The following is a 111,958-nucleotide window of genomic DNA, read 5'->3' as shown; positions in this document are numbered from 1 at the left end:
CCATAATAAGGAGGGATCCATTTCTCCTAATCCTTTATACCTTTGAATTGATATATTTGCAATTTTATCTTTCTTAAATGATTCAATTATGATATTTTTTTGTTCTTCGGTATATACATATTCCACTCTTTTTCCCGATTGAAGCTTGTAGAGAGGGGGCTGGGCAATGTATAAATGGCCCTTTTCTATTATGGGCTTAAAATATCTGTAAAAAAAAGTAAGAAGCAATGTTCTGATATGCGATCCATCAACATCAGCATCAAGGGTAAGAATAATCTTATGATACCTCAGTTTCTCTATATTAAAATCATCTCCTATTGCAGTTCCAAGAGCAATAACAAGAGCCCTGATTTCTTTTGAGGCCAGTATTTTATCAAGCCTGGCTCTTTCAACATTAAGAATTTTTCCTCTTAAAGGCAGTATTGCCTGAAATCTTCTGTCTCTTGCTGATTTACAAGAACCTCCGGCAGAATCTCCTTCCACTATGAAAATCTCCGATTCTTCCGGCTTTTTAGAAGAACAATCCGCAAGTTTCCCTGGCAGAGCAAGCCCGTCCAAAACCCCTTTTCTAAGAACGGTCTCTTTTGCCGCTCTTGCCGCTTTTCTAGCTTTAGCGGATAAAAGACATTTTTCAATTATTGACCTTGCATCTTGAGGATTCCTTTCTAAAAAATCAGCCAAGTTTTCTGAAACAATTTGGTCCGCAACCGGCTTTACTTCAGGATTGCCGAGTTTTGCTTTTGTCTGACCTTCGAATTGAGGTTCTCTTATTTTTATTGAAATAACCCCGGTAAACCCCTCTCTCACGTCTTCTCCTGTAAGATTGTCATCTGAGCTCTTTAAAATGTCATTCCGTCTGGCATAATCGTTTAAAGTCCTCGTAAGAGCGGTTCTAAATCCTGTAAGATGAGTCCCTCCTTCGGGAGTGAAAATATTATTGGCAAAACTTTCTTCATAGCATTCATATTCGTCAGAATATTGAAAACCTGCTTCAATTATAATTTCATTTTTTTCTCCAGAGCAATAAAAAACATTCTGATGCTGCAAATTTACCCCTCTTGTTAAATACTTGATATAAGATTTTAATCCTCCTTCAAAATAAAAAGAGTATGAAGATTCTTTCCCTTTCTCTCTTTCATCTTTAAAATCAATTCTTATGCCTTTTGTAAGATATGACTGTTGCCTAAGATGGCTTAAAATCTTTTTCTTGTCAAATTTTATCTCTTTGAATATTTCTTCATCCGGTTCAAAAATTATAGTCGTTCCTGTCTCCTTGGATGGACCAATTTTTTTAACCTTTGTCATTGGCTTTCCTTTTGCATATTCTTGGGTAAAAATAAAGCCGTCTCTCTTTACTTCCGCTTTCATATATGAAGAAAGAGCACAAACAACGGAAATACCAACTCCATGAAGCCCTCCTGAAACTTTATAAGCATCTCCTCCAAATTTTCCTCCGGCATGAAGAGTTGTCATAATCGTTTCTAGAGCCGATTTCTTGGTCAAAGCATGCCTGTCTACCGGTATTCCTCTTCCATTATCGCTTACTCTTACCCTGTTATTTTGCAAAAGAGCGATTTCCCCCTTATTCCCGTTCCCCCCCATAAATTCGTCTATAATATTATCAAGACATTCCCAAACAAGATGATGAAGACCATCAACTCCGGTTGAACCTATATACATTCCTGGCCTTTTCCTGACAGGATCAAGACCCTCTAAAACATAAATATCTTTGGCTGAATAAGATGATTTTTTTTCTTTCATTTTGTTAAAAAAAATAAGAGATTGGACTGGCTCCGCACTCTAATTTTACCTTAAAAAAGACATTAAATCAAGCTCTTTTTAATCCCGAAAAATGTCTTTTTTATTCACGCATAATTTTCCAATTGGCGGGGACGACCGGACTCGAACCGGCAACCTTCCGCGTGACAGGCGGATGCTCTGACCAATTGAGCTACGCCCCCTACAGAGAACATACTAGCAAATTTAAACCATAAATCAAGAAGAAAACTTGCTCTTTTCGCTTTTTTTTGACGCTTCAAAAACAAACAAAGGAGGGATATTAAAGATTTGAAGATAGGAAAAAATTTGGTCAAAATGCTTTGCAATTAAGCTTTTTGACTTTCTTGAAAATTGATAGACAAGAAATTTTCCTCCTTTTTTTAGAATATTATAAGTATCTTTAAGCAAATTATCTCTTTGCAAAGAGCTTAAAAATGAAAGAGGTATCCCTGAAATAATATAGTCAATGCCTCTGATTTTTTCTTTCTTTAAAATATCTTTAATATTTTCTGCGCTATCATTAAATATTCTAAGGCGTTTGTCTTTAAATTTATTTTTAAGAAAGAAAGAAAGATTTTTATTTTTTTCAATAACAATCAATTTTGAATCTTTATTCATTTTAGACAGTAAATACTCTGTGAAAATGCCTGTTCCCGGACCATATTCAACAATAATAATATTTTTTTCAAAATCAATTGAGCTGCATATTTTTGAGACGGTCTTTTTTGTCGTCGGAAAAACAGAAGCTACGTTTTTATCTCTCAAAAAATTGCCTGCCAAATTACTTTTAATCATAAAATTTTAGACAGAAATTATTTTCCGATATTTATAATACAAGATAATAATACTGCTTCTTTATTTAAAAAGCGCCTGTTAGCGTTTTATAGCAATCCTGCCAAAGTGCCGGTGGCAGGGATCGAACCTGCGACCTTAGCCTTATGAAGACTCTGCTCTAACCACTGAGCTACACCGGCAAACAGAAATTTAAAATATCTTAAAGAGATTAAATGTTTTTATGTTGCGGGGGTCAGAATTGCACTGACGCCTTGAGGTTATGGGCCTCAAATGGTACTACTCCACCACCCCGCAACTGTACCTTAGCGTATTTTTTTATAAAAATCAAGTGGAGTTTTTGTTTTAAATAACGTCTAAATTCTGAAAAGCTGCCATATATGCGTCAATTGCTTTTTTTGATTCTTGCAAAGGAAGCTTATAATCAGGATCATAAACAATATTATCTCTTATTTTATGGGCTTGCCAAACATCGTCTATATTTTTTAAATTCTCCGATGTCATAGTTCTTAACTTTTCCACAATAAAATCCCCTTTAAAATCCAGTTTTTCAAGGACATCGTTGAGCATTTCGTCCGCTTTTATTATTGCCATTTTTTGCTCTCCCTCTATTCCCGTATTAAACTTTTCCAGTATTGACTTCCATTCTTTCTTGAATTTTCCCTCTTTAAGAGGGCTATAGGTCAAAATCTCTTTTGTATTTTCCAAAAATCTGTCTTTAAACCAGCTTGTTTTTAAAAAAAGAAAAACAATAGCGACAAAAAGAATTGCCGAAACAGAAAGAAAAACAGCTCTTATATAATAAAGCACTCCCGTAAATTCAGGCTGTAAAATAAAAGTTATTATTTTTGAAGTTGTTTCATTCATTTTCTTCTAATATTTTAGCAAATTTAAATATATTTTCTTCTTCAAAATGCCTGCCTATAATCTGCAAACCAACAGGCAAATCGTTTACTTTAAGAGGCAAAGAAAGAGCGGGAAGCCCGGCAAGACTTACCGGAGCGGTAAGAATATCGCAAAGATACATTGAAAGAGGGTCATCTTTTTTTTCCCCTATTTTAAAAGCAGAAAAAGGAGAAACGGGACTGATTATAATATCAACATCTTTAAACGCATTGTCAAAATCTCTGGCTATTAAAGTCCTTACTTTTTGAGCTTTAAGATAATAAGCATCATAATAACCGGAAGATAGAGCATATGTTCCGAGAATAATTCTTCTTTTTACCTCATCTCCGAATCCCTCCTCCCTCGTTTTGGAATAAACATCAAATAAATTATTTGTCTTTTCTCCTTGAATTGATAACCCGTACTTTATGCCGTCAAATCGAGAAAGGTTTGAAGACGCTTCAGGAGAACTGGTTAGATAATAAACAGGTATTACATACTTTGTGTTAGGCAAACTTATTTCTTTTATTTCAAATCCTAATTTTTTTATCTTTTCAATTTCTTTTGAAATTAACCTTTCAATCTCTTTATCAAGCCCATCGGCAAAATATTCTTTCGGCAATCCTATTTTCAAATTTTTTTTCTCTTCTCTTTTTTTATAATCAACACTAGTAGAATCATTAATATCTTTTCCTTTTATAACGTTAAAGACAATTTTTGCATCTTCCACGTTTTTCGATAAAGGGCCTATTTGGTCAAGAGAAGAAGCAAAAGCAGTAAGGCCATATCTTGAAACGGCTCCATAGGTTGGTTTTAATCCAACAACAGAACAAAAGCTGGCTGGCTGCCTTATAGACCCGCCTGTATCAGATCCGAGGGCAAAAACACACATATTGGAAGAAACAGCGGCAGCGGACCCTCCAGAACTTCCTCCGGGAACGCGCTCTTTATCTTTCGGATTCTTTGTAATAGAAAAAGCGGAATTTTCTGTAGAAGCTCCCATTGCAAATTCATCAAGGTTTGTTTTTCCGAGCAAAACTGCTCCTTTCTCTTTTAATTTTTTAAAACAAGTAGCGTCATAGGGAGCAATATAATCCTTAAGTATTTTAGAAGCACAAGTATTTTTCAAATCTTCAACTAAAATATTGTCTTTAAGAGCAAAAGGTATTCCTGTTAGCAAAGAGCCTTTTCCCTCCGAAATTTCTTTATCGGCTAACTTGGCAGAGCTGATTGCTCTTTCCTCATCAAACGATAAAAAAGCCCCGATATTATTGTCCTCTTCTTTTATTCTATCTATATATTTTTTTGCCACTTCCAAAGCAGAAATATCTTTATCTCTTAACTTTCTATAAAGCTCTGAAATTGTAAAATCTTCCATCAAAAAACTTCTTTTACTTTTAGATAATCTCCTTCCTTTTTAGGAAAAGATTTTTTTACTTCTTCTTTTTTAATAAGAATTAAATCTTCTCTTGACGTATTTCCGTCTAAAAAAGAAAAGTGGAATGGCTCAACATTTGAAACATCAATTTCAGAAAGACGGTCAAAATAGTCAAGAATAGTTGACATCTCTGTTTCCATTTTGGATATTTCTTTTTGCTGAAGGTCAATTCTTGCCAATTTAGCTATTTTTTCTACTTCTTCTTTTTTTATCATTTTATTTCAAAGGATCCAATTCTTCAGAGTTTGTAAGAACATCATACAATTCGTCTATATTTTCAAGAACTAGTCCCGCTCCCCTTGCAACCGCTGTAACCGGGTCTTCAATCAATCTTGTCGGTATTTTGACCTCTTCTTGGATTAAAATATCAAGGCCCTTTAAAAGACTGCCTCCTCCGGCAAGATATATTCCTCTTGACATAATATCCGATAAAAGCTCAGGAGGAGTTTCCTCAACTGTTGTTTTAATCGCCATTACTATCTCCTTTATTGATTTTGACATTGCTTTTTTTACCTCTTCGCTTGATATCATAATTTCTTCCGGCAATCCCGTTACAAGATTTCTTCCTCTCAAAGGAAGTTCTTTTTTCTCTTTCATAGAATAAGCAGATCCAATTCTTATTTTTATATCTTCCGCTCCTCTTTCTCCTATAAGAAGCTTATAGTTTTCCTCAGCATACCTTATTATATCCTCATTAAGACGGTCTCCGGCAATTCTAAGGCTTTTGGCCGTTACTATCCCCCCTAGAGACATTACGGCAACTTCCGTTGTTCCTCCTCCGATATCGACAATAAAGTTTCCTCCGGCTTCTTGAACCGGAAGGCGCGAACCAATCGCAGCGGCCATTGGTTCTTCTATAAGAAAAACTTCTCCCGCTCCCGCGCTTTTGGCAGCATCGCGAACGGCTCTTTGTTCAACTTCGGTAACTCCGTAAGGAATTCCAACAATTACTCTTGGGCGAGGTCCGATAAAAAATCTTCCTTTATGGACTTTTTCAATGAAATATTTGAGCATTTGCTCTGTTACCTCAAAATCGGAAACAACTCCGTCAACAAGCGGCCTTGTAGCAACAATATGAGCAGGAGTTCTTCCAACCATCTTTTTTGCCTCTTCTCCTATCGCCAGTATCTGGCCTGTCTTTTTATTAACGGCAACAACCGACGGTTCATGAATAACAATTCCCTTCCCTTTTACGTAAACAAGAGAAGTCGCAGTTCCAAGGTCTATCGCTATATCGCTTGATATGTAAGAAAAAAGTTTACGTATTGTCATTTGATTATTTTTTTGATTTCGTCTTTCTTTATAACTTTTGAGAATTCTTCTCCCCTTTCCTTTATTTCCACACTTTCTTTTTCAGCCGTTTTATCGCTTACTATAATCCTTAAACTTATGCCTATCAAATCTGCCTCGGCAAATTTTTCACCAGCTGATTTGTCTTCTCTGTCGTCATAAAGGATATTTTCCTCATCAAACTGATAAATTTCATTCGCAATTTCCTTTACTTTACCGCTTTTGCCTATTTCAATCAAGTGAAATTTAAAAGGAGAAACTTCTTTTGGCCAGATAATCCCTTTGTTGTCATGATGAACCTCAACAATTGTTCCCATCAGTCGGGAAAGGCCTATTCCGTAGCATCCCATTAAAACAAATTTCTTCTTTCCATTTTTATCCGTAAAAGAAAGATCAAAAGGTTTACTATACTTTTCATTAAGTTTGAATATATTTCCAACCTCAACCGCCTTTTCCTCTTTCAAATTACTATTTTTACACTGAAAGCATTTTCCTTCTTCTATGTCTATAATTTCCTTATTAATGGCAAGATTACATTTCTTACATATATATATTATATCCTCCCCTGCTTGCGTTAAAGTTTGATATTCGTGGGAAAATTTTGAAAAACTTCCTCCGCTTGCAAGAGTAAGATAAGTTTTTTCCCAAATACCGCATCTTTGAAAAATATTTTTGTAAGCTTGTTTAATCTTCTCATAATAATTTTCCAATTCTTCTTCTGAAGAGTTAAAAGAATAAAGGTCTTTCATTAAAAATTCCCGACCCCTAAGCAATCCCGATTTTGCCCTCTTTTCATTTCTAAATTTATTTTGAAATTGAAATAAATTAAGGGGCATATCTTTATAGGAAGACAAAAACTTTTTTACTAAGGGAGAAATTACTTCTTCATGGGTCGGTCCAAGGGCAAATTCTTTGTCTTCAACTTTGAGTTTGTACAAATCGTCCATTTTTTCCCAACGTCCGGTTTTTTGCCAGTTTTCTTTCGGATGAAGAGTCGGTAAAAAAACTTCGAAAGCGTCAACTTTAAGCATTTCTTCACGAATAATATTTTCTATTTTCTTTAAAACAAAATTTCCAAGAGGAAGAAAAGAATAAACTCCGGCCATTAGTTTGTCAACAAAACCAGCTCTTACAAGAAGCTTGGCGTTAATACTTTTTTCGTCTTTTGGTTCTTCTCTCAATACTTTGCTGAAAAGTTTTGATTGTCTCATTTTCTTTACATTTATTATTAAAACATTCCCTTTATAAGTCCTCCAAAGCGAATTATATCGTTATAGGTTATGGTAATTATAAGTAGAATCAAGAATGCAAAACCGGCAAGATTAAGATTTCTTTCAAAATTGGGAGAAGTTTTTCTTCTGGAAACAGCCTCATATATGACAAAAACCAGCCGACCTCCGTCAAGAGCAGGAATAGGCAAAATATTGACGACTGCAAGACCTATGGAAATAAGAGCCGCCATATTTAATAATTCTATAATCCCTTCCTTCATTACAATGTGGGTAATGGCAAAAATTCCAACTACTCCGGCAGTAGAATCTCTAAAGGGTTCTACTGTTTTTTCTCCAATAGAAGTGTAGGTAAGTTTAGCCAGAGAATAAAAAGATAGATGAGTCATATTTACGGCATGCAGAAAACCGGAAAAAACCTTATTAAATGACTCATATTTAATTTCTGTTACATTACTGAGAAGAACTCCTATAAAATAAGTTCCGTCTTCCTCTTTTGGAATAATTTCAACCTCTCTTTCTTCTTTAGAACGAACATCGCGTAAAGCCAGAACTACTTTTTCTTTGTCTATATTCACATATTTTACAAAATCTTCTCTTGTTGAAACAGAAAGTCCGTTCACCGATAAAACCATTTCTCCTTCTTTCAATCCAGATTCTTCAGCTGGAGAATTCTCAAGAACAGTAACTATTAAAGGCACTTGCGATTGTTTGCCAAATATAAAGTTATAATCAAACGGCAAAAATACATTCCATTTAAATCCGGAAAAAGAAAGAACGATATAAAAAATAAAAGCAGCAACCAAGATATTTGCAAAAACACCTGCTATTAAAACTTTTGCTTTTACAATCGGCTTTTGGCAATAAAAGCTTCTTTCGTTTTTTGTTGAATCTTCGTCGGGATCTTCTCCGTATATTTTAACATATCCACCGAAAGGAATAAGATTAATTGAATATTTTGTTTCTCCTATTTTCTTTGAAAAAATATTCGGAGGAAAACCAAGGGCAAATTCTTCAACAAGAAGTCCGGCGGATTTAGCGGCAATAAAATGTCCAAGCTCATGGGAAAAAATCAAAAAACCGATTATAAAAATAAATATTAAAAGGGTTAAAAAAAATGTCATCACTCGTTAATTTCCTTTATTTTTCTTTCTTTCCTTTCTTCGGCTTTTTTATTATAATCGTCTACAATTTTTTGAAGCTCGTCCTTTGCTCTGAATTTATCATCTTCTCTTATTTCTCCAAGGCGAGTTTTTTCCTGTATTTTTCCCCAGGCTTCTTCTCTCCATTTCCTGATAGATTTCCTTATTTCCTCGTGTTTTAAGGAAATAAGGCGCTTTAGTTCTTCCCTGTATTCATTACTAAGAGAAGGCAAAGAAACTCTAATAATATCCTTATCCAAAACAACGGAAAGGCCAAGACCTGACTTTGAAAGAGAAGAGACAATCCCCTCGATATAAGATTTATCCCACGGCTGGATAACAAGGGTCTTTGAATCAAAAAGAGAGATTGCCCCAAGTTGTTTTAAGGGAAATTTTTCATTAAAACAATCAACTGACATATCCTCAACTAACGAAGGATTCGCCCTGCCAGTTCTGATTTTTGAAAATTCAGCATCTAAAAAAGCAAGGGCTTTTTCCATTTCCGGCTTTATACTTTCAATAATTTCTTTATACATAATTAATTGCTTTTTATTTAATATTAATTAATAAATTCTCGAATAATAATTTTTGATTAACGTTTGTTGTCATTATTAGAAATTTGGCATCAAGAATAAGCTTTAAGTTTTCTTTTGCTATTTGAAAGTCAGAGAAAGAGACGGACGGGGCAAAAATCTTTTTCCTGAAATGATCAATCCACTTTTTTAAAATTTCAACCATATCTTCTTTTTCTGAAATATCTTTTGCATATTTAAGGCGGGAAAAAAAGGAAGCAGAAGAAACTTTTTCAATTTCTAAATCCGTTAAATAATCTTTTTTTTCTTTTTCTTTATCTTCTAAAAGATTAAAAAGAATTCCTGGTCTCCCAAAGGAAAGATTAAGTAAATTCTCTGTTGTCTTTCCGTTTATATTTTCTATCTCCAGATATTTTTTCATTTCATCATTCCCTACTGGGAAAAATCTCATTTTCCAAAGACGGGAAAGAACCGTCTTAAGAAGAAAATCAGGATATTCCGTTATAAGAAAAAATACTGTATTCCCCGTAGGTTCTTCAAGGGTTTTCAAAAGGCAATTTTGCGATTCTCTTGTCATCAGATGAGCATTGTCAATTACTCCCACTTTAAAATTTCCCAAGGACGGCTTGAATGAAAGATTCTCGATAAAGCGCCTTATTTCTCCTATTTTTATTTCCTTACTCTCTTCTATTATGTGAATATCTGGATGAATCCTTTTTGAGATCGCCCTGCAAGAAGAGCAAATATTGCAAGGTTCTTCTTTATTTGCGCTACAATTTAAAAGAGCTGAAATTTCCAAAGACAAGCATTTTTTTCCTAATTTCTCCTCGCCTGAAAAAAGAAAAGCATGAGGAATTTCTTCTGTTTTTTTCATTTTCTGAAAAAACTGCCATTGTTTTTTATGACCAATAATCATATCTTTATATTAATTATTTTTTTGTCATAATGCTTCTTTTGTAATCCTCAAGATTATTTATCGCTATTCCCGCTCCCTTTGCGACACAAAGAAGTGCTTCATCTGCTACAAAGCAAGGAACTCCAGTCGCCTGAGAAATAAGACGGTCAATATTTCTAAAAAGAGCTCCGCCTCCCGATAAAACCATTCCCTTATCTATAATATCAGCGGCAATTTCAGGAGGAGTTTCCTTTAAAACCTGTTTTATAACTTGAATAATTTCCGAAAGCCGTTCCGCCGTGGCTTCGCAAATCTCATTTGAAGAAATTTTAATGTTCTTCGGCAATCCGGACACTAAATCCCCTCCTCTTATTTCAAGGAAGAGAGGTTTTTTATCTAAAATAGCCGTCCCTATTTTCATCTTTATTTCTTCAGCTGTTTGCTCTCCAATCGCCAAATTGTATTTTCTTTTAATATAACTTGAAATAGCCCTGTCTATCTTGTCTCCGGCAACTCTAAGCGATTTGCTCTTTACTATCCCGCCCAACGATATAACGGCAACTTCTGCCGTTCCTCCACCAATATCGACAATCATGTGGCCTGAGCAAGATTCTATCGGTATGCCCGCTCCTATGGCGGCAAGTATCGGCTCTTTGACGACATATACTGCTTTCGCTCCGGCAGACATTCCAGCTTCAATAACAGCTCTTCTTTCTGTCGAAGTTATTCCCGCAGGAACTCCGACAACAAGCTCCGGTTTTAAAATTCTAAACTTACCTGCTGTCTTATTAATAAAATACTTAATCATCGCTTCAGTTACCCTATAATCGGCAATAACTCCGTCTCTTAATGGCCTATAAACTTTTATAGTATCGGGCGTTTTACCGGTCATTTCTTTTGCTTCTTTTCCAACAGCAAGAATTCTGTTTTCAAAAAGGCCGACCGCGACAACGGAAGGTTCGTTTAAAACTATTCCCTTTTTGGGAATAAAAACAATTGAGTTGCAGGTACCAAGATCAATTCCTATTTTTTGAACAAACATATTCTTTTTTTAAAAATTCTTTTTATTATTCGTTATTTGTTTCTTTTTGCCTTTTGATTTCAGCACCCAGTAGCAAAAGACGCTCTTCTATTTTTTCATAACCTCTGTCAATCTGATAAATATTATTAAGAATGCTTTTCCCTTTTGCGGCAAGTCCGGCTATAACGAGAGCCGCTCCGGCTCTTAGATCAAGAGAAGGTATTTCCGTTCTATAAAGCTGACTAGGACCATTTACTATCGCTCTATGGGGGTCACAAAAAACGATATCCGCTCCCATTTTATTAAGCCCCTCCAAATATTTTAATCGTCCTTCGTATAGAGGGTCATGGATAAGAGTTGGCCCCTTGCATTGAGTAGCAAGAACCCCCAATACTGGCTGAAGGTCAGAATGAATGCCAGGGTAAATAGAACTTTGTATTTTTTCTATTTTGAGATTAGAAGAAGGAAAAACCTTTACTGAATCATCTTTTAAAACCTTTAAAACCGCTCCAGATTTTTCCAGCTTTCTTAGAAAAAGAGTCAAAAACGGGGTTCCCGCGTTTTTAACGAGAACTTTTCCTTTTGTAATAAGGGAAGCCACAATAAATGTTCCCGCTTCGATAGGATCAGGAATAATTTTATGGGAAAATCCCTTAAGATTTCTCTTTCCTTTAATTCTAAAACTATGGCATCCGAGAGATTTCAGTTGCGCGCCCATTTTTATTAAAACATTAATAAGTTCTTGCACTTGATAATCTTCATCTGCTATTTTAAGAATCGTTTCTTTGTCTTTAAGAGAAGAGAAAAGAAGAATATTTTCGGTTGCCGTCACGCTAAATTCACTTAAAACAATTTCGGTTTTTCCTTCTTTTTCTTTCTTCGCGTTAAAGTAGAAAAAACGCCCCCTTTGTTCAATTTTTACTCCTGACTGGGATAAAGCGTCAAGGTGGGTATCTATGGGCCTTGATCCAATTACACATCCTCCTGGAGATACAATTTTTATCTCTTTGAACCGCGCAAGAAGGGGGCCTAATATTAAGACAGATCCTCGAAGGCGGCTTATAATATTAAAAGGAAGTTTTAAAGGATCAATATCTTTGCAATTTAATTTAATCTTTCTTTCTCCAAGCCAAGTAACCTTTGCTCCAATATTTTCCATTATTTCAAGCATTTTAAAAACATCTTCTATAAGCGGAATATTATCTATAAAGCAATCCTCTTTCGTAAGAAGAGAAGCGGCTATTATTGGAAAAGCCGCGTTCTTTGCTCCTCTAATTTTAACCTCTCCCTTAAGAGGACGACCGCCTTGAATAATAAATTTTTCATCCATATCAAAACCATAATAACTTAATTTTTTATTCTTGGCAAGTTTGGATTTTTAAGGTAATATTAGCGAATATGACTAGAAAAAAAAGAACACTACTACTTATATTAATATCCCTTGCCTGTATCTTTACCATAATTCCGGTGATTTTTTATTCTCTGGGTTGGCGAATTGACTCGCTTGAAAAAAGAATAATCAGGGCAGGTTCTTTTTATTTCAGAATATGGCCCCGAGGAGTTGATATATCTCTTGTCCCCATATACAAAGACAAAGAAATAGAAGAAGAATTAATAGAAAAGAAAACTCTTTTTAATACAATATACATCGAAAATATTCTTCCGAAAGAATATGGCATAACGGTAAAAAAAGACGGTTTTTATTCTTTTGAAAAAAGATTAAATGTAAATCCCGGAGAAATAACGGAACTCAAAAATATAACTCTCGTTAAGAAAAACCCTTATTTCGGATTAATCTCTGAAAAAGTGGATAAATTTTATATTTCTCCCGATGAAAAAGGAATTGTTTTTATAAAAGGAAGAGAAATAAATTTATATAACTTGCAAACAAACAGGCAGCAGGTTTTAGCCAGAACTTCATCTGAAGTAGAAGACCTTCTTTTTTTCCCAGATTCCGAAAGAATTCTCTTAAAAACAAAAAGCGACTGGCTTCTTCTTATTATTGAAACACTCTCTCTTACTCCTGTTTCTTTTGGAATAAAAGAACCCGTAAAAAAAGAAGAAATAATATTTGACCCTAAAAATAGAGATGTTATTTATCTTTTAAAAAACGGCTCCTTTTACAAAAAAAATCTGTTTTCTGAAAAAACAGAAGTCATAAGCAAAGACATTCTTTCGGTTTTAGTCCTGGAAAATGAAAATATTTATCTTGACAATAAGGGGTTTGTTACAAAAAACAACCTTGAAAAAGAAAAAATAAACGAAACTCCTTTGGAAATAAATTCTTCAAATTATGATATTTTAATTATTGATTCAATTTTTTATATAAAAGAAAATGATAAACTCTACCGCTTTAACCCGGAAGAAGAAAAATTCGATCATTTTCTTGATTCAATAGAGCAAATTAAAGTTTCAAACGACAAAGGAAAAACTCTTTTTGCCGGAAATCATGAAATAAGAATATTTTTTCAGAAACAGCAGTATGACCAGCCGCAAAGAGAAAAAGAAGAAATTATTTTTCTTTCCCGATTTTCTGAAAAAATAAAAGAAATATACTGGTGGACGGACCATTATCTTATCTTCGCTCTTTCTGACAAAATAAAAATAATGGAAATAGACAATAGAAACAAGATAAATATTTTTGACCTTGCAGAATTCAAAGAACCTGAAATTTTTTGGAGTAAAATAAACAGAAAGCTTTTTGTTCTTTCTGAGGGATTTTTATACATCTCCGAGAGTTTGATATTCTAAATAAAAACCGCCAAATTTCTTTGACGGTTTTTAAAATTTAAACAAATATTATCTCTTTCTCCACTGACGAGCTCTCCTGGCTCTTCTTAATCCGAATTTCTTTCTTTCTCTTTTTCGAGGATCTCTTGTAAGAAAGCCTGCTCTTCTAAGGCGTTTTCTAAATTCAGGATTAAAATCAACAAGGGCTCTTGAAATTCCATGCCTTATTGCTTCCGCTTGTCCCACAATGCCTCCTCCGCTTACTTTCGCAATAACGCCAAACTTGCTTAAAACCTTCATTTTTGTAAGAGGAGAAGCGGCTTTTTCTTCAAGTTCTGGACGAGAAAAATATTCCTTATTTTCTTTTTCATTGACCAAAAAACCCTTGCCGTCCGGAAAAATTCTAACTCTTGCCGCAGATCTTTTTCTTTTCCCGACTGCTTCAAAATATGTCTTCTTTTTTTCTTCAGTTGTTTTAACCATTGTCTTCTATTTTTAATCGTTTTATTTGTTTGGCTCTTAATTTATTTACAGGAAGCATTCCATAAACAGCCTTTCTTAAAACTTCTCCCGGATTATTTTCAAAAAGATTTTTTAAAGGAGTTTCTTTCAATCCTCCCATATAACCAGTATGACGGTAATAAATTTTCTTGTCGAATTTTTTTCCAGTAAAAACAATCCTTTTTATGTTTTTAACAACCACAAAACCCCCTATATCCTTATTTGGGGCAAATGACTCTTTTTCTTTTCCCCTAAGAAGAACGGCAATCTCTGTTGCCAATCGTCCAAGAGGTCTGTCTTTTGCGTCTATTGTATGTGTTTCCCTCTCCATTTTATTTATTCTTAATTAATTCCAAATTAGCCATTTTGGCACCATCGGATTTTCTTTGTCCAAGTTTAATAACTCTGGCATATCCACCGCTTTTTTCCTTATATCTTGGAGCAACATCTTCTATTATTTTCTTAACCACTTTTTTATCAAAACTTTCAAGTAAAATTCTGCGAGAATGCAAATCTCCTTTTTTCGCCTTTGTAATAATATTCTCAACAATAGGAAGAGCTTCTTTGGCCTTTCCTTCTGTGGTCTTTATTTTTTCACGAACAAAAAGCTCCCTTGTTAAAGATTTTAGTAAAGCTTTTCTCTGCGCTTTTTCCCTCCCAAATTTTCTTCCAACTTTTTTCTTTTTCATGCTTTCAACTCCAAGCCCAATTTTTTAAGGGCTTTCTTTATTTCTTTTAAACCTTTTTCTCCCATCCCTTCTAAAGCCATTAAATCATCTTCGCTTTTTCGAAGAATTCCTGCAATCGTCTTAATATTGCCATTACCTAAAACAGAAACTGTTCTTTGGGATATATTAAGATCGCTTATTTGCTTTTTACTAGAATCTTCTTTCTCTTCTTTTCTTTCTTCTTTTTTATCGGTTTTCTTATCTTTTTTTTCTTCCTTCTCTTTCTTTTCTTCTCCTTGAAGAGAATTCTTAATTGATGAAAAATGGTCAATTAATATTTCAGTTGCATTTAAAAAAACTTCCTTAGGTTCAACTGTACCGTCGGTTTCTATATCAAGAAAAAGGCGTTCAAAATCGGTTCTGTCTTTTACTCTCATGTTCTCCACTCTAAAGCTTATTCTTTTTACTGGAGAAAAAATCGCATCTATTGGAATAACTCCTATTTCAAGCTTCTTTTGCTCTTTTCTTTGTTCAACCATCTCATAGCCAATTCCTTTTTCAACCGTAAGCTCCATTTCAATTTCTGATTTCTTTGAAGTAAGAGTAGCTATGTGGCAATCTTTATTTATCAATTCCATTTGGCTTGAAACCTTGAAATCGGAACCTTTGGCTTTCTTTTCCCCTTTTACGCTAAGAATAGCTTTCTGTGGCTCATCCGTATGCAATTTAAACCTCATTTGCTTTATATTCATTATTATGGAAATAACATCCTCAAGAACCCCTGGAATCGTTGAAAATTCATGCTGAACCCCTTTTATCTTTACCTTCGTAACGGCTGCTCCCTGCAAAGAAGACATAAGAACTCTTCTTAAAGTGTTCCCAATTGTTGTCCCATAGCCAGGATAAAGGCCATCCACCTCAAGATGAACTAAATTCTTTTTTTCCTCAATAAGGGTTGATTTTAAAGGTAGTGGTATCATATTTTTTTATAAAAGCTTGTTTAAAAATTTATTTAAATTTTGAGCTTTTAAGAAGTATTTATATATTAAATCAATTTATCTTGAATAAAACTCAAAAATGCTGGCAATTTCGGCAGGAATGGCGGATTCTTCAAGAAACGCATCCCTAATTATTTCTGCTTCTTTTTTTACAGAATCATACTTAATCCATGAAGGAACTTCATCTTCTTTTATGTTTTCTTTAAAAATAGCTTTTTTTGTTGAACCAGGCCTAATACTTACCTTGTCCCCTTTTCTTGTTTCATAAGAAGGAATATCAACTCTTTTCCCATTGACCCAAAAATGACCATGAGTAACCATTTGGCGCGCACTGGCACGAGAAGAAGCAAATCCAATACGGAAAATTACATTATCAAGGCGGTGCTCAAGTTTTTTAATCAAAGCCAAACTCATATCCTCTACCTTTCCTCTTTTTTGGAGAATATCTTTGACATAATTTCCAAATTGCTTTTCGCTAAGATAATACCAGTTTTTCAATTTTTGTTTTTCAGCTAGCTCTTTTCCATATTCAGAAACGTTTTTTCTTACTTTCTTGGCTTTTACTCCCGGACTATAAGGTCTTTTAACCATCGCGCATTTAGCCGAAAGACACCTGTCTCCCCTTAAGAAAAGTTTTGTTCCAGCTCTTCTGCAAATCTTACATTTTGATTTATCTACTACCATAAATGGCTTTTTATATTAATTATTAAGGTTTTCTTGGTTTTTTAGGCCTGCATCCGTTATGAGGAACAGGAGTGACATCCTTTATTGAATTAACATTAATTCCCTTTCCAATCAAGGCCCTTATTGCTGATTCTCTTCCTGATCCAATTCCTTTTACAAAAATATCCACTTTTTCAATTCCAAGCTTTTGAATGGTAAAAAAAAGCGATTCTGCGACTTTTGAAGCAGCAAAAGGCGTTGCTTTTTTAGTCCCTTTAAACCCGACAGAACCGGCGCTCACCCAGGACAAAGCATTACCTTTTGCATCTGAAAGGGTCATTATCGTATTGTTGTAAGTAGAAGAAATATAGATCTTGCCCTCTGCAAGAATTCTTTTTGGCGATTTTGTCTCTTTCTTTAATCCGCCTTCTATTTTATCCTTCTCGTCCAAAAGCTCTTTATCGGTTTTTTTAATAATTCTCTTTTTTCCCATAATTTGTTTGCAATAAAATACTCAAAATCTCTATTTTGGAGCAGGAGGTGGCTTCCTTCCTGAGCCGACTGTTCTGCGGACATTCCCTCTTACGGTCCTTGTATTTGTTTTCGTCCTTTGTCCTCTTACCGGCAACCTTTTACTGTGGCGAATTCCTTTATAGCAGTTAATATCCTTGAGCCGTTTGATATTGAGCATAATTTCTCTTCTCAATTCTCCTTCAATCTTATACTCTTTTTCTATGATTTCTTTCAATTTGTTTATTTCGTCCGGCTTCAAATCTGCAGCTTTCTTATCAGGGCTAATTTTAGCTTTTTCTAATATTTTTTTGCTCAAAACCAAACCAACTCCATATATGTAAGTAAGAGCAATTAATATTTTTTTATTTTCCGGTATGTTTATCCCTGCTATTCTAGGCATTATTTTTTATCTATTATTCTTAATATTATCCCTGTCTTTGTTTGTGTTTTGCAATTTTGCAAAAAACATAAATGCGTCCTTTTCTTCGGACGATTTTACAATCTTTGCAAATTTTCTTGACTGAAGACCTGATTTTCATTTTTTAATTATTAGATCTGTTGCTTAATAATTTTTCTAAAGCAATTCTGCAATTTAAAAGAAAACGGAATAAAAATCTTTGGGCATATACACCGTATATCTTTAAAAATTTTTAAAATCCGCAGTTAAAATACAAGAATTACAATGAAATATTATTAAGCAACAAATTTATAAGACTTTTTTAAAAAATAATAATCTTTTCCAACTGGAAAGATTTGATATTTTATCCTATTTCCCTCTATAAACAATTCTTCCCTTTTTATCGTCATAAGGAGTTGTTTCTACTTGAACCTTGTCTCCGGGTAGTATCCTTATTCTGTAAATTCTCATTTTCCCAGCTAAATGAGCAATTACCTCCCCTCCGTCTTCCAGTTCAACCCTGAAACTTGCGTTAGGCAATGCCTCAAGAACAACACCGTTTTTACGAAGAATGTTTTTACTTTGATCTTTCATTTATGCGAGTAATTTAGCAAAATTTATCTTTTTTGTCAAACTGATTTAAGAGAAAAAGCATTTTTCTCCTAAATTAAATATTTATTTTTATTTCAACCTTTTCCTTTTGAGAAGGAGCCTTGCTTCTCAATAAGGGCCAAGAATTTATCTGGATCCTCTCTATCTGGGGAATACTTGCAAGGTTGGTTTTTATTGTCTCTCTCTCTTTTCCTAAAACAAAATTATCAATTTCAATCATTGAAACTTCAGAGTAAATTTCCGCGCTATAGGTGACATTTAAAGCAATTCTTCCACTTTCGTCAACTTCAAGAAACTGATAGCTTATTTCCATGCTTTCTCTTTTTATTTTTTGCCCTTCAAGTATATTTCTAGTAATAAAATCCTCCGCCAAAACCTCCATATCTGCCTTTTTAAAACCGGGAAATTTCAATTCCATTTCAAGTTCATAATCAAAATTAGAAACAATATCCCCCGCCTCTGCAAATATCTCTTCTTTCAGAATATTTTTTTCAGAAATGATATTTTCTCCCTGGAGAACAAATCCTTCTTTCTCCGCTGCGCTTAAAGCAGACACATAGGCGCTCTTTAAAACTCCTTCGTGTAAAAGATTTTTTGCCGTTTCAATATCTTCCTTTAGAACAACGGACGCCTCTCCTTGAAATCCTCCTTTCATCGGTTCAAAAGATTTTCCGTAAAAATCAATATATTTTGCCGTTCCGGCAAAGCCCGGTATTGAAAAGGTAGCAGGTCCGATATTATAATCTTCTCCGGCTTCTGCCGCCTTTACTTCTATATCAACATATCCGGGCTCAAGCTTGCCTCCGGAATACTTTCCCCCGGGAATAACCTCCCTTTTTAAAGATCTGAAAAGCTTTCCGTCGGAAGAAACAAACCTGGTACTATCAAGAAGAGATTGGTCTTCCGTTGAATGATTGTTATAGACACGTATTATTCCCGTTGCGCTTTCCTGAACGGTTGCCTTTCCTGAAGAGGGAAAATTTTGAATTCCAGAAGCGTTTTCTATAAAAAGCTTTCCCTGAATAACCCTGTCATTAATATTTATGTAATCAATATTTGTATCTATCAAAACCGTCTCGCTAAAATCCAAGCGTTCTGTTTTAATCCAAATTTCAATTTGAGCAATAGAAAAGGAAAAATAAGCCCAAATTCCAGAAAATAAAAAAAGGAAAACAAAAAAATAAAAAATATATTTTTTGAAATCAAAATGTCTTTCTTTCTTTACTTTTTCTTCTTCAAAAACCTCTTCTTCTTTGGTGACTTTTTTCTGAACTGGAATTATATCAAATATTTTTTCAGGCATATTTTAAAAAATTAAAATTTAAAAAATTAAGAATCTGACAAAACGGCTCTTATCCTCCTTATGCCAAATCCTGCTGATTCTTCTTTTATAATCTTAAAATCTGAAAGCTCGGAAGTATTTTTAACATGCGGCCCTCCGCAAACCTCCTTTGAAAAATCTCCTATTGAATAAACTGTTACCTTTTCCCCGTATTTGTCCTTGAAATATGCAAACGCTCCGCTTTTAATTGCCTCATCATAGCTTATTTCTTCCTTCCTTACTTCTAGTTTCTCTTTTATTTTTTGATTGACAATATCCTCGACTTTCTTAATTTCCTCCTTTGTCATTTTCAAAGAATGAGAAAAATCAAAACGAAGACGCTCCTTGGTAATATCAGAGCCCATTTGCTTTACGTTTTTCCCCAAAACCTCATAAAGAGCTCTATGGAGAAGATGAGTGGCTGTATGATATTTAACTGCCCTATAATCATCCCTGTCTCCGACTCCTCCAAATTTCTTTTCTGCTCCAGCTCTTGAAATTTCTTGGTGATCTTTAAATTGCTCTTTAAAGGCATCTTCAACTTCTTTTTTAAAAATAATTTTGACATTAAAATTTTTAAATTCTTCCAATGATTGTTCAATAGGAAAGCCAAAGCTTTGGTAAAGGAAAAATAATTTCCTACCTAATTCCTTGCATTTTTTAATCGGATCATCTGAATCTTTAATTTCTCCGATTGACAAATTTGCCTCCGGAACCGTTTTTTCATCATCAAACCATTCAATAATTTTATGAAGTTCTTTTAATCCGCTTTCCAATGTTTTTTCAAATTTTTCCCCTTCTTCCTTAATGACATTTAAAACATTAGATTTACTTTTTTCCGTTTCAGGATAAAATCCTTTATAGTTTTCAATGACTTCTTTCGCAAGTAAAGACAAAAAATTTTTAGGCATATCGATTATTTTTCCAAACCTTATAGCTCTTCTTATTATTCTTCTTAAAATATACCCTCTTTCTATATTGCTTGGAAGAACCCCATCGGTTATGAGAAAAACAGCTCCTCTTACATGGTCGGATATGACTCGAAAAAAGATTTTGTTCTCTTTATACTTTTTTAAAGAAAGTTCTTCAATTTTCCTTATCAGAGGCATAAAAAGATCCGTTTCGTATGCCGACTCTTTTTTTGTAAGAAGAGAAATTAATCTTTCAAAACCAATTCCTGTATCAACATTTCTTTGAGGAAGTTTTGTATAAGAACCATCTTCATTCTTATTATACTCCATAAAAACCAAATTCCAAAGCTCTACGAATCTTCTACAATCATCGCACCCGACAGAACAAGACGGTTTTTTACATCCAAATTCCTCTCCTCTATCATAGTGGATTTCAGAGCTAGGGCCGCATGGCCCAACTTTTGACGTTGGCCCCCAAAAATTATCTTTCCATCCGAATTCCAAAATCCTTTCTTCCGGAATTCCTTTTTTTTGCCATATTAAAGATGATTCTTCATCTTTGGGAATCCCCTGTTCTCCTTTAAAAATAGTTATCCAAATTCTGTCCTTATCAAGAAAAAGCCGGTCTACAAAAAAGCGGAAAGCCAGATCAATGGCTCCCTCTTTAAAATACCCTTTATCTTTGTCTTCCCCTATTGACCAATTACCAAGCATTTCAAAAAAAGTGTGGTGAGTATCATCTCCTACTTCTTCAATATCTGGAGTCCTGAAACATTTTTGAACGGAGGCAAGATGGCGCGATTTAAAATCGGAAAGAATATCTTTTTCTCCGGAAAGATAAGGAACAAACTGCTGCATCCCCGCAGAAGTCAAAAGAACGGTTTTATCTTCCGGAATTAAAGAGCTGGAAGCAACTATTTTATGCCCGTTTTCCTCAAAAAAACTCAAAAAATCTTCTCTTAATTTAAGCGAATCCATAATAGAGATATTTTAACTTAAAATTTCCTAAAAATCAAATTTTAAACTAAAGCGCTAATCTGCCATTTTTTCAATTTCTCCAGGATTTAAAGAAGCTTTTCCGACAAGAAGTCCGTCAAATCCAATTTCTAAATAATCTTTTGCATTTTTTCCATTTACGCTTCCTCCGTAGATAATTTTAGTATCAAAAAGATTTGAAATAAATAACCGAATTTCAGAAGCAATTTTTAAACTGCAAGAATTACCTGTTCCTATCGCCCAAACTGGCTCATAAGCGATAATTGCCTTTTTAACGCTTACTCCTTTAAGAGATGACATTATCTGTTTTTTTATAACGCTTTTAGTTTTCCCGTTTTCTTTTTCTTTTAGTGTTTCACCGACACACAAAACGGGAATCATCTTGTTTTCTAAAACAGCTTTTATCTTCCTTTTTATAACATCATCTTTTTCATTAAAATACCGCCTTCTTTCCGAATGGCCGACAATAACATATTTGCATCCAAAATCTTTAAGCATAGAAGCGGAAACTTCTCCAGTATAAGGTCCATCTTCATAGAAGCAATTTTGGGCGCCAAGAGAAAGACCTTTTAGAAAAGGAATATGAACAAAAGAAGGGCAAACGACAATTTCTGTTTTTTTCGCCTTTAAAGACGTTTTTTTTATCAATTCAAAAATCCTTTTGCTTTCAGTTAAACTTTTCGGATTGCATTTGAAATTAGCGATGATTATTTTTTTCATTGTTCTCTTAAATATTTTGCCGCTTTTTCCGGCTTTACAACAAGTATTTCCATTCTTGTTCCTATTTCAAAACCGGCAAAAGTTGAAGTTCTGGGCAATATTGTCCAGTGATAATGGTAATAATCATGTTTTTTTCCATCACAAGGAGCACTATGAAGATAAAAATTATAATCCGGATCTCCAAGTCCTTTTTTAATTTTCTTCATTACTGAAGAAAACGCTTCTGATAAAAAAGTTATTTCTTTTTCGCTTATCTTTTCAAAATAAGGACGATGTTTTTTAGGGGTAATAATAATCTGGAAAGCGGACTTTGAAGCAAAAGGGCAAAGAGCTATAAATTCTTTGTTTTCAAAAACAACTCTTTCTTTTTCTTTTCTCTCCCAGTCGCTCATTTTACAATATATGCACTTGTTTGTTTTTTTGAAATATTTTTCAGAATTTGAAAGAGCCCCCAAAAGGTCAACATCAATAAGCGGGGTTGTTATTATTTGAGAATGAGGATGGTTAACCGAAGCGCCAGCTTTTTCTCCTTGATTATGGAAAATGGAAATATGATTAACGTGTTTTTGTTTTTTCAAAAATAAATACCTTTTTCTGTAAGCATTAAAAACTTCCTTTACTTCATTAACTTTAAAATCAGCCATATGCCTGCTGTGGCTTTTTGTTATTACAACTTCATGAAACCCCACCGCATCCATTTTTTCATAAATTCCCCCTTCTATTCTTTCATTTAATTTTAAAGAAGGAACAACAGCTGGAAATTTATTAGGTATGACAGCAAGAGTCCACTTTTTAGAGCCAAAAGGAACTTCTTTCCCTTTATATGTCATTAAAACAGGCTGTTCCTGGTTTGCAAGAGTGCGAAAAGGACAATTCTTGTCTTGAAGGGGTTTTTTCTTTTTTTTCTTTTTAAAAGATTCCGGCCTTTTTGCCCTGCCGGAAGCAACAACAACCCAGTTTTTAGAAACTAAGTCAAACCTAAGCTCCGAAGGAGGTTTTTTGTTTTCTTCCATATTTGTTTGTAATTAAATTCCATCTTATTAAAATCAAATCAAGTCCCATTTTAAACATTGCGCTTTTTTTTACCTTACTTTCAATATCATTAATCCAAACTACAGGAATTTCTTTTATCCCGTAACCAAGTTTTTTGCCTATTATCAAAATCTCAGGGTCAAAAGCCCATCTGTTTATTTTACACAAAGGCAATATATTTTCAGCTGCCTGTTTGCTTAAGACCTTAAAACCGCACTGAGTATCCCAAACGCCCCAAAGCCCGATAAGAAATTGAACCATTAGATTAAAAACTTTCCCGACAAAGCGCCTTGAAAAAGGCTGAGGATTTTTAATAAGAGATCCTTTTATCGCTCTTGAACCGATTATAATATGATTGTTTTTAAAAAAGGGAATGAATTTTTCAATTTCTTCAATGGGAGTTGAATTATCCGCGTCCGCAAAAAGACGCCAATCTCCTTTTGCAGATAAAAGTCCCTGCCTGACAACAAAACCTTTTCCGTTGTTTTTTTTATTATTAATAAAAACAAGATTCTTTATCTCTTTTTTCATTTTAGAAACAATTTCTGCCGTTTCGTCTTTTGAACCGTCGTTTACTACCACTATCTCATATTCATAGTCCTTGTTCTTAAAATAAAAATCAAAATCCCGCAAAGTTTTAATAATGCGGTTTTTTTCATTATAGGCGGGAATGATAATTGACAAATACATTCCTATATTATAACCAAATTATAGTTCCGTTGCAACTTTAGCTCCGTCTTTTGTAATAATTATCGTGTGTTCAAAGTGAGCCGAAATAGAGCCATCTTTTGTTTTATAGGTACACATATCCTTACCTAAAACTATTTCAGAAGAACCAAGAGAAGCCATCGGTTCAAGGCATAAAATCATACCTTCTTCGATTTTCATTCCTTTATGCCTTTTCCCAAAATTAAGAACGTCCGGAGGTTCATGAACTTCCTTCCCAATCCCATGGCCGCAAAGATTTTCAATAACCTTAAAACCCTGACTTGTAATGCATCTTTCAATTGTATTGCCAATGTCTCCTAGAGTATTTCCTATTCTTGCTTTTTTTATTCCTCTCTTTAAAGCCTTCTTTGTTGTCTTGATAAGGCGCAAAACGTCAAAAGGAACCTCATTTAAAAAAACGGTAGTTGCCATATCGTTATGGAATCCTTTATAAAAAAAACCCAAATCAAGAGAAACAACATCTCCTTCTTTTATTTTTTTCCCGAAAGGAATTCCATGAACAATTTCCTCATTCAAGGAAAGGCAAAGAGCAGCGGGAAAACCATTATAATTTTTAAAAGAAGGGATACCTTTATTTTTTAAAATTAATTCTTCAGCAAGATTATTCAAATGGTCTCCGGAAACGCCAACAATAACTTCTTTTTTTAAACGATCCATTATGCCTGCTAAAATTTTTCCTCCTTCCTCTATTGCTTCTATTTCTTCTTTTGTTTTAATTAGAGCCATTTGCAAAAATCAGATATTCTTAATTTCTATTAGTATTTTTCTGGCTTTGTTTGTTTTTTCCCAGGTAAATTCTTTTTCTTTTCTGCCAAAATGGCCGTAACATGATGTTTTTCTGTATATCGGCCTTAAAAGATTAAGTTGTTTTATAATCATCCCCGGAGAAAGGTCAAAAACTTTTGGAATAATTTTAGTTATTTTTTCTTCGGTCAAATTCGGAAATTTTTTAAAGTTGATGGAATCAAAAGTGTTAACATTTAAAGAAAGAGGAGATGTTCCTCCAATAGTATAGGCAATTTGAATTTCACATCTTTCACAAATTCCGGAAGCAACGATATTCTTGGCAATATATCGGGCCATATAAGCTCCGGATCTGTCCACTTTTGTCGGGTCTTTTCCTGAAAAAGCCCCTCCTCCGACATTAGCCATTCCTCCATAAGTATCGACTATAATTTTTCTTCCGGTTGCTCCACAATCTGCAACAGGCCCTCCAATAACAAAACGGCCAGTCGTATTGATATGGTAAGAAGTTTTTGAAGTAAGATATTTCCCGCACACCGGCTTTATCACTTTGTTTATTATTTCTTTTCTTAATTTTGAAGAGTTAACATTAGGGTCATGTTGGGCGCCAATTACTACGGCCTGTACAAATTTTGGCTTCATATTCTCATAATAAACGGTAACTTGACTTTTTCCGTCCGGTCTTAAAAAAGGAAGAATTTTCTTTTTTCTCACTTCTGCAAGGCGTTTTGAAAGCTTATGACTTAATATAATCGGCAAAGGCATAAGTTCTGAGGTTTCTCTGCAAGCAAATCCTGTCTGCATTCCCTGATCTCCCGCTCCCTGCTTTTTATCTGCTGTTTTTTTAACTCCCATTGCAATGTCCTTCGATTGCTCGTTAATGGCATTGAAAATGGCAAAAGTGCGGTAATCAAAACCATACTCGGGCTTATCATAACCAATATCGTGCACAACATCCCTTACAATATTATTAACATTGACAAAGGCCTTTGTTGTAACCTCTCCCCCGACAAGAACATAACCCATTCCGACCGCAACTTCGCAGGCAACTCTTGAATATTTGTCTTTTTTAAGCAAAGAATCCAAAACGGCATCGGAAATTTGGTCGGCAACTTTATCTGGATGACCTTCGGTTACAGATTCGGAAGTGAATAAGAAATTTTTCATTTTTTAATCAATTAGCAAACTCTCCTAATTTTTTTATTATCTCTTCAAAAATATCAACAGGAGAACCGCTTCCGTCAATTGACTTAACTTCAATTCCTTGTTTTTTCATATCTTCCACGACTGGAAAAGTTCTTGATTCATATTCTTTAAGGCGTATTTTTATCGTTTCAACATCGTCTAATCCTTCCCGCTTCATAAGTTTTGAACCGTCAAGGGGACATTTTTTCAGGTCTTTTGTTTCTTCCGTATAAATAATAGGATGCCTCATTAAAGAGCATATCCTTCTTTTTGAATTTCTTTTTATTGTTTCTTCCGGAGTTATATTGACAAGAACAGTTTTAATATTTTTTTCTCCATAGAGTTCTTTGAGAAAAGGAATTACCTTGGAGCTTTCATAAATAGTCCTGGGAGAGCCTGCTAGTATTATGCTCTCTCCGGCATCAAAAAGCTTCTTTATTTTTTTCTTTATTAAAAAAACAACAAAAGGCGGACTGCATAAAATTCCTTCTTCCCAAAGTTTTTTCTCTTTTAAGGTATCATACTTTTCTCCGTCGATTAAAAGAAATCTGTCATCTTCTTCATTTTTAAAGTTTTCTTCAAGAACTTTGCTTGTTTCAAGATAAAAAAAGTCCAAAGCTTCGGAAAGCAATTGGGCTTGTGTTCCTTTTCCCGCTCCAGGAGCGCCAAAAATAATTAAAACTTTCTTGTTTTTCTCCCCCATAAAAATTTTAAAACGTTTCGTACTCTCTCATTTGGAGCTGGGCATTTATTTGTTTCATTGTATCAAGAACAACGCTCACCGCGATAAGAAGAGAAGTTCCCCCTATTAAAAAATTAAAAACGCCAACCTGAGTTATCCCAGCTACAATTGAAGGCATTACCGCTATAGTTCCAAGAAAAATAGCGCCAAAAAGCAAAACTCTATTTAAAATATGCTGTATAAAATCGGCAGTCGGATCTCCTGGTCTTATCCCCGGAATAAAGCCACCCATTTTCTGAAGATTGCCGGAAATATTTTTCGGGTCGAAAGTAACGGCCGTATAGAAAAAAGTGAAAAGAACAACTAGTGTGAAATAAAGAATATTATGAATCCAAGGATCGGAAAGAAAAGAAGAAACACCAGTTGCAATTGCCCCAATCATACCTTCTTTCCCTACAAAAAAACTAGCCAGCATTCCGGGAAGAAGAACAACCGACAGAGCGAATATAATTGGTATTACTCCGGCAGGATTAACATTTAAAGGCAAATAAGTGGAAGCTCCTCCGTACATTTTCATTCCCCTGACTCTTTTTGCGTATGATATGGGAATATTCCTTCTTCCTTCGTTTACCAGAACAACCCCGGCAATAATCAAAATTGCCAGAGCAAAAAATATCAAATAAGAAGGAATCATGGCGGGGTCCCATGTAAAAACCATTTGACGTATATTCGAAGGAAAATCGGCAACTATTCCGGCAAAAATTAAAATAGAAACTCCGTTACCTATTCCTTTTTCAGATATCAATTCTCCAAGCCACATTAAAAGAACCGTTCCTGCAGTAACCGTAAGAAGAGAAACAGCAAGAGTCATTCCATCAAGAGAAGGAATAACATTTTGCCTTTGAAAAAGAGCCAGCATTCCATATCCCTGAACAAGGGCGAAAGGAACAGTAAGCATTCTTCCGTATTGGTTAAACTTCTTTCTCCCCGCTTCTCCTTCTTCTTTATAGAGCTTTTCCAGCTGGGGAATTATCATCGTCAAAAGCTGCAGTATAATAACGGCTGTAATATAAGGGCCAACCCCAAGCATCACGATAGACATTCTATCAAGAGCCCCTCCTGTAAAAACATTAAGAAGCCCGAACATCTGAAATTGTTCAAAGAAAAGTTTTAAATTTTGGGCGTCTATTCCAGGCATCGGAATACTCGCCATAACTCTGAAAAAAGCTAAAATACCCAAAATAAAGAGTATCTTTTTCCTAAGATCTTTTATCTTGTAAATTTGGATAATTTTTTGGTACCACATAATTTATTTCAATCTTTTATTGCTTGCTTTTCTCTTCCTTCACGCTTTTTGCTTTAATTTTCCCGTTTGCTTTTTCTATTTTTTCTTTTGCTGCATTCGAAAAAAGGCAGTTTTCAAAAAATAGACCCTTTTCTATCTTGCCAGTTGCTAAAATTTTTACCTTGGGCGTTCTCCCTGAAACTCTGGAAACAAGCTTTTTTGAAACTAAAATCTGAGGTGTTACTTTTTCCCCTTCATTGAATTTTTTATTCAAGACGGATAAATTCAAAACAACAATATCTTTAAAGCTCTTAAATTTATAACCTTTTAACTTAGGATACCTTTTGATAGATCCTCTTATAAGCGGCTCCATTTTTCTTCCCGCTCTTGATTTTTGGCCCTTCATCCCTCTTCCCGAATATGTTCCTCTTTTTCCTCCTCTTCCAACTCTTTTCTTTTTTTTGGCCTTATTTTTGATTTTCAGTTCGTGTATTTGCATTTTTGTTTTTCAATTTTTTCAAGGCGGAAATCGCCGCGTTTGCATTATTAATCTTGTTATTTGTCTTACCGATAATTTTAGAAGAAATATTCTTAATTCCCGCTAAATTACAAATAACCCTGACTGTTCCTCCTGCAACAACTCCTCTCCCTTTGCTTTGCGGCTTTAAAACAACCTTAGCGGCTTTAAATTTCGACTCAACCTGATGAGCAATCGTATCTTTTAAAATAGGAACCTGAATAATATTTTTTTTGGCGGCTTTTGTGGCTTTTTCAATCGCTTCTGCAACGTCCTTTCCTTTCGCAATTCCCATTCCAACAAGCCCTTGATAATTACCTACGATTACCGTGGCTCTAAAGCGAAACTTTCTTCCTCCTCCTGTCATTCTTACAACTCTTGCAAGATCAAGAAGCTTTGAATCAAAGTTATCTTTTTTTTCTGCTGGTTTTCTTGTAAAATTATTCATGTCTGATTAAAATTTTAATCCTTCTTTGCGGGCACCCTCGGCAAGCGACTTTACTCTGCCATGATATTTGTATCCGGCCCTGTCAAAAACAACTTCTTTTATTTTTTTAGACATTGCCTCTTTGGCAATAATTTCTCCCGCCTTAAAGGCCTTTTCTGTTTTTTTCCCTTTTTTTATATTTTTGTCGTTTGCAGAAACAACCGTTTTTCCTGTATTGCTATCAATAATTTGGGCATAAATATGATTGGCTGAACGGAAAACGGAAAGACGGGGCTTTTCTGTATAGCCAATAATTTTTTTGGAAACTCTTTTTTGCCTTTGTTTTCTTTTTAATTGTTTTTTAAGCATAATCGTTTAAGCGGCGCTGGCAACTTTCTTGCCGACTTTCTTTTTAACAACTTCTCCGACATATCTTATTCCTTTTCCTTTATATGGTTCAGGAGGGCGGACAGCTCTAATTTTTGCAGCGATAAGCCCAACCTTTTCTTTTTCTATCCCTTCTACCGTAATAATATTTTTATCTACTGAAAAAGAAATTCCTTCGGGTTTTTTGATTTTAACCACATGAGAAAAACCAACTTTCAAATTAATGTCTCCTCCTTCAATTTCCGCTCTGTATCCAACTCCTTCTATTTGGAGTTTTTCCTGGTAGCCGTTTAATACTCCTTCTATCATGTTTGACAGAAGCGTTCTGGTAAGACCCCAATATTTTTTAGAATTATTGTTCTCAACTTTTAAAGAAACAAAAACTTGATTTTCTTTTAATTCAATTTTCACTTCTGGACGAAAAATTCTTACAAGTTCTCCCCTCTGGCCTTTTACAGAAACTTGCAAACCGTCTATTTTAACTTCCACATTTGATGGTATTATAATTGGTTTTTTTCCTATTCTTGACATAATAATATATTTTTCAATTTTACCAGATTTCACAAATAATTTCTCCTCCAAGATTTTTTTTCTTCGCTTCTTTTCCTGTCATAAGGCCCTTGGGAGTTGAAACAACAGATATGCCGTATCCGCCTCTTACTCCTTTTATCTTATCTGAACCAGAATATATCCTTTGGCCCGGCTTTGAAATTCTTTTTAATCCAGTTATAACTGATTCTCCTTCTTTCTCGTACTTCAAATCAATTTCTATTGTTCTGCTAGTATTTCTTCCCTTTTTTTCAACTTTGGCAACAAATTTTTCTTCAAGAAGAATATTGGCGAGACGATATTTTAAATTGGAAAAAGGAATAGAAACCGTTTTTTTGGAAACGGCCTTAGCATTTCTTATTCTGCTTAGCATGTCTGCAATTGGATCTGTCATATTTTTCTTTTATTTTTAGTTTACCAGGATGACTTTTTAACTCCAGGGATTTCCCCTTTATTTGCCATTTCTCTAAAACAAATTCTGCACAAGTGGAATTTCCTTAAGTATGCTCTTTTTCTGCCACACTTAAAACATCTGTTTATTTCTCTCGTGCTAAACTTCGGCTTTTTCTTTGATTTTTCTATTTTTCCTTTTTTTGCCATTATTTCTTTATAGGGAATCCGATTAATCTTAACATTTCAATTCCCTCTTCTTTGTTTTTCGAAGTAGTCGCTATTGTCACCTCCATTCCAAAAATACTTTTTGTTTTTTCCGGAAGAATTTCCGGGAAAATAATATGTTCGCGTATTCCTATCGTAAGATTCCCGCTTTTATCAAAAGATTCTTTTTTTATTCCGGCAAAATCTCTCATTCGCGGAAGAGAAATGCTAATAAAGCGGTCTACGAAATCATACATCTTTTTCTTTCTTAAAACAACTGCCGCTCCAACTGGCGTTCCTTTTCTAAGCTTGAAAGCAGCAACCGATTTTTTTGCATTGGCAAGATACGGCCTCTGGCCTGAAATCAATCCCAGATCTTCCAAAACCGCTTCTTCTATTTTCTTTTGTTCAGTAGAAGCTTTCCCGGATGCTATCTTTCCAAATCCAACGTTTAAAACCACCTTTTCCATTTTAGGAACAGAAAACTTATTTTTATACCCGAACTTTTCCATCATCGCCGGTATAACTTTCTTTTCATATTTTTCTTTTAATCGTGACATAGAATCGTTGAACTCCTTTATATACTTTGTTTACATTTTTTGCAAATTCTTTGCTTTTTACCTTCATTTTCATTTTTTCCAATTCGAGCAGCCTTTCCGCATTTTGGACAAATAATTTTAACGTTGGAAATGGAAATGGGAGAAGGCATCTCTATTATTTCTCCCTTTTTTCCCGACGTTTTCGGCCTCATTCTTTTTTTCTTTAAATTAATTCCCTCAACAAGCGCTCTTGCTTCTTTCAGAAGAACTTTCATTATTTTTCCTTTCTTTCCTTTGTCTTTGCCTGTTATAACAAGAACTTGGTCTCCTTTTTTTAACTTTGTTCCTGTAATATTTTTTTTGGTTTTTTTAATCATATGTAATTTTTGATAAAATCACAGAACTTCTTTTGCCAAGCTTGATATTTTATCAAAACCTTTTTCTTTTATCTCTCTAGAGATAGGACCTAAAATTCTTCCTCCTTTCGGCTCTTTTCCTGCTCCAAGAATAACAACCGCATTATCGCTAAAACTAATATATGTTCCATCAGGACGCTTAAAATGCTTTTTTTGCCTTACAATCACCGCTTTTACAACATCATGTTTTTTCACCGGTTTTCTTGGTTCCGCTTCTTTCACCGCCGCAACAATAATATCTCCCAAAAAAGCATATCTTCTTCGCGTTCCTCCTAAAACCTTAATACACTGGACAATTTTTGCTCCAGAATTATCAGCTACCTTTAACATTGTTCTTGGCTGAATCATAATTTAAAACTCAAGTTATATTTTCTTTAAAACTTTCCATCTCTTATTTTTTGATATCGGACGGCATTCTTCTATTACAACGCTTTCCCCTATTTTATATTGATTCTCGGGATCATCGGCTTGATATTTTTTATGGACTTTGTATCTTTTCTTGTATTTAGGATGTTCTTTCACGCTCAAAACTTTAACTACCACCGTTTTATCCATATTGCTAGAAACAATCTCTCCTGTTAATTTTCTTTTTGGCATATTTTTATATTTGTTTTTGGCAAAGAGCCGTAAGCGCCCTTGCAATGTCTTTTTTAATCTCTTTAATCTCTGAAGTATTCTTTACCTTTCTTAAGGGAAGATCAAATTTAAGACGGGATAACTTTGCCTTTTTTTCAGCAATAAAAACCTCAATGTCTTTATTTTCTTTTTTTATAATTTCAGAAATTTTCATATTTATCTTTACAAATTAAAAAACCTATCTCTTAACAAACTTTGTTTTAATGGGAAGTTTGTCCGCTGCTTTTTTAAAAGCGCTCCTTGCGTCTTCTTCTTTTATCCCCTCAACTTCAAATATCATTCTTCCTGGTCTTATAGGAAAAACATAATGATCAACAGCTCCTTTTCCTCCGCCCATAGGAACCTCTGTTCCTTTCTTTGTTACCGGCTTGTCGGGAAATACCCTAATCCACATTTTTCCTCCTTTTCTCAAATATCTTATTATAGCCCTTCTTGCGGCTTCAAGCTGGCGGGATGAAATCCATTTGGTTCCAAGAGATTTAAGTCCGTAACTACCAAAAGAAACCTCCGTTCCGCGGGTCGCTATTCCTTTTGATCTTCCTTTGAAGCTCTTTCTATGTTTAACTTTTCTTGGTATTAATACGGCCATAATTTTTTATTCATCAAATTTGTCTCCTTTATAGAGCCAAAATTTTATTCCCACTATTCCAAAAGTTGTAAAAGCCTCCGCCTTTGCATAGTCAATATCTGCTCTTATTGTTTGCAAAGGCAACCGTCCGGAAGAAAGCCATTCTCTTCTTGCAATATCCGCTCCGTTAAGCCGTCCTGAAAGCTCCACTTTTACTCCTTTTATCTCTTTATTTACTGTCGTTTTTTGAATAGCCTGCTTCATCACTTTTCTGTATGGCATTCTTTTCTCTATTTGCTGGGCAACCCATGTGGCAGTTGAAGCGGCAGAAGTCCAAGGATTTTTAATTTCTCTTATTTCAATCCTTATTTCTTTTTTTTCTTTGCCTGTATTTTTAATAATTTTACGCTCTATCTCTTTTTTGAGAAGATCCACTCCTTCTCCGCCACGGCCAATGATAAGGCCCGGGCGTGGAGTTGTGATTATAATATTCAATTTATTTAAAGATCGCTCTATTTCAATTTTTTCAACACCAATTTTATTAAGTTTCTTTTTTAAGAAATCCCTTACTTTAAAATCTTCTTCAAGCAACAAACCGGGGGTTTTATGATACCACCTTGAATCCCAGTCCGCGTTTTCTCTGATTCTATATGCTTTTGGATGAACTTTATGCGCCATAATTTTACAATCTTACTTACATTGATTTTCTTCTAAACATTTTTTTTGTTTCTGATTTTCCCCTTGCATTAATATTTTCCTTTCTTTCCCATTTTTTTCTTTCTTTTTTAAGAACACTAACTTGCTCTTTTCCTTCTTTTATTTCTTCTTTCTTTTTTTTGTTTTTCACTTTTTTAATTTTTCCTTCTATCGGTTCAAGAATAACCGTAATATGCGATGTTTTTTTAAAAATCGGATAGGCTTGTCCTCTTGCTCTTGGCATCCATCTTTTGAATTTTGGCCCTTCGTCAACTGTTATCTTTGAAATATAAAGGGTTTCGGGAACTATTTCGAAATTATTTTTAGCATTGCTTTCTGCCGATTTCAAAAGTTTTTCAAGAGGATGCGCCGGTTTTTTTATCGTAAACCTGAGAATATCTTTCGCTTCAACAAGACCCTTTCCCCTGATAATATCTGCCACCATTCTAACTTTCCTTGGCGAAATCCTTATATAATTTGCTTCTGCTTTTATAATCATTTTTTCTATTTTATTTCTTTCCCTTCTTTTCCACTTCTCTTTGAATCTTTCCTCCATGCCTTACAAATTTCTTAGTTGGAGAAAATTCACCAAGTTTATGGCCAATCATCTCTTCCTTAATTTGAACTTGGATAAACTGCTTTCCGTTATAAACATCAAAAGAGTATCCCACCATTTCCGGAGTGATTGTACAGCTTCTTGCCCATGTTTTGATTGCTTTCTCTCCCGGCTTGCTTTTTTTAATCTTTTCCAAAACACTTTCGGCTATATATGGACCTTTTTTTAAACTTCTTGTCATAAAATATTTTTCCTTAAATTACCAGATTAAATCACTTATAAGCGGTCTAATTTGGTAATTCAAGGTACTACAATAATTGAAATAATGCAAATAATTGTTAATTTTTCTTCTTCCTTCTTTGAAGAATATACTTATCGCTTTGTTTTTTCCCTCTTGTCTTTACTCCAAGAGCGTGTTTTCCGGTAGGCGTTTTAGGATATTTCATTCCGATTGAAGTTCTTCCTTCTCCCCCTCCATGAGGATGGTCAACCGGATTCATAGCAGAACCTCTGACAGTTGGTCTTATTCTTCTTCTCCTTGAGTTTCCCGCCTTTTTTATATCAACATAACGCCATTCGGGATGCGAAACTTCTCCCACAGTTACGTAACATTCCTTTAAAATTTTTCTAATCTCTCCTGAGGGCATTTGAACTATTGAATATTTTCCTTCTGTTCCTGAAACTTTAGCAGAAACACCCGCAGATCTTACAATCTGGGCTCCTTTTCCGGGCTGAAGTTCAATATTATAAACGGGAGTTCCAACCGGAACATTCTCTATTTTTAAACGATTTCCCGGTTTAACCTGCGCATTTTCAGAGCAAATAATCTTATCTCCGACTTTTATTTTAAAAGGGGCTATGCTGTAGCGCTTTTCTCCATCTTTATATAAAAGAAGCATGATATAGGCCGTTCTGTATGGATCATATTCTATTGAAATAACCTCTGCAGGAATATCTATCTTTTGCTGTTTAAAATCAACAATCCTATACAATCGTTTTGCTCCCCCTCCTTTGTGCCTAACCGTAATTCTTCCGGAACTGCCACGCCCTGCTTTGTTCTTTAAGAATTTAAGCAGTTTTTTCTCCGGCTTTTTTTTAGTTAATACGGTTTTCATTATATTTTTTATTCTTAAGACAAATCAATTTTCTTGCTTCCTTCAAGCGCAACCATCGCTTTTTTATATCCTTTTTTAAAACCCTTATGCCCCCCAAGGCGTTTTCTTTTTCTTCTTACATTAATAATGTTTACGCTTTCAACCTTTACGTTATATTCTTTCTCCACTTGTTTTTTAATCTCAATCTTATTGGCTTCTTTTGGAACCTTAAAAATATATTTGTTGTTCTTTTCAAGAAGAGCAGCTTTCTCAGTAAAATAAGGAGCGCTAAGAACATTCTTTACTATCGGATTTTTTTTAATATCCTCTTTTTTTTCTTCTTTTACAGAAGACAAAGAAGACACCGCTTTCTTTTTTTCAAGAGACACGGCCGCTGATTTTTTCTTTTTATCCTCCTTTTTGAAAATATTAAGTATGGCCATATTATTTCACTGAATTTTTCTTTATATTCTTGATTCCGTCTTTAGTTAAAATCAAATCCTTAAAAGAAAGCAAATCTAAAACATTAAGGTCTAAAATCGGCATAATAAGTACGCCGGGAATATTTCTGCAAGCCCTGAAAACAGTTTCATTGTTTGATAAAGGAGCGACAATAACAGATTTTTCTATCTTTAGATTCTTTAGCACTTTTGCCATTTCTTTTGTTTTCGGAACAATGGAATCAAAACTGTCTATAATATAAAGAGACCTGTTCTTTGCTTTGCTTGATAAAACCATATACAAGGCCTTCTTTTTCGTTTTTTTATTAATCTTTTTTTTATAATTTCTCTCGTCTGTAGGTCCAAAAGTTACTCCTCCTCCTTTCCATATGGGAGAACGACTTGAACCATGACGAGCTCTTCCCGTGCCTTTTTGCCTCCATGGTTTTTTTCCTCCTCCTCTTGCTTCTGCCCTATCTTTTGTGTCTGCAGTATTCTGCCTTCTGTTTGAAGACTGCAAAACCATTACCTGATGGACTAAATCATCGTTCATTTCAACTTCAAAAATATCCTCTGGAAGAAGAACAGAATCTGTTTCTTTTCCTTCTATGTTGTAAACTGGATATTTCATACCTTAATAAGTGAAAGAATAGTTCCCGGTCTCCCTGGAACGGCTCCTCTTAATAATATTAAATTGTTTTCTGCATCAACTGCTTCTATTTTTAACTTTTTAACTGTTGTTTTTTCAAAACCCAATCGTCCAGGCATTTTTCTTCCTTTAACAACTCTCTGGGGAAATCTTCCTCCGGTTGAACCCATGGCTCTTTGCGTATGCTTTGTTCCATGAGTTGCCGGTTTCATTGTAAAGTTCCATCTTTTTACTACTCCCGTATATCCTTTTCCTTTTGAAAATCCTGAAACATCTACTTTGTCTCCTTTATTGAAAACGGAAACATCTATCTTATCTCCTATTTTCAATTCATTATCGCTTTTAAATTCTTTAATATGCTTAAATTCTTTTCCTTTTGCCGTCTTTTTGATTTTATTCTTTTTTTCTATTTTTAAAAAACCGACAGCAACAGCATCATAATTGTCCTTTCCTTCTTTCTTTTTAATTTGGAGCACAAAAACAGGACCTGCTTCCACAACAGTTACGGGAACTACTTTTCCGCTTTCGTCAAAAATCTGTGACATTTTTATTTTTTTTCCTAATATGAAGCTCATTGTTTTGATGCTTTTAATCAATCTTTACCCTTTAACTAAAAACCAAGGCACCGGCCTTAGGTTTTAAAAACTAGTAAGTAGTGCGATCTTTATGTCTTTATTTCAATATCAACGCCTGCCGGCAAAGTAAGGTCTGTTAAGGCATCCATTGTTTCGGGATTAAAATCGAAAATATCAATTAATCTTTTATGGACCCTAGTTTCAAATTGTTCCCTGCTATCCTTATGAACGAATGAAGACCTATTTACGGTATACTTACTAATTTCAGTTGGTAAGGGAACCGGACCTACCACTTTTCCTCCATGACGAAGAGTCGTGTCTATTATTTGCTTGGCGCAAGTATCAATTACTTTATAATCATACGCTCGAAGCTTTATCCTTAATCGTTGTTTTGTTTTTTCTTTTGCTTCAACCATTTTATAATAAAGAACATGGCCCCAAAAGCTTGATTGGGGCCTGTTTTTTTACTTAATAATCTTTGTAACAACTCCGGCGCCAACTGTTCTTCCCCCTTCTCTGATTGCAAATCTTTGCTGTTCTTCAAGGGCTACTGGAACTATTAATTTTACTTTCAAATTGACAGTATCTCCCGGCATAACCATTTCTGTTCCTTCTGGAAGAATCGCTTCTCCCGTTACATCGGTTGTTCTAATGTAAAACTGAGGTTTATACCCTGCAAAAAAGGGTGTATGCCTTCCTCCTTCTTCTTTGGTTAAAATATATACTTCAGTTTCAAACTCGGTATGAGGAGTAACTGATCCTGTTTTTGAAAGCACCTGTCCGCGTTCAATATCTTCCTTCTTAAGACCTCGAAGAAGAATACCAACGTTATCTCCTGCTCTTCCTTCATCAAGTATCTTATTAAACATCTCAACGCTTACGGCAACCGTTTTTTGAGTCGGGCGCATCCCAACAATTTCTATTTCTTCGTTTTGCTTGACAATTCCTCTTTCAATTCTTCCTGTCGCAACTGTTCCTCTTCCTTCTATTGAAAACACATCTTCAATAGCCATCAAAAAAGGTTTATCGGTATCTCTTTTTGGTTCCTTAATATAGTCGTCTAAAGCGCTGATAAGCTCCAATACCGGTTTTGCTGCCTCGTCTTCAGCAGAACCAGCTTCAAGTGCTTTTAAAGCAGACCCTCTTATAATCGGAGTTTCATCACCAGGATACTCATGTTTGTTCAAAAGCTCCCTTATTTCTGATTCAATAAGGTCAATCATCTCCGGATCGTCTACCATGTCGCATTTATTCAAGAAAACGACAAAAGAAGGCAATCCTACTTGCTTTGCAAGAAGAATATGCTCTCTTGTTTGAGGCATAGGACCGTCTGTTGCAGAGACAACTAGTATTGCTCCGTCCATCTGAGCTGCTCCCGTAATCATGTTTTTAATGTAATCGGCATGTCCAGGGCAGTCAATATGGGCATAATGCCTCTTTTCCGATTCATATTCGACATGCGCTACAGCGACAGTTATACCTCTCTCCTTTTCTTCAGGAGCGGCATCAATCTCGTTAACGCCCTTTTTTGTAACTTTCAAACCCTTCTTGTCCAAAACATTAAGAATTGCGGCAGTAAGGGTTGTTTTCCCATGGTCAACATGGCCAATAGTACCGACATTGACATGGGGCTTGGAACGTTCAAATTTTTCTTTTTCTGCCATAATATTTTATAGAGCGCAAAGTATAAAGGATTTTATAAGAAAAGGTTTCCTATGAAAATTCTTTCCTTGCGTCTGATTAAATTTTTAGTGACTTTATTTTACTGAAATTAAAATAAAAGTCAAATATTTTTTCTCTTTTACTTAATTATTTATCATTATTTTCTTCCTCCTTTAATAATCTCTTCCGCTATGCTTTGAGGAACCTCCGCATAATAATCGAATTCCATGGAGAAATTTCCTCTTCCTTCGGTTATCGACCTGAGCCCCGTGGCATAGCCGAACATTTCAGATAGCGGAACTCTGGCATGTACTATTTTCATATTTAAACGATCTTCCGTTTCTTCAATTCTTCCTCTGCGCGAAGAAAGATCTCCTATAACATCTCCAAAGAAATCCGTTGGAATAATAACTTCTATTTTCATTATAGGTTCAAGTAAAACAGGATTTGCCTTTTTGGACGCTTCTTGGAAAGCCATTGAGGCAGCAATTTTAAATGCATTTTCAGAAGAATCGACATCATGGAAAGATCCGTCATAGAGAGTAGCTTCAATGTCAACTGCCGGATAGCCAGCAAGAATTCCTCTGTCTACTGCTTCCCTTAATCCTTTTTCCACAGCCGGAATAAATTCTCTAGGTATTATTCCTCCTCTTATTTCGTCAACAAAAACAAATCCTTTTCCTCTTTCAAGCGGTTTAATTCTAATTTTAACGTGTCCATACTGTCCTCTTCCTCCTGATTGCTTGATATATTTTCCTTCCGCCTCGCTCTGAGATTTGATTGTTTCTTTATAGGCAACCTGGGGTTTTGAAACGGCACAATCAACGTTAAATTCTCTTCTCATCCTATCAACGATAATATCAAGATGAAGCTCTCCCATTCCTGAAATAAGAGTGTCTCCTGTTTCTTGATCGCTTTTTATCTTAAATGTAGGATCCTCGTCAGAAAGACGCTTTAAGGCCATTCCCATCTTTTCCTGATCGGCCTTGGTTTTCGGCTCTATTCTTATTGAAATAACAGGATCCGGAAAAACAATATTTTCAAGAAGAATCGGATCGCTTTCGTCACATATAGTGTCGCCTGTTCTTGTATTTTTTAGTCCTACTGCAGCGGCTATGTCTCCTGCGAAAACTTCTTTAACCTCTTCTCTTTCCGCAGAATGCATTCTAAGAATTCTTCCAAGCCGTTCTTTGCTTCCTGTTGCAGAGTTTAAAACGTAAGAACCGGATTCCAGGGTGCCTGAATAAACTCGAAAGAAAGACAAAGTTCCGACATAAGGGTCGGTAGCAACTTTAAAAACCAATGCAGAAAACTTTTCAGAGTCATCTGCTTTTCTTGATAATTTCTCTCCCGTTTGAGGATCTTCTCCTTCGACAGGAGGCAAATCAATTGGATTTGGAAGATAATCGCAAACAGCATCAAGTAATAATTGAACTCCTTTATTTTTTAAAGCCGAACCGCAAAAAACAGGAACAAGCCGAGAAGAAAGAACAGCTTTTCTTAATATTTTTTTCAGTTCTTCCGGTAAAATATCTTCTCCTGAAAGATATTTCTCCAAGATTGCTTCGTCTTCAGCAACTATTTTTTCAACCATTTTTTCTCTCCATGGTTTTGCTAAATTTGCAATATCCTCCTGAAGATCCTCTTTTTTTATCATTTGTTCAAAATCCCCTTCAAAAAAAACCGCCTTCATTTCTATAAGGTCAACTATTCCCTTTAATTCTTCCTCCTTTCCTATTGGCAATTGAACAGCAACAGCATTAGGAGTAAGTTTCTGATATATTGAATTTAGAGCATTTTCAAAAGAAGCACCTGTTCTGTCAAGTTTGTTTATAAAACAAATTCTGGGCACTTTAAACTTGTCTGCCTGCCTCCATACAGTTTCCGATTGCGGTTCCACCCCGGCTACTCCGTCAAAAACAACAACCGCTCCGTCAAGAACTCTCAAAGAACGCTGAACTTCAGCGGTAAAATCGATATGCCCAGGAGTATCAATAAGATTGATTCTATATTCATTTTCTTTTTTCTTTTCAAGATAGGTAGGAGTCCAAAAGCAAGTAGTTGCAGCGGAAGTTATCGTAATCCCTCTTTCTCTTTCCTGTTCCATCCAGTCCATTATAGCGGCTCCGTCGTGAACCTCGCCTATTTTATGGGAAATTCCGGTGTAAAACAAAACACGCTCGGAAACGGTTGTCTTTCCGGCGTCAATGTGGGCGATAATGCCTATGTCTCTGTATTTTCCTATTTGATACTGCCTCATATAATTAAAATATTAGAATATTTAGATATAGTAAAAGAACTTACCATGCAAAATGAGCAAAAGCCCTGTTTGCCTCAGCCATTTTATGGGTATCTGTTTTCTTTTTCGCCGCCCATCCCGTATTATTTGAAGCGTCAATAATTTCAAGAGCAAGAGCTTCTTTCATCGGCTTACCTTTTCTACTTTTTGCTCCGTTTATAATCCATCTGAAAGCCAATGCTATTTTCCTGTCGCTTTTAACCTCAACAGGAACTTGATAAGTGGCACCCCCTACTCTTTTTGACTTTACTTCAAGGATTGGAGAAACGTTATCAATAGCAAGAATAAAAATATCAAGCGGCTCTTTTTTGGTTTTTTCTTTGATAATATCAAAAGAACCATAAACAATTTTTCTTGCAATAGTTTTTTTCCCCATCCTCATTATCTGATTAATTAATTTTGAAACTTCAACACTATCGTAAAGAGAATCAGGATTTATTTGTCTTTTTTTTATTTTTCCCATTTTTCAATATTTTACTTTTTGGCTCTTTTTGCCCCGTATTTGCTTCTTCCTTGTTTTCTCTTTTCAACTCCTCCCGCATCAAGAACCCCTCTTACGACATGGTATCTTACTCCAGGAAGATCTTTTACCTTCCCTCCTCTTATAACAACAATGGAGTGTTCTTGAAGGTTATGCCCTTCTCCGGGGATAAAGGCAGTCACTTCCATTCCGTTTGTAAGACGAACTCTTGCTACTTTGCGCAAAGCGGAATTCGGCTTTCTCGGGGTAGCTGTAAACACCTTAAGGCAAACTCCTTTTTTAAAAGGAGAAGAATATTTTTTGGGCCTATTTTTTAAAGAATTAAAACCAAAAGTAAGGGCTTGCATTGTAACCTTTTTTTTCGTTTTCTTTCTTCCTTTTTTTACCAGTTGGTTTATTGTTGACATAAAATAGCGCTGAAAATTAAAACAAAAAGCGTATAACGCTCAAGTAGTTAAAAATGTAGCAGAAAATAAAAATAATGTCAAATTAAAAACTAGCTTTTCTTTGCCAATTAGTTAATAAATAAAAATTAAGGGAATCTATTTTTACAAATCATAAAAAAACTCTCTCTTTTAAAGAGATGCGAATAAAAATCAATTTTTTATTCTCTCGTATTTTCTATTTTTTCCTCTTTTACAGATTTTTCCGTTTCATGTTCTTCAAGAGTCATTAGCGTTGTATAAATCCAAAACAGAATTCCTCCGTATGCAATAAGAGAAAAAATAAGAATGATAGCAACTCCTATCTTTGTTGGCACTTCATAATATAGAATTTTTTTAAGCATATTTTATTCTTAAAAAATTACTAAACCAACACTTGAATTAACCAAAAAAAGAATCACCCAAGAAGATAGATTATTTGAGAAAAAGAAATTCCCGAAATAAGTTCAAAAATAAAAGCAATAAAAGAAAAAATAGGCCCGAGCAGAAAGAAAATTAGAAAGAGAAGAATAAAAAGGCCGTACTGGCTTAGAAAAATTTTGACATGCTCCATTGAGAGAGGAAGAAAGGTAAAAAGAATATGAGAACCGTCAAGAGGAGGAATGGGAATTAAATTAAAAATTCCAAGAACCAAATTAATATAGACAATGATTCCGAATATAAAAAGAAGATTGGGAGAAAGAGGCAAAAAGCGCATAGAAAGACCAAAAACAAGAGCTAAGGAAAAATTAGAAAAAGGGCCTGCGGCAGAAACTTTTGCGCTGCCATATTTTTGATCTTTAAAATTGTAAGGGTTAATCGGAACCGGTTTCGCCCATCCAAAAATAACTCCGCTCTGAAATAAAACAAGAAGCAAAGGGATAACAACAGAACCGATAGGATCAATATGCTTTATCGGATTTAATGTAAGACGCCCCGCATATTTTGCCGTCGGATCTCCCATATAATTTGCCATTGCTCCATGGGCAACTTCATGGATAATTACAGAAAGTATTAAAATGACAATAATAAATATCGTTTCCATTAAAATATTATATCAGAACTTGAAAATTTATCAAATATAGGTTATTGTTGAAGCGATAATTAAATTGCTTTCTTTTAAGAAAAAATAAAGGATAAAAAAATATGAAAACATGTTCAATATGCAATAAGGGCTCGGTAATGGTCCAGAAGCTGGTAAAACTTCGTGGAAAATATAATCCAACGATTAAGAAAAGAAAAAAACCAAACCTTCAATGGGTAAAGCTTCCTTCGGGTGAAAGAGTTCTTGCTTGTACTAAATGTATTAAATCTGTAGGAAAAGGAAAATAAATTTCAGCTTGTGTTAATTTATTTTATTTAAAAACGGGGCGTAGTGTAACGGTAGCACGAGTCCATGGGGTGGATTTAGTTCGAGTTCGAATCTCGGCGCCCCGAAAAAATAAAATTTAAATTTAAAAAATATGCCTATTTGGATACTATATGCGCTTTTAGCAGCGGTCTTTGCAGCTCTAGTTGCAATTTTCGGGAAAATAGGAATTGCGGGAATTGATCCCACTCTTGCAACAACAGTAAGAGCAATAATTATGGCAACATTTCTTGCCATTGTGACATTGTTATCGGGAAAATGGCAGACAGTTTCAACAATAAGCGGGAAACTTCTTTTTTTCATCGCCCTTTCAGGAATTGCCGGAGCCCTCTCGTGGCTCTTTTATTTCGTAGCGCTAAAATACGGACCGGCATCGGGAGTAGCCGCTCTTGATAGGTTGAGCGTGGTTTTCGTCGTTGTTTTTGCCGCTCTCTTTTTAGCCGAAGCTTTGACTTTAAAAGTAGCAATAGGCGCCATTCTTATAACAATAGGAGCGCTTTTTATGGTTTTTTAATTCTTTTTTACAGTTTTGTTTTCCTCAGCCGCAAGGAATTAAGAACTACCGAAAACGAAGAAAAAGCCATAGCCCCGGCGGCAATAATGGGGCCTATCATCGTAGCTAAAATTCCAAAAGCAGCTATAGGAATCGCTATTGCATTATATACATAAGCCCAAAAAAGATTCTGGCGAATTGTTTTAAATGTCATTCGACTTAATTTTATAGAATTAATCAAAGCGTTTAATTCTCCTCCTACAAGAGTAATCTCTCCCGCTTCAATTGCGATATCGGTTCCGGTACCAATAGCTATTCCCACATCTGCCTGAGTCAAGGCCGGAGCGTCGTTTATTCCGTCGCCAACCATGGCAACTTTTACCTTTCCTTCTTCTTGCAGCTTTTTTATTACATCAACTTTTTCACTAGGCAAGACCTCTGCTATAACCTCGTCAATGCCAATTTCTTTCGAAATAGCGCTTGCTGTTTTTTTATTGTCACCGGTTAACATAACAAGTTTATATCCCATATTATGAAGCTCTTTAATTGCTTCTTTGGTCTCTTTTTTCAAAGTATCAGCCACGGCAATTATTCCCAAAACTTTTTTATCATCTGCAACAAACATGGCCGTTTTCCCTTGTTCTTCTAGTTTTGAGGCAATTTCTTCAATGGAAGAAAAAGAAATATTATTCTCTTGCAATAGCATTCTTCTGCCAACTAAAATTCTCCTTCCGTTTACAAGTGCTTCAACTCCTTTGCCAAAAACCGCCTTAAAATTTTCCGTTCTTAGCAATTCAATATTTTTTTCCTTTGCTTTTTTCACAATCGCCCTGGCTAAAGGATGCTCAGAATTATTTTCCACAGAAGACGCAATTTGTAAAATATCAGAAATATTATTTCCGTTAATTTCAATAATATCAGTTACATCCGGCTGTCCCTTTGTAAGGGTTCCCGTCTTATCAAGAACAATCACTTTTGTTTTTCCCATCAGCTCAATCGCTTCTCCTCTTCTAAATAAAATTCCTTGCTTTGCCCCTCTTCCAATGCCAACAGTTAAAGCGGTAGGCGTAGCAAGGCCAAGAGCGCAAGGACAAGCGATAATAAGAACGGTAATACTTGCAACAATTGCCACATACCAATTGCCAACAAAAAGCCAAGACAAAACGGTAAAAATTGCAATTAAAAGAATTGCTGGAACAAAATAGGAAGTAACCTTGTCTGCAAATTCTTGAATAGGAATGCGGCTCCCTTGAGCCTCTTCAACCAATTTTACAACTTGGGCAAAAAAAGTGTCTTTTCCAACCTTAACTGCTTCCGCTTTTAATATCCCTTCCTGGTTAAGAGTAGAACCAATAACCTGCGATCCGGGTGTTTTTTCAACCGGCAATGATTCCCCCGTTGCCATTGACTCGTCAACAGAAGAAAGCCCTTCAATTACCTTGCCGTCAGTCGGAATTTTTTCCCCGGGCCTGATAATCATAACATCTCCCAATTTCAATTCTTCAACAGGTATTTCTTTCTCTTCTCCGTTTATTAATATTCTTGCTGTTTTGGCTTCAAGGTTTAAAAGTTCTCTTAGGGCCTCCGATGTCTTTCCTCTTGCTTTTTCTTCCAAATACCTTCCCAAAAGCTGGAAAGCCATAATGAAAGCGGCTATTTCAAAGAAAACAGGAACATCAATAAAAAAAGCAGCCACTCCGAAAAGAAAAGCTGCGGAAGTTCCCAGGGAAATAAGAACATCCATGTTGGCATAAAATTTCCTGGCTGCCTTGAAAGCGGAAACATGGGCTCTCCATCCTAAAATATACACGACAATAAAAGAAAGAACCGCCTCAATAAAAAGCTGGCCGGGAAACATTTTGCCGGAATACATCAAAATCATTGTAAACATCAAGGGAATACTTAAAACAAGAGCAAGGATTGCTCTTATTTTTGTATTTTTAACTCGTCTTCTCTCTTCTATTTCAACTTCGCTTGTCTCTTTCTCCTTAAAAACATTATACCCTTCTTTTTCTATAGCTTTTTCAATATCTGCAAGGGAATTTTCATTTGGGAAAAAAGTGAATTTTACTTTTTCATTGGCAAAATCAATTTCAGGATTTTTAACCCCTTTAAATCCCCCTAAAACCTTTTTAATTATTCCTGCACAATGAGGGCTATCCATTCCAACAACCTTTAAAACGATATTTTCTTTATTTCCATCTTCTTCTGAAAAAAAACCATAACCCAAATCCTCCGTTCTTTTCTTTAATTCCTCAGTTGAAAAATCATTTCCTTCAACAAAAAGTTTTCCACCGTTAAAATCCACCCTCGAAGAAGAAACTCCAGAAACTTTTTTGACTTCCTTTTCAATGTTTGAAGCGCAAGAGGCGCAATGCATTCCCGATATTTTAAATGTTTTTTTATTCATATAAATTATTTTTAACGATTTTAGGATTTAAAAAATTACGGTTTAAAAAATATACTTTGAGTACTTTAATATAAAATTGCCAAAAAATCGTTCTTTTATGCCACATTAAAAAAAGAATTTTTAGATATAAAACCACTTATCCATTTTGGTAATCTCTGCATTCTTCCAATTCTTTTTTAATAAAAAACTTTTTTACTGTTCTAAGGCAGGCAGAATAATAAGCAAAGCAATGATTAGAATTATCAGAAGAAAAATGGCATATGTCTGCGCGTATTTCGGATTATACATAATTTTAATTTGTTAAAAAAAGCATAAAACTGGTGTTCTTTTCGGCTTTTAAAGAATGTTTTGCGTTTTTTTCAATTGAAATAAATACTCCCGGGATCATTTTAATTTCTTCTTTTCCAAGAAAAAATATTCCTTCTCCTTCAAGCACATAAACAAAAGCTTCTTTGGAAGAGGTATGCTCTGATATTTCCGTTCTCTCTGCCATGCAAAATAGAGTAATATCCGCCTTTTCTTTTTTATATATCACCTTACTTAGAATTCCTCCCTTTGAGTATTCTATTTGTTTTTTAATATCAATATTCATTCTTTTTTTTAATTAAGATATCATTAATTCAAAATTTTCTCTATTTTTTCTTTTTCTGCAATAAGGCAAACATCATCGGATAAAGATTGTTCAGTATTGCCGATAACGTCAATCACTCCTGAAACCATTCCCATAGAACAAGAAAAAACGTATCTTCCCGGCTTTTCCACAATAAATTCTTTTATCGCCGTTCCTCCTCTTACAAGATCAATTGTCCCTTCAAATAAATCTTTAGAAATAATAGCATTAGTGCATCCACTCATACCCTCGTCTGTAATCTCCCATCTGACCGGAACTCCCGCTTTCACTATAAAATAATTCGGCTTATACTTAAAGCTCGAAACACTCATTTTTAGAACCTGCTCTTTTTCCGAAAAATTCATCTCTTCTTTTTTTTCCCATACTGATATTTTAAAACTATTAATATTAGGCATTCCCCAAATTACAAGCTGGGAATTAATGTTATAAAAAGCGAAAAACAAAACCAATATTCCGGCTATTTTTGAAAACTTCAATGATAATTGCGGATTTTGATAAAACTTTATGCTTGAAAATCCAAGCATCAAAAGAGCCGGAACCGTTCCAAGAGCGAAAAAAAACATAATTAAGAATCCCTGCAATGCGCTTCCAGATATCAAGGCAAGTCCCTGGGCCGTAATCGTAAATCCGCAAGGAAGAAAAAAAGTAGAAGCGCCCAAAAAACAGGCATGGCTTTTTACAGAACTCCTTTCACTGGTTGTAAATTTTCTAAAAAATCCTCCTTTTTTAAATTTCAAGAAGTCGGGAAATTCAAATCCCAGCATCTTTAAAGAGAAAAAAATCATCAGCAGTGAAACGATAAAAACTAAAAAAGAAGTAAAACCAAGAGATATATTAAATACATTTCCAAGCCCTCCGAGAACCGCTCCGAATAATCCATAAGACACCAATCTGCCAAAATTGAATAATACATAGGGCTGAAGTTTTTTAGAAAAAGAATTTGTTTTTGAATAGGCCTTATTCCATTGTTTGGAAAGAGACAATATCAGCCCTCCGATAAGAGCCATGCAACTTGAAACGCTAGCCACAATTCCTAGAAAAAAAACCATAAAAAGGGAATACTGTGAAGAAAAATCGGCCATTTCCATAATACCTGTTTTTTGCAAGAAAAAAAACAGAGCAATAATAACAAAAGCTACAAGAACGGCTCCTAAAAAGCTTTCCCTTTTTTCACTTTTTTCAAATGGAAGATCAGACAAAAAATAGTTATTTTCTTTTAGAATATCGTTTAGCTCTTCTTTTTTCGGTTTTTCCCCTTCGTATTTTATAAAAACCTTTCCTTCTTTTTCTGTAGCATTTGCAAAGTTAACTCCTTTAAACTTCAAAAGCTCCTTCTCAATAAAAATTTCGCAAGAAGGACAATGCATTCCCTTTATAAAATAAACTGCTTCTTTTTCTTTTTTGCTTTTTTCCATTGTTTTTAATAAATTTCCCAGCGGAAAACTCTCATAAATTCGTCTTTAATTATAACACTTAGTTCTTTGGCGTCAATTTCAAGAGGAGGAAAAACAAGAACACCGGAAATATGATGCCCGGAAATAGAAGGTCCTTGCCATTCTAACGGCTTATGCCATTTTCCATTTTCGTATTCTAAAATAGACACTTCCATTAAATCAAACTCAGGAAAGTCAAAATGGGTATCTATTTTAATATTGAATTCAAGCGGCTTATTGGATTCAAAAGACAAAGGAGTTACTTCAAATAATATATCTCCCTGAGAATCAGTTTTCCCCGGAAAAAATTGCTTTTCTGATTTTTTTGCGCTAGAAATTCCGCTTGCAGTAAAATCCAAATTAAAACTCAAAGGACCAACCCAGAAAAAGCCAAGAAAAAGAACAATAAGAGAAAGAGAAAGGGAAATTCTTCTTGTCCTAATTGTGCTATATGAAGCCATTTTTGCCAAAACACCTCCTGCAAGATTATGCTTTTCTATAATTCCAAGCATTATGGCAATTCCCATAAAATTGGAAATAATTCCCAAAAGCATAAACCATAACTGATATTCTGTAAAAAACAAAGTCATGCCAGAAATGCCTATTAAAGGAAGAATGTCCGCCAAATGGTGAAGACAGCAAGCAACCATTGAACCGGCGGAAATACCGCAAGAAGCAGAAAGGGTTTTTTTGGATGCCGTTTTCTGTTTTTCCCTGACAAAAGAAAAAAGACCAACCTGTATTCCAAAACCAATAATTAAAATTGAAATCCAATAGCGAAATAAAGAAAATTGAGAGAAAGCATGAGAGGATGATTCAAAGAAAGAAAGGATTAAAATATAAAAAGCAAAAAGCAACAGCGAAGCCAGAAAACCAATAATGACGAATTTTTTATTTTTTAGCATATTTTGTTATTTCTAAATTACAGGTCTTATATTTTCTGCACCAATCTTCACATTTTTTGGCCATTTTTTTCTCTTCATATTTAAACCCGTACTGAGGGCATTTATATAATATTTTATGTTCTTCTTTTTTCATTATTAAAACCAATTATTAATCCAATAATTATTTTCTATGTATAAAAAAATAATAACCGATAATACTAAAAATACAATCAACGAGAAACGATTTTTCGCCCTGCTTTTTAAAAAGAAAATTAAATATAATTTATTTATTTTCTTTGCAAAATTTATTATGAAGCCAAGCAATAAGATAGGCGCCGATATACGTGTAAATTACCGCTTGGAGAAGACCCGCTAAAAATCCGCCAAAAGTTATCCCCATGTCTCCTGCAAACTTTTCAACATTGACCAAGTGCATAAGCCAGCCAAAAAGACGAAGCGAAAAATCGGGCCATAAAGCAACGAAAGCAGCACAAAGAATGTAAACTAGTCCCATTACCCCGCTTGTGGCCAAAGCAAATCCTTTTTTATTAATTTGGCAATAATAACTATTGTCCATTATATAAAATAGTTAAAATATTTTTATTTCGGCCTTTACAAATTCTAAAGAAAAAAAATAAACAAACCCATTTTGAAAAACTACAATAAATCCTTTTTCTTCTCTTCAAATTCTTTTTTATCTATTTCCCCCTTTGCATACCGCTCCTTTAAAACCTCAAGCGGAGATTTTTTATTATTATCATTTTTTGGCTGTTCTGAAATCCATCTTAGAAGAGCTATAATTACTACAACTATAAAGACCCACCAAAGAACCATAAAAAACCAGCCGAAAGCACCGAAAAAACCATATTGAAAATTCATCATATTATTTTTAAATTTTAATGACAACAATCGCCTTTCGATTGCATCTTTATTATTTCCTTTTTATATTCCTCTATGCAATTATCAGAGCAAAATTTCTTACCGGAAAAGACAGGATAATCTTTTCCTTTTTTAAGTTCCATTTTGCAAATAAGGCATTTTTTCTTAAAAAAATTAAACATAAGAATATTTTTTAATAAACCATATATTCCGAAGATGCTCCTTCGTTAAGGCCATAAATGGTCCATTTTCCCGCCTTAAAACCAGGCATTCCAGGAGAGCCGGAGGGCATTCCAGGAAGAGCAATTCCGCTAAGAAGCGGCTTTTCTAAAAGCAATTTCTCTATTATGAAAGTCGGGATATGGCCTTCAACAAAATAATCTCCAACAATAGAAGTATGGCAGGACTCCATTTCCGTAGGAATCTGATATTGCTCTTTTATTGAAAGCATATCTCTTGTTTGTCTTGCATCAACTTCAAATCCGCTTTTTTTAAGATAAGATAAATATTCCGCGCAACAACCGCAGGTCTGAGAATAATAAACCGTTATTTTTTCTTTCTTTGCGTTATTCTCATTTTCCTCACTGGAAGAAAAGTTTGAAAAGAAAGAAAAACCAACAACAACTAGAACCGCAAACAATATTAAAGAAACAATCTTTGTCGTTCTTTGTTTCTTTTTTGAAAGAACAGCCATTTCCTTTCTTTGCTCTTTTGAAATATATTCTTCTTTTTCCATGTTTGTATTTTTTATATTTTTATTTTTTTTCTTTATAATTTTCGTTCGATCTTTTTTCCAACATTTCTATCGTTTTATCGGAAATGCTACAAAGAAGGCATTCTTCTTTTTTATTCTTCTCCTTTTCTTTTTTTATCTCTTTATCTTTGTTCATATGTTTATAGAATAAATATCAATATTCCAATTCCCAAAAGAAGTACCAGTAAGCCCATAATTAATCCTTCTGTTCTTTCGTTTTTTTGTCTGAAGCGGGCAATTTTGGACAATGTAAGCGGGTTTGCCGCAAAAAGAAGAAGGATAAAAAGAGGCAATACGAACATAAAGTTGTAAAGCAAAAGGTATAGGAGGCCGCTTAAATATGTTGTTTTTGAAGCAAGAAGAGCGGTAATTGCGGCGTAAATTCCTCCTGAACAGGGAATAGAACAAAGACCAACCAGAAAAGCGGCAATTATAATTCCCGACAATGTAGCTTTCTCTAATTTTGTCTTGATTTTCTCGCTTGAAAATTTAGGCATTCTCAAATGGAAGGGTAAATTTGGAAAGAAATATTCTTTCAAATGGATTAAACCCAAAAATATAAGCAGCCATGCGCCAAATTTGGCAAAAAAATGATGCTGTCCGAAAAAAGTAATTCCCGAAAGAAGACCAACACCAACAGCAAGATAAGTAAGAAAAATAACGAAAATGTAAACCAGACCCAAGAAGAAAATATTTCTAAAGGCCTTCTGCATGGTCAGTAAAAAAGCTATAAAGAAAATAAGTATAGCAATAGCGCAAGGATGGATTCCATCAAGAAAACCGGTAGTCATAACTATCGGAATCATCGTAAAAGGACTGCTGATATCAATACTTTGAAACATTATTTTGAATATTTAAGTTATTTAACGTTTGCGTATATCATCGCTTCAATCTGAGGATTAAAAGGATCATTGCTTCTGATATAAATTATTCTTTCCTGCTTTCCTCTCCCATGGGCGCCCATTGCTCCGGTATCATAAGAAATAGAAAGAATTACTTCTTCTCCCGGGTTAATTTCCTTCTTTAAAATCTCAGCAACAGTACAAAGGCAAGAAGTAGAAACCCTTCTTATTTCCAAAATCTCATCTCCGGAATTTTTTACAATAAAATCATAACTAACAACTTCTCCAAAATTAAGGTCCTTAAAATCATGTATTTTGGGAGAAATTTCAATCTTAGGGCCATTCTCGCTACTTGATTTTGAAACAGCGTTAAAATAGCCATATATGGCAACTCCAAAAGAAATAAAAACAAAAAGAATAAGAAGCTTAATTTTCAAGTTCATTTTTTAAAAAGGATTAGCATCCTCCAACCATTCCAGTACCCCCTCCCCCTTCAGATGGAGCTGAAGGAGGGGTTGTATTCTCAAAATTTTCTATATCAAGCCCTTCTGGAAAAAAGAACCTTCCGTCTTTTGTCATATAAGAGGAAAATGGACTTCCTTGAACCGATAAATTAATTTTATAAAGTCCCGATTCTTCTGAAATATCGGAAACAGAAGCCGATACTTGGCCTTGAAGCATTTTTTTATTTATAAAGTCATCAGCAATTTTTAACGCTTCATCCTGAGAAATAAACCCTCTTCCCTGTGAGGGTCCGGAAAAAAGAACTATTCCGGAAATAACAAGAGAAACAGCAATAACCGTAATTGGAAATATATTATTTTTAATTGTGTTATTCATTTTTTATTATTTTTTTATTTTTTTATAATTACTTAACATCCTCCAACCATTGATCCTCCGCTTCCGGCGGCAACTCCTCTTTCAATTCCTCTATTTTCATTAGTGGTTAAATTAATATAATCTATTTCCATGCCTTTTTCCTTCATAGCCGAAGCTTTTCGGACATGGATCTCCGGGAAGAAAAGAACTTTCCACTTGCCAACCTCAGAAAGAATTTCCTCATCTGTCATGGTTGTGTTCAAAATAAGGTATTTTGCTATTCCTCTCATTGCATAGCTATGAGCGCATCCGCAAGCCGCAGATCCGTTTTCAAATATTACCGCTTTTGCTCCGCAACAAAATTCACAGGATATTCCCCCATGTTGATTATATAATATATCAATATACCTATTTAAATTACTTCCTGAAAGTTCAGTACTTCTGTCTATTTTGGCCATTACCTCAATTGTTGCATCTGCTTGCCTTGGATTATTAACAGAAACATCGTCATAACTTATTGAAAGAGCGTTTCCATAAACAGCGGGAACTCCGGTCGGTATTATTTCAAGTAGCGCTTCATTTATTACAGCGCCCCCACTTGATTGCTGTTCTATGTTTGGAGTTTGATTTTCCTGCGATAAAACAGATTTTTCTACTTTCTCAACATTAGAAGGAGAATAGGAAATAACCCCCTTGTTAAAAGAAATAAAAAGAGTAAAAGCAATAACTAAAAACATGGATATATAAATCCATTTTTGCACTGTTTTTTCTTTTTCTCTGTTTTCTTGGCTTTCTATTTGATTATTTTCTTCATTCATATTTTTAAAAAATTAATTAATTTTATCTATTAAACATTACTATGACCTTTAAAATTTCTTCAATCATTTCCTGCTTTTTCTTTTCGTTTTTCGCTTCCATTGCAACCTTAAAGCAGGTATTAAGATGATTTTCCATAAGCATTTTATTGGCTGATTTTAAAAGGCCTATAACAGCCAAATTCTGCTGCATAATATCAATGCAGTATTGATCTTTTTCAAACATCTTAATTATTTTTGCCGTTAAACTTTCCGCTTTTTTAATGTTAATTAATGTCTTTTTCTTTTGGTTTGTCATAATATTTTATTTATACCTGTACCATAGGTATAGGTATAATAACAAATCAAAAAAAATTGTCAAATCTTTTTATATAAAAACTAATCCGGTAAAAATTCTATTATGCGCGCATAGGCGTTCAAGCTATGAGCAACAGAATCGCTTCTAACATGTCTGTACTCCTTACTCCAATAGACAGACCCAATAATATCTTTAATTTGCGTATTTTCTTTTGAATAAGTATGTCCAATAATCCAATCTATTACGTCTGTTACGGAATCTTTATATATTGAACAACTGTCTCCTTTTTCTTTAAGACAAAACCTGTAAACTTCCGTTAAAACTTCAGCTATCCATCCGTTTCCGCTTGATGAATAAGCTGTTTTATAACGTCCGAAATCAGATGGATTTTTTTCACTTTTTATCTGGTCTTCCAATATTTTTCCGCTGTGCCTGAAAATTATCTCTTTATAATAGTTGTCAAAAGAGATGTTGTAAAAATCCATCAAAGACATAACAACCCAAGAATTTGATATTGAATTTACCGTTCTGTAATCATCTACTATAAATTCTCCATTTGCCTTTTCTATTTTATCTGCAAAACGATCTGCTATCTTTTTTGCCCCTTCATAATATCTTTCATCCTTTGTTATTTTATACAATCTTGAAAACGCCGATAGAACCTGACCCTGATAAAGAAACGACTCTTTTGAGCCAAAAAGCCATTTTCCATTTTCATATCTTACGTAGGGCCTTACTGTGCCATTTTCATTTTGCATTGTTAAAAGCCAGTTTCCGGAAAGTACTGCCGAATTCAAATATTTTTCTTCTTTTGTGTATTCGTAAAGGCGCAAAAGAGTGAAAATCGTTTTTGAGTTTGTCCCAACAACATATCTTAATTCTCTTCCTTGATTATCGACATAAAAATAATCTGTAAATTTTTCCCCCTTGCTGTTTATGGTTTTTTTCTTTATTTTACTGCCAAAATCAAGGTTCTTTTCGTCAAAAAAATAAGAATAAACAAATGATCCATAGCGCTTGTCTTCTTTGTCTAAATTTTGCATTCTCAAAAGAAAATCTCCCCAGCTTGAAAGCTTTTCCAGTGTTTTTTTGTCTTTATCAAATTCGTGAATAAAAAGAAAACTGTAAACAATTGAAGCAGAATAAGTAGTATGAAGACGATCTTCGGTTTTTTCTTCCTCAAAAGGAAGATAATATTTATAAAAGCCGTTTTCTTCTTCATTTTCTATTTGCAATAAAAATTCCTTGCCTTGCTTAATTTTTTCTTCAATAAAACTCTTAGTTATTTCATATTCTCCTACCGCTGGGCTTTCAAAATTAACTTTAAAATTATTAAAGTATATCCAGAAAAAAAGGGTAAAAAAAACAACTATAAAAACAGAAATTATTATTTTATTTTTTGAAAAATTTGGCATAATAATTAAATAATTTTGGCTATAAAGTTGTTAACCACCGGATATATATTAAATATTTTATTATCATGAAGCGGCAAAATTCTTATATTTTCATTTTCCTTCACCCATGAAATAAAATCTCTATTTTTCTTTATATTATAATAAGTGCCTATTGGATTACCGTCGCAATTGTCGATTAAATAACATTCGTCCCCCGTAATAACATATTCTATATTATTATGCTTAAAAAGAACAATAGAAGATCCAATTGTATGTCCTCCTATTTTTTTAATTTCGAAAAAATTATACAAATTGTAATAATCATCAAATAAAACTAATTTATCGTTATTCTCAAAAAAATTCAAAAGTTTTTTATCTTTTGAATTTTTTTTGAAATGCTCTAATTCTTCTCTTTGAATATATATTTTAGCATTCTTAAATTTGTCAGCATTGCCTATGTGGTCAAAGTGACTATGAGTTAAAATTAGATCTGTTACTTTGTCAGAATTAATATTTAAAAAAGAGAGTAAATAAAGCGGATCCTTATAATCTATTGCTAACGATTCTACAAGCGCTTCATTATTAAATCCCGTATCTATTAGTATAATTTTGTTTTTATATTTAATAACATAAAACATCCAGGAAAAAGGTAAGGGTTTTCCAAACTTATCTTCATAATAAATATTTTTTGAATGATAAAAGGAATCACCGTATTTTATTCCATAAACTTCTATTTTTTTATTGTTTAAAAAAAATAAAACAACACTAAATGTAAACAAAAAAATTAAAAGCAACAAATAAAATATTTTCTTATATTTTTTCTTTAACATGTAGTTCTAGTATTGAAAGAATAATGGTCGCCAAAACATAACAAAGAATACCTATTATAATTACCGAAAAATAACCAATTTTTATGCCAAGATACAAAGTAAGAGGAACTGCAAAACAAGAGACAACAGCATCAATTGCGTAAAAATAATAAACTTTTTCTTTCGATTCTATTTTCTTGATAAAATTCAATCCTTTAGGAAAATAAAATCCCATTAAAAATCCAGTAGCTAAAACAAAAGATACACTTAAAAAATTTATAAGAGAAGAATGAATATTAAAAAAATAAAATGAATTAGGAAGAATAGCAGCAATTAAAGACGTTGATATTAGAAATATTATAATATTTTTTAAATTAAATTTTTCTGAAAAATATCCTCCAATGCCAGAAAATAATAGCAAAAAGCCCAAAACAAATATAAACGACAAAGATGGTGATATAAAAATATTTTGATAGACTTGGAATAAAATTATTTGAATAGAGAAAAAAGCAAAAGCGACTAAAATATGGTACATATTTAATGCCATGTTTAACTTTCTTTTTTCAGATCTAATCAAAGGAATTGTAAAGATAATCCAAAGAACCAATGTAAGAATACCAATATCTTTTAGTAAGTTATTTAATTTTGGCGTTTTTAATGTTGATTGAGTTAAAAAGGGCCTATTATTCGTTACTACTGAAGAATCAAAATTTTCCTCTTGAAGAGAACTAAAATTATTTGATTCTATCATTGCAAATAAATCTAAAAATTCTTTTGAAAGCTCTTCATTTTTGTAACCATTAAAATATTGCAAGTTAAATTGATCGCGAAGATTCTGTCTTTGAATCCACGGATCAACCCATTCTTTTTTAATCGGATTTTTGAAAACAGCTATTCCTGTAAAATAAAAAAGCTTATATTTTTCAAATTTCTTATTTTCATACATCCATGACCAAATTACAAAGTGATTTGAAGGATTTTCAGCGCCTTCTTTTTTTAAAGCATGCCAAATAGTATTAATTTCTCTATATAATGCTAATTTTGATTCCAATGTTTCCGGTCTCTCTTCAATCATAAGGTATCCCTCCTCGCTCAAACTATTAAAAATATTTCTATAATTTTCAATTGTATGCAAATAATCCGGAGGCCCTTGATGAGAAATATTTCTGTAAGGATGAACATTCATCATTGTTATCATATCAAACTTTTCATTATTGGACTTTAAAAAAGAAATTCCATTTCCCAGAATTGGCGTAAAATTTAAATAAGCCCTTCCGCTTTCTTCAAAAAAATCTTCTTTCATTATTTTAATAATGCTTGGATTTATTTCAACTGAGGTTATTTTTTCCAAAGGAGTAATTTTTCTTATTGTAGGAATAATTCCCTGGGCGGCAGAACCTATGATTAAAATTTCTGGTTCTTCTTTTACCCCATACAAGAAACGAATATCAAGAGTAGGCCATTCCTTGTTTTTATTACTTGAATAGTCATCTTTTGTAGATAGTATTTTTTTATGAAAAATATCATTTGGCCACCCTTCATACGAAACAGTATACGAGCTAGAGTTAAGAGAAGTAATTTGAGTAATATCTATTCTTCCTACTAAATTATCATAGCTTTTAATTAATTCTACATTTCTGCAAAATATTTTAGCCGTTCCTTCCGGCGACTTTTCTATACCATTGCAGTTAATTAAGTTAAAAAGATTATATTTATCAAATAATACTTGATTATAAAACAAGCTTGAACCCAAAATTAAAAATAATAATAAAATAAAAATTATTATTTTTTCATACTTTAGTTTTTGGAAAGAAATATCAATTAAGGCAACCAGAGGAATAATAAGCAAAATCAAAAAAAATATTGATTCAGAAAAAAGAAAAAAATAAAGAAAAAAAACAAAAAACACCCCAAATAATCCGCCCACCATATCTAATAAATATATCTGCCCGATTTTCTCTTCAGCATAAATTTTAGAAATATAAACGGATGGAAATAAAAAACAAAAGAAAAAAACAAAATTTGTAATTCCCCCAGAAGGAAAAAAAATCGTTTTAAAAGCAACCAAATATAAAGAAAGAACTGTTCCTAAAGAACAAATGGCAAATAAATATTTTTCTGGAATTTTAATTCTACCTGAAATAAATGCTCCTAAGCCAATTCCCAAAACCGTATATGAAATTATCAAAACTGCATTAAGATAATCATAAATATAGTTTAAAACATGGAAAAAAACAGTTTCCAAGATAAAAACAATCAGAGAAAAATAAACAATTTTCAGAAATATAAAAGATTTTGCGCGCATTATTGCCAATTAAAAATTATATTAATTAAGCAGGTTAAGACAAAAATAAAAAAGTTCATCTAAAGTTTGTGATTTTATCTTAAAATTGAACCTTCTTTTTATTTTTCCTTCTTTATCGAAAATGACATTTTCAAGTTTTTAAAAAAGATATCCGTTTTTCTCAGATAAAAAGCAATTTAAAAAATAGTTATTTATAATTCCTTCCTTTTTTTATTATAATTAAATGGAAATTTCTATCAAATATGATATCTTCTACTGTAAACAATTTAACATTAAAATCTCTTTTTCGGAATTACAAGCAAAAATTATTACCACTCCTATAAAAAAACAAAAAAAATACTTTTGAATATTTTTTAAATAATTTTAAAAACTACAAATAGTCGAATTTTTTTATCAGAGCCCTAAAAAGGACTTGAGTTAAAAATATTTTTAACTCAAGTCCAAAAATAAAAAACTCTATTTATAAAAAACCATTAATTAATACTTCCCGCTTCATAAAGAGACGCTGCTTCCTCTTGGCTGCCTGCCTCTACCCATTTTCCATCAACATTAGCATACCATTGGCCTTCGTATAGAAGTTGATTAGTAAATCCGTTTCTGCTTGCGTAGTTCATAACTTGAGCTTCTCTTTGGCTGCCTGCTTCTGTCCATTTTCCATCAACATTAGCATACCATTGGCCACTATATAAAAGCTGACGAGTGAATCCGTTTCTGCTTGCGTAGTTCATAACTTGAGCTTCTCTTTGGCTGCCTGCTCTTACCCATTTTCCATCAACATTAGCATACCATTGGCCTTCGTATAAAAGCTGACGAGTGAATCCGTTTCTGCTTGCGTAGTTCATAACTTGAGCTTCTCTTTGGCTGCCTGCCTCTACCCATTTTCCATCAACATTAGCATACCATTGGCCTTCGTATAGAAATTGACGAGTGAATCCTTTTTCTCCTGCATAATCTTCCACTTTTTTCATTTGCTCTTTAATAAGATCAATTTCTTCTGTTTTTGCCATTTCCTTACTTGAGAGAATTATCCAAAATCCTCCGACAATAACTAAAAATATTACGTTAAATATAACTATTGCTTTTACGCTATTATTTGACATTTTTTTGTTTTTTTAAATTTTTCTCCTCGACCTTTTGAAGAACTCTTTTTTTTATGTTTATTATAACAAAGCAAAATAAAAATTTTAGAAAAAAGCTTTTAAGAAAATAATCTTTCTTTTATTATAACAAAGCAATATATTCTTGGCAATAATATTTGAATAAATATTAAAATCCGCCAAGATTAGATATTTCTCTTGCAGCCATCATTTGAACTTTTTCCATTGCTTCATTTAGGCAATCTTTTAAAATAACTTCCTGTCTTTCCTTATCAAGAGAAGGATTGATCTTTATTTCTTTTATTTTTAAATTACCGCCAACAATAACGCTTACTCCTTCTTTTTCATGAGCAATTTCCCTATTCTCCAGCGCTTTTTGAATATCTCTTGCTTTTTTAAGTTGTTTTAATTTATCAAACATAATTTATTTATTTAAAGGATTAACGCAATTTTCTTCTTCAAAACACTCTTTTATTTTTTCTTCCATTTCTTCTCCTATTTCTTGATTAAAACCTATAAAATATTTATCTCCTATAAAAGTGGCCGGAACACTTCCTCTCATATTTAATGAAACATCAAATTTTTCCAATAAGCTTAAAAAAATACCGGAATTTTTATTTGCCTCAAGTTTCAAAAAATTTATACTCTCATATTTTTCTTCCATTTCTTCTATCCATATTGACTCAGCTGCACAATAAGAACATCCTTGAACCCAAAAATAATAAATATTAACTGCGCTTTCTTCTATTTGCAAATTACTATTACTATTTTTGGAATTATAAAAAACAATGCCGAAAAAAACCAGCAAGATAATAAAGACGTAAATAATAATTTGTTTTTTTGATTCCATTTTAAAAAATATTAATAAAATCTTATAACGATTATAAAAAAGCGTAATAATAAGCGATAAAGAATAAAACAAGAGAACCCGCAAGAGTTGCATAGGTTATAAATTTCCCTTCTCTAAACCAAATCTTTTTTGTAAAAACCGCAACAAGAAAAACCACGATTTCATCCAAAAGATAGAAGAAAAGATAAAGTAAGATATAAAAAAGATATCCCAATATTCCAACTCCTTTTTCAGCCAAAATACTGGTAAAGACAACTGGAATTGCTGCCGAACACGGAAACTCAATTATAGTCACTACCGCTGTGAAAAAAATAACAGATAGAACTAAAGCAAAAAAACTTTTTTTGGAAGAAAACGATTCCTGAAGATGTTTTACCGTCTTTTCAACTAACTTGTTATTACTCATCGTGCAGGTAAGGCCTTTTCTAAGCCGTAAAAATTCTTTAAAGAAATAAATTCCTCCAAAAAAAGAAATGGCGCTTATCGCCGCTCTCATATAAGTAAAAAAAGGCAAAATAAAAGAAAAAACCTGATACCAAAACATGACCAAAATTCCGTAAACAATTGAAACAACAAATAAAAAAAGCCCTCCGAAAAATAAAATTGAAGATCTTTTTTTAAAAACAAGAACTATGCTCAAGATCAAAACCAGCGCCCCAATCGAGCAAACATTAAGCCCATCTATAGTTCCAAGAACAATAGATAGAACAGGCAGTGAAAATTGAAACAAATTCACCTCCCCTAAAAAAGGAAGGTTAATTGTTTCTGCAGCAAATCCAGAAAAGGGGAAAAATAAAACGAAAAAAATAAAAAACGACAGTATTTGTATTCTTTTTTTCATTTAAAGCTTGTTTAATTCTTTAATTAAAGAATCTCCGTCAAGTCCGTACATTTTTGAAACATCTCCTATTTGCAAAGAATTTATTTCAAAAGAAGCCATAGGACAAGACAAACAGGGAAGATTATATTTTTCCAAAATCTCTTCTGCCCCTTCTATTTCTAAAATCTCTTTTATTGTTGTCTTTTTATTTATTTTTTTAGAACTCATTTTATACAATTATTTAAAACCCTGCATCCTTTAAATAGAATCTTGGAGAATAATCCAAATTGGGTTTCCGCTGGCGCTTGCCTCGGCAAGCGCAAATTAGGAATCCCCTTAAATTCTTATAGTCCAGAAACTAAATAAAGGAGAACAGGGTCAATTTTATTATATCGCTTTGAAAATCAATGTCAAACAGGCAGATTTATTCTAAAATTCCGTCTAAATTAACATCATAAAGCATTTTACTTTGGATATGGCGATAGTTAATAATTTCATTTTCTTTTACCCATATCCCTATTTCTCTTTCTGCTTCATCGGGACTATCAGAGCAATGAATTAAATTCCTTACTGCGCGGGTATCCAGTGTTGCTAAATCATAAGAATCAACAGTTAAATCACCCCTTATCGTACCGACATCAGAAGTTAAGGGTTCCGTGCCTCCGACTATTTTTTTTACAATACCAACCGCTTGATTGCCCTCTAAAATAATAACTACTACGGGCCCCGAAGTCATAAATTTTACCAAAGCCCTGACAATGTCTTTTCCATATTCAATAGCAGGTTTTTCTACCGGCATATTGGCATTTTTACGTTCTTCTACGCTTCTTTCCCCTTTTTGCTTAAACCAAGCATCATCTTTATTATAATGTTTTAGGCATTGGTCTTCATTTGCCAAAACCATCTTTAGAGCAACCACCTTTAACCCTACTCTTTCAAAACGATAAATAATTTCTCCAACAAGAGACCTTTGAACACCATCGGGCTTAATTATTACAAGAGACCTTTCTTTTTTTGGGTTTGTCATAAAAATAAAATTTAAATAATATTTTTTAATCAACGACTTTTATAATCTTTCCATCACTGACTATTTTAATATCTCCCAACTCATCCGTTCTTAAAACACTTATACCAAAATTATTTAAATTCGCCAAGACCTCTTGGTTCGGATGGCCGTAAGAATTGTTCTTCCCTGATGAAATAACGACAAATTGAGGAGAAACCGCAAAAAGAAATTCTTCAGAAGTTGATGTCTTGCTTCCATGATGTCCGGCTTGTAAAACATTTGAATTTAGCGTCATATTTTTACAAAATAAACTTTCTTTTCCTTCGCAATCCTTCTGAAGGGCAATAAGTTCAAACTCAATATTTTTATAGTTATCACCAGTAAATAAAAAAGCATTTTCTTTATGATTAATCCTTATAACAATTGAAGTATTATTACTGTCCTTAAAGCTTTGTCCTTTTAAAAATTGGAAAGGATACAATATATCAAAAAAAACTTCACCGGAACGCACTCTAATTCCGGACTTGGCAATAAAAACATTTTCTCTCCCCTCTATTGCCTTCTCCCATTTTCTGAAATCATCGGCATCTTCAATAACTCCATTCCAAATTAAGTTTTTAACATCATAACTCTCAAAAACAGAAATAAGTCCTCTTAAATGATCGCTATGGGGATGGGTTAATATTATCAAATCAATTGTTCTGTCATAAAAAGGAATATTTTCAGACAATTTCTCTAAGATAAAGGAATCAGGCCCTCCGTCAATTAAAATTCTATGATTTAACGGGGTCTTAATAAAAGTCGCATCTCCTTGCCCTACATCAAAAAAATCCACTTCAAGAAAAACAGGACGGTTAAGAATAAATACTTCCTTCCATGCAAAAAAATTAAGAAGAAAAAGAAAAAGAAGAACAAATAATCCCTTTTTATTCATAAAAATGTTAAAAAATCAGGGGCAGCAGGATAATTCCCGCTGCCCCTTCTTTTTTAGAAATGCCTGTACAGGCCTGTATAACCTTTTCCGTTAAAAAATTATTCCGCCTTTCCCAATATTCTAAACATCTTCGTTCCGCAGGTGGGGCATACTCCCGTCATAGCTCTTCTTTTTACATCCCCTTTTCCTTTCATTTCAACTTCTTTTGCATCTTTCATTTCCCTTTTTTGTTTGCACTTTACGCAATAAGCTTCGGTCATAAGTAACTTGGTCGGGAGCGGCGGATCCAACTTGCCGTTCCCATTTATTTTTTGATAAGCGACCTTTTGCCTTATTATAACCTAATTTTGACAAATACTGCAAGCTTTTTCAAGAAACAAACCTTTTTAGCGCTATTTTCATTTCTTTTTTTAAAAAATAATTTAAACGATAAAAATAGCATTATTTATCCTCAATCTGGTCCAAATTTTCGTTTCCCTTGAAATTTCCTTTAATAAACTCTTTTTCTATAATACTTGTTTCAAAGTTTTTATTTTCACTTTCAAGTTTTAAATATTGATAAACGATTATCGCAACTGTTCCGACAAAAAACAGTATTATTATCACTATTGCCAATATTGTCGGTACTTTTTCCTTCATTTTTTTAAAAAATAGCATTATATTTTCCCTTTTTTATCTTATTATAGAGTATTTCCAAAACAATATCAACAAAAATCAATAAAAAAAGCTTCTTTTTCCTCTTTTCTTGTTATTTTATTATCAAGAATCTTTTCTATTTCCTTTATTTTCTCCAAACTTCCTTTACCTGTTGATTTCTTGGGAACAAAAAGAGTACAACAATCTTCTTGAGGTTTTATTGAAATATCAAAAACACCTATTTCTTTTGCCGTTTCTATTATTTCTTCTTTATCGCTTGAAATAAGAGGCCTTAAAATAGGAAGTTTCGATATTTCCGACGTTATCGCTATATTGGAAAGGGTCTGGGAACTTACCTGTCCCAAGCTTTCTCCCGTAGCAAGCGCTTCGCACTTTTCTTTTATGGCAATTTTGCCGGCAATTTGAATCATCTTTCTTCTATAAAGAAGAACTCTTAAAAAAGGGGAGGATTTTGATTTAATTTCCATCTGTATTTTATGAAAAGGGACGAAATAAACTCTCAGCTTCGGATATGTTTTTAAAAAAACCTTTGCAAGTTCTTTTATTTTTTCAATGCTTTTATTTGAAGTAAGAGGAAAACTATGAAAATGAACCCAAACACATTCTCCTCCTCTTTTTGAAATTAAATGTGAAGCAACAGGAGAATCAATGCCACCTGACATTAGAATAAGAACCCTGCCAGAAGAAGAATAGGGCAAGCCGCCAGCTCCTTTTTCTTTTTTAAAATAAAGAAATTGCCCGTGCTTTCTTATTTCAATATTGATCTCTTTGCCGGGTTTTTTGAGTTTTACTTTTCTATCTATTATTTTTGCAGCTTTTTCGATTAACTCTTTTTTGCTTTCTTTAATAATTTTTTCTTCAATTCTTACCCTAACAGCAAAAGTTTCTTTCTCTTTTATCCAGTTTATATAGTTTTGAGAAATAAAAGAAAAAAGATTTTCCAAATCAATTTTATGAGAGTAAAAACTCTCTGAAATCCAAGAAATGCCAAAAACTCTCTTTAGGGCTTTTTTTGCCTTTTTGACATCTTCCGTTTCAATAAAAATTCTTTCTCGTAATGAAATTAATTTGAAAGAAATTTTTTCCTTTTTTAAAACAAAAAAAATATTATTCTCCAGTTTCTTTTTGAAAATCCTTTTTACTCCTTCTGATTTTAAAAATAACTCGCCAAAAGCGATAATTAATCCTCTTTTCATTCTAATTTTTGATTATGCCTCCCCCCAATAGCTCTTGGCCTTTATAAAAGACCATTGACTGGCCGGGAGTGATTGATGTTTTTTGGGAATTAAAAACAACGCTATTTTCATTAACAACAGAAACAAAGCTTTTTTGATTGTATCTTGACATCACTGTCACCCTCAAAGGAAACTTCGGCTTTTTCCCTGAAACCCAATTTACTTTTTTAATGACTGCTTTGCTTTTATTAAGAAGTTTTTTATTTTTACCTACAAACAGAATATTACTTTTTATGTCCTTCTTTATAACATAATAAGGGCCGTTTGAAAGTCCTATCCCTTTCCTCTGGCCAAGAGTGTAAAGCCAAACGCCTTTGTGCTTTCCTATCGCTTTATTATTATAAACAATATCCCCTTCCTTTTTTCCAATTTTTCTTTCCAAAAAAGCATCTATCGTATCGGAAATGAAACAAACCTCCATTGATTCCTTGGCGCCGCTGGACGGCAATTTGAAATCCTCCGCCATTTTTTTCACTTTGTCCTTTGTATAAATTCCAACAGGAAAAATCATATGCTTTAACTCTTTCTGTCCCAGGGCCCATAGAAAATAAGATTGGTCCTTTTTCTTGTCTTTTCCTTTTAAAAGGGAAAATCTTATTTTTCCTTTCTCATTAAATTCTTTTTTTTTGGCATAATGGCCAGTTGCGATAAAATCAGCTCCAAGTTTTAGCGATTTTTCAAGAAACAGACCAAATTTTATTTTCTCATTACAAACAACGCAAGGATTTGGAGTATCTCCGCCAATTGTCGTTTTTAAAAAATAATCTACAACTTCCTTCTTGAACTCTTTTTCAAAATTAAAAACATAAAAAGGAATTCCAAGTTTCTGGCAAGTCAATCGAGCATTTCTTTCTGAATCAGAAGAGCAGCATTTATTCACCCCTTCCTTCCCGTCTTTCCAGAATTTCATAAAAACACCAATAGTTTCATATCCTTCCTTTTGTAGCAAGGCCGCTGCAACCGAAGAATCAACTCCTCCGGACATGGCAACGGCAACTTTTTGAGGTTCTTTGTTCATTTTATCTTTTTTCCAGGTTTTTATACCTTTCTTCTATAATTTCCCTTTCTCTTTTTATTTTTTCATGCCTTTTAAGTATTTCCAAGGGAATTTCTTTTTCATTTTTTGAAAAATAATCAAAAATAGCTTCAGTTAAGGCATCAACAGCTAAAACTGAGCAATGATATTTTATTTTAGGTAAACCGCCCAGTTTTTTAATAATGCTATTTTTTTCAATTTTTAAGGCCTGATTTATTGTTTTTCCTTTAACAAGGTCCGTAATAGTGCTGCTTGTTGAAATGGCAGCAACGCATCCAAAAGTTTCAAACTTTATATCTTTTATAATTTCCTCTTTTTTTCTATTTCTGCCAATCTTAATGTAAAGCTGCATCAAGTCCCCACAGACAATATTGCCCACCTTTCCAATTCCGTCAGCATTTTTTATTCTTCCGTAATTTTTAGGATTTTTGAATGTCTCAAGAACTTTTTTTGTATAAAGTCCGGCACAAATATTGTTATTTTTTTTCATAAAATGGGGATATTTTTCTTAATTGCTTTATAATTCCCGGCAAAATTTTCAAGAAATAGTCAACTTCTTTTTCTTTTGTCCATCTTCCAAGCGTTACCCTTAAGGAACCATGAGCATCTTCATGCCTTAGGCCGATAGCAAGCAAAACGTGGCTTGGCTCAAGCTTTGTTGAAGAACAGGCAGAACCAGTAGAAACGGCTATCCCTTTTAAATCCAGCTGGATAGCAATAGATTCTCCCTCGATAAAAGAAAAACTGAAATTGGCGTTATTTGCCAAACGATTTTTAGGATGGCCGTTTAATCTCGTTCCTTTTATCTTTAATACTCCTTTTATTAATTTTTCCCTCAAATTAATAATCCTATTTTCTTCTTTTTTCATTGTAGCGATAGAAATATCAACTGCCTTGGCAAAGCCGACAATAGATGGAATATCCAAAGTAGAAGATCTAAGGCCGTTTTCCTGCCCTCCTCCATGGATAAGCGGTTCTAATTTAACCCCTTTTCTTTTATAAAGAAAAGCTGCTCCTTTAGGACCGTATATTTTATGAGAGCTTGCAGTGAGAAGATCTATTTTTATTTTTTCTACGTCTATCGGGATTTTTGAAAATGTCTGAGATGCATCAGTATGGAAATAGACGTTTTTTTTCCGGCAAATTGCCCCTATTTTATCAATCGGCTGGATTGTGCCTATTTCGTTTGACCCATGAATAATAGAAACAAGAAAAGTTTCTTCTTCTATGCTTTTTTCAAGTTCTTTTAAATCAACTGTCCCGTATCTGTCAACCTTGAGACGAGTAACTTTAAAGCCCCTTTTTTCAAGCCAAGCAGCGCTTTCAACAATACAAGGGTGCTCAATTGAAGAAATAATAATATGTCCTCCTTTTTTAAAGAAAGAAAGGCCTTTTAAAACCATATTATTGCTTTCGGTGGCAGAACCCGTAAAAATTATCTCTTCAGTGTCGGCATTTATTGCTTTTGCCATCTTTTCCCTGCTTTTTTCAAGAAAAACTTTCGCTTCCTGCCCAAAATAATGAAGAGACATTGTATTGCCAAACTTCTTTGAAAAAAACGGCTTCATTTCCAAAAAAACCTTAGGATCAACCGGAGTTGTAGAAGCATAATCAAAATATATTTTTTTCATTTTTTGTTTGCCAGCTTTAAAAGGGTTATTGATGAAAGAGTTGAAGAAAAAGATAGTTGCAACTCGTCCCAAAGGCCTTTTGCCGGACATTTTTTTTCTTTAAGACACCCCTTGCATTCAACCAAAGACAATTTCCCTTCAATTGCTTTTATTATTTCATCTGCGGTAATCTTAGAAGGGGGCCTGGAAAGAGCATATCCTCCAAGCCGGCCCCTTTTCCCTTTTACCAAATTTGCCTTTTCGAGAGAGAAAAAGATTTTCTCAAGATAATCAAAAGAAATTGATTCATTCTTTGATATATTTTTCAAAGAATAAATTTCTTTTTTGCCATAATTTTTGGCAAGAAATATCATAGAACGAAGGCCGTATTGCGATTTTTTTGATATTTTCATAAATTAAAAACCGACTGATTTTGTCGGATTATATTCTATCAGATAAAAATATGTTGTCAAATTCTGCTAAAAGACGAAAAGGGCATCGATGTGCCCTTTTTGAAGTCATCTTCTCCTTCTGCCGAAAACGATTTCGGCGATGATTGAAAAAATGCCTCCCGCAATAACGAGAGCTGTTGCTACCGGATAAAAAAGCAGCACTCTCATTAAAATAGACCGACTATTTGCCCACCTGAACAGGGATGATCCTCCCCTGTTAAAGAGACGGGCAATTCCCCTAGTCAGGCCTGAAACAATGTTTCCTCCTCTTTGTCCTACTGGACGAAGGATGAGGAAACAATCGGGCTTCCCCAAAAGAGGGGAAACAATAAGGGAAAACCCGATAAGAACAATTATGAGCGCAAGAATTGCGCTAAATAATTCTTCCATTTTTTTCTCCTACAAAAAGAGCTTTTTTGTTTAGTACTTTCTCATTATAACATATATTAATAATTTGTCAATAACAAAAAAGCGCTATATATGAAAGCGCTCTTTTTTTTATTAAAACATAAATTACTCTCCTTTGCATAAATACTCTTTTCTTTCGGAATATTCCTCTTTTTTCCCTAAATTCCATTGGCCTACGGGCCTTAAATAGCCAACTACTCTCGAATAAACCTCGCAGGGTCTGAAATTTGAAAGAGAAGGATTTTTCTCATAACAACCCTTGCATTTAAAAACCTTTGTTTCTTCTTCGTTTTCTTTATATAAAAGATGATAACCGTTCTTTATTTTGCCATTTTCCATATCCATCAAAACGCCGCAATCATGGCATTTGCTATTTTCCACATTGTTTACATTTTCCATAGAAATATAATTGATAATTTTCAATTTTCCCGACCTTTGTGCTTTTTGTTTTCAAGACATGGCAATTTTTACAAACATCAGAAAGATCAAAAACTTTTTGGCAAGATTTGCAAATAAAATGAGCATGGCAAGACGTGTCTCCGTCATATCTTGAAACAGAAAGCGGGATTTCTTGAATTACTCCTTTCTCTTTAAAATCTCCTAAAATCCTATAAACCGTTCCTTTGCTTATTGAAGGAAGTTTTTCTTTAACAGAAGAGTAAACGTCTTCCGCGCAAGGATGAGCTTTAGTGTCTTTCAAAAAATCCAAGATGACCGTCTTTTGAGAAGTTGTCCTTTCTTTTTTCATTATTAAGATTATATTCTTAATAAGAATAGATGTCAATAGTTAAAAATATCATATCTTCCCCTCTTTTATCTTCTCTCTGATTTTTTCAACATAACTGTTAAAAAAATAAAGATTATGAAAAGTCAAAAGAGAAAGACCGGAAATTTCCTTCGCCCTTATAAGATGAGAAATATAATTTCTTCTATGATTAAGACAAACAAAACAAGAGCATTTCTTATCAAGAGGATTTTTATCTTTCAAAAACTTTGACTGCCGAAGGTCAATCTTTTTTTCTTTTAAAAAAGAATCTGCAGAAATAAAGGCAATACCTCTTCTTCCATAATGAGTTGGCACCGTACAATCAAAAAAATCTATTCCATTTTTAACCATTAAAAGAATATCTTCAATTTTTCCTATGCCGAGCAAATGGCGGGGCTTTTTTTCAGGAAGAATGGGAATTGTCCATTTTAATATATCTTCTGTTGTTTTTTTACTTTCTCCAAGATCCCCTCCTATGCCAAAACCGTCAAAACCAAGGGAGGATATAAAAGAAGCGCTTTTTTCCCTTAACTCCTTAAATTTTGAGCCCTGAACAATCCCAAAAAGAGCTTGATCTGTTTTTTTTACTTTAAGGCATATTTTGGCCCACTTATTGGTTCTTTCTATTGCTTTTTTGACATAATTAAAGTCAGAAAAAGGAGCAGTGCATTCATCAAAAGCAAAAATAATATCGGCTCCGATTTTTTCCTGTATCATCATTGATTCTTTTGGCCCTAAAAAAAGCTCTCTTCCGTCAAATGGCGACTTAAAGAAAGCTCCTTCCTCCGTTATTTTAACAAAATTCGGCTGTTTCCCGTCTTCTATCGTTTCTTTGCCGCGATTTTTTGAAATTTTTCCTACATTAAAATCTCTTCCAAAACCAAGCGAAAAAACCTGAAAACCACCTGAGTCAGTCATTGTTGGCTTTTTCCAATTAGCAAAATTATGTATTCCTCCCGCTTTTTTAATCACATCTTCCCCTGGCTTAAGATGAAGATGAAAAGCATTTGCAATAAAAATCTGGCTTTTTGTTTCTTCCATTTCTTTTAAGGTTAATGCCTTAACTGCCGCCTTAGTTGCTACAGGAACAAAACAAGGAGTTTTTAAAATGCCATTTTTTGTTTTTAAAATACCAAAGCGAGCCCTGCTTTTTTTTGATTTTTTGAGAATTTTAAATTCCATAAAAATTTTCAAAAATTTTAAAAGCAAAAGGCGTTTCTTTTATTTTCGGCTGCTTGTTCTTTTTGGCATAATCCGGATAAAGAGAAAGACGAAAATTAATATCTTCAATTTCAAGTTCTGGATGAAACTGAATACCTGCCGCTTTTTTAAATCTGAAAGATTGTATTTTGCATTTTTTCCCCTTTGCAAGAAGGGTTGCCTCTTTTGGCAATTTCAAAACAGAATCTTTGTGGCCCTCCTGAACAAGAAAACTTTTCGGCAAATTGTAAAAAAGTGGGTCTTTTTTCCCTTCTAAAGTAAGATAAATTCGGAAAGTTCCCACTTCTTTTTGATTTAAAAGAGATTTAACTTCCGAACCGAGAAGAAAAGCCAATAATTGATGGCCAAGACAAACTCCTAAAATATTGGTGTTATTTTTAATTTCTCTTTCCAAAAAAGGTATTATTTTTTCCACTTTTTTCCAATATTTACTTTTCTTATTTTTATCTGAAATACTAAATTCTCCGGAACCGCCTAAAATAATATGGGTAAAGTCGTTTTTCCCCAGAAAATCAAACTCATCCATAAAAATATTTCTGGATTGAACTTTTAAATTAATATGCTTTAAAAAGCATTTTTGTTCATGTTGTGCCACCACCTTGTCTTCCCTAAATTGTAAAAAAAGAGTTTTCATAACTAAAACAGTTATAGCAAAAAAAAGAGGTTTGAGCAAAACCCAAACCTTTTTTAAAATACTAAAAAGCAAGTTCTCTTACGAGATCTTCGCTTTTGATAGTGGCCGCCCGCATTGCCGGGCAAATGACTTTTTTCATCCTTTCAAAAAGAATGTCAGCGAAAAATTCTTCTCCTTTATTTCTTTTTTTCAGCCCTTTGTAAATAAAGAAAAGAACATCTTTCAGTAATCCAGGATCAACTCCATAAAATCCATACTCAATTGCATTTTTTCTAAGGCATCGGAAAGAGAACCCTTCTCTTTTAAAATCATAATAGAGTTCTCTTGTAAAAGAATGAACTTCCTCAAGGCACTCTACAATACCAAGAGCAAAAGCTGAAACAGCCATGCTCTCATTATGAGGTTGAGTGCAACAAGGACGAAATTCAACGGTTCCGTATTTAAGGCGGGGGCGGCAGGAAAACCAAACCGTTCCTTCATGATAAAGGTAATGGGCCGTTTTTTCCTCCAAAGAAAGGCCAGAGGCAAATTCCTTGAAAGAAATTCCGGGAATAAAATAATTCCCATTACTCTTAGTAAGAACGAATTTCATATCTTCTAAAAAAGAAAAAAGATGATTGTTTGATTTAAACCAAACAGGAGGGACGCCGCTTCTTTCGGGAGCAAATTCTCCCCAAACGGCTTCTCTTTTTGCCAACCTTCCATTGTCTTCTCCGTTCATAACGGAAGAATTGGCGCAAAAAGCAATTGCAATTCCGGACAAGGCATTTAAAACATTTACTGCCTTGTAAATTTCTTCTTCTTTTACATCAATATGGACCTGGCTTGCCGCCGTTCTTGTTGTTTTATTAAGAGAAGGAGAAAACCCGATTGAAAGGAGGGTTTTATATCTGCCTTTTCTTGCCCATTTATTTTTTTTCTCAAAAGGCTGAGCGCCAAAACCGAGAATTTTTGCTTCAAGAGAATTAAATTCTCCTGCAAGAAAAGAAATTAGTTCATTCAACGATTTTTCAGCCTCAAAAAGAGAGTTTACAGGAGGCTCATTTACCTCTAAAATCCCCTCTCCGGCATCGCTGGTTACAACTTTGCCATTTTTTGAGACTGCAATAATTTCGTCTTTATAGACATCGTCAAATTCGGGAATCCATTCCCTTTCAATAAGAACCGGAAAAATCCGGCTAACAGGAAAAGCCATTCCGTTTTTATCCACAACGGGATATTCAATCTCCACTCCAACCTTTCTCATGACCACTATCCTTATTTCAAGGTGCTGCAAAAGGAACTAAAAAAGCCCTTCGGTTGAAGGGCTTTTTTAATTTCTTTTTTCTTTTTTTAAAAAGCAAAAACCCTCAACCGTGAAAAGTTAAGGATAATAAGGAGAACATTAAATGTTCCGCTTAAAAATATTTTGTTTTTTAAATCTTCCGCCATTAGTACAAATGATATAAAATTCTAAAATTATGTCAATATCTTTTAAAAATAGCAGCCAAAACGCCGTTTATATTGAAATACTTTTTAATATTTCTTCAAATTTATTTCTGCAATCATCGCTGAAAATAAGGTCGCTTTCAATAATATAAATTTTATCGTCAGTTGGTATTTCCAAAACAATATATTTCACTATTCCCAGGTCAAAAACCGTCTTTAATCCTTTTTTTCCGTCAATAAAAAAAACTTTGTGATTTATTCCTTCCTTTTCTTCTTCACTAAGTTCGTTTTTAGCTCCGTTTATCAGTATTTCAATATATTCTGCAATAGTGGGCTTATCTTCATTTTTTTCTTTTATTTTTCCAATCTGGATATTTATTCCGCATCTTTCTTCGCTTTGGTTTTCTTCTTTTTGAAGATAAAAAGATATCTTTTCATCTTTTTTTTCTTCATTCCACCCTGTTGGTATTTCAATTGTCATTCCTTCAGCCGTTAAAACCCGACTATCAAAAATAAAATTGTCAGAGCTTATAAATTCCATTTCTGAAACATATTTTTCTCCTTTTGTTTCATCGGTGTTTTTTTTCTTAAATGAAAATGAAAGAAAAATATTAACGGAAAGAAGAAAAATAACTATAGCAGAAAGAATGTAAATAATTTTTTTATTCATTATTTTATTTCTAATTAAAAACCGGCAAAACTTTTTATAACATCAGAAGACAGAGCAAAAACCTCTCCATTTTTATCAATTAAATTTATTCCTGCTACATCTCCTTGTATATCAAAAAGCACGCTTCCTTTCAATCCGCTGCTTTCTGAAATATTCGTATAAATATATTTAGAATCGAATCTTTTTATTATGCCTTCGTTTACAGTTTTAAAAAAAGAGTCATTTAAGAGCAAGCTTCCAACTAAAAAAACTCTTTCTCCATTTTTAAATCTGTCTAAATTTTTAAACCCAAGAGAATAAAAATCGCTTCCTTCAAGCTTGATAAGCGCAAGATTTAGGTCTGTGTCTCTTTTTAAAACTTGGTACGGCCTGCTTTCTCCGTTTACGAAAAAAGAGAAATCATATCCTTGAGGAACAAGCTGAGCAAGAGTAATTATAAGTCCGTCATTTGTTATTATAAGACCTGAACCGGATATAACAACGCCGCTTTTTGAAACCGCTTTTGTGGAAATAACTGATTTCTCGACCTTATTGAAAGAATCAACAAGAAGTTCGTTTTCCCTAATATAAATTTCTTTTTTTTCCGTAAGATAAATTGGAGATTTTTCAAGCCGATACTGGTAAAAAAGAGGGCGTTCTATAAAATAAGGCCAAAAAATTTGGTCTGCAAAAATACCCCCTCCCATTCCTAAAATAAATATAAATATAATCTTAAATCCTGTTTTCATTATTAATTTTATTTAGAGCCGCTTTTCAACAAAGAAGAATGGGGTTTTGAAAGCCACTTGCCCGAATTAAAAGAAATTTTCTCTCCGTCAATATCGATGATTATTTTTTCTTTTTCCTTAATTGTCCCTGAAACAATTCTCAAAGCCAAAGGATCAAGAATTTCTTTTTGGATAACTCTCTTAAGAGGCCTTGCTCCTAAATTTGGGTCAAAACCCTTTTCTGCCAAAAATTTCTTCGCTTTTTCAGACACAACAGCTTCTATTTTTTTCGCTCTTAATCGGTCTAGCACTTTTCTTAATTCAATTTCAACAATTTTCCCGATTTCTTCTTTTCCAAGATAATTAAATATTATAATATCGTCTATTCTGTTTAAAAATTCAGGCCTGAAATGATCTCTTAAAGATTCCAAAACCTTTTCTTTCAGAGATTTTTTTTCTTTGTCTTCTTTGCTGTTTATAAATCCCAAAGAACCCATTCTTGTAATATATTCCGATCCTATATTGGAAGTCATAATAAGAATTGAATTCTTGAAAGAAGCTGTCCTCCCTTTTGCATCAGTAAGCCTTCCGTCTTCAAGAATTTGAAGAAGAATATTAAAAACTTCAGGATGAGCTTTTTCTATTTCATCAAGCAGTATTACGCTATAAGGCCTCCTTCTTATTTTCTCCGTAAGCTGTCCCCCTTCTTCATACCCGACATAGCCCGGAGGACTTCCTATAATTTTCGAGACAGCGTGCTTTTCCATATATTCTGACATATCAAGCCGAACGAGAGCATTTTCGTCGTTAAAAAGAAACTCCGAAAGAGCTCTTGCTGTTTCAGTTTTTCCAACTCCGGTAGGACCTAAAAACATAAAAGAACCCATCGGTTTTTTTTCTTCTGAAATTCCAGCCCTTGATCTGCGAATAGCGTTTGAAATGGCGACAATGGCTTCTTTTTGGCCAATAACTCTTTCAAATAAGGCATTTTCCATTTTTTCCAGTTTTTTCGCTTCTTCTTCGATAAGCCTCATAACTGGAATTCCAGTCCATTTTGAAACAACCTGAGCAACATCTTCTTCTCCTACTTCTTCTTTTAAAATAGGACTTGATTGTTGAATTTTTGCAAGCTTTTTCTCGGCCATTCTGGTTTCTTTCAACTTTTCCGGTATTTTTCCATATTTTATTTCAGCCACTTTTTGCAAATCCGCTTCTCTTTGAGCAATTTCTGCTTCAAAAGAAAGATCGTCTATTTCTTTTTTAAGATTCTTTATTTTCCAAATAAGATCTTTCTCTGTTTTCCATCTTAATTCAAAATCCTTTGCTTTTTCTTTCAAATCGGCTATGGCTCTTTCTGCGGCAACAATTTTTTTCTTACCGTCTTTTTCTTTTTTTAATGCTTCTTTTTCTATTTCGTGCTTTTGTATTTCTTTTCTTAATTCTTCAAGACGGGACGGTTCGGATTCTATTTCAAGCCGCATCGCCGACATCGCTTCATCCATAAGATCAACCGCCTTATCTGGAAGAAAGCGATCGGTAATATAGCGGGAAGCAAGTTCTACGGCCGCATTAAGGGCAGAATCTTTTATTCTTAACCCATGATGAAGTTCATATTTTTCCTTTATTCCTCTTAATATCGAAACGGCGTCTTCAATTGTCGGCTCTTGAACATATATTGGCTGAAATCTTCTTTCAAGCGCCATGTCTTTCTCAATGTATTTTTGATATTCTTTAATTGTAGTTGCCCCTATTGCTCTTAGTTCTCCTCGTGATAATGCCGGCTTTAATAAATTCGAAGCGTCAATAGCTCCTTCGGAAGCTCCGGCGCCAACCAAAGTATGAAGCTCGTCTATAAAAACAATGTATTTTCCAGAAGCTCGAAAAAGCTCTCTTAAAAGCGCTTTTATTCTTTCTTCAAATTCCCCTCTGTATTTTGTTCCGGCAACAAGAGCTCCTAAGTCAAGAGAAATTACTTCCTTATCTTTCAAACTTTCCGGAACATCTCCTTTTACAACTTTCTGAGCAAGACCTTCGACTATTGCTGTTTTTCCGACTCCTGCTTCTCCTATCAAAACAGGATTATTTTTAGTTCTTCTTGATAAAACTTGCATCAGTCGTCTTATCTCATTTTCTCTTCCAATCACCGGATCAAGTTTTCCTTTTTTTGCCGCAGAAGTAAGATTTTTTGTGTATTTTTCAATAACTTGATATTTCCCTTCCGGCTCCGGATCAGTAATTCTCGTTCCGCCTCTAATTTCAGATAGAACCTTTATGGCAGAATCGTAATCCAGTTTTCCTATTTCAAGAGTTCCAGAACCCCCTCCTTCAGATTTTAAAAAAGACGCTTTATCTAAGATTTCTCTCGCTTTTGTCTGAGAATCAAGCAAAGCCAAAAACAAATGTTCAACAGAAATAAATTCGTCTCCCATTTTTATCGATTCTTGACGAGCCCGTTCAAGGGTTTTTGCCATATCTTGGGTCAAATAAAGCTGGCCAAAGGCCTGGGGAGTAGAAATAGGAGGAATCTGGCTAAGTGCCGCTTTTGCCTTCTTATTTAATCCTTCAATATCAACTCCAAGCTTTCTTAATAAGCCAATAACAACGCTCCCGTCTTGGTTAATAAGGGATATTAAAAGATGAAGAGCGTCAACTTGCTGCTGGCCCCTTTCTTGAGCTATTGATTGGGCCCCCAATATTGCTTCTTGTGTTTTATGTGTAAAATTTGCTCCGTTCATATTATTTTTTTACCATATTTTTTGCAAAAAATCAATTACCTATGAATAGGCAATAAATGCATCATTTATTTTTTATTTCTTATATATCGCCTCTCTCTTCAAGGACAACGCTAACATCTATTGTTTCGCCATTTCTTAAAACCTTCAAGAGAATGCTTTCTCCAGGATTGTATTTTAGAATAATTTTAGCCAAAGAATTATTTGTCGTTATTTTCTCGTTGTTAAATTCAAGTATTATATCATTTTCCAAAATCCCTGATTTTTGCGCCGGAGAATTCGGGAAAACAGCCGCCTCTCCTTTGCTTCCTCTTAAAACAAGCGCTCCATAATTAACGTCAAAATTGTTTTCCTCCTGTATATCTTCATTAAGAATTACATATCTAACTCCCAAAAAAGGGTAAACTATTTTTCCAAGAGTTCTAACTTGCTCTATTGCTTTTTTGGCTCCGTTTATAGGAATGGCAAAACCAATACTTTGAGCTCCAAGGGCCATTGCCGTATTTATCCCGATTACTTCTCCTTTTAAATTAAGCAAAGGCCCTCCGGAATTTCCTCTGTTAATAGCGGCATCCGTTTGAATAACATCTTCTAAAACTTCAATTGTTCCTCCTCCAGAAGCCGAAACCGTTCTCCCTAGTCCCGATATAACTCCGACAGAAACAGTATTTCTGAATTCTCCAAGAGCATTCCCTATTGCAACAACAGTTTGGCCTATTTGGAGGTCTTTTGAATCTCCAATTTTTATAGCAGGAAAAGGCATCAATTCGCTTTTTTCCGCCGTTACAATTTCTTCTTGCTTAATTTTCAAAACAGCAAGGTCCTGAAGCGGATCCCTGTCAAGCACCATTGCTTCAAACTTCTTCCCGTCAAGAGTAAAAACTGTGTAGTTTGCATCTGTGTCTGAGACAACATGTTTGTTTGTCACTATAAAGCCATCGTTTGAAACAATAAATCCTGTTCCTCCCCCTATTTCTCTTCTTTCGGTTCCATTGGACTGTTCAAATTCAATCCCAAAAGGGCCTACAGAATATCCTTCTATAATCGGAACGTCTTTTGTAACTACAATGCTTACAACGCTCGGAGAAGAATCCTTAACCACTCTTATTATAGCTTCTTCTTGGCTCAAGTTTTCCTCCTCTTCTTCTTCAGTCGTTTTTTGTTCAATTATGGAAGGAAAATTAACTCTTTCTAATTTTAAATAATCGGCAATCTGAGAATAAAAGTATAATCCTGAAATCATTCCCCCGAAAAAACCAAATAAAACGGAAAGAAAAACAGAAAAAGAAACCATTAAAAATGGGCTTTTTTTTCTTTTTTCAATATTCAAGCTTGAATCTTTTTTTATTTCTTCTTCCATTGCCTGCATTATAGCTTATTTTTCTTTTTCTTCAAAATAGTGGTTAAATCTGTATTTGAAAATATCCTTTTTTACAGGTCCTATAAAAATCATATGGAGTTCGCAAAAAAAGTAACGTAAAGACGTCTTAACCCAGCCGTCTTTTTCAAGCCGCCTAAGGGAAGTAATTAATACAGATGACTTTATAATCCCATATTTTGAAATCTTCGCCGCTCTTCTGCCAAAATCATGATCCTCCCCCAAAAGGACATCTTCATTGAATCCTCCTATCTTTGAAAAAACTTCTTTTTTTACAATAATTCCCATTGCGCTGTGAGGAAGTATCTTTTCCAAAATAATCATAGGATAGTTATAAAAAAGGTTGAAAAGAAAAACAGAGAAAAATCCTTTCTCCGGAATAATTTTAAAAGAAGCGATATCAAGATTTCTTTTATCAAATTCTTCAAGGGCCTTCAAAATAAAGCCTTCTTTCAAGAAAACATCCGCATCAAGAAAAAAGAATAAATTTCCTCTTGCTTTTTTTGCCCCTTCGTTTCTTCCCTTTCCAGGAAGACCTCCTTTTACAATCTTGCAATTGCGTTTTTTTGCAATTTCTAAAGTTCTATCAGAAGATCCAGCATCGGAAACAATAATTTCATAATTATGAAGTCCTTGATTTTCTATTGAATCAAGCAGTAAGGGAAGATGCTTTTCTTCGTTTAGGGTTGGTATTATTATTGAAATCATTTCCAAAGTTTTTTTGCCTCGTTTAAAAAGGAAGAATCATTATGTTCTTTTTTCATCCAAAACCACCACTCAACCCCCCAGAGATAGTTTTCCTTAAAACCGACTTTCTTGGCAAACCTTATATTCTTTTTAAACTGCTCTATATTCATTGATTTTTCCTGTTCTTCTAAAGGAGAATAGTACAAAAGAGTGGAACCCCACGGCTCCATTTGAAGTTCAACCCCTATCACTTCCTTGTTAAAAATCCATTTTATAAGAAGAGCTTTTCTGCTGTAAAAAACAGCAGGAAAAGGATAATCAATATGCCTTTTTAATTTATTAAACCAAACTCTTCTGTACATTGTAACGCCAACTATATCACCTAGTTTTGCCGCTTTAAGCCACAAAGAAAACTCTCCCGTCTCAGATATTATAATCGGACGATTTGAAAGCCCTCTGACAAGATTTATTTCTTCTTTTAAAAAATCTTCATCTGTCCATGGGCAATCGCCAAAAGGAAAAAAGGGCTCATTTTCAACTTGAAAGGCTTTAATATTCTCTTTATCTTTATACCTTAAAACAATTTTTTCTATTTGTTCAAGTATTTTTTTCTGCTGCTTCTCTTTTTCTATTTCTTTTGCAAAATATGGGATATGGCATTCAGGCCATCTAGATGTTTTCATCCCCAAGACAAGAACAATATTTGCTTCCTTTTTCTCTGCTTCTTCAACCATAAAATCAAGCTCTCTAAAATCATACTCTTTGTCTTCAATTTCAATATCGTCCCAATGAACAGCTATTTTAATGTTATTTGCTTTTAAATCATTAAGAATGGCAAGATATGTCTCTTTAACATCAAGCCCCATATCTCTGGCATGTTTAGGAGAGAAATTAACTCCAAAGAAAAGGTCTTCTTTTTCTTTTGGAAATCCGAGAAAGAAAAAAGCAAAAATGACAAGAAAAATAATTATTACTAAAAGAAGCATTTTTTTAAACATTTAAAATTATCAAGCCGATAATAATAAGGATTATTGCAAATATTTTCATAAAAACAATTCCTTTTCCTATTTCTTCTTTTATAACCCATGGAAATTTAACTGACAATAGAAAAGAAAGAATAAAAAGAAAAGCATATTGAATTCCTGAAAGGGCGGCAATTACTGAAACATAAGAAGGTCCTGCAAGAAAAATAGAAAAATGCTGAAGAATAAAAGCTCCTGCCCCGCCTCCTTGATTTAAAACAAAGAAAGTCCCTGTTTTTTTATCAAAAGAGACCCTCTTTGAAAAAACTTCCCTTCTTACGTCTTTAATAAAGAGAAAAAGAAAAGCGGTTATAAGAGCGCCAAAACGCATCATGATAAAACCGCTCCAAAAGGATTGCTCTAAATAGACATATTTACTTAAAACAAAATGCAAAGCGAAAAAAAACGCAGCTAAAATTGAAATAATCAAACTATTCAAGGAAAATTTAATATTTTTATTATAGGTAATAACAACGCTTCCAAAAATAAGAAAAAGAAAAGCAAAAGTGTCTTTTATGCTCAAAAACTCTTTTCCTCCTGAAAAAAGAAAAAGAAACAAAAAAGTCAAAATAGGGACAAAACCACCTATAGCTGGAATAGTTCTTGAGACGTCAAATTTTTTAAGCCCTGTAAAAAGAAAATAAAGGGCAATAATTGAAAAAGCGCCAGAAGCAAGAGATAATAAAGCTTCTCTTATTTGAGGAATTGAAAAACTAACAAAAGGAATAAGAATAAAAACCAAAGAACCTAAAATGCCGGCATAAAAAGAATAAACTTTCGGATCGGGAAGTCCTGAGAGAAGATATTTATCCCCTAAAGAAACAACCGCAAATAAAAAATAAGAGAGAATGGCAATTAGAAGCCAAAAAGGAATAATTGACAACTGTTCTATTATTTCAAACGGCATATTTTTTCAATATTTAAAGTTCCCATTTTTTCCGAAAGAGTAAATCCATTTATGGCGCACTGTGCAAATCTGCCGCTTTTTAAATAATCAAAAAGCCACTCTTTGAAATAAAGAGGGTTTTCTTGAGAAATACCGGCTCCCATTTTAAGAAGCCATTTTTTATTGAAATCCTCCTGGGATCCCAAAGGCGGAGCAATGATAATGGGCAATCCAAGAGCGCAATAAAAAGAAAGTTCGCTTGGCTTTGTCCAGAGAATATCCGTTTTCCTTATTTCCTTGTTAAATTTAGTAAAATATTCTTCTATTTTTTCAGAATAGACAATTTTAACGTTTTCTGAAAGAAGGCCCAAAGAATTAAGCTCTTTTGCAAAAAAATCCCTTACCTTTTCCCTTATTCCGGCCATAATAACAATACTGATTTCTTTCTTTTTAATTTCTTCTGAAATTCCTTTTATCATTTTCAGCGCTATTTCTTTTTGAGCCCCGGCTCCTCCTATTGAAAAGGCAATTGTTAAATTATATCTTTCTTCTTTTGGAAAACTTTCTATTTTTTCAAATATAAAATTATTATTCTTTTTTCTATATTCTCCTTCTTTGTCTAAATTTAAAAGCCGAAAAGCGATATCTTTTTTTAATACCTCCATTTTTTCATCTCCGATATTTTCAAGAGGCAAAGGATAACCGGTTAAAAAAATATTCTCTTCTTTGACTCCGTACATTTTTAAGCGTTTAAGTGTCCACAAATTAGGAACAAGATATTTAATACGGCTTTTTTGAGGAATTAAGGGAGCCCAGCTTCTTGATATGTCCGCATCGCAAACAACACAAAATATATCTCCTTTATAGTCAAAAAATTCAGCCATAAAAGCAGGTATAAAAAAAGTGCTCACCATTGGAAGAGAACAGTCAAACTGTTTTATAAAATCCTTCCCCCATCCTTTTTTAAACAAACGATAAACTTTCTTTGTCATAAAATTGGGAGAAGAAAGATTTCTTTTTGGATAAAAATCTTCGATTTTCTGAAATTTATCAAAAATTGAAAAAACTGCTCCGCCCAAAAGAGGCACTCTTTTAAATCTTGAGACAAATTCATAAAATTTCTTTGAGTTTTCCCAGACAGCTCTGTCTTTTTTAGACATTCCATTATAATCATTGGCATTTATTATCCTATTCTCATAGGCAAATTTTTTCAAAGGGAAAGCCGTTCTTTGATGGCCATATCCCATATTGACAGAAACAAGCAAAATTTTATTTTCCATTTTTATTTAAAATAAAAAACCAAAAGATAGTCATATTCTACCATATCTGCTTTTTTTATTAAACTTATAAAGAAGAATAAATAAAAATAAATACATTAAAAGAGGAACAGTAAAGTGAATATTTTCTATTTTTAAATAAGGAAAAAGGGAGAAAAAATCGATAATAAAAAGAAAGATGGACAAAAAAAGAGAAAGAGGAATAAAAAAAACAAAAGATATAAGAGGAAAAATTATTCCAAAAATTAAGAAAAGAAATCCGAAAACCATAATTAAATATACAAAAGGAATTATAATAATGTTTGTCAAAACGGCGATAAGCGACACCTCATGAAAATTATAAAGAATAAAAGGAAAAGTAAAGACATAAGCGGAAAGAGCTATAAAAAAAGCGTCTTCTGTATTCTTTGAATTTTTCAAAAAAGAAATGTTTTCTTTTAAAACCGGAGAAAAATAGATAATTCCAAAAACAGCGAGAAAGGAAAGGTTAAAACCGTAATCATGGATTAGCAAAGGATTGAATAAAAGCATAAACGCGCCAGTCAAAAAAAGGTTTCTTGAGGCAGTATTCATTCTTCCGTTAACTTTTGAAATCATATACACCCCTCCCATAATTGCCGCCCTTACTCCGGAAGACGGAAAACCTATCATTGCGACAAAAAATATCAGAAAAAGAATAGAAAAATAAAAGGATAAAGACCTGGAAAGACCGATTCCCATAAAGAAAATAATCAAAAAAGTTCCAATAAGAGCAATATGCATCCCTGATATTGCCGTAATATGCCTTGTTCCGGAAATATTTAGCTTTTCTTTTAGATTATTATCCATTTTATGCTTATCTCCTATTGTCATCGCTGAAAAAACAGAGCTTTTAGGAGGAGAAAAGCTCCTATTTATGACCTCCCTAAGCTTATCTTTAAAAGAAAGAATTATTTTGTAAAAACCCTTACCTGATTCTATTTTTTCAATTTCGGGAAAAAACAAAAGAGGCCCTTTTGTTAAAATCCCAACTGCCTTTATCTTATCTCCATACTGATAATCGGAATATTTGTCGGTTATAACCAAAACATCATTTATTTTAAAGCTCTTTATTTTTTCCGTTTCTTTCGGCTCGGAAGTTATCTTTGAAACCAATAAGATTTCTTTTTCTTCAACAAATTCTGTTTTGACAAAATCGTATCTTACAAAACCAAAAAGAAAAAATAGGGAAAAAATTCCTATTAAAGGCACTCTTTTGTACTCGAAAAGAACAAATATTAAAATAAAGCTTAAAACAAAAAGCCCTAAAACAAAATTAAAGGGCAAGGAAAATAAGGAAGAAAAAAACAATCCGAAAATAAAAGAAGAAGAACAATAAAAGAAAAACTTTGAAAGTGTCATGTTCTTATATTAAACAAACCTTCCGCGCTTTTATTATTGCCTCAGTTTGCAAATTTTGAAAAAAGGAGAAATTTCTTTAATAATTTCAAGAATGTAACCGTCAAGAAAAGGTTTTGTTTTTTCAAATTGAGGATTTATTGTTTTTTCAGCCCTGAAATTTTGAAGATAGTATTTAACATCATTTCCCCCTATCCATTTTCCTATCTCTAAAAAATCCTCTTTGGCATGAATTTTAGGCACAACGGTAGTTCTAAATTCATAATCCGTTTTCCCTTCTTTTAAAATTTTAACGCTTTCTTTTATATCTTCTATATTTATATTAACTCCAGTCGCTTTTTCGTATTTTTTCTGCGCCCCTTTTATATCCATAGCAACATAATCAACCATTTTTTCTTCTATCAATTTTCTAAGCATCTTAGGATTTGACCCGTTTGTATCAAGCTTTACCAAAAAACCAAGATCCTTTATCTTTTTAATAAATTGAGGCAACTCTTTGTGAATGCTTGGCTCTCCGCCACAAATAATCACCCCGTCAATAAAGCCCTTTCTTTCTTTTAAAAAATCAAAAACTTCCTTTTCTAAAATTTGAGGATGATTTTCTATTTCCTTTGGCAAAACTAATTCCTTTGAATAGCAAAAAGGGCATCGGAAATTACATCCGGCAAGAAAAATAGTAGCCGCAGGCTTCCCTGGATAATCAATAAGAGTTAGTTTTTGCAAACCTCCTATTTTCATAGGATTACACTTTGTTTTTATACTCCTTTCTTTCCTTGAATTCTTGTTTTTTACCGTGATTCCACTGCTGAACAGGCCTTATATACCCAACAATCCTTGAATAAACCTCACAGGGCTGTTTAATGGCGCATTTCGGGCAAGTAAAATGCTCCCCGGAAATATATCCGTGGACGGGACAAACCGAAAACGTGGGAGTAAGAGTAATATACGGCAAATGAAATTTCTCAAATACCTTTTTTACAAACATTTTAGCTGATTCAGGATTATCAATTTTTTCACCTAAAAATAAATGCAAGACGGTTCCTCCGGTGTATTGGGATTGTAATTCGTCCTGCAGTTTTAAGGCCTCAAAAGCATCATCGGTATATCCGACGGGAAGATGAGTGGAATTTGTATAATAAGGAACTTCTTTAGTTCCTGCAGTAATAATGTCCGGATACTTTTTTTTGTCTGCTCTCGCCTGCCTATAGCTTGTTCCTTCTCCCGGAGTCGCCTCAAGGTTATAAAGATTTCCTGTTTCTTTTTGAAATTTTACAAGTATTTCTCTCATAAAGGTAAGCACTTCTACGGCAAACTTTCTTCCCTTTTTTGAAGCGATATCCTCGTCTAAAAAATTAAGAAGAGCTTCGTTTACTCCCATAATCCCAATTGTAGAAAAATGATTTCCGAAATATGAACCTCTCATCTTTTTAACATCCGAGAGATAATACCTGGAATAAGGATAAAGTCCTTTTTCCATAAAATTTTCAATAGCTTTTCTCTTTATCTCCAAGCTTTCTTTGGCAATATCCATTAATCGTTCCAATCTTTCAAAGAATTCTTTTTTGGTTTTGGAAAGATAGCCGATTCTTGGCATATTTATTGTTACAACGCCAATTGAACCGGTAAGAGGGTTTGAACCGAAAAGACCTCCTCCTCTTTTTAAAAGCTCTCTGTTATCAAGACGAAGACGGCAGCACATTGACCTTGCATCGTCCGGACTCATGTCCGATTGAATAAAATTGGAAAAATAATTAATGCCGTATTTTGCGGTCGCTTCCCAAAGAGGTTTAAGGGTGGGATTATCCCAATTAAAATCCTTGGTAATTGAAACAGTAGGTATAGGAAACGTAAAAGGTCTTCCCTTGGCATCTCCTTCCATAAGTCCTTCATAAAAGGCCTTATTAAACATATTCATTTCTTCTTGAAATTCTCCATATGTCTCCTTTTGCGGTTCTCCTCCGATTATGACAGGAACGTCCTTTAATGTTTTTGGCGGATTAATATCAAGTGAAACATTAAGAAACGGAGTTTGAAAGCCAACTCTTGTCGGTACCATGCAATTGTATAAAAATTCCTGTATTGCCTGCTTTACCTGGGGGTAATTTAAATTATCATGGCGAATAAAAGGAGCAAGAAGAGTATCAAAATTGGAAACGGCGTTAGCCCCGGCTGTTTCTCCCTGGAGAGTAAAAAGGACATTAACCAGCTGTCCAAGAGCGGTTCTAAAGTGTTTTGGCGGACGGCATTCCAGTTTGCTTGAAACTCCTCCAAACCCTTTTTTTAAAAAATCTTGCAAATCCCATCCGGCGCAATATGGAGCCAGCAGTTCCAAATTATGAATATGAAAATCCTCGTTTGCCGCCGCTTCCCTTACCTCTTTTGGATAAATTTTATTGAGCCAATATTTTTTGGATATATAGGAGCCGACATATTGATTAAGCCCCTGAAGAGAAAATGTCATATTGGCGTTTTCGTTTACCTGCCAATCTATTTCCTTAAGATAACTGTCTACTTTTTCGCTTGATTCATCAATAACTTCTCCTGTTTCTCTGATTTTTCTTCTTTGTTCTCTGTATAAAATATAGGCTTTTGCCGTTTCAACCAATCCTTCGATAATAAGAATTTCTTCAACAATATCCTGGATCTGTTCAACCGTCGGGATTTCTTCTTTTTTAAACCTTCTTTCCAATATCTGAATAACCTTTTCCGTTACTTTTTTTGAAATAATGCCGTCTCCCTGTCCGGTAGAAGTAACCGCCTTAAAAACAGCTTCGCTGATTTTCTCTTTTTTAAAATCTACAAGTGTGCCATCCCTTCTTTGAACTTTTTTTATTTTATTTTCCATAAGGTTTTTCTAAAAATTATTTTTAAATTAGTCCATTCTACCTTAATAAAAAAACAAGGTCAAACTTGTTTAAAAACGGCTGTTTTCCACAGAATAAAAAAAAGAAAATGACAGGTACTAAAATCCTGTTGCAATAATTGTTACCTTAATTTCTCCTTTTTTAAGCTTTTCATCTTGTATGGCTCCAAATATCACCCTTGCCGAAGGGTCCATCTCCGCGGTTATGAGATTTGCAGCTTCTTCAACTTCAAGAAGGCTGATATCTTCCCCTCCGGATATATTAAATAAAATCCCTTTTGCCCCTTTGCAGGAAAAATCAAGCAGTGGAGAATTTAATGCCCGCTTTGCAGCTTCTTTGGCCCTCTGCTCTCCTTTGGCTATTCCTGTTCCAAAAAGAGCCGTTCCTGAATTTTTCATAATCGCCTTTATATCGGCAAAATCAGTGTTTATAATACCAGGAAGGACAATTAAATCTGAAATTCCGGAAACTGCCTGTCTTAATATTTCATCGCAAAACCAGAAAGCGTCCGAAACAGTAGTGCTTTTATCAAAAGCAGAAAGAAGCTTATCATTTGAAACAACAATCAAACTATCAACTTTTTCTTTAAGCTCTTTTAATCCTTTCTGCGCTATCTCCATTCTAAAAGCTCCTTCAAAAGAAAAAGGCTTAGTGCAAACAGCTATCGTAAGAGCGCCCATTTCCTTTGCGATTTGAGCAACAACCGGAGCAGCCCCTGTTCCGCATCCCCCTCCAAGTCCGCAAGCGATAAAAACCATATTTGCTCCTTCTATTGCATTTTTAATTTCCTCTTTTTGTTCTTCGGCTGCTTTTTTCCCTACATCCGGATTCATTCCCGTACCAAGCCCTTTTGTAAGCTCTACACCTATTCTAATCTTTTCCCCTGCATATATTTTATTGAGGTCTTGAGCATCGGCGTTTATGGTTACAAAGTCCACTCCTTTGATTTTACATTTCAACATTCTTGAAACGGCGTTTGAACCAGATCCGCCAACTCCGATAACTTTTATGTTTGTTTTCTTTTTCATTGAATAAATTATGGTATAAAAGACCTGAAAAACTTCCTGATTAACAATTTAAAACTGCTTGAATCGGACAATTCATTTCCGTTATCTTCTTCATTTAAAACCAATCCCCAGACAACTGCAAGAGAGGGGTCATCGTTATAGAAAGATTCTTGAACGCATCCTATCCGACAGGAAATTTTCAATTCTTTTTTGGCAAGTTCTTTTACTTTGGGAAGTTTTGCTCCTCCCCCGGAAAGAACCGCTCCAGCGGGTAAAACTCCTTTACGAGATATTTTCTCCAGCTCTTTATTTGTCAAATCGAATATTTCCGAAATCCTCGCTTCAATAATTTGATTTATTGATTTTTCAGTAAAAACTATCGGTTCGTCTCCTTCTATTTTTATTTTTTTATCTTTTTTGGATTTTTCTTCATAAGAGCCGAACTCCTGTTTAATTCTTTCTGCTGTATCAATATCAACCTTAAGACAAATTGCTATATCGTTTCTTATATTATCAGAACCAACCGGAAAAACGGCAATATGTATAAGCTCTCCTTCTTCATAAACGGCAATTCCTGTCGTTTCCGCTCCTATATCGATAAAAACAACTCCTATTTCTTTTTCCTGGGTAGTTAATACCGCTCTTGAACCGGCAATAACTCCCGGAGTAAGATCACTTTGGGAAATCCCGGCATCCAAAATACACTGGGTAATATTTTTTATATAAGGAGAAAATCCGCAAATGGCAAGAACTTCTGCTTCAAGCCGAACACCTTTCATATGAAGGACATCCTTTATTCCTCCGACCGCATCAACAACAAACTCTTTGGAAATTATTTCCAATATTTCTTTATTAGAATCAAGAGGAAACGTCTTTGCGTTTTGCAAAACCCTGCTTATATCGCTTTCAGATATTTTCTGATCAGCTCTGGAAACAGAAACAAGGCCTTTTGAAGAAACGGAAAATATATGCTTCCCGCCTATATTTGCAGACACCTCCCTTATTTCTCTCCCTATTTCTTTTTCCATCTCCTTTACCGCGAAAAAAATTGCATTTGTTGCTTTTTGAGTATCAATAATAATGCCTTTTCTTATGCCTGAAGAAGGAAATTGCCTCAGTCCTAAAACTTCAAAACCCTCTTTGTTTCCGGTTTTTAAAACCGATAGAATTTTTATCGCGGATGTCCCGAGATCAATTCCTGTAATTATTTTTGACCTTGGCATTAGTTTGTTTTTTAAAAAAGAAGCAACGCAGTACGCCATGCCACTTTTATAAATAAAAATTTTCTCTTTCTACCATTTTATTTTCATCGTCTTTCTTTTTGTGGTCGTAAGAAAGAAGATGAAGAATCCCGTGAATAATTGTCCTCTCTAACCCTTTTTTGCCCTTAATCTGCTTTGGACAAATAACAACTTCTCCCAAATCCCGACTGCGGTTTGAAAAATCATCATCCATAGAAAAAGAAAGAACATCTGTCGGTTTATTTTTCTTTCTATACTTTCTATTTATCGCTTTCATTCTTTTCTCACCCACAACAACTATTGAAAGATTGCAATTATCGCATTTCTCTCCCTTTATAACTCTTTTTGCTGTTTTTTTTAAAAGCTCGGTTTTTTTAAAGGTTCTTGTAAGATTATTCACTTCAATCATAGCAAACAAAAATTAAAAATCAAAACAATCTATATTTACGCAATGCCTAAAATCTCTTTTACCGCCTTGCTAACTTTTGCTCCATCCGCTCTGCCGCTTATTTTCTGGATAACTTTTGACATCGCTTCTCCAAAATTATCTCCCCTTTTTACCAGTTTTTCTGCTATTTCTTTTATTTCTTCTTCGGTCAGCTGCCTGGGAAGATATTTTTCCAAAATAGCTATTTCTTCACTTTCCTTTTTAACAAGATCCTCTCTGTTTCCTTTTTGAAAAGCTAAAACGGAATCTTTCCTTTTTTTAACTTCTGAAAAAATAACCTTAAGAACTTCTTCATCTGTAAGCTCGACATCTTTTGCTCTGTCATTTTCTTTTCTGAGCTGATAATTCTTGTCTTTTTCTTTCAGTAAAATTGAAGACAAAAGCATCCTTAAAACTGAAAGAGTAAGCGTCTCTTTGCTTTTCATCGCAAGAACCAAATCCTCTTTTATTTTCTCTTTTATCTTTTCCACTTTTTTTGAACCGGCTTGCCCATTTTTTCCATTTTTTCATATTCCTTTTTCAACTCATTTCTTCTTAGGGCAGACCTTTTTTTCATTTGTTCGCTTTTTTCTCTCTCATGGAATCTTTTTTTTCTCGCTCCAAGCAAAATTCCGCTCATTTTCATTTTTCTTGAAAAACGGCGAGACAGGCTTTGAGGGGTTTCTTTTTCTTGTTTTTTTACTTCCAGTGGCATAATTTAAATCTTTTCAATCGCAGATTGCCGACTTTCTGTCGAAAATCCACAAATATTATATTTAAAAACTGTTCAACAAGGCAATACTAGCAAATTATTTCTCTTTTTTCAAGCGCTCCTTAATTTCAAGGGCTGCTTTTTCAAAACTGACTTCGTCTTGCTTTCCCGTCTTCATATCTCTTAACATTACCATGTTTTCAAGGGCCTCTTTTTGTCCGATAATTGCCGTATAGCGCGCTCCAAGACGGTCTGCTCTCGCAAGCTGGGAACGCAAAGAATCTTTGCCGAAAGATTCCCCTGTTTTAATCTTTGCTTTTCTTAATTCCTCAAAAAGATACAGTCCTTTCCTTTTGGCTAAATTACCAAGCTGAGCAACAAAAACAGAAACGCTTTTTTTTGATTCGCCTTCAAGCTTTTCAGATTTCATTATTTCTATAAGCCTTTCAACTCCTGCTGCTGCTCCGCAAGCAGGAACATCTCTTCCTCCAAGCATTTTTATAAGAACATCGTATCTTCCGCCGCCGGCAAGAGCGATTTTCTTATTTTCCTTTTGAACCATTTCAAAAACCGTTTTAGTGTAGTAATCAAGCCCTCTTACAAGAGAGGAGTTAAGGGAATAAGGAATATTAAGTTCATCTAAAAACTCTAAGACCTCTTTAAAATGATTTTTGCATTCATCGCAAAGATAATCAAGAATTTGAGGCGCTTCTCCCTTAAGGTCTTCGCATTTTTCGTTTTTACAATCTAAAACTCTGAGAATATTTCCTTTAATTCTTCTTTTGCAATCGCTGCACAAATACCCTTCCTTACTCCTAAAAAACTTGGAAAGTGTTTTTTTGTAATATCCCCTGCATTGGTTATCTCCTATGCTGTTAATATCAACAACAACATCTTTTATCTTAAGTTCTTTTAAAATATTGTAGAAAATTTGAATAATTTGGGCATCAACAATCGCTTCTTTCTCTCCGAAAATTTCAAATCCGAATTGCCAAAACTGCCTGTATCTCCCCGCTTGAGGATTTTCATGCCTGAAGCAAGGGCCAAAATACCATAGTTTTAAAGGCTGAGGCCTATTGTGCATTCCGTGTTCTATATACGCTCTTCCTATTGGCGCTGTCCATTCAGGCCTTAAAGCAAGAACTTCGCCTTTCTTAGTTTTTAAAGTATACATCTCTTTTTCAACAATATCTGTATTTTCCCCGACTCCTTTTGAAAAAAGCTCTGCACTTTCCAAAAGAGGGGTATCTATTTTACCAAAATTATAAAAGTCGGCGATTATTGAAACCGTTTCGTATATTTTTTTGAAATACTTTTGCGTTTCCGGCAGAATATCGTGCATCCCCGTCACCGATTGAAATTTCATTTTTTCCATAAAGATATGTTAATAAGAGGGTGCTTCAATTTTAGAAACTGAAGAAACCGGTAAAAGTCGAAAAAGAACTCTTCCTATAATGTTTTCTTTCTTAATTACTCCAAATCTTCTTGAATCATAAGAAAAATCCCTATTATCCCCTAAAACAAAGTATTCGTTTTCGTTAAGCAAAATTGAGAAATCTCCCTTTAAAGATCCGTTGAAAAGATAATCTTCTTCTAAAATCAATCTTTCCCCTTCTTTTATAATCACAAGATCGCCTTCTTTAATCTCAACTCCTTCACTAGGAAGACCAATAACTCTTTTAATAAGGCGCTGAGAAGGTTCAGATGGGGAGCGCAAGATAATAACTTCTCCTCTTTGGGGTTCTTTAAATCTGTAGCTGATTTGGTCAACTATCAAATAGTCCCCTGTTGAAAAACTGGGCTGCATTGATTCTCCTTGAACAACAAAAGGCTGGAATAAAAAATACCTGATAGGGATAACTATCGCAAGAGAAATAACAATAATTTTTACAGTTTCAAAAAGAAATAAAAAAACTTTTTTTGCGTTTTCCATATAAAATAATATCTATTTTCTTATTTTCTACCAATGTCAATTTAGATTATACAGGACAATTTTCTTTTTTACAAGCGCAACCCTTTTTCTTTTTAAAAAACATTAAAATTTTGATTGTAAAAAAAGCGGGGAAACCGAAAGGCCTCCCCTTTTTTATTTTCCTTGGCTCTACCTCGAGCCAGCCCTCCTTCTTTTCGGATTCTTCCTTACGTTTTTCTTCACGCGCGCCCTGCGCGCCTGAGAAAGAAGATTTTGCGCTTCCTTGCGCGTAACTCTAAAGCCAAACCTCCTTTCAAAGCGAAACAAGAAAGTGCTAATTGCCCTCCTGTCCCTGGGATCATAATCCCCGGCAAGCTGAGCAACAAAAAGGTGTTGCTCCCTTGTTAGCATCGACACTGTCATCTTATCCTCCGTGGAAAAGAAGAGGGGTGAAAGAACACAAAACACACCTGTTTGAGGTTATATTTTTTAAGGGCCCTTGTCAAGTGGCTTTTTTTGTTCATAATAAAGGAATGATTATTATAGCCGGCTTAGGAAATCCGGGAGAAAATTATATCAATACAAGACACAACGTAGGATTTCTTGCAGTTGATAAAATAAAAGAAGACCATGGTTTTTCTGATTTTTCTTTTTTGAAAAACTTTAACGCCTTGGTTTCAAAAGGAATAATAAAGGGAGAAAAGTCTATTCTTGTCAAGCCTCAGACATTTATGAACAATTCAGGAACAGCCATAAGAAAAATAATCGATTATTATAAATCCTCTCCTTCTTTGCTCTATGTTTTTCATGACGACATAGATATTCCCCTTGGCGAAATTAAAATTGCAAAAGGAAGAGGACCTGCCGGCCATAATGGAGTAAAGTCAATAATAGAAGAAATAAAGACAAAAAATTTTACCAGATTCAGGATAGGAATAAGGCCAGAGAAAAAAATAATAAAAGCGGAATCATTCGTCCTTAAGAAATTTAACAAAAAAGAAGCAGAGATGATAGACAATGCCGTTTCTATACTGGTAAAAGAACTAGAAAAAGAAATATGCCCCTTATTATCGTAGAAAGCCCCACAAAATCAAAAACAATAAAAGGATTCCTCAAAAATTACGAGGTTACTTCTTCTTTTGGACACATAAGGGATTTGCCTAAAAGCAAGCTCGGAATTGACATTGAAAACAATTTTACTCCTCAATATATAATTCCCTTAAAGGCAAAAAAAATAGTTAAGGAATTGAAGGAAAAAATGAAAAAAACCGATTATGTAATTCTGGCCAGCGACGAGGACAGAGAAGGAGAAGCCATTGCCTGGCATCTTAAAGAGGCTTTAAAATTAGAAAATCCCAAAAGAATAGTTTTTCATGAAATTACTAAAGAAGCTATAAAAAAAGCTCTGGAAAGTCCAAGGGAAATAAATATGGACCTTGTAAATTCCCAGCAAGCAAGGAGAGTTTTAGATCGTCTTGTCGGATATAAGCTCTCTCCTTTTCTTTGGAAAAAAATATCAAAAGGGCTCTCGGCAGGAAGAGTTCAGTCGGTAATTTTACGGCTTGTTGTTGAAAGAGAAAGGGAAATCGAAAAATTTGTGCCTCAGGAATATTGGCAAATTGAATCATTTTTTGAAAAAGACAATAAGGAATTTAGCGCTTTTCTTTTCAAAGAAAAAAATAGAATAATAGAAAAATTGGAAATAAAAACAAAAGAAGAGGCGGAAAAAATATTAAAAGTATTAGAAAATGAAAATTATATAGTCAGTAAAATAGAAAAAAAAGAAACAAAAAGAAAGCCCCTGCCCCCTTTTATGACAAGCACTCTTCAGCAGGAGGCCTTTAAAAAAATAGGCCTATCAACAAAAGCCACAATGAGTATTGCTCAAAAACTTTATGAAAATGGACTTATTACCTACCACAGGTCCGATTCATTGAATCTTTCAGAGCAGTCGCTTCTTATGGCAAAGGATTTTATAGAAAAAAACTTTGGCAAAAATTATCATTCTTTAAGAAGATATAAGGCAAAAAAGGGGCAAGAAGCTCATGAAGCAATAAGACCCACCTCAATTGAAAAAACTCCTCAAATAAAGGAAAAGACGGATATTAGGATAGAAAAGCTCTATTCCCTAATCTGGCAAAGGTTTATGGCTTCTCAAATGAGCGAAGCTTTTTTTGACTCCACTTCAATCGAAATAAAGGCAAAAGAATACACTTTTAAAACAAGCGGGCAGACATTAAAATTTGACGGATTTCTTAAGGTTTATCCTGTCAAATTTGAAGAAAAAGAGCTCCCTATTCTTGAAAAGGAAGAAATTCTAAAATTAATTAAGGTTATTCCAAGTCAGCACTTTACTTTGCCTCCTCCAAGATTCAATGAAGCAAGCTTAGTAAAAACGCTTGAAGAATACGGAATCGGCAGGCCTTCAACTTACGCTCCAACAATCTCAACGGTCCAGGAAAGAAACTATATTTTGAAGAATGAGCAGAAAAAATTCGAACCGACAGAAATAGGAATAACGGTAAATGACATTTTAACTGAGCATTTTCCAGAAATAGTCGACTTTAAGTTTACGGCAAATATGGAAGAATCCTTAGATAAGATAGCCAAAGGAGAAAAATCCTGGGAAAAAGTATGCAATGATTTTTATGTTCCTTTCGAAAAAAACTTGAAAACAAAATATGAAGAAGTTGCAAAAAAAGAAGCAATTGAAGAAGAAACGGATAAAATATGCCCAAAATGTAATTCTCCTATTGTTTTAAAGACAGGAAGATACGGAAAATTTTATGCTTGCTCCAATTTCCCTTCATGCAAACATACAGAAAATATAGAAAAAAAATCGCTGGGAGTTAAATGCCCCGAGTGCAAAGAGGGAGACATTGTTGAAAAAATAACAAGAAAGAGAAAAATATTCTATGCTTGCAATAGATATCCGGATTGCAAGTTCGCTCTCTGGGATAAACCCATAAATGAAAAATGTCCAAAATGCGACTCCTTGCTGGTGGAAAAAAACAAAAAAACAATTAAATGTTCGAATAAAGATTGCAATTTTGAAAAAAAAATGACAGAATAGTCAGCAAGCCGCGGTGGCGGAATTGGCATTCGCGTACGACTCAAAATCGTATGAGAGTAATCTCGTGTGGGTTCAAGTCCCACCCGCGGCACAGGGAAACAGATTTAGTACATTGAAAAAAGGAGAAAAAATGATAGCTTCATTCGAGCAATCAGTAAGGCAGATTAAGGACAAAGTTGCCTATGAAGGATTTTTGAAAATAGCAGAAATTGAATTTGAATACAGATTATTTATAGCCCTGCCGGATTATTGGCTAAGCGATAAAAATCCTCTTAGAATAATATCAAGGATAAATTCAACCTCTAACCCCCCCATCTGTCTTTCCCTAAAGAAAAAAGAAGGGAAAAAGGTCTGTTTGGCAAATGGAGAATATGATTTTTTCCTCCGGTTTATATTAAAACAAGCAATATTTTTTTTCTGCGAGCCATGGGTTCGCAGCTTCAATGAAGGATTACTGGGAAAAACAATTTTAAATTTTCCATTTAAAAAACCTAAAATTTCCGGAAAAATTACGGCTTTTTTCGAAGGATTATGCAATATTCCTTTAGAAAAGTGCCCTTTTCTAAGCCAGGAAATATCAAACAAAATCAAAGCGGAAAATACTCCCGAGAAAAAAGATTGAAAAATATTCTTGTTAACGCCCCATAACAATTCAAAGTGGGGCTTTTGTTTTCTTCAATTTATTTGTTTTCTTTTTTAGAGAAGCAATAATTTTCTATTTTCAAAATAATAAAAGCAGATAAAATTCCTACAATTGCACCCATAATAATATCAAAAGGCCAGTGAATTCCGGCATAAATCCGGGAAAGAGAAATAAGAAAAGCACCCGCTAAAAAGAATATTCCCATTTTTTTATTCTTTAAGAAAACAGCCGTTCCAAGGCCAAAGAAAAAAGCGGCATGACCGGAGGGAAAAGAAGCAGTTTTGGCATGCTCTATAAGGGGAAATATATCCAAGACAACAAAAGGCCTGTCTTTGTAATAAAAATTTCTTATAACAGTAGTTATAACAAATCTTGATAGTATAGCAGATGAAAGAGCAAAGAAAAAAATCCTTTTTTTATTTCTAAGTAAAAACAAGAAAAGAAGAAAAAGAAGGAAATATCCAAAGTATTTTCCAAAAAAAAGGGCTAAAAAATCAAAAGTAAAAGAATTTCCGGAAAGATCATTTATTATTCTAAAAAAATAATAATCCATTATAAAATCACTCTAAGTTAATTCTTACCAAGTTTTCAAGAAGAAAGGCAATAGTAAGCGGGCCGACTCCTCCTGGAACAGGAGCAATATATTTTGCCTTTTTGGAAACACTCTCAATATCAACATCGCCAACAGTTTTTCCTTCTTTAAAAGAAGTTCCTGCATCAATGACTATTACTTCATTTTTTAAATCTTCTCCTTTTATAATTCCTGGCTTACCAACTCCGGAGATAACAATGTCCGCTTTTTTTAAAAAACCGCTAAAATCGTCCGTAAACTCATTCAAAACGGAAACAGTTGCTTTCTTTTTTAAAAGGGAAACGGCAAGAGGCAGTCCAACAAGTCGGCCGGCTCCTATAATAACAATATTTTTTCCCTTTAAAGAAATTTCGTATTCATTAAGAAGACAAAAAACGGCGCTTACAACCGGAGGCATAACCGGCAAAAAACCGCTATAAAAACAACCAAGGTTTTTTTCAGAAAGAATATCGATGTCTTTCGAAGGAGGAACAAGATTGAGAATTTGCTGGTCAAAAGCCCTTAATTCTAAGGGTAAGGGAAGCTGAATAACAACTCCGCTGATTTCTGATTTTTTGCAAATTTTTTCAACCTCTTCTCTTAATCTATCAACCTTTATATCCTTATCAAATTCATAAAGCTCAAAATCAATTCCTATTTTTTTACAGGCCTCCTCTTTTTTTTTGATAAAAACCTTAGAAGGCATGTCATTGCCAACAATTACTATTGCCAACTTTAAACCAAGGCCTCTTTTTTCAATTGTTTTTTTAAGGTCGTTTAAAATTTTTTCCGATATTTTTTTCCCATCAAGTAAAATCATCTGATTTTCAATTATAAAGAGGAAAAGAAAAAACTCTACTTATCGTCTATCCCCGGAACAGGAAAAGGACTTGCTAGATTTTTTACTTCTTCTTTTACTTCTTTTAAAAATAAACTGCTTTTTATTTCTTCTTTAAACTCTTTTACTTTAGTATTTCTCTCTTCTTTTGTGTCGGGCATATTTGTTGATGAAAATTCTTTTATAACCTTTGCTATCAGTTTTCCGGCTGTCTCCATTTCTTTCTCTTTCATTCCTCTTGAAGTAACAGCTGGCGTCCCAATACGAAGGCCCGAGGGATAATAAGGGACAGATTTATCATTTGGAGTTGTTGATTTACTGACGCTTATTCCGGCTGTCTCTAGCGCTTTCTCGGCAAAAACTCCCTTTCCTTTTCCAAAAGGAGTTAAATCCACAACCATAAGATGGTTATCTGTGCCGTTTGAAACTAGTTTTAATTTTTCAGAAATAAGAGTTTCTGCCAAAACTTTTGCATTTTTTACAATCTGTTTTGCAAATTCCTCAAATTCCGGTTTTTGGGCCTGTTTTAGGGCGACCGCAATTCCGGCTATCGCATGTTCATGCGGACCGCCTTGCAACCCGGGGAAAACCCCTTTGTCTATTTTTTCTCCATATTCTTTTTTACACAGTATAATCGCTCCGCGAGGACCGCATAAAGTTTTATGGGTCGTTGTCGTAACAACATCTGTAAAAGGAAAAGGAGAAGGATGAACTTTGCCGATTATAAGGCCGGAAATATGAGAAATATCAGCCATTGAGATTGCTTTGACTTCTTTTGCTATTTCATCTATTTTTTTAAAATCAATTGTCCTTGGATAAGCCGTAAATCCGGAAAGAATAATTTTGGGCTTATGCTGTTTTGCTAATTTTAATATTTCATTATAATCCAAAGTTTCAGTTTCAGAATTAATCCCGTAATGCACAAAATTGAAAGCTCTTCCGGATAAATTCATGGGATTTCCGTGGGTTAAATGTCCGCCATGATCCAATCTCATTGCCATTATCGTGTCTTTGAAATCAAGCAAACCGATATATACTGCAAGGTTTGCCGGAGAACCGGAATACGGCTGAACATTGACATGATAGTCATCTGCCTTGAAAACTTCCCTTGCTCTTTCTTTACAAAGATTTTCAACCATATCAACAATCCTGCATCCTCCGTAATATCTTTTTCCGGGATAGTTTTCAGCGTATTTGTTATTTAAAACGCTTCCCAAGGACTCAAGAACTGCAGAAGAAGCGTAACTTTCCGAAGCTATCAACTCTAGTCCTTCTTTCTGCCTTTTTTTCTCTTCTTCAATTAGTTCATAAATTTGAGAATCTTGTTTTTTAAGAGGCATGGTTTTTATCTTAAAGTTTTAATACTATCTTTTGTTAAATCAACAATAGATGAAGGCCTTCCTTTTTTAAAATCGCCTCCATCAATTATTATGCTTGGCCTTATTTTCTTCTTTTCAAAAGTTTTTACAATGTCTGAAACTTTATTTAGAGCCGGCTTTCCTGAAATATTTGCCGAGGTCTGAGCCAAAGGGCCTTTTATTCTCCTTATTATATTAACAATAAATTTGTAATTCGGATATCTTAAGGCAATTGTTCCATTCTTACTCAATAAAGGAAAATCTTTTTTTGCTTTAAGGATTACTGTTATCTTTCCCGGCCAATTTTTCTTTAAAAACTTTTCTTGTTTTTTGGTTATAAAAGCCAGTTCCTTTGCCATTTTCATGCTTCCAACAAAAACAGGAAGGGGCTTCTCTTTTTTTCTTGATTTTATCTTAAAAATCTTATTTGCCGCTTTTTTGTTCTTTGTACTGGACAAAAGGCCGTAAACCGTATCTGTAGGGCAAATTATTACTTCTCCTTTCTTTATTGCGTAAACTGCAGCATTTAAAGATCCTTTTGACAACTTAAGAACATTCATGAAAGCTATTTCTTTTTTTTCCTCAGAAATAGAGATGCCTTAATAATATCCCCGGGATTTCCAAAATCAAGCCATCTTCCCTTTATTTCTCTTATTTTAACTTTATTCTCTTTAGCAAGCAAGTTTATGACATCGGTTATTTCGTATTCTCCTCTTGATGATTTTTTTATTTCGGGAACTTTTTCAAAAACTTCCGGAGTTAATTTGTAAATCCCGGCGTTTATCATGTTTCCTACGTGCTTTTTTGGCTTTTCAACTATTTCTTTTAAAAAGTTATCTTTTCCGGAAATCAAAACTCCGTATTTTTCAGGATTTTTATGGCAAAGTCCACCGACATAATTATATCCTCCGTCGTCCCCGTTCATTATTTTCAAGTCCTCCACCGAATAGAGATTGTCTCCGCAAACAAAAAGAAAATCTTCTTTTATAATGTCTTTGACGCATTTTAAGGGACAGGCTGTTCCGTATTCTTTTTCGCCTAAAATCTCAAACTGATTAACAACCTTCGCCTTGTAATTATATTCTTTTAAAAATTCTCTTATGGACTCTTCTTTATATCCGACAACAAGAATAAAATCTCTATATCCCGCTTCAAGCAAATTATCAAGTAAATAAGAGAGAAAAGGCTTCTTATTTACTTTAATAAGGTGTTTTGACTTGTTTCTTGTAAGATGAAGCATTCTTGTTCCCTTTCCCGCAGCGGCAATCACAACTTTTTTAGTCATATTTTATATAACAAAGTTAATTAGCTTTTTAGGCACAAATACAACCCTTTTTATTTTTTTCTCTCCTATGTTGCTTTTCACTTTTTCGTTTGACAATGCCACCTTTTTAGCTTCTTCCTCTGAAATGTCAATAGGGAGAAGAAGTTTCGCCCTTAATTTTCCATTTACCTGAACAACGATTTCCAACTCTTTTTCTTTTTCTAATTCTTTGCTAAATTTTGGCCAAAAGGAAGAAAGGCAAAGATCTTTAAATTTATTTTCATTCCATAAATGCTCGCAAAGATGAGGAGCAAAGGGAGAGAGAATTTTAAGAAAATCCTTGAAATTCTCTTTGTCAATTTTTCCATCTTTTAAAGAATTGGAAAATTCCATCAGAGAGCTTATCGCCGTATTGAACTTTAAAGCGTCTATGTCTTTTGAAACTTTTCTTATTGTCTTTTGAAGATTTTTTTTAATTCCAGAAGAAACTTCCTCTGAAACGGAAATTGCAAAAACCTTTTCCAAAAACCTTCTTGCTCCTTTTATTCCTTTGGAATCCCATGAAATGGCCTGCTCGAAAGGACCCATGAACATGATATAAACTCTGAAAACATCGCTTCCCCATTTATCTATTATTTCCTCGGGATTTACAACATTGCCCTTTGATTTTGACATCTTGATTCCTCCTTGTCCCAAAATCATTCCTTGGGCAGTTCTTTTTTTATAAGGTTCTTTCCCTATTTCTTTTGGAACAGCGTTAATATCCCACAGAAATTTATAAACAAAACGGGAGTAAAGCAAATGCAAAGTAACATGTTCCATTCCTCCGTTATACCAATCAACCGGCATCCAGTATTTTATCTTTTTTGAATCCGCCAGTTTTTTATTGTTTTTTACATCCAGATAGCGAAGGAAATACCAATTAGAGCCGGCCCAATTTGGCATAGTGTCCGTTTCCCTTTTTGCCTCTCCTTTGCACTTTGGACATTTTGTATTAACAAAAGAAGGAATTAAAGAAAGGGGGGACTCTCCGGTGTTTGACGGCTGATACTTTTTAACGTCGGGCAATTTTAAAGGAAGTTCCTTTTCAGGAATTTCCGTCCATCCGCACTTCTTGCAAAAAACCATCGGAATCGGCTCTCCCCAATAATGCTGTCTTGAAAAAACCCAATCCCTTAATTTATAAACGGTTTTTTCCTTAGCAAGGCCTTTTTTCTTTAAAAAGGAAATAATAAGCGGTCTTGCCAAAGAAGAAGAAATGCCGTCAAATTGCATTGAATTGCAAAGAGTCCCTTCTCCTTCAAAACATTCTTCAAAATTTTCAACTTTTCTAGCCAAATCCTTATCTTTTGGAATAAGGGATATTTTCAAAGGCAGGTTATAAATCTTTGCCATCTTAAAATCTCTGATATCATGAGCATCGGCAAAAACGGCTCCTGAACCATAATGTTCAAGAACAAAATCAGCGCTCCAAACTTGCATTTTTTCATTTGTAGCCGGATTTATGGCAGTAAGGCCCTCTAATTTAACTCCGGTTATTTCTTTTTCAATATTTGTTCTGTCTATATCGGAAGTATTTTTTGCCTTTCTATGGTATTCCATAACCTCCTTAATATTCTTGATTTTATCCTTGTGCTTTTCTATTATTTTGTGCCCGGGGGACAGTATTAAAAAAGTTCCCGAAAATATAGTATCTATTCTTGTGGTAAAAACCTCGACATATTCTTTTATTTCTTCAATGTAGAATTTAACCAAAGCACCTTCCGATTTTCCTATCCATTCTTTCTGCTGGATTTTTATCTTTTCAAGATAATCAACAAGATCAAGATCCTTAATCAGGCGGTCGGCATATTTTGTAATTCTCAGCATCCATTGTTCTTTCTCTTTTTTTTCCACTTTTGTATTGCATCTTTCGCAATTCCCGGAAATAACTTCCTCGTTAGCAAGTCCTATTTTACAGGAAGGACACCAATTAATGTCCATTTTGTCTTTGTATGCAAGCCCTTTTTTAAACATTTGTATAAATATCCACTGGGTCCATTTATAATAATCTGGATTTGTTGTGTTTATCTCTCTTGAAAAATCAAAAGAAAAACCCGCCTTTTTCAACTGGCGTCTGAAAGTGTCTGTATTTTTCTTTGTGATAACAGACGGATGAAGTCCTTTTTTAATAGCATGATTTTCTGTCGGCAATCCGAAAGCATCCCAGCCAATAGGATAAAGGACGTTATAACCCTCCATTCTTTTTTTCCGGGCAATAATGTCAAAAGCCGTAAAGCTCCGGCAATGTCCGACATGAAGCCCTTCTCCTGAAGGATATGGAAACTCAACAAGCAAATAGAGCTTTTTTTTCTTTGAAAAATCCTTTGCTTTAAAAACGCCTTTTTTCTCCCAAACATTCTGCCATTTTTGCTCTATTTTTTTCGGTTCGTATTTTTTCATAATGATAAAATGCTATTTTGCTTTTTAAAAAAAATTAAGTTTATGCGCCTTTTTTATTTGATTTTTGGAAAATTATAGCTAGCAGATCTATAAATTAAAGAATCCGCCGTAAGCGGACTATTAAAAAAGAAATTGTTTTTAAAACCAATTAAAAAGCTTTGCTATAAATAAAACGTATAATGAAAGATAAAAAGCCCCTTCCCACATATGAATCTTTCTTGAAATTCCGGAAATAACAAAAAGAAGAGTGGCAAGAGCCATTGTAGGAATACCAATTGTGTAAATTTGATCTTCAACCGTTAAAGAGAAAAAAAGACCCGGAAGCCCAACTACTATAAACATATTAAAAACATTGGATCCAAAAATATTGCCAAGAGCAAGTTCTGCTTTTTTCTTTAAAGCGGCCTTTACTGAAACAATCAATTCCGGCAGAGAAGTTCCAAGGGAAACCGCTGTAACGGCGATAATACTAGGGGCAATATTGAGAATCTTTGACAATTCCACAAGCGAATCAATAAGATACTTGGCACCCAAAAGTAAACTTACTATTCCGGCAAAAAGAATTAGAAAATCTTTATAAGAAACTTTTGGTCGAGCTTCATTTTTCAGAGAAACTTTCTCTTTCCTTCTTGTCTGTCTTGAAGGCAAAATACCGGAAAATTCTTCCTCTTCCTTATCATCATCTTCTTCTCTATGAAAAGCTGTATAAAGCAAATATCCTCCGTAGGTTATAACCATAAGAAAAGATTCCCCTATTGTAATTTCTTTATCAAAGACAATCCCAAGAAACAAAACTGTCCCTATTGCAAGAAGAGGCAAGTCAATATCTATCAAGCTTTTAGTAACAACAAGCTTTCTGCCTACAATAGCAGAAAGTCCGACAACAAGAAGTATATTTACAATATTTGAACCGACTGCATTTGCAACAATAATTTCCTGGGCTCCCTTAAAAGCAGCAACAAAAGAGGTAATGAGCTCAGGAAAAGAGGTTCCAAGCCCGACAATAGTAACTCCGATTATAAAAGGAGAAAAACCCATTGAAAGACCGATCTTTTCCGCGCTTGAAATAAGAAAATCAGCTCCTTTGACAAGAACAAAGACCGAAAGAAAAAAAATTGCTGTCCAAATAAAAACCATGTATTTTTCAGATTTTTTTATTTCTTCAAGTGTCTTTCTATTATCTTCAGTTTCCTGTCATTAATAGAATCTCTCGTATTCTTTTTCATTTCTTCCATTCCTTTCTTATATTCTTCTTTTGTAACTCCCTTACTTGAGGGATAATCATAGCCGCCAAAAACCTGCTTTACATATTCTTTCTCGCTTCTTGTAAGCGGCATTTTTCCAACTTTTCTTTCAATTTCTCTTTTTGTAAATTTACCCATATATTTTTATATTTTTTTAAATATAACTCCGCAGTGATGAGTGCCTGCCTTGAATTCTTCTTCAATAGCAAAGCCCTTATCTTTGGCAATTTCTTTTATTTCATCCAAAGAAACCTTTTCTTCCACAAGTTGCATTTTTGCTTTTTTATCCCAATCAACAATAATCATTTTGCCTCCTTTTTTGAGCAACCTTAATGCCTCTCCAATTACGGCTTTTTTATCTTCAATTTGAAAAAGGACGTTTATAATTGTAACAATATCAAGGGAATTTTCCTGTATATCTAATTTATTCTCTATATCTCCTAAAATAAAATCAATATTGCTTATGCTTTCCATATTTGCCCTTCCTCTCATAGCAGACAAAGGAAGTTCTTGAATATCAACAGCGTAAACAAATCCTTTTTTGAGCTTTTTTGCCAAAGGAAAAGTAAATCCTCCTGAACCACAGCCAAAGTCAGCGGCAATCATATCTTCTTTAATTTCAATTTTATTTAAAACTTCTTCAGGATTTAAAAAAATCATATGCATATTGCAGAAGCAGCGCCGTTTCCCGGCTCAAGCTTCATTATTCTCACTCCCTGGGTGGCCCTTCCTAACTTTGGGATAGAAGAAATACCCGTTCTTATAATATGCCCTTTTCTGGAAATGATAATCAAATCTTCCTCATCTCCGTAAAGAATCTGGGCGAAAACAAGATCTCCTGTCTTTGGGTTGATGTTTGCCGCTTTGATTCCGGACCCTCCTCTTTTTTGAAGCCGATATTCTTTAACATTTGTCTTTTTGCCAAATCCTTTCTCTGTTAGAACAAGAAGATATTCTTCTTTTTCTTTTTCTGGTCTTATGGCGCACCCGCCAACAATTTTGTCTTCTTTTTTTAGTCCCATTGCTTTTACCCCGCTGGCAGACCGTCCCATTTCTCTTATATCCTTTTCTTTGAATTTTATGGACAACCCTTTTCTTGTAATAAGAACAACTTCATCTTCTCCTGTTGTTTTAAAAACATTCTTAAGCAAATCTCCCTTTTTCAGTTTTATAGCGATAAGACCCGTTTTTCTTACATTCTTAAACTGTTCCAGTTCTGTCCTTTTAATTATACCATTTTCCGTAACCATCAACAAATTCTTCACTCCCGACTTTGTTTCTTCTTTTGAAAGAGCCATTATCGAAAGTATCTTGTCATTTGGGGTAATATCAATAAAATTCAAAAGGCCGCGTCCTCTTGCAACTCTCGTTCCTTCGGCAATATCATAAACCATGGTTCTAAAAACCTTTCCCGAATCGGTAAAGAACAGAAGTGAATCATGGGTATCAGCAAGAAGGAAATGTTCAACAATATCCTCCTGCATTGTTTTCATTCCCAAAATTCCCTTGCCTCCTCTCTTTTGTATTTTATAAGTATTAGGGTTTATTCTTTTAATATATCCTCCTTTTGTAAGAGTAATGATTGTTTCTTCATGAGGAATAAGGTCCTCTTCGGCAATTTCTTCCGCTCCCTGAACAGAAAACTTAGTTTTTCTTTCATCGCCGAATTTCTCTTTTACTTCCAGCGTTTCTTTCTTAAAAATATCTTCCACTTTTTTCGGGCTTTTTAATATTGCCATTAACTCTTTCATCTGCTTTTCTATTTCTTTCAATTCGTCTTCTATTTTTTTTCTTTCAAGACGGGCTAAAAAAGAAAGCTTTGTATCCAAAATAGCGTTTGCTTGTATTTCCGAAAGTTTAAATCTTTTGATTAAATTCTTCAGAGCGTCTTCCCTGTTTAAAGAGGCCTTGATTATTTTTATCACCTCGTCAATTTTAGAAAGGCACTTATGAAGACCTTCTAAAATATGGTATCTCTCTTTCGCTTTTTGAAGCTCATACTTTGTTCTTCTCACAATTACCTCTTTGCGGTGAGCTATAAATTGAGAAAGAACTTCAGATAAAGACAAAACTTTCGGCTGAACTCTTTCGGTAAGAGCAAGCATATTCAAATGAAATGTTCTTTGCAAATCGGTAAATTTATAAAGCTTATTTAAAATTTTCTGAGGAAAAGCATCTCTTTGAAGGTCAAAAACAACCCTCATTCCTTCTTTGTCTGATTCATCCCTAATATCTTTTATCCCAATTAATTTCTTCTCTTTCACTAATCTTGCAAACTGCTCAACCAAAGACGACTTTTGGGTCTGATAAGGAATTTCGTTTATTATAATCTGATTTTTCCCCGATTTATCTTCTTTTATTTCCGCCTTTCCTCTCACAACTATCGGTCCTTTTCCCTGTGAATAAGCGGAAATTATGTCTTTTTTTCCGAATATTATCCCGCCGGTTGGAAAATCAGGCCCTTTTACAAATTTAAAAAGATCCTCAGAAGAAGCATCGGGATTGTCTATTAGATAAATTAAAGCATCGGCAACCTCCCTTAAATTATGAGGAGGAATATTTGTAGCCATTCCAACGGCAATTCCCATAGAGCCGTTTAAGATAAGCTGAGGCAAAGGAGAAGGCAAAACAGCCGGCTCTTTTCTTGTTCCATCATAATTCTCGGTAAAATCCACAGTTCCTTTCTCAATTCCCAAAAGCATTTCTTCCCCGATTTTTGACATTTTACATTCCGTATATCTGGGGGCAGCAGCAGGATCGTTGTCTATTGAACCGAAATTTCCTTGTCCCTGAATAAGAGGGTAACGAAGCGAAAAATCCTGGGCCATTCTGACTAAAGCATCATAGACCGCCATATCTCCATGGGGATGATAACGGCCAAGCGTAGAACCGACTACGGTCGCCGATTTTCTAAATTTCGCATTATGCCTTAATCCCTCTTCAAGCATAGTATAAAGAATGCGTCTATGGACCGGCTTTAATCCGTCTCTTACATCGGGAAGAGCGCGAGATACAATTACAGACATCGCATAGTCAATGTAAGAAGTTTTCATTTCCTCAACTATTTCTCTGTCCTGTATGCCCCCGCTCTTGACTAAATTATTTTTATCCGGTTTATTTTTCATTTTCCTCTTTTATTTCTTCTTTTTGATTTTCTTCTTCTTTTTCAAACATTGTTTCCAATTCTTCTTCTTCTAGTATTTTTTTAATTTCTTCTTCATTAAAAAACATTTTCATACTCTCCATGCTTTCTTCTAAAATTTCTGAAGAAAAGAATTCTTCCTCTGTTTGTGGAAAAGTTACTGCCGACAATTCTCTTATAGCGCTTGCCGTAATCTTAATCCAAAAAAAAGCAAAAATTATTCCTACGGGAATAATAATCGACCATAAAATTATTAATCTTGTTTTCTTCGGCTTGCTTCTGATTTTTTCTAAAAATCCCATGAAAGCAAAAGATACTTTAACTTGTCAAAATAACAACCTTTGAATTTTCTTCCAAAATTGTTTTTTTCTTTAAAGAAAGTTTGGAAGACGATTCAGGAGATTTTATCCCCAAATTATCCAAAAATGACTTTAATCCGCTTGTTTTTGATTTTATTCCCTGTTCTTTGTAATTTACCGGAACGGTAATTCTTGGTTCTAGCTGTCCCATAATCTTTGCCGCTTTTTTTGCATCAATACATTCTTCTCCTTCAACCGGTAAAAATAAAACATCAATGTCTCCCAACTCTTCAACTTGAGAATTTGAAAGTTCGTCCTGATTAATTAATCCGAGATGACAAAGAGTTATGTCTTCTGCCGTAATAAGGTAAATTGTTAAAGAAGGAGAGATTTCAATTCCTTTGATAAAAATTTCTTTTATTTCATATTCTCCGGGACCGTCAATAATAAAGCCTTCATTTTCTTGTTTTCTTTTTTCTTTTTTTGTAAACAAAAAAACGTCTGCCTTCATTTTTTTTCCGCGGGACGCTTCTTCTTTATTCAAGGGGTCTATTATTATATTTACCGCCCCGTCTTTTTTTGGAACCGCGTTTATTTCAACGCATGTTTTAGTATGCCAAAATATATTCATTTTTTTATATTAATAGCATAGCATAAGATTATTTCAATTTCAAATCAAGTTCTTCTTTTTAAAAAAATATAAAAACTTAGAATTTTTTTCAAAAAAAACAGACGCCGAATTCCTTTTCGGCGTCTTGACCAGCTACCCAAACGGGCAACTAGTTTTTCTTGTTTGGCTTGAGCTCTCCAGAGAGAGTGGCCTGTTTGTATCCAAACGCGAGAATCGAGGGAAGGGGTGCCGGCAATCCTTGCCAGCCCTTCTTTTTGGGATCGTCCTGCCAGGCAGGACCGACGATTCCATTAAGACAAAGCTCCTTCTTTGCCTCTTCGCTGTCGCACTCATCGACAACGATTCTGGGCTCTCCCTTGACAACGGTCCGACGGACCGTAATTGTTGCGGGAGAAGTCAAGCTGACCTTCCTCTCGGGGGCGACGACATCCATGTCTTCGTTTTTCACCTCAGGGAGACTGAGAACGAAATCCACCGGCAGGACAATCTGAATCGTCCCGCCCCCACCATTCTTGCGGAAGTAGAACACTTCTGCAGAAACGGCTTCCTTGCCGTCGGCGTCTTCAAGTGGACTGTTGCCGTTGCCGTTTTCGGAGGACTTTTCCTTGTCATCCGAATGGAGCCGATTGGGCATGCAGAAACCTGCAGCCGTCCGGATCCAGCGGGCCATGGCGAGGATGTAATCTTCCTTGATATACATCCCGAAAAGGTAGTGAGACCCACCCTTGGAAGGACAGAGGTGTTCTCCGTCAGAATGGAGAACCGACCGGAGAAGAATATGAGGCTCAGAATGCCTCTTTTTCATCTCCTTAAGGGCCTCCTCGGGTCCGGGACCAACGACGTCAAGAACGTAAAGCCGATCACCCTGTCGGCGGACGCGAATCACGTTCTGGTACCTTCCCTGGTACCTCCAAACGAGTCGGGCTGTCTTACCCTCGACGTCGTCACCAAAGAAAAGTTCCTCTGGCGAGACATCCGTCTCGACGACGGCAGAAACCTCCTGTTTCTGTTTCTGGACTTCGGCCTTGAAAGCCGAGGCGATCTCCCTAGAACGGGAAACAACGGCTTCCGAAAGCTTCTGGACCGCAAAGTCACGATGTCGACCAAAGGCCGACTCAGCAACCTTGTAGGGCTTTCCGAAAGCCCTGAAGTCCGACTCCTTGTCCGAAGAGGAAAGAAAAACTTTATTGGAATCCTTTCCAAGGCCATCCTTGGCTTCCGAAAGAATCGCCTCCAAGGACTTCTTGTCCTCGGAACAAATGATCTCGTCAACGAGAATGGCGACTTCCGTTGTTTGTCTTACCCTTTTACAAAGGGCTTCGACGAAAGCTCCTCTTCCGGAAATCTCCGCCTCATTGCGAAGGATTCCGTCGTTCTGGGGAGAAAACCTCCGAAGAGCGTAGATAGTGGACTCATAGTCCACCTGACGCTCTTGCCTTGTCTCTTCCCCGTCAGAACACCGGTCAAGACAGACCTCCTGTCCGATCTCAACCATATCCTGCTCAAGTTCCCTTAGAAAGGGCTGGGCAACGGTGGAAATCCACTCATAGGCCCCTTGAGCAATGTCGTTGACGTAACTGGACAGCTCCTTGCTGTCCATCCCCTCCTTGGAAGAAACGCTTTTTTTAGGAAACCTCAGAGAGATTTCCTTTTGAGAAGCGGCCTTCTTGGCCACGGTCTCAAGGTCCAGAGAAAAACGGTTGTTCCCCTCCAGACCTCCTCTAAGAGTAGTCATTTTTTTCTCCTGTCCTATAAGGACAAAAAGAGAAAGAAGCTCACAACCCGCTTGACAACACTGCCAAACAAAAAAATTGTGAAAGATCTGCTTCTCTTTTACCATAGAAATAAAATATTGTCAAGTAGGAAGAAAAAATTGCAAAAAAAAGACGGAAATTTTCCGTCAATTATCTCTTGGTAAAAAATAATGTATTAAATCCTCATTTGATATCGGGTGCTTTCCCACAAGATCCATTTGCCTGTAGGCCCCTGAAAAAGATCTTTTGCTGCCAAGAATAAAGGCAATTTCTTTTTCATGTTCCCTTTTCAGTTTCCATAATAAAGAAGAATAATCAAGGTCTCCCGAACCGAGGCAGAAATATTTGGTTTCAGGAGTCCAAAGCGAAACCATTCTTTTTGTGTGGTCGATCAAATGCTGGTCGACATTGTCTTTTTTTCCGCCTTCTTCTTTTCTTTTAGGACAATAAATAATTTCGAAAACAAATTCATTCTTATATTCTTCCCAAAGATCATGGAATAAATCATCGTTTCTTAGGCATTGAGCAAAAGAGATATATAAGTGGACACACAGAATATCTGAAAATGTCCTAACCCAGGCAATCATATTTTCGAATCCAGATTTCAAGTTATAACCTTTAAATTTTTGGCCCGCCATGGCAGATGAAATAAGCAAGTTGTCAACATCTATAGCAATCGCTGCTTTACAGGCCATAAAGATCACCTTTATTCTTATGTAAGGATTTAGAAAGAGCACTTTACCAAATTAATTGTACATTTTTATTTAAATTTGTCAATTCTATAATTTAGCCCAAAATACCAAAAAAATAAGGGCTTTCTATTGTTTTCTATAATTTTCCTTGACAGTTCTTTTTCAGGGGACTATCCTAAAAACAGTCCTTTTAGTATCAGTGCAAGGAGGAGGAAATGAGTATTTTCACTTTTTCAAAAGAAGAAAAAATATTTATCCTTGAGGATTTTTACTCAAAAAGAATACTTGAAGTTATAGGCGAAAGAAAATTGAAAGGAATTTCTTTTCGCCGCATTATTATCAGGGATGATTTTAGCATTATTGCTCTATTTGTGGAAGGAGACCTTGTTTTTGAGAATGTAGAGGTTCATGGAATCTTCTACATTAGAGACACTGACGTCTCCGGTAAAATTATCTTTCTTGATTGTTCTTTTGAAAAAATTATTCTTTCAAGAGTAAAAGCCGGAAATGGTATTTCCATTAGCTCTTCCTTAAAACAGGAAATAATTCTTGACGAGGAACTGGAGGAAATATCAATCTGAAATCAAGACCTATTTTCAAATACTACTAGGGCGGCAAATAATTCCGACGCCGCCCTCCCCTTTTAAAAAATTCCTTGAATATTTTCAATCTTTTGGCTATAGTTAAGAAAAGACAGTAAAATAACAAAATTATGATAATTAAAAACAAAATATTACCATATCAAACGAAGGAAGAGTTGGAGTTTATTGACATTACAGAAGAAGTAATGGCTTTCGTAAAGGAAAGCGGAATTAAGAATGGGATTATAAACGTTCAGACGATGCACACAACAAGCGCTATTATTCTAAACGAAAACGAACCCCTCCTTATAGAAGACATAAAAGACAACCTCAGAAACCTTGCATCGCAAAGCGTTAAATACAGGCATGATGATTTTGAAGTAAGAACTGTCAATATGTGCGATGATGAATGCGCCAACGGACATGCTCATTGCAAGGCCGTTTATCTTCCTCCAAATGTCGTTTTAAATATCATATCTTCAAAACTTTGCCTTGGACAATGGCAAAGATTATTCTTTCTTGAACTGGACAGAGCAAGACAAAGAAAAGTTAATCTTCAGGTTATTGGAGAATAATAACTATACTATAATAGAATAGCCAGATTTTATTCCGGCTCTTTGGTTACTTATATGTCTTTATCAATCGGAATGGAGCGAACACGACTAGACATGATAGAATAAGTAGGAACAGGGCGAACTTAATACTATTTAGCTTTAAAATAACACTTCCTTCTCCAAGATATGGGAGAATAATTACAAACAGAGATAAAAAAGGAAGGATATTAAGTTCTGCAGTAGTAATATAGTTTTATGACTTTAAAAGCTATGCTTGATAGATATCTTTTTTTATTTACTATGAAATTAGTACGGCAAAATTTTTTTGCCTTTGACAATTCAATAGGACCCACTGATAGAGAAAGAAGAAGGGAGGTGATAATATGGAAAAGAGCAATCAAGCTCAGAAAAAGCCTTCTGCGAGAAAAGAAGGCATGCCTAACCAGGAACCGCCAAAGGTTCAACTAGTTAGGGCCGAGTCGAGAAATCGACAGGAGAGTGCTTGTTGCCCGAGTGGCGACTGTGGTTTCTTCATGCACTAGCATTTCCGCTAGTCCCAGGCACCTTGCTTCCATCAAAGGCAAGGTGCTTTTTTCAACCCCAAGAGTAGGAGGAAAGATTATGAATTACGGTCAACTGATTAAACTTCAGGAAGGCGAAGATATAATTATTTTAAACCCCGAAACTAAAAAGTGGATGTTGACTTCTATTCAAGGATGGGAGATTTTTTTACTCAAAAAAAGAAGTGCCTTAAGTAATAGTGAAATTTCTTTAAGAGTAGGTATTCTTATTAGTGATATAATTGTTTTTTTCGAAAAAATAGATGATCTTTTTAGTGTTAATGATGAAAGAGTCTCTTCTATTGCAAACAGTTGTTCTATTCATTTGACTAGTAATTGCAATATGGGGTGCTTGCACTGTCGTTACTCTTGCGGTCAAATAACTGACAATCTACCACTTTCTACTATTCAAAAATATTTAGAAGGCGCCATTGAAGATGGTTCTTCTTCTCTAACAATTACAGGAGGAGAACCCCTAACTAATTGGCTGAAATGCAGAGAGGTTATCATCCTTGCTCGCAGGATAGGAATGAAAGTTAACCTTTTAACAAATGGTTCACTAATTAGCCCGAAAATTGCCAGCTTTCTTGGAGAAAATGACGTTAATGTCCAGGTTAGTTTGGATTCTTTAAACGAGGAAAGATTTTATCAGTTTCGTGGACATTCGCTTAATAGAGTAAAAATTGGGATTGAAAGATTGGTTCGATTTAAAGTAAATGTTGGGCTGAGCTTTGTTCTCAGTAGATTAACATTGGACGGTTTTTATGAGGTGATTGAATATGCACAAAGAGTAGGAGTAAAAGGAATTCATCTACCTTTTTTAGAGAAAGGAGGAAGAGGAAATGCTAACTGGCAACAGTTATCTCTAGGTGACGATGAGATGATTAATTTTTGGAATCACTTTTTGTCTTTGTATTTCTCTGGTGGATTGCGCTCACGCTTAACTTGCAGTGACGTGGAGAACATATTGCTTAAAATTATTTATCCTCCAGTTGAAGATTGTTGCCGTTGCGGGCGCACAACTTCAACTCTATATCCAGACGGGAAAATATATGCTTGTACTAATTTAGTGGGTAACCCAAGTTTTATTTTAGGAAAACCAGGCGCTATTACTTTTCAGGAAATGCGTCAAAAAGATAATATTGTGCAACTTCCCACAGTTAAGGACATTTCCGAATGTAGTAACTGTCATTTCGGGTGGATTTGCTTGGGTGGTTGCCGAGATCGCAGCATTGTTTATTATGGAAACGAATATCACATTGATCCGTGGTGCGAGGTTTTCAAATGGCTTTTCAATAAATTAATTTTTTGTGCTGCTCGTTTACTGGAAAAAAAGGAGATATAGTGTTCTCCAACACTCTGTGGTATAATTGCTGCAGAGTTTTTTTAATTTTAAAGTATTATGCAAGGAGAAATAAGAGAAATAGTGTCTTATGTAGAAGAAAAATTAAAACCTTATTTAAAAGGAAGTTTAACTTTACACGAAATAATAATATTGCCGGAGTCTTCCTATTATATTATTGCAAGGATTAATTATAATAGCGAGAGCTTAGAAGAAGTCAGCGATATAGAGAATAAATTTTTACCTCTTGTAAAAGAAGGAATAAGAGTTGTTGTAAGGCCGAAGGAGTTTGAAATAAATGATAAATCCGCAATAAATAAAATTAATAAAAAGTTTCAACTATATAAGGATTTAAAGATAAAAACTAAAAAGAAAAATCCTTTTATTTTTGAAATTGAGAAACTAAAAGAAAAGATATACAAAAAGGAATTTGATAAGAATAAAATTCTTTGGGAAATAGAGATAAAAGGAAACAAAATAAATTTCAGATTTTTAGATAAGAAATCCCATAAAGAAGCTGAAAAATTAATATTTCTATCTGAAGTTGCATTAAAAAAGAAAACAGGATTAATCCCTTTTTT

At 34.3% G+C, this 111,958-nt stretch carries 132 protein-coding genes, 4 tRNA genes and 3 pseudogenes (1 of these 139 cut by a window edge); 12 read left to right on the top strand and 127 right to left on the bottom strand.

The window, feature by feature from the left end; translation table 11 throughout:
- From gyrB to murA, 14 genes are all read right to left on the bottom strand, one after another.
- Positions 1–1,761, bottom strand: partial view of a DNA topoisomerase (ATP-hydrolyzing) subunit B gene (gyrB, locus tag PHH50_00695; protein MDD3728830.1) — the 5' portion only. The gene continues 162 nt to the left of window position 1, outside the view; 1,761 of the gene's 1,923 nt are visible here — the first part of the coding sequence; its start codon is at positions 1,759–1,761; the stop codon falls past the left edge of the window.
- Positions 1,762–1,884: 123 nt separating this feature from the next.
- A tRNA-Asp gene (locus tag PHH50_00690) sits at positions 1,885–1,961 on the bottom strand.
- A gap of 34 nt (positions 1,962–1,995) precedes the next feature.
- The gene (locus PHH50_00685) at positions 1,996–2,574 is read right to left on the bottom strand and encodes an rRNA adenine N-6-methyltransferase family protein (protein MDD3728829.1); all 579 of its coding nucleotides are present in this window, start codon (positions 2,572–2,574) and stop codon (positions 1,996–1,998) included.
- A 106-nt stretch (positions 2,575–2,680) separates the two neighbouring features.
- Positions 2,681–2,753, bottom strand: a tRNA-Met gene (locus PHH50_00680).
- 163 nt (positions 2,754–2,916) lie between these two features.
- Positions 2,917–3,438: a hypothetical protein gene (locus tag PHH50_00675; protein ID MDD3728828.1), complete on the bottom strand. Its 522-nt coding sequence runs from the start codon at positions 3,436–3,438 to the stop codon at positions 2,917–2,919.
- Positions 3,431–4,834, bottom strand: a complete 1,404-nt coding sequence (gene gatA, locus PHH50_00670) for an Asp-tRNA(Asn)/Glu-tRNA(Gln) amidotransferase subunit GatA (protein MDD3728827.1) — start codon at positions 4,832–4,834, stop codon at positions 3,431–3,433. Before gatA ends, PHH50_00675 begins: the two co-directional genes overlap by 8 nt.
- Positions 4,834–5,109, bottom strand: coding sequence for an Asp-tRNA(Asn)/Glu-tRNA(Gln) amidotransferase subunit GatC (gene gatC, locus PHH50_00665; protein ID MDD3728826.1), 276 nt, complete (start codon positions 5,107–5,109; stop codon positions 4,834–4,836). The genes gatA and gatC overlap by 1 nt, the downstream gene beginning before the upstream one ends.
- A gap of 1 nt (position 5,110) precedes the next feature.
- Positions 5,111–6,166, bottom strand: coding sequence for a rod shape-determining protein (locus tag PHH50_00660; protein MDD3728825.1), 1,056 nt, complete (start codon positions 6,164–6,166; stop codon positions 5,111–5,113).
- A complete protein-coding gene (locus PHH50_00655; protein ID MDD3728824.1) occupies positions 6,163–7,395 on the bottom strand; it encodes a His/Gly/Thr/Pro-type tRNA ligase C-terminal domain-containing protein in 1,233 nt (410 codons plus the stop codon). The genes PHH50_00660 and PHH50_00655 overlap by 4 nt, the downstream gene beginning before the upstream one ends.
- A 17-nt stretch (positions 7,396–7,412) precedes the next feature.
- On the bottom strand, positions 7,413–8,537 hold the full coding sequence (locus tag PHH50_00650; protein ID MDD3728823.1) for a M50 family metallopeptidase: 1,125 nt from the start codon (positions 8,535–8,537) through the stop codon (positions 7,413–7,415).
- Positions 8,537–9,091: a ribosome-recycling factor gene (locus PHH50_00645; protein MDD3728822.1), complete on the bottom strand. Its 555-nt coding sequence runs from the start codon at positions 9,089–9,091 to the stop codon at positions 8,537–8,539. Before PHH50_00645 ends, PHH50_00650 begins: the two co-directional genes overlap by 1 nt.
- Before the next feature lie 13 nt (positions 9,092–9,104).
- Positions 9,105–10,004, bottom strand: a complete 900-nt coding sequence (locus PHH50_00640; GenBank protein MDD3728821.1) for a hypothetical protein — start codon at positions 10,002–10,004, stop codon at positions 9,105–9,107.
- A 13-nt stretch (positions 10,005–10,017) separates the two neighbouring features.
- Complete coding sequence (locus PHH50_00635) at positions 10,018–11,025, bottom strand: rod shape-determining protein (protein ID MDD3728820.1); 1,008 nt, start codon at positions 11,023–11,025, stop codon at positions 10,018–10,020.
- 25 nt (positions 11,026–11,050) lie between these two features.
- On the bottom strand, positions 11,051–12,334 hold the full coding sequence (gene murA, locus PHH50_00630) for a UDP-N-acetylglucosamine 1-carboxyvinyltransferase (protein ID MDD3728819.1): 1,284 nt from the start codon (positions 12,332–12,334) through the stop codon (positions 11,051–11,053).
- A gap of 68 nt (positions 12,335–12,402) precedes the next feature.
- On the opposite strand from murA, the gene PHH50_00625 reads away from it, so the two are divergent.
- Complete coding sequence (locus tag PHH50_00625; protein ID MDD3728818.1) at positions 12,403–13,755, top strand: hypothetical protein; 1,353 nt, start codon at positions 12,403–12,405, stop codon at positions 13,753–13,755.
- A 48-nt stretch (positions 13,756–13,803) separates the two neighbouring features.
- Here the strand turns inward: PHH50_00625 and rpsI are convergent, their stop codons facing one another.
- The 44 genes and pseudogenes from rpsI to PHH50_00405 form a co-directional block, all read right to left on the bottom strand.
- Positions 13,804–14,217, bottom strand: a complete 414-nt coding sequence (gene rpsI / locus PHH50_00620; GenBank protein ID MDD3728817.1) for a 30S ribosomal protein S9 — start codon at positions 14,215–14,217, stop codon at positions 13,804–13,806.
- Positions 14,210–14,566 (bottom strand): 50S ribosomal protein L13, encoded by a 357-nt coding sequence (rplM, locus tag PHH50_00615; GenBank protein MDD3728816.1) that lies wholly within the window; start codon positions 14,564–14,566, stop codon positions 14,210–14,212. The genes rpsI and rplM overlap by 8 nt, the downstream gene beginning before the upstream one ends.
- A 1-nt stretch (position 14,567) precedes the next feature.
- Positions 14,568–14,924: a 50S ribosomal protein L17 gene (gene rplQ, locus PHH50_00610; GenBank protein ID MDD3728815.1), complete on the bottom strand. Its 357-nt coding sequence runs from the start codon at positions 14,922–14,924 to the stop codon at positions 14,568–14,570.
- On the bottom strand, positions 14,921–15,883 hold the full coding sequence (locus PHH50_00605; protein ID MDD3728814.1) for a DNA-directed RNA polymerase subunit alpha: 963 nt from the start codon (positions 15,881–15,883) through the stop codon (positions 14,921–14,923). Before PHH50_00605 ends, rplQ begins: the two co-directional genes overlap by 4 nt.
- A gap of 75 nt (positions 15,884–15,958) precedes the next feature.
- Positions 15,959–16,585 carry a 30S ribosomal protein S4 gene (gene rpsD / locus PHH50_00600; GenBank protein MDD3728813.1) on the bottom strand — a complete coding sequence of 209 codons (627 nt, stop codon included), beginning with the start codon at positions 16,583–16,585 and terminating at the stop codon, positions 15,959–15,961.
- A gap of 22 nt (positions 16,586–16,607) precedes the next feature.
- A complete protein-coding gene (gene rpsK, locus PHH50_00595; GenBank protein MDD3728812.1) occupies positions 16,608–17,057 on the bottom strand; it encodes a 30S ribosomal protein S11 in 450 nt (149 codons plus the stop codon).
- A 30-nt stretch (positions 17,058–17,087) separates the two neighbouring features.
- The gene (gene rpsM, locus PHH50_00590; protein MDD3728811.1) at positions 17,088–17,477 is read right to left on the bottom strand and encodes a 30S ribosomal protein S13; all 390 of its coding nucleotides are present in this window, start codon (positions 17,475–17,477) and stop codon (positions 17,088–17,090) included.
- A gap of 25 nt (positions 17,478–17,502) precedes the next feature.
- A complete protein-coding gene (rpmJ, locus tag PHH50_00585) occupies positions 17,503–17,616 on the bottom strand; it encodes a 50S ribosomal protein L36 (protein MDD3728810.1) in 114 nt (37 codons plus the stop codon).
- Positions 17,617–17,843: 227 nt separating this feature from the next.
- Positions 17,844–18,068 (bottom strand): translation initiation factor IF-1, encoded by a 225-nt coding sequence (gene infA / locus PHH50_00580; GenBank protein ID MDD3728809.1) that lies wholly within the window; start codon positions 18,066–18,068, stop codon positions 17,844–17,846.
- Between the two features lie 73 nt (positions 18,069–18,141).
- Positions 18,142–19,389, bottom strand: coding sequence for a hypothetical protein (locus PHH50_00575; protein ID MDD3728808.1), 1,248 nt, complete (start codon positions 19,387–19,389; stop codon positions 18,142–18,144).
- Between the two features lie 26 nt (positions 19,390–19,415).
- Positions 19,416–21,296 (bottom strand): alanine--tRNA ligase, encoded by a 1,881-nt coding sequence (locus PHH50_00570; GenBank protein ID MDD3728807.1) that lies wholly within the window; start codon positions 21,294–21,296, stop codon positions 19,416–19,418.
- A gap of 54 nt (positions 21,297–21,350) precedes the next feature.
- Positions 21,351–22,034: a triose-phosphate isomerase gene (tpiA, locus tag PHH50_00565; GenBank protein ID MDD3728806.1), complete on the bottom strand. Its 684-nt coding sequence runs from the start codon at positions 22,032–22,034 to the stop codon at positions 21,351–21,353.
- On the bottom strand, positions 22,031–23,047 hold the full coding sequence (locus tag PHH50_00560) for an HIT domain-containing protein (protein ID MDD3728805.1): 1,017 nt from the start codon (positions 23,045–23,047) through the stop codon (positions 22,031–22,033). The genes tpiA and PHH50_00560 overlap by 4 nt, the downstream gene beginning before the upstream one ends.
- The gene (locus PHH50_00555; protein ID MDD3728804.1) at positions 23,013–23,756 is read right to left on the bottom strand and encodes a glycosyltransferase family 2 protein; all 744 of its coding nucleotides are present in this window, start codon (positions 23,754–23,756) and stop codon (positions 23,013–23,015) included. Before PHH50_00555 ends, PHH50_00560 begins: the two co-directional genes overlap by 35 nt.
- A gap of 18 nt (positions 23,757–23,774) precedes the next feature.
- Positions 23,775–24,521 (bottom strand): type I methionyl aminopeptidase, encoded by a 747-nt coding sequence (gene map / locus PHH50_00550; GenBank protein MDD3728803.1) that lies wholly within the window; start codon positions 24,519–24,521, stop codon positions 23,775–23,777.
- 9 nt (positions 24,522–24,530) lie between these two features.
- Complete coding sequence (metK, locus tag PHH50_00545) at positions 24,531–25,706, bottom strand: methionine adenosyltransferase (GenBank protein MDD3728802.1); 1,176 nt, start codon at positions 25,704–25,706, stop codon at positions 24,531–24,533.
- A 7-nt stretch (positions 25,707–25,713) separates the two neighbouring features.
- Positions 25,714–26,427: a nucleoside monophosphate kinase gene (locus PHH50_00540; protein ID MDD3728801.1), complete on the bottom strand. Its 714-nt coding sequence runs from the start codon at positions 26,425–26,427 to the stop codon at positions 25,714–25,716.
- Positions 26,428–26,434: 7 nt separating this feature from the next.
- On the bottom strand, positions 26,435–27,712 hold the full coding sequence (secY, locus tag PHH50_00535) for a preprotein translocase subunit SecY (GenBank protein MDD3728800.1): 1,278 nt from the start codon (positions 27,710–27,712) through the stop codon (positions 26,435–26,437).
- A 16-nt stretch (positions 27,713–27,728) separates the two neighbouring features.
- Positions 27,729–28,190: an uL15 family ribosomal protein gene (locus tag PHH50_00530; GenBank protein ID MDD3728799.1), complete on the bottom strand. Its 462-nt coding sequence runs from the start codon at positions 28,188–28,190 to the stop codon at positions 27,729–27,731.
- Positions 28,159–28,656 carry a 30S ribosomal protein S5 gene (locus PHH50_00525; protein MDD3728798.1) on the bottom strand — a complete coding sequence of 166 codons (498 nt, stop codon included), beginning with the start codon at positions 28,654–28,656 and terminating at the stop codon, positions 28,159–28,161. Before PHH50_00525 ends, PHH50_00530 begins: the two co-directional genes overlap by 32 nt.
- Positions 28,657–28,662: 6 nt before the next feature.
- On the bottom strand, positions 28,663–29,004 hold the full coding sequence (gene rplR / locus PHH50_00520) for a 50S ribosomal protein L18 (GenBank protein MDD3728797.1): 342 nt from the start codon (positions 29,002–29,004) through the stop codon (positions 28,663–28,665).
- Between the two features lie 6 nt (positions 29,005–29,010).
- On the bottom strand, positions 29,011–29,553 hold the full coding sequence (gene rplF, locus PHH50_00515; GenBank protein ID MDD3728796.1) for a 50S ribosomal protein L6: 543 nt from the start codon (positions 29,551–29,553) through the stop codon (positions 29,011–29,013).
- 19 nt (positions 29,554–29,572) lie between these two features.
- A complete protein-coding gene (gene rpsH / locus PHH50_00510; GenBank protein ID MDD3728795.1) occupies positions 29,573–29,965 on the bottom strand; it encodes a 30S ribosomal protein S8 in 393 nt (130 codons plus the stop codon).
- 20 nt (positions 29,966–29,985) lie between these two features.
- Positions 29,986–30,171, bottom strand: coding sequence for a type Z 30S ribosomal protein S14 (locus PHH50_00505; GenBank protein ID MDD3728794.1), 186 nt, complete (start codon positions 30,169–30,171; stop codon positions 29,986–29,988).
- The gene (rplE, locus tag PHH50_00500; protein ID MDD3728793.1) at positions 30,171–30,728 is read right to left on the bottom strand and encodes a 50S ribosomal protein L5; all 558 of its coding nucleotides are present in this window, start codon (positions 30,726–30,728) and stop codon (positions 30,171–30,173) included. The genes PHH50_00505 and rplE overlap by 1 nt, the downstream gene beginning before the upstream one ends.
- A gap of 17 nt (positions 30,729–30,745) precedes the next feature.
- Positions 30,746–31,084: a 50S ribosomal protein L24 gene (gene rplX / locus PHH50_00495; GenBank protein MDD3728792.1), complete on the bottom strand. Its 339-nt coding sequence runs from the start codon at positions 31,082–31,084 to the stop codon at positions 30,746–30,748.
- 18 nt (positions 31,085–31,102) lie between these two features.
- Complete coding sequence (rplN, locus tag PHH50_00490) at positions 31,103–31,471, bottom strand: 50S ribosomal protein L14 (GenBank protein MDD3728791.1); 369 nt, start codon at positions 31,469–31,471, stop codon at positions 31,103–31,105.
- Between the two features lie 15 nt (positions 31,472–31,486).
- Positions 31,487–31,720, bottom strand: coding sequence for a 30S ribosomal protein S17 (gene rpsQ, locus PHH50_00485; GenBank protein ID MDD3728790.1), 234 nt, complete (start codon positions 31,718–31,720; stop codon positions 31,487–31,489).
- A gap of 4 nt (positions 31,721–31,724) precedes the next feature.
- A complete protein-coding gene (gene rpmC, locus PHH50_00480; GenBank protein MDD3728789.1) occupies positions 31,725–31,913 on the bottom strand; it encodes a 50S ribosomal protein L29 in 189 nt (62 codons plus the stop codon).
- A gap of 24 nt (positions 31,914–31,937) precedes the next feature.
- Positions 31,938–32,348 carry a 50S ribosomal protein L16 gene (rplP, locus tag PHH50_00475; protein MDD3728788.1) on the bottom strand — a complete coding sequence of 137 codons (411 nt, stop codon included), beginning with the start codon at positions 32,346–32,348 and terminating at the stop codon, positions 31,938–31,940.
- A 6-nt stretch (positions 32,349–32,354) separates the two neighbouring features.
- The gene (gene rpsC / locus PHH50_00470; protein ID MDD3728787.1) at positions 32,355–33,005 is read right to left on the bottom strand and encodes a 30S ribosomal protein S3; all 651 of its coding nucleotides are present in this window, start codon (positions 33,003–33,005) and stop codon (positions 32,355–32,357) included.
- A gap of 196 nt (positions 33,006–33,201) precedes the next feature.
- Positions 33,202–33,522: pseudogene (gene rplV, locus PHH50_00465) on the bottom strand (50S ribosomal protein L22).
- 10 nt (positions 33,523–33,532) lie between these two features.
- On the bottom strand, positions 33,533–33,820 hold the full coding sequence (gene rpsS, locus PHH50_00460; GenBank protein MDD3728786.1) for a 30S ribosomal protein S19: 288 nt from the start codon (positions 33,818–33,820) through the stop codon (positions 33,533–33,535).
- Positions 33,821–33,917: 97 nt separating this feature from the next.
- A pseudogene (gene rplB, locus PHH50_00455) lies at positions 33,918–34,682 on the bottom strand (50S ribosomal protein L2).
- Between the two features lie 26 nt (positions 34,683–34,708).
- Entirely contained in the window at positions 34,709–35,116 is a 408-nt protein-coding gene (rplW, locus tag PHH50_00450) for a 50S ribosomal protein L23 (protein ID MDD3728785.1), read from the bottom strand.
- Position 35,117: 1 nt separating this feature from the next.
- The gene (gene rplD, locus PHH50_00445; GenBank protein ID MDD3728784.1) at positions 35,118–35,744 is read right to left on the bottom strand and encodes a 50S ribosomal protein L4; all 627 of its coding nucleotides are present in this window, start codon (positions 35,742–35,744) and stop codon (positions 35,118–35,120) included.
- Positions 35,741–36,337 (bottom strand): 50S ribosomal protein L3, encoded by a 597-nt coding sequence (gene rplC / locus PHH50_00440; GenBank protein ID MDD3728783.1) that lies wholly within the window; start codon positions 36,335–36,337, stop codon positions 35,741–35,743. The genes rplD and rplC overlap by 4 nt, the downstream gene beginning before the upstream one ends.
- Before the next feature lie 89 nt (positions 36,338–36,426).
- A complete protein-coding gene (gene rpsJ / locus PHH50_00435) occupies positions 36,427–36,753 on the bottom strand; it encodes a 30S ribosomal protein S10 (protein ID MDD3728782.1) in 327 nt (108 codons plus the stop codon).
- A 48-nt stretch (positions 36,754–36,801) separates the two neighbouring features.
- Positions 36,802–38,001, bottom strand: a complete 1,200-nt coding sequence (gene tuf, locus PHH50_00430; protein MDD3728781.1) for an elongation factor Tu — start codon at positions 37,999–38,001, stop codon at positions 36,802–36,804.
- 155 nt (positions 38,002–38,156) lie between these two features.
- Positions 38,157–40,259, bottom strand: a complete 2,103-nt coding sequence (gene fusA, locus PHH50_00425; GenBank protein ID MDD3728780.1) for an elongation factor G — start codon at positions 40,257–40,259, stop codon at positions 38,157–38,159.
- Between the two features lie 40 nt (positions 40,260–40,299).
- On the bottom strand, positions 40,300–40,761 hold the full coding sequence (gene rpsG, locus PHH50_00420) for a 30S ribosomal protein S7 (GenBank protein MDD3728779.1): 462 nt from the start codon (positions 40,759–40,761) through the stop codon (positions 40,300–40,302).
- Between the two features lie 11 nt (positions 40,762–40,772).
- A complete protein-coding gene (gene rpsL / locus PHH50_00415) occupies positions 40,773–41,186 on the bottom strand; it encodes a 30S ribosomal protein S12 (protein ID MDD3728778.1) in 414 nt (137 codons plus the stop codon).
- A gap of 197 nt (positions 41,187–41,383) precedes the next feature.
- Complete coding sequence (locus tag PHH50_00410; protein ID MDD3728777.1) at positions 41,384–41,566, bottom strand: hypothetical protein; 183 nt, start codon at positions 41,564–41,566, stop codon at positions 41,384–41,386.
- Positions 41,567–41,619: 53 nt separating this feature from the next.
- Complete coding sequence (locus tag PHH50_00405; GenBank protein ID MDD3728776.1) at positions 41,620–42,246, bottom strand: site-2 protease family protein; 627 nt, start codon at positions 42,244–42,246, stop codon at positions 41,620–41,622.
- Positions 42,247–42,347: 101 nt separating this feature from the next.
- On the opposite strand from PHH50_00405, the gene PHH50_00400 reads away from it, so the two are divergent.
- The 3 genes from PHH50_00400 (at position 42,348) to PHH50_00390 (ending at position 43,084) form a co-directional block, all read left to right on the top strand.
- A complete protein-coding gene (locus PHH50_00400; GenBank protein ID MDD3728775.1) occupies positions 42,348–42,533 on the top strand; it encodes a L28 family ribosomal protein in 186 nt (61 codons plus the stop codon).
- 34 nt (positions 42,534–42,567) lie between these two features.
- Positions 42,568–42,638, top strand: a tRNA-Pro gene (locus tag PHH50_00395).
- A gap of 26 nt (positions 42,639–42,664) precedes the next feature.
- Positions 42,665–43,084: an EamA family transporter gene (locus PHH50_00390; protein ID MDD3728774.1), complete on the top strand. Its 420-nt coding sequence runs from the start codon at positions 42,665–42,667 to the stop codon at positions 43,082–43,084.
- 7 nt (positions 43,085–43,091) lie between these two features.
- Here PHH50_00390 and PHH50_00385 read toward each other — a convergent pair whose 3' ends face one another.
- From PHH50_00385 to lepB, 55 genes and pseudogenes are all read right to left on the bottom strand, one after another.
- A complete protein-coding gene (locus PHH50_00385; GenBank protein ID MDD3728773.1) occupies positions 43,092–45,473 on the bottom strand; it encodes a heavy metal translocating P-type ATPase in 2,382 nt (793 codons plus the stop codon).
- A 292-nt stretch (positions 45,474–45,765) separates the two neighbouring features.
- Entirely contained in the window at positions 45,766–46,065 is a 300-nt protein-coding gene (locus tag PHH50_00380; protein MDD3728772.1) for a cupin domain-containing protein, read from the bottom strand.
- Between the two features lie 23 nt (positions 46,066–46,088).
- Positions 46,089–47,519 (bottom strand): sulfite exporter TauE/SafE family protein, encoded by a 1,431-nt coding sequence (locus tag PHH50_00375; GenBank protein MDD3728771.1) that lies wholly within the window; start codon positions 47,517–47,519, stop codon positions 46,089–46,091.
- A 5-nt stretch (positions 47,520–47,524) separates the two neighbouring features.
- The gene (locus PHH50_00370; protein ID MDD3728770.1) at positions 47,525–48,442 is read right to left on the bottom strand and encodes a hypothetical protein; all 918 of its coding nucleotides are present in this window, start codon (positions 48,440–48,442) and stop codon (positions 47,525–47,527) included.
- Positions 48,429–48,575, bottom strand: coding sequence for a hypothetical protein (locus tag PHH50_00365; GenBank protein ID MDD3728769.1), 147 nt, complete (start codon positions 48,573–48,575; stop codon positions 48,429–48,431). The genes PHH50_00370 and PHH50_00365 overlap by 14 nt, the downstream gene beginning before the upstream one ends.
- Before the next feature lie 129 nt (positions 48,576–48,704).
- Positions 48,705–48,998: a DUF5676 family membrane protein gene (locus PHH50_00360; protein MDD3728768.1), complete on the bottom strand. Its 294-nt coding sequence runs from the start codon at positions 48,996–48,998 to the stop codon at positions 48,705–48,707.
- Positions 48,999–49,078: 80 nt separating this feature from the next.
- On the bottom strand, positions 49,079–49,303 hold the full coding sequence (locus tag PHH50_00355) for an SHOCT domain-containing protein (GenBank protein MDD3728767.1): 225 nt from the start codon (positions 49,301–49,303) through the stop codon (positions 49,079–49,081).
- Positions 49,304–49,493: 190 nt separating this feature from the next.
- Positions 49,494–50,036, bottom strand: coding sequence for a DUF411 domain-containing protein (locus PHH50_00350; GenBank protein MDD3728766.1), 543 nt, complete (start codon positions 50,034–50,036; stop codon positions 49,494–49,496).
- Positions 50,037–50,055: 19 nt separating this feature from the next.
- Positions 50,056–50,190, bottom strand: a complete 135-nt coding sequence (locus tag PHH50_00345) for a hypothetical protein (GenBank protein MDD3728765.1) — start codon at positions 50,188–50,190, stop codon at positions 50,056–50,058.
- Between the two features lie 4 nt (positions 50,191–50,194).
- Positions 50,195–50,896: a GAP family protein gene (locus PHH50_00340; GenBank protein ID MDD3728764.1), complete on the bottom strand. Its 702-nt coding sequence runs from the start codon at positions 50,894–50,896 to the stop codon at positions 50,195–50,197.
- Between the two features lie 17 nt (positions 50,897–50,913).
- Positions 50,914–51,339, bottom strand: coding sequence for a DUF1573 domain-containing protein (locus tag PHH50_00335; protein ID MDD3728763.1), 426 nt, complete (start codon positions 51,337–51,339; stop codon positions 50,914–50,916).
- Between the two features lie 13 nt (positions 51,340–51,352).
- The gene (locus PHH50_00330; protein MDD3728762.1) at positions 51,353–51,736 is read right to left on the bottom strand and encodes a hypothetical protein; all 384 of its coding nucleotides are present in this window, start codon (positions 51,734–51,736) and stop codon (positions 51,353–51,355) included.
- 32 nt (positions 51,737–51,768) lie between these two features.
- Positions 51,769–52,533, bottom strand: coding sequence for a hypothetical protein (locus tag PHH50_00325; protein ID MDD3728761.1), 765 nt, complete (start codon positions 52,531–52,533; stop codon positions 51,769–51,771).
- 22 nt (positions 52,534–52,555) lie between these two features.
- Complete coding sequence (locus tag PHH50_00320; GenBank protein ID MDD3728760.1) at positions 52,556–52,828, bottom strand: metal-sensing transcriptional repressor; 273 nt, start codon at positions 52,826–52,828, stop codon at positions 52,556–52,558.
- Positions 52,829–52,908: 80 nt separating this feature from the next.
- Positions 52,909–54,243: a glycoside hydrolase family 76 protein gene (locus PHH50_00315; protein ID MDD3728759.1), complete on the bottom strand. Its 1,335-nt coding sequence runs from the start codon at positions 54,241–54,243 to the stop codon at positions 52,909–52,911.
- A 5-nt stretch (positions 54,244–54,248) separates the two neighbouring features.
- A complete protein-coding gene (locus PHH50_00310) occupies positions 54,249–55,052 on the bottom strand; it encodes an MBL fold metallo-hydrolase (protein MDD3728758.1) in 804 nt (267 codons plus the stop codon).
- Complete coding sequence (locus tag PHH50_00305; protein ID MDD3728757.1) at positions 55,033–57,336, bottom strand: hypothetical protein; 2,304 nt, start codon at positions 57,334–57,336, stop codon at positions 55,033–55,035. The genes PHH50_00310 and PHH50_00305 overlap by 20 nt, the downstream gene beginning before the upstream one ends.
- A 473-nt stretch (positions 57,337–57,809) precedes the next feature.
- A complete protein-coding gene (locus PHH50_00300; GenBank protein ID MDD3728756.1) occupies positions 57,810–58,436 on the bottom strand; it encodes a hypothetical protein in 627 nt (208 codons plus the stop codon).
- A 166-nt stretch (positions 58,437–58,602) separates the two neighbouring features.
- The gene (locus tag PHH50_00295) at positions 58,603–58,854 is read right to left on the bottom strand and encodes a YbaB/EbfC family nucleoid-associated protein (GenBank protein MDD3728755.1); all 252 of its coding nucleotides are present in this window, start codon (positions 58,852–58,854) and stop codon (positions 58,603–58,605) included.
- 3 nt (positions 58,855–58,857) lie between these two features.
- Positions 58,858–59,283 (bottom strand): hypothetical protein, encoded by a 426-nt coding sequence (locus PHH50_00290; protein ID MDD3728754.1) that lies wholly within the window; start codon positions 59,281–59,283, stop codon positions 58,858–58,860.
- 31 nt (positions 59,284–59,314) lie between these two features.
- On the bottom strand, positions 59,315–60,124 hold the full coding sequence (locus tag PHH50_00285) for a hypothetical protein (GenBank protein ID MDD3728753.1): 810 nt from the start codon (positions 60,122–60,124) through the stop codon (positions 59,315–59,317).
- Complete coding sequence (locus PHH50_00280; protein MDD3728752.1) at positions 60,125–60,331, bottom strand: hypothetical protein; 207 nt, start codon at positions 60,329–60,331, stop codon at positions 60,125–60,127.
- 196 nt (positions 60,332–60,527) lie between these two features.
- Entirely contained in the window at positions 60,528–61,130 is a 603-nt protein-coding gene (locus tag PHH50_00275) for a nucleoside-diphosphate kinase (GenBank protein MDD3728751.1), read from the bottom strand.
- 25 nt (positions 61,131–61,155) lie between these two features.
- Positions 61,156–62,043, bottom strand: a complete 888-nt coding sequence (locus PHH50_00270) for an MBL fold metallo-hydrolase (GenBank protein MDD3728750.1) — start codon at positions 62,041–62,043, stop codon at positions 61,156–61,158.
- A gap of 98 nt (positions 62,044–62,141) precedes the next feature.
- Positions 62,142–62,303: a DUF5679 domain-containing protein gene (locus PHH50_00265; protein MDD3728749.1), complete on the bottom strand. Its 162-nt coding sequence runs from the start codon at positions 62,301–62,303 to the stop codon at positions 62,142–62,144.
- Between the two features lie 181 nt (positions 62,304–62,484).
- Complete coding sequence (locus PHH50_00260; protein ID MDD3728748.1) at positions 62,485–62,682, bottom strand: hypothetical protein; 198 nt, start codon at positions 62,680–62,682, stop codon at positions 62,485–62,487.
- A gap of 65 nt (positions 62,683–62,747) precedes the next feature.
- A complete protein-coding gene (gene thiI / locus PHH50_00255; protein ID MDD3728747.1) occupies positions 62,748–63,896 on the bottom strand; it encodes a tRNA 4-thiouridine(8) synthase ThiI in 1,149 nt (382 codons plus the stop codon).
- 1 nt (position 63,897) lies between these two features.
- Positions 63,898–64,953, bottom strand: a complete 1,056-nt coding sequence (gene mnmA, locus PHH50_00250) for a tRNA 2-thiouridine(34) synthase MnmA (GenBank protein ID MDD3728746.1) — start codon at positions 64,951–64,953, stop codon at positions 63,898–63,900.
- Between the two features lie 91 nt (positions 64,954–65,044).
- Positions 65,045–65,461: pseudogene (locus tag PHH50_00245) on the bottom strand (iron-sulfur cluster assembly scaffold protein).
- Positions 65,448–66,602, bottom strand: a complete 1,155-nt coding sequence (locus PHH50_00240; protein MDD3728745.1) for a cysteine desulfurase family protein — start codon at positions 66,600–66,602, stop codon at positions 65,448–65,450. The pseudogene PHH50_00245 and the gene PHH50_00240 overlap by 14 nt, the downstream one beginning before the upstream one ends.
- The gene (locus PHH50_00235) at positions 66,599–66,994 is read right to left on the bottom strand and encodes an Rrf2 family transcriptional regulator (GenBank protein ID MDD3728744.1); all 396 of its coding nucleotides are present in this window, start codon (positions 66,992–66,994) and stop codon (positions 66,599–66,601) included. The genes PHH50_00240 and PHH50_00235 overlap by 4 nt, the downstream gene beginning before the upstream one ends.
- A 105-nt stretch (positions 66,995–67,099) precedes the next feature.
- Positions 67,100–67,423 (bottom strand): hypothetical protein, encoded by a 324-nt coding sequence (locus PHH50_00230; GenBank protein MDD3728743.1) that lies wholly within the window; start codon positions 67,421–67,423, stop codon positions 67,100–67,102.
- Positions 67,424–67,546: 123 nt separating this feature from the next.
- Positions 67,547–67,822 carry an anaerobic ribonucleoside-triphosphate reductase gene (locus PHH50_00225; GenBank protein ID MDD3728742.1) on the bottom strand — a complete coding sequence of 92 codons (276 nt, stop codon included), beginning with the start codon at positions 67,820–67,822 and terminating at the stop codon, positions 67,547–67,549.
- Positions 67,812–68,189 carry a transcriptional repressor gene (locus tag PHH50_00220; GenBank protein ID MDD3728741.1) on the bottom strand — a complete coding sequence of 126 codons (378 nt, stop codon included), beginning with the start codon at positions 68,187–68,189 and terminating at the stop codon, positions 67,812–67,814. Before PHH50_00220 ends, PHH50_00225 begins: the two co-directional genes overlap by 11 nt.
- 48 nt (positions 68,190–68,237) lie before the next feature.
- A complete protein-coding gene (gene tgt, locus PHH50_00215; GenBank protein ID MDD3728740.1) occupies positions 68,238–69,389 on the bottom strand; it encodes a tRNA guanosine(34) transglycosylase Tgt in 1,152 nt (383 codons plus the stop codon).
- Positions 69,379–70,062 carry a type 1 glutamine amidotransferase gene (locus PHH50_00210; protein MDD3728739.1) on the bottom strand — a complete coding sequence of 228 codons (684 nt, stop codon included), beginning with the start codon at positions 70,060–70,062 and terminating at the stop codon, positions 69,379–69,381. The genes tgt and PHH50_00210 overlap by 11 nt, the downstream gene beginning before the upstream one ends.
- A 61-nt stretch (positions 70,063–70,123) precedes the next feature.
- Positions 70,124–71,308 (bottom strand): glutamate-cysteine ligase family protein, encoded by a 1,185-nt coding sequence (locus tag PHH50_00205; GenBank protein MDD3728738.1) that lies wholly within the window; start codon positions 71,306–71,308, stop codon positions 70,124–70,126.
- 252 nt (positions 71,309–71,560) lie between these two features.
- Positions 71,561–72,160: a hypothetical protein gene (locus PHH50_00200; GenBank protein ID MDD3728737.1), complete on the bottom strand. Its 600-nt coding sequence runs from the start codon at positions 72,158–72,160 to the stop codon at positions 71,561–71,563.
- 14 nt (positions 72,161–72,174) lie between these two features.
- On the bottom strand, positions 72,175–72,888 hold the full coding sequence (locus PHH50_00195; GenBank protein MDD3728736.1) for a serine protease: 714 nt from the start codon (positions 72,886–72,888) through the stop codon (positions 72,175–72,177).
- Positions 72,889–72,896: 8 nt separating this feature from the next.
- A complete protein-coding gene (locus PHH50_00190; GenBank protein ID MDD3728735.1) occupies positions 72,897–75,602 on the bottom strand; it encodes an AAA family ATPase in 2,706 nt (901 codons plus the stop codon).
- A 79-nt stretch (positions 75,603–75,681) separates the two neighbouring features.
- Positions 75,682–76,968, bottom strand: a complete 1,287-nt coding sequence (locus tag PHH50_00185) for a trypsin-like peptidase domain-containing protein (protein ID MDD3728734.1) — start codon at positions 76,966–76,968, stop codon at positions 75,682–75,684.
- A 6-nt stretch (positions 76,969–76,974) separates the two neighbouring features.
- Positions 76,975–77,685, bottom strand: a complete 711-nt coding sequence (locus PHH50_00180) for a glycosyltransferase (GenBank protein MDD3728733.1) — start codon at positions 77,683–77,685, stop codon at positions 76,975–76,977.
- Positions 77,682–78,650, bottom strand: a complete 969-nt coding sequence (locus PHH50_00175; protein ID MDD3728732.1) for a cellulase family glycosylhydrolase — start codon at positions 78,648–78,650, stop codon at positions 77,682–77,684. Before PHH50_00175 ends, PHH50_00180 begins: the two co-directional genes overlap by 4 nt.
- A 4-nt stretch (positions 78,651–78,654) precedes the next feature.
- Positions 78,655–79,593 (bottom strand): hypothetical protein, encoded by a 939-nt coding sequence (locus PHH50_00170; GenBank protein ID MDD3728731.1) that lies wholly within the window; start codon positions 79,591–79,593, stop codon positions 78,655–78,657.
- A complete protein-coding gene (locus PHH50_00165) occupies positions 79,578–80,852 on the bottom strand; it encodes a hypothetical protein (GenBank protein MDD3728730.1) in 1,275 nt (424 codons plus the stop codon). Before PHH50_00165 ends, PHH50_00170 begins: the two co-directional genes overlap by 16 nt.
- Before the next feature lie 30 nt (positions 80,853–80,882).
- Complete coding sequence (locus PHH50_00160; GenBank protein MDD3728729.1) at positions 80,883–82,229, bottom strand: ComEC/Rec2 family competence protein; 1,347 nt, start codon at positions 82,227–82,229, stop codon at positions 80,883–80,885.
- A 33-nt stretch (positions 82,230–82,262) separates the two neighbouring features.
- Positions 82,263–82,964: an anaerobic ribonucleoside-triphosphate reductase activating protein gene (locus tag PHH50_00155; protein MDD3728728.1), complete on the bottom strand. Its 702-nt coding sequence runs from the start codon at positions 82,962–82,964 to the stop codon at positions 82,263–82,265.
- Between the two features lie 4 nt (positions 82,965–82,968).
- Complete coding sequence (locus PHH50_00150; GenBank protein MDD3728727.1) at positions 82,969–85,071, bottom strand: ribonucleoside triphosphate reductase; 2,103 nt, start codon at positions 85,069–85,071, stop codon at positions 82,969–82,971.
- A 117-nt stretch (positions 85,072–85,188) separates the two neighbouring features.
- Entirely contained in the window at positions 85,189–86,118 is a 930-nt protein-coding gene (gene ftsZ, locus PHH50_00145; GenBank protein MDD3728726.1) for a cell division protein FtsZ, read from the bottom strand.
- Positions 86,119–86,126: 8 nt separating this feature from the next.
- Entirely contained in the window at positions 86,127–87,359 is a 1,233-nt protein-coding gene (gene ftsA / locus PHH50_00140; protein MDD3728725.1) for a cell division protein FtsA, read from the bottom strand.
- A 7-nt stretch (positions 87,360–87,366) separates the two neighbouring features.
- Complete coding sequence (gene ybeY, locus PHH50_00135; protein MDD3728724.1) at positions 87,367–87,747, bottom strand: rRNA maturation RNase YbeY; 381 nt, start codon at positions 87,745–87,747, stop codon at positions 87,367–87,369.
- A 35-nt stretch (positions 87,748–87,782) separates the two neighbouring features.
- Positions 87,783–88,256 carry a GatB/YqeY domain-containing protein gene (locus tag PHH50_00130; GenBank protein MDD3728723.1) on the bottom strand — a complete coding sequence of 158 codons (474 nt, stop codon included), beginning with the start codon at positions 88,254–88,256 and terminating at the stop codon, positions 87,783–87,785.
- Positions 88,244–88,480: a hypothetical protein gene (locus PHH50_00125; GenBank protein ID MDD3728722.1), complete on the bottom strand. Its 237-nt coding sequence runs from the start codon at positions 88,478–88,480 to the stop codon at positions 88,244–88,246. Before PHH50_00125 ends, PHH50_00130 begins: the two co-directional genes overlap by 13 nt.
- A gap of 94 nt (positions 88,481–88,574) precedes the next feature.
- Positions 88,575–89,852, bottom strand: a complete 1,278-nt coding sequence (gene hisS / locus PHH50_00120; GenBank protein ID MDD3728721.1) for a histidine--tRNA ligase — start codon at positions 89,850–89,852, stop codon at positions 88,575–88,577.
- Between the two features lie 9 nt (positions 89,853–89,861).
- Positions 89,862–90,410, bottom strand: coding sequence for a signal peptidase I (gene lepB / locus PHH50_00115; GenBank protein ID MDD3728720.1), 549 nt, complete (start codon positions 90,408–90,410; stop codon positions 89,862–89,864).
- Between the two features lie 512 nt (positions 90,411–90,922).
- Between lepB and pth the strand changes: the two genes are divergently transcribed.
- The 4 genes from pth (at position 90,923) to PHH50_00095 (ending at position 94,084) form a co-directional block, all read left to right on the top strand.
- Positions 90,923–91,465: an aminoacyl-tRNA hydrolase gene (gene pth, locus PHH50_00110; GenBank protein ID MDD3728719.1), complete on the top strand. Its 543-nt coding sequence runs from the start codon at positions 90,923–90,925 to the stop codon at positions 91,463–91,465.
- Positions 91,447–93,462: a type I DNA topoisomerase gene (gene topA / locus PHH50_00105; GenBank protein MDD3728718.1), complete on the top strand. Its 2,016-nt coding sequence runs from the start codon at positions 91,447–91,449 to the stop codon at positions 93,460–93,462. Before pth ends, topA begins: the two co-directional genes overlap by 19 nt.
- Before the next feature lie 7 nt (positions 93,463–93,469).
- Positions 93,470–93,553 (top strand) — tRNA-Leu (locus PHH50_00100).
- A 39-nt stretch (positions 93,554–93,592) separates the two neighbouring features.
- Complete coding sequence (locus tag PHH50_00095; GenBank protein ID MDD3728717.1) at positions 93,593–94,084, top strand: hypothetical protein; 492 nt, start codon at positions 93,593–93,595, stop codon at positions 94,082–94,084.
- A 58-nt stretch (positions 94,085–94,142) separates the two neighbouring features.
- On the opposite strand, the gene PHH50_00090 is transcribed toward PHH50_00095, so the two are convergent.
- From PHH50_00090 to PHH50_00025, 14 genes are all read right to left on the bottom strand, one after another.
- Positions 94,143–94,658 (bottom strand): phosphatase PAP2 family protein, encoded by a 516-nt coding sequence (locus PHH50_00090; GenBank protein ID MDD3728716.1) that lies wholly within the window; start codon positions 94,656–94,658, stop codon positions 94,143–94,145.
- A 7-nt stretch (positions 94,659–94,665) separates the two neighbouring features.
- Entirely contained in the window at positions 94,666–95,496 is an 831-nt protein-coding gene (locus tag PHH50_00085) for a bifunctional 5,10-methylenetetrahydrofolate dehydrogenase/5,10-methenyltetrahydrofolate cyclohydrolase (protein ID MDD3728715.1), read from the bottom strand.
- Between the two features lie 35 nt (positions 95,497–95,531).
- Positions 95,532–96,854 carry a serine hydroxymethyltransferase gene (locus tag PHH50_00080; protein MDD3728714.1) on the bottom strand — a complete coding sequence of 441 codons (1,323 nt, stop codon included), beginning with the start codon at positions 96,852–96,854 and terminating at the stop codon, positions 95,532–95,534.
- 5 nt (positions 96,855–96,859) lie between these two features.
- Entirely contained in the window at positions 96,860–97,432 is a 573-nt protein-coding gene (locus PHH50_00075) for an L-threonylcarbamoyladenylate synthase (protein ID MDD3728713.1), read from the bottom strand.
- Positions 97,433–97,437: 5 nt separating this feature from the next.
- Positions 97,438–98,157, bottom strand: a complete 720-nt coding sequence (locus tag PHH50_00070; protein MDD3728712.1) for a sugar phosphate nucleotidyltransferase — start codon at positions 98,155–98,157, stop codon at positions 97,438–97,440.
- Positions 98,158–98,160: 3 nt separating this feature from the next.
- On the bottom strand, positions 98,161–100,578 hold the full coding sequence (leuS, locus tag PHH50_00065) for a leucine--tRNA ligase (protein MDD3728711.1): 2,418 nt from the start codon (positions 100,576–100,578) through the stop codon (positions 98,161–98,163).
- A gap of 138 nt (positions 100,579–100,716) precedes the next feature.
- On the bottom strand, positions 100,717–101,715 hold the full coding sequence (locus tag PHH50_00060; GenBank protein ID MDD3728710.1) for a calcium/sodium antiporter: 999 nt from the start codon (positions 101,713–101,715) through the stop codon (positions 100,717–100,719).
- Between the two features lie 17 nt (positions 101,716–101,732).
- A complete protein-coding gene (locus PHH50_00055; GenBank protein MDD3728709.1) occupies positions 101,733–101,960 on the bottom strand; it encodes a hypothetical protein in 228 nt (75 codons plus the stop codon).
- Positions 101,961–101,966: 6 nt separating this feature from the next.
- The gene (locus tag PHH50_00050; GenBank protein ID MDD3728708.1) at positions 101,967–102,482 is read right to left on the bottom strand and encodes a class I SAM-dependent methyltransferase; all 516 of its coding nucleotides are present in this window, start codon (positions 102,480–102,482) and stop codon (positions 101,967–101,969) included.
- Positions 102,479–104,947 carry a DNA gyrase subunit A gene (gene gyrA, locus PHH50_00045; GenBank protein ID MDD3728707.1) on the bottom strand — a complete coding sequence of 823 codons (2,469 nt, stop codon included), beginning with the start codon at positions 104,945–104,947 and terminating at the stop codon, positions 102,479–102,481. Before gyrA ends, PHH50_00050 begins: the two co-directional genes overlap by 4 nt.
- On the bottom strand, positions 104,937–105,266 hold the full coding sequence (locus PHH50_00040) for a hypothetical protein (protein MDD3728706.1): 330 nt from the start codon (positions 105,264–105,266) through the stop codon (positions 104,937–104,939). The genes gyrA and PHH50_00040 overlap by 11 nt, the downstream gene beginning before the upstream one ends.
- Before the next feature lie 16 nt (positions 105,267–105,282).
- Positions 105,283–105,894, bottom strand: coding sequence for an MBL fold metallo-hydrolase (locus PHH50_00035; GenBank protein ID MDD3728705.1), 612 nt, complete (start codon positions 105,892–105,894; stop codon positions 105,283–105,285).
- Positions 105,895–106,042: 148 nt separating this feature from the next.
- The gene (locus tag PHH50_00030; protein ID MDD3728704.1) at positions 106,043–107,629 is read right to left on the bottom strand and encodes a hypothetical protein; all 1,587 of its coding nucleotides are present in this window, start codon (positions 107,627–107,629) and stop codon (positions 106,043–106,045) included.
- 165 nt (positions 107,630–107,794) lie between these two features.
- Positions 107,795–108,343 carry an NYN domain-containing protein gene (locus tag PHH50_00025; GenBank protein MDD3728703.1) on the bottom strand — a complete coding sequence of 183 codons (549 nt, stop codon included), beginning with the start codon at positions 108,341–108,343 and terminating at the stop codon, positions 107,795–107,797.
- 212 nt (positions 108,344–108,555) lie between these two features.
- Between PHH50_00025 and PHH50_00020 the strand changes: the two genes are divergently transcribed.
- The 4 genes from PHH50_00020 to PHH50_00005 all read left to right on the top strand — a co-directional run.
- Positions 108,556–108,921: a hypothetical protein gene (locus tag PHH50_00020; GenBank protein MDD3728702.1), complete on the top strand. Its 366-nt coding sequence runs from the start codon at positions 108,556–108,558 to the stop codon at positions 108,919–108,921.
- A gap of 131 nt (positions 108,922–109,052) precedes the next feature.
- Entirely contained in the window at positions 109,053–109,496 is a 444-nt protein-coding gene (locus PHH50_00015; GenBank protein MDD3728701.1) for a secondary thiamine-phosphate synthase enzyme YjbQ, read from the top strand.
- A 600-nt stretch (positions 109,497–110,096) separates the two neighbouring features.
- Complete coding sequence (locus PHH50_00010) at positions 110,097–111,380, top strand: radical SAM protein (protein ID MDD3728700.1); 1,284 nt, start codon at positions 110,097–110,099, stop codon at positions 111,378–111,380.
- A 57-nt stretch (positions 111,381–111,437) separates the two neighbouring features.
- Positions 111,438–111,958 (top strand): hypothetical protein (locus PHH50_00005; protein ID MDD3728699.1); only part of this gene is annotated, 521 nt, incomplete at its 3' end.

It is taken from the genome of Candidatus Paceibacterota bacterium (genome assembly GCA_028697015.1).
GTDB lineage: Bacteria > Patescibacteriota > Minisyncoccia > Minisyncoccales > GWA2-38-27 > JAQVFW01.
The sequence above is the reverse complement of the archived record's forward strand: the minus strand, read 5'-3'. Positions and strand labels throughout refer to the sequence as shown.

Bases quoted from the DNA above. Each gene is read 5' to 3' on its own strand.
- rplF (MDD3728796.1), bottom strand. From the start codon at position 29,553: ATGTCAAGAATAGGAAAAAAACCAATTATAATACCATCAAATGTGGAA.
- hisS (MDD3728721.1), bottom strand. From the start codon at position 89,852: ATGGAAAAAATGAAATTTCAATCGGTGACGGGGATGCACGATATTCTG.
- PHH50_00555 (MDD3728804.1), bottom strand. From the start codon at position 23,756: ATGTATTTGTCAATTATCATTCCCGCCTATAATGAAAAAAACCGCATT.
- rplD (MDD3728784.1), bottom strand. From the start codon at position 35,744: ATGAAATATCCAGTTTACAACATAGAAGGAAAAGAAACAGATTCTGTT.
- secY (MDD3728800.1), bottom strand. From the start codon at position 27,712: ATGTGGTACCAAAAAATTATCCAAATTTACAAGATAAAAGATCTTAGG.
- PHH50_00375 (MDD3728771.1), bottom strand. From the start codon at position 47,519: ATGGAAAAAAGCAAAAAAGAAAAAGAAGCAGTTTATTTTATAAAGGGA.
- PHH50_00170 (MDD3728731.1), bottom strand. From the start codon at position 79,593: ATGCCGTTTGAAATAATAGAACAGTTGTCAATTATTCCTTTTTGGCTT.
- PHH50_00040 (MDD3728706.1), bottom strand. From the start codon at position 105,266: ATGGGATTTTTAGAAAAAATCAGAAGCAAGCCGAAGAAAACAAGATTA.
- PHH50_00060 (MDD3728710.1), bottom strand. From the start codon at position 101,715: ATGGTTTTTATTTGGACAGCAATTTTTTTTCTTTCGGTCTTTGTTCTT.
- rpmC (MDD3728789.1), bottom strand. From the start codon at position 31,913: ATGAAAATTTCTGAAATTATAAAAAAAGAAAATAAAGACATTGAGGTT.
- PHH50_00505 (MDD3728794.1), bottom strand. From the start codon at position 30,171: ATGGCAAAAAAAGGAAAAATAGAAAAATCAAAGAAAAAGCCGAAGTTT.
- PHH50_00125 (MDD3728722.1), bottom strand. From the start codon at position 88,480: ATGCCACTGGAAGTAAAAAAACAAGAAAAAGAAACCCCTCAAAGCCTG.
- PHH50_00205 (MDD3728738.1), bottom strand. From the start codon at position 71,308: ATGAGAAAGGTTGGAGTGGAGATTGAATATCCCGTTGTGGATAAAAAC.
- thiI (MDD3728747.1), bottom strand. From the start codon at position 63,896: ATGAAAAGAGGATTAATTATCGCTTTTGGCGAGTTATTTTTAAAATCA.
- PHH50_00570 (MDD3728807.1), bottom strand. From the start codon at position 21,296: ATGGATTCGCTTAAATTAAGAGAAGATTTTTTGAGTTTTTTTGAGGAA.
- PHH50_00405 (MDD3728776.1), bottom strand. From the start codon at position 42,246: ATGGAAACGATATTTATTATTGTCATTTTAATACTTTCTGTAATTATC.
- PHH50_00355 (MDD3728767.1), bottom strand. From the start codon at position 49,303: ATGATGAATTTTCAATATGGTTTTTTCGGTGCTTTCGGCTGGTTTTTT.
- rpsH (MDD3728795.1), bottom strand. From the start codon at position 29,965: ATGACAGATCCAATTGCAGACATGCTAAGCAGAATAAGAAATGCTAAG.
- PHH50_00635 (MDD3728820.1), bottom strand. From the start codon at position 11,025: ATGTTTGTTCAAAAAATAGGAATTGATCTTGGTACCTGCAACTCAATT.
- PHH50_00235 (MDD3728744.1), bottom strand. From the start codon at position 66,994: ATGAAAATATCAAAAAAATCGCAATACGGCCTTCGTTCTATGATATTT.
- ftsA (MDD3728725.1), bottom strand. From the start codon at position 87,359: ATGGCGTACTGCGTTGCTTCTTTTTTAAAAAACAAACTAATGCCAAGG.
- PHH50_00275 (MDD3728751.1), bottom strand. From the start codon at position 61,130: ATGACAAACCCAAAAAAAGAAAGGTCTCTTGTAATAATTAAGCCCGAT.
- tuf (MDD3728781.1), bottom strand. From the start codon at position 38,001: ATGGCAGAAAAAGAAAAATTTGAACGTTCCAAGCCCCATGTCAATGTC.
- PHH50_00315 (MDD3728759.1), bottom strand. From the start codon at position 54,243: ATGCCAAATTTTTCAAAAAATAAAATAATAATTTCTGTTTTTATAGTT.
- rplE (MDD3728793.1), bottom strand. From the start codon at position 30,728: ATGTCACGATTAAAAGAAAAATATGAAAAGAAAGTTATACCGGCGATG.
- PHH50_00230 (MDD3728743.1), bottom strand. From the start codon at position 67,423: ATGGAAGAATTATTTAGCGCAATTCTTGCGCTCATAATTGTTCTTATC.
- PHH50_00035 (MDD3728705.1), bottom strand. From the start codon at position 105,894: ATGAATATATTTTGGCATACTAAAACATGCGTTGAAATAAACGCGGTT.
- PHH50_00050 (MDD3728708.1), bottom strand. From the start codon at position 102,482: ATGATTTTTTTAAATCCTGAAGAAGTTTTAAATAAAATTGAAATTAAA.
- rplR (MDD3728797.1), bottom strand. From the start codon at position 29,004: ATGCTTAAAAAACAATTAAAAAGAAAACAAAGGCAAAAAAGAGTTTCC.
- rpsK (MDD3728812.1), bottom strand. From the start codon at position 17,057: ATGGGAAAAAAGAGAATTATTAAAAAAACCGATAAAGAGCTTTTGGAC.
- PHH50_00675 (MDD3728828.1), bottom strand. From the start codon at position 3,438: ATGAATGAAACAACTTCAAAAATAATAACTTTTATTTTACAGCCTGAA.
- PHH50_00540 (MDD3728801.1), bottom strand. From the start codon at position 26,427: ATGGGGGAGAAAAACAAGAAAGTTTTAATTATTTTTGGCGCTCCTGGA.
- PHH50_00370 (MDD3728770.1), bottom strand. From the start codon at position 48,442: ATGCTAAAAAATAAAAAATTCGTCATTATTGGTTTTCTGGCTTCGCTG.
- PHH50_00560 (MDD3728805.1), bottom strand. From the start codon at position 23,047: ATGGAAGAAAACAAAAAACCTCCTTCGGAGCTTAGGTTTGACTTAGTT.
- PHH50_00400 (MDD3728775.1), top strand. From the start codon at position 42,348: ATGAAAACATGTTCAATATGCAATAAGGGCTCGGTAATGGTCCAGAAG.
- PHH50_00320 (MDD3728760.1), bottom strand. From the start codon at position 52,828: ATGACAAACCAAAAGAAAAAGACATTAATTAACATTAAAAAAGCGGAA.
- rpsM (MDD3728811.1), bottom strand. From the start codon at position 17,477: ATGCCTAGAATAGCAGGGATAAACATACCGGAAAATAAAAAAATATTA.
- PHH50_00345 (MDD3728765.1), bottom strand. From the start codon at position 50,190: ATGAACAAAGATAAAGAGATAAAAAAAGAAAAGGAGAAGAATAAAAAA.
- PHH50_00390 (MDD3728774.1), top strand. From the start codon at position 42,665: ATGCCTATTTGGATACTATATGCGCTTTTAGCAGCGGTCTTTGCAGCT.
- PHH50_00175 (MDD3728732.1), bottom strand. From the start codon at position 78,650: ATGCTTCTTTTAGTAATAATTATTTTTCTTGTCATTTTTGCTTTTTTC.
- lepB (MDD3728720.1), bottom strand. From the start codon at position 90,410: ATGGAAAACGCAAAAAAAGTTTTTTTATTTCTTTTTGAAACTGTAAAA.
- PHH50_00080 (MDD3728714.1), bottom strand. From the start codon at position 96,854: ATGCCTCTTAAAAAACAAGATTCTCAAATTTATGAACTAATTGAAGAA.
- rpsS (MDD3728786.1), bottom strand. From the start codon at position 33,820: ATGACAAGAAGTTTAAAAAAAGGTCCATATATAGCCGAAAGTGTTTTG.
- PHH50_00380 (MDD3728772.1), bottom strand. From the start codon at position 46,065: ATGAATATTGATATTAAAAAACAAATAGAATACTCAAAGGGAGGAATT.
- PHH50_00150 (MDD3728727.1), bottom strand. From the start codon at position 85,071: ATGGAAAATAAAATAAAAAAAGTTCAAAGAAGGGATGGCACACTTGTA.
- gyrA (MDD3728707.1), bottom strand. From the start codon at position 104,947: ATGAAAAATAAACCGGATAAAAATAATTTAGTCAAGAGCGGGGGCATA.
- topA (MDD3728718.1), top strand. From the start codon at position 91,447: ATGCCCCTTATTATCGTAGAAAGCCCCACAAAATCAAAAACAATAAAA.
- pth (MDD3728719.1), top strand. From the start codon at position 90,923: ATGATTATTATAGCCGGCTTAGGAAATCCGGGAGAAAATTATATCAAT.
- leuS (MDD3728711.1), bottom strand. From the start codon at position 100,578: ATGAAAAAATACGAACCGAAAAAAATAGAGCAAAAATGGCAGAATGTT.
- PHH50_00090 (MDD3728716.1), bottom strand. From the start codon at position 94,658: ATGGATTATTATTTTTTTAGAATAATAAATGATCTTTCCGGAAATTCT.
- PHH50_00360 (MDD3728768.1), bottom strand. From the start codon at position 48,998: ATGGACAATAGTTATTATTGCCAAATTAATAAAAAAGGATTTGCTTTG.
- PHH50_00055 (MDD3728709.1), bottom strand. From the start codon at position 101,960: ATGGGTAAATTTACAAAAAGAGAAATTGAAAGAAAAGTTGGAAAAATG.
- PHH50_00575 (MDD3728808.1), bottom strand. From the start codon at position 19,389: ATGCCTGAAAAAATATTTGATATAATTCCAGTTCAGAAAAAAGTCACC.
- PHH50_00645 (MDD3728822.1), bottom strand. From the start codon at position 9,091: ATGTATAAAGAAATTATTGAAAGTATAAAGCCGGAAATGGAAAAAGCC.
- PHH50_00385 (MDD3728773.1), bottom strand. From the start codon at position 45,473: ATGAATAAAAAAACATTTAAAATATCGGGAATGCATTGCGCCTCTTGC.
- PHH50_00605 (MDD3728814.1), bottom strand. From the start codon at position 15,883: ATGATACCACTACCTTTAAAATCAACCCTTATTGAGGAAAAAAAGAAT.
- PHH50_00285 (MDD3728753.1), bottom strand. From the start codon at position 60,124: ATGAAAAAAAGAATACAAATACTGTCGTTTTTTATTTTTTTCGTTTTA.
- PHH50_00530 (MDD3728799.1), bottom strand. From the start codon at position 28,190: ATGCAAATACACGAACTGAAAATCAAAAATAAGGCCAAAAAAAAGAAA.
- PHH50_00070 (MDD3728712.1), bottom strand. From the start codon at position 98,157: ATGACTAAAAAAGTTGTGATTGCCGCTGCGGGAAAGGGAACAAGAATG.
- rplM (MDD3728816.1), bottom strand. From the start codon at position 14,566: ATGGAGAGGGAAACACATACAATAGACGCAAAAGACAGACCTCTTGGA.
- PHH50_00015 (MDD3728701.1), top strand. From the start codon at position 109,053: ATGATAATTAAAAACAAAATATTACCATATCAAACGAAGGAAGAGTTG.
- PHH50_00640 (MDD3728821.1), bottom strand. From the start codon at position 10,004: ATGATTATTGGTCATAAAAAACAATGGCAGTTTTTTCAGAAAATGAAA.
- rpsC (MDD3728787.1), bottom strand. From the start codon at position 33,005: ATGGCGCATAAAGTTCATCCAAAAGCATATAGAATCAGAGAAAACGCG.
- gatA (MDD3728827.1), bottom strand. From the start codon at position 4,834: ATGGAAGATTTTACAATTTCAGAGCTTTATAGAAAGTTAAGAGATAAA.
- PHH50_00160 (MDD3728729.1), bottom strand. From the start codon at position 82,229: ATGACACTTTCAAAGTTTTTCTTTTATTGTTCTTCTTCTTTTATTTTC.
- PHH50_00295 (MDD3728755.1), bottom strand. From the start codon at position 58,854: ATGTTTGATAAATTAAAACAACTTAAAAAAGCAAGAGATATTCAAAAA.
- PHH50_00335 (MDD3728763.1), bottom strand. From the start codon at position 51,339: ATGAACTTGAAAATTAAGCTTCTTATTCTTTTTGTTTTTATTTCTTTT.
- PHH50_00350 (MDD3728766.1), bottom strand. From the start codon at position 50,036: ATGGAAAAAGAAGAATATATTTCAAAAGAGCAAAGAAAGGAAATGGCT.
- rpsQ (MDD3728790.1), bottom strand. From the start codon at position 31,720: ATGCCAAAAAGAAAATTAACAGGAGAGATTGTTTCTAGCAATATGGAT.
- PHH50_00095 (MDD3728717.1), top strand. From the start codon at position 93,593: ATGATAGCTTCATTCGAGCAATCAGTAAGGCAGATTAAGGACAAAGTT.
- PHH50_00210 (MDD3728739.1), bottom strand. From the start codon at position 70,062: ATGAAAACTCTTTTTTTACAATTTAGGGAAGACAAGGTGGTGGCACAA.
- murA (MDD3728819.1), bottom strand. From the start codon at position 12,334: ATGGATGAAAAATTTATTATTCAAGGCGGTCGTCCTCTTAAGGGAGAG.
- rpsL (MDD3728778.1), bottom strand. From the start codon at position 41,186: ATGTCAACAATAAACCAACTGGTAAAAAAAGGAAGAAAGAAAACGAAA.
- PHH50_00325 (MDD3728761.1), bottom strand. From the start codon at position 52,533: ATGAATGAAGAAAATAATCAAATAGAAAGCCAAGAAAACAGAGAAAAA.
- PHH50_00155 (MDD3728728.1), bottom strand. From the start codon at position 82,964: ATGAAAATAGGAGGTTTGCAAAAACTAACTCTTATTGATTATCCAGGG.
- metK (MDD3728802.1), bottom strand. From the start codon at position 25,706: ATGAAAAATTTCTTATTCACTTCCGAATCTGTAACCGAAGGTCATCCA.
- tgt (MDD3728740.1), bottom strand. From the start codon at position 69,389: ATGGAATTTAAAATTCTCAAAAAATCAAAAAAAAGCAGGGCTCGCTTT.
- rpsD (MDD3728813.1), bottom strand. From the start codon at position 16,585: ATGGTAGTAGATAAATCAAAATGTAAGATTTGCAGAAGAGCTGGAACA.
- PHH50_00330 (MDD3728762.1), bottom strand. From the start codon at position 51,736: ATGAATAACACAATTAAAAATAATATATTTCCAATTACGGTTATTGCT.
- ybeY (MDD3728724.1), bottom strand. From the start codon at position 87,747: ATGATTGAAGTGAATAATCTTACAAGAACCTTTAAAAAAACCGAGCTT.
- PHH50_00340 (MDD3728764.1), bottom strand. From the start codon at position 50,896: ATGTTTCAAAGTATTGATATCAGCAGTCCTTTTACGATGATTCCGATA.
- PHH50_00020 (MDD3728702.1), top strand. From the start codon at position 108,556: ATGAGTATTTTCACTTTTTCAAAAGAAGAAAAAATATTTATCCTTGAG.
- rpmJ (MDD3728810.1), bottom strand. From the start codon at position 17,616: ATGAAAATCAGGTCTTCAGTCAAGAAAATTTGCAAAGATTGTAAAATC.
- PHH50_00310 (MDD3728758.1), bottom strand. From the start codon at position 55,052: ATGTTAAAGAAAAAATATAAGAAAATATTTTATTTGTTGCTTTTAATT.
- PHH50_00650 (MDD3728823.1), bottom strand. From the start codon at position 8,537: ATGACATTTTTTTTAACCCTTTTAATATTTATTTTTATAATCGGTTTT.
- PHH50_00025 (MDD3728703.1), bottom strand. From the start codon at position 108,343: ATGGCCTGTAAAGCAGCGATTGCTATAGATGTTGACAACTTGCTTATT.
- PHH50_00525 (MDD3728798.1), bottom strand. From the start codon at position 28,656: ATGAATAATTTTACAAGAAAACCAGCAGAAAAAAAAGATAACTTTGAT.
- PHH50_00260 (MDD3728748.1), bottom strand. From the start codon at position 62,682: ATGAAGGAAAAAGTACCGACAATATTGGCAATAGTGATAATAATACTG.
- PHH50_00240 (MDD3728745.1), bottom strand. From the start codon at position 66,602: ATGAAAAAAATATATTTTGATTATGCTTCTACAACTCCGGTTGATCCT.
- PHH50_00270 (MDD3728750.1), bottom strand. From the start codon at position 62,043: ATGAATAAAAAGGGATTATTTGTTCTTCTTTTTCTTTTTCTTCTTAAT.
- tpiA (MDD3728806.1), bottom strand. From the start codon at position 22,034: ATGAAAAAAATAATCATCGCTAATTTCAAATGCAATCCGAAAAGTTTA.
- PHH50_00685 (MDD3728829.1), bottom strand. From the start codon at position 2,574: ATGATTAAAAGTAATTTGGCAGGCAATTTTTTGAGAGATAAAAACGTA.
- rplX (MDD3728792.1), bottom strand. From the start codon at position 31,084: ATGATTAAAAAAACCAAAAAAAATATTACAGGAACAAAGTTAAAAAAA.
- PHH50_00625 (MDD3728818.1), top strand. From the start codon at position 12,403: ATGACTAGAAAAAAAAGAACACTACTACTTATATTAATATCCCTTGCC.
- PHH50_00180 (MDD3728733.1), bottom strand. From the start codon at position 77,685: ATGATTTCAATAATAATACCAACCCTAAACGAAGAAAAGCATCTTCCC.
- PHH50_00660 (MDD3728825.1), bottom strand. From the start codon at position 6,166: ATGACAATACGTAAACTTTTTTCTTACATATCAAGCGATATAGCGATA.
- rplN (MDD3728791.1), bottom strand. From the start codon at position 31,471: ATGATTCAGCCAAGAACAATGTTAAAGGTAGCTGATAATTCTGGAGCA.
- PHH50_00165 (MDD3728730.1), bottom strand. From the start codon at position 80,852: ATGGAAAATAAAATTTTGCTTGTTTCTGTCAATATGGGATATGGCCAT.
- PHH50_00030 (MDD3728704.1), bottom strand. From the start codon at position 107,629: ATGACTACTCTTAGAGGAGGTCTGGAGGGGAACAACCGTTTTTCTCTG.
- map (MDD3728803.1), bottom strand. From the start codon at position 24,521: ATGGCTCTAATTAAAACAAAAGAAGAAATAGAAGCAATAGAGGAAGGA.
- PHH50_00655 (MDD3728824.1), bottom strand. From the start codon at position 7,395: ATGAGACAATCAAAACTTTTCAGCAAAGTATTGAGAGAAGAACCAAAA.
- PHH50_00300 (MDD3728756.1), bottom strand. From the start codon at position 58,436: ATGTCAAATAATAGCGTAAAAGCAATAGTTATATTTAACGTAATATTT.
- rpsI (MDD3728817.1), bottom strand. From the start codon at position 14,217: ATGGTTAAAACAACTGAAGAAAAAAAGAAGACATATTTTGAAGCAGTC.
- PHH50_00190 (MDD3728735.1), bottom strand. From the start codon at position 75,602: ATGAACGGAGCAAATTTTACACATAAAACACAAGAAGCAATATTGGGG.
- fusA (MDD3728780.1), bottom strand. From the start codon at position 40,259: ATGAGGCAGTATCAAATAGGAAAATACAGAGACATAGGCATTATCGCC.
- rplQ (MDD3728815.1), bottom strand. From the start codon at position 14,924: ATGAAAAAGAAAAAAGTTGGAAGAAAATTTGGGAGGGAAAAAGCGCAG.
- rplW (MDD3728785.1), bottom strand. From the start codon at position 35,116: ATGGCCATACTTAATATTTTCAAAAAGGAGGATAAAAAGAAAAAATCA.
- PHH50_00290 (MDD3728754.1), bottom strand. From the start codon at position 59,283: ATGGAATCAAAAAAACAAATTATTATTTACGTCTTTATTATCTTGCTG.
- PHH50_00305 (MDD3728757.1), bottom strand. From the start codon at position 57,336: ATGCGCGCAAAATCTTTTATATTTCTGAAAATTGTTTATTTTTCTCTG.
- mnmA (MDD3728746.1), bottom strand. From the start codon at position 64,953: ATGAACAAAGAACCTCAAAAAGTTGCCGTTGCCATGTCCGGAGGAGTT.
- ftsZ (MDD3728726.1), bottom strand. From the start codon at position 86,118: ATGAAAAAGAAAACAAACATAAAAGTTATCGGAGTTGGCGGATCTGGT.
- PHH50_00220 (MDD3728741.1), bottom strand. From the start codon at position 68,189: ATGAAAAAAGAAAGGACAACTTCTCAAAAGACGGTCATCTTGGATTTT.
- PHH50_00195 (MDD3728736.1), bottom strand. From the start codon at position 72,888: ATGAAAACAGGATTTAAGATTATATTTATATTTATTTTAGGAATGGGA.
- PHH50_00200 (MDD3728737.1), bottom strand. From the start codon at position 72,160: ATGAATAAAAAAATTATTTACATTCTTTCTGCTATAGTTATTTTTCTT.
- PHH50_00265 (MDD3728749.1), bottom strand. From the start codon at position 62,303: ATGACCGAAGCTTATTGCGTAAAGTGCAAACAAAAAAGGGAAATGAAA.
- PHH50_00410 (MDD3728777.1), bottom strand. From the start codon at position 41,566: ATGCTTAAAAAAATTCTATATTATGAAGTGCCAACAAAGATAGGAGTT.
- infA (MDD3728809.1), bottom strand. From the start codon at position 18,068: ATGAAAGATCAAAGTAAAAACATTCTTCGTAAAAACGGTGTTGTTCTT.
- PHH50_00280 (MDD3728752.1), bottom strand. From the start codon at position 60,331: ATGAGTTCTAAAAAAATAAATAAAAAGACAACAATAAAAGAGATTTTA.
- PHH50_00185 (MDD3728734.1), bottom strand. From the start codon at position 76,968: ATGCAGGCAATGGAAGAAGAAATAAAAAAAGATTCAAGCTTGAATATT.
- PHH50_00010 (MDD3728700.1), top strand. From the start codon at position 110,097: ATGAATTACGGTCAACTGATTAAACTTCAGGAAGGCGAAGATATAATT.
- rplP (MDD3728788.1), bottom strand. From the start codon at position 32,348: ATGGCCGTATTAATACCAAGAAAAGTTAAACATAGAAAGAGCTTCAAA.
- gatC (MDD3728826.1), bottom strand. From the start codon at position 5,109: ATGATAAAAAAAGAAGAAGTAGAAAAAATAGCTAAATTGGCAAGAATT.
- rplC (MDD3728783.1), bottom strand. From the start codon at position 36,337: ATGAGCTTCATATTAGGAAAAAAAATAAAAATGTCACAGATTTTTGAC.
- rpsG (MDD3728779.1), bottom strand. From the start codon at position 40,761: ATGGGAAAAATAAAAAAAAGACAAATAAATCCTGATTCTCTTTACGAT.
- rpsJ (MDD3728782.1), bottom strand. From the start codon at position 36,753: ATGGTTGAAGCAAAAGAAAAAACAAAACAACGATTAAGGATAAAGCTT.
- PHH50_00075 (MDD3728713.1), bottom strand. From the start codon at position 97,432: ATGAATGTTCTTAAGTTGTCAAAAGGATCTTTAAATGCTGCAGTTTAC.
- PHH50_00365 (MDD3728769.1), bottom strand. From the start codon at position 48,575: ATGAAAAAAGAAGAACATAAAATATTATATAAATGCCCTCAGTACGGG.
- PHH50_00085 (MDD3728715.1), bottom strand. From the start codon at position 95,496: ATGATTTTACTTGATGGGAAAAAAATATCGGAAAAAATTTTAAACGAC.